The 83,425-nt window shown below is 65.0% G+C and carries 54 protein-coding genes, 1 other RNA gene, 1 pseudogene and 1 riboswitch (1 of these 57 running past the window's edge); of the genes and pseudogenes, 28 read left to right on the top strand and 28 right to left on the bottom strand.

The window, feature by feature from the left end; genetic code table 11:
• Positions 1–192: 192 nt before the first annotated feature.
• Positions 193–351, bottom strand: coding sequence for a DUF2256 domain-containing protein (locus XdyCFBP7245_RS08235; protein ID WP_104615202.1), 159 nt, complete (start codon positions 349–351; stop codon positions 193–195).
• Positions 352–481: 130 nt separating this feature from the next.
• On the bottom strand, positions 482–1,585 hold the full coding sequence (locus XdyCFBP7245_RS08230) for a type I restriction endonuclease (protein ID WP_104615201.1): 1,104 nt from the start codon (positions 1,583–1,585) through the stop codon (positions 482–484).
• A gap of 245 nt (positions 1,586–1,830) precedes the next feature.
• Between XdyCFBP7245_RS08230 and XdyCFBP7245_RS08225 the strand changes: the two genes are divergently transcribed.
• Complete coding sequence (locus XdyCFBP7245_RS08225; RefSeq protein ID WP_104615219.1) at positions 1,831–2,217, top strand: bleomycin resistance protein; 387 nt, start codon at positions 1,831–1,833, stop codon at positions 2,215–2,217.
• Between the two features lie 199 nt (positions 2,218–2,416).
• On the opposite strand, the gene XdyCFBP7245_RS08220 is transcribed toward XdyCFBP7245_RS08225, so the two are convergent.
• The 6 genes from XdyCFBP7245_RS08220 to XdyCFBP7245_RS08195 form a co-directional block, all read right to left on the bottom strand.
• The gene (locus tag XdyCFBP7245_RS08220) at positions 2,417–3,889 is read right to left on the bottom strand and encodes a mannitol dehydrogenase family protein (protein WP_104615200.1); all 1,473 of its coding nucleotides are present in this window, start codon (positions 3,887–3,889) and stop codon (positions 2,417–2,419) included.
• 90 nt (positions 3,890–3,979) lie between these two features.
• On the bottom strand, positions 3,980–6,673 hold the full coding sequence (locus XdyCFBP7245_RS08215) for a glycoside hydrolase family 3 protein (protein WP_104615199.1): 2,694 nt from the start codon (positions 6,671–6,673) through the stop codon (positions 3,980–3,982).
• A 2-nt stretch (positions 6,674–6,675) separates the two neighbouring features.
• The gene (locus tag XdyCFBP7245_RS08210; protein WP_386261858.1) at positions 6,676–8,382 is read right to left on the bottom strand and encodes a glycoside hydrolase family 43 protein; all 1,707 of its coding nucleotides are present in this window, start codon (positions 8,380–8,382) and stop codon (positions 6,676–6,678) included.
• On the bottom strand, positions 8,382–9,641 hold the full coding sequence (manD, locus tag XdyCFBP7245_RS08205) for a D-mannonate dehydratase ManD (RefSeq protein ID WP_104615216.1): 1,260 nt from the start codon (positions 9,639–9,641) through the stop codon (positions 8,382–8,384). The genes XdyCFBP7245_RS08210 and manD overlap by 1 nt, the downstream gene beginning before the upstream one ends.
• Positions 9,642–9,652: 11 nt before the next feature.
• The gene (locus XdyCFBP7245_RS08200) at positions 9,653–11,617 is read right to left on the bottom strand and encodes a sialate O-acetylesterase (RefSeq protein ID WP_104615198.1); all 1,965 of its coding nucleotides are present in this window, start codon (positions 11,615–11,617) and stop codon (positions 9,653–9,655) included.
• Positions 11,614–13,779: an alpha-glucuronidase family glycosyl hydrolase gene (locus XdyCFBP7245_RS08195; protein WP_386261860.1), complete on the bottom strand. Its 2,166-nt coding sequence runs from the start codon at positions 13,777–13,779 to the stop codon at positions 11,614–11,616. Before XdyCFBP7245_RS08195 ends, XdyCFBP7245_RS08200 begins: the two co-directional genes overlap by 4 nt.
• Before the next feature lie 197 nt (positions 13,780–13,976).
• Here XdyCFBP7245_RS08195 and XdyCFBP7245_RS08190 point away from each other — a divergent pair, with 197 nt between their 5' ends.
• Complete coding sequence (locus XdyCFBP7245_RS08190) at positions 13,977–15,044, top strand: LacI family DNA-binding transcriptional regulator (protein ID WP_104615197.1); 1,068 nt, start codon at positions 13,977–13,979, stop codon at positions 15,042–15,044.
• Positions 15,045–15,259: 215 nt separating this feature from the next.
• Here the strand turns inward: XdyCFBP7245_RS08190 and xylA are convergent, their stop codons facing one another.
• Positions 15,260–16,597, bottom strand: coding sequence for a xylose isomerase (gene xylA, locus XdyCFBP7245_RS08185; protein WP_104615196.1), 1,338 nt, complete (start codon positions 16,595–16,597; stop codon positions 15,260–15,262).
• Between the two features lie 738 nt (positions 16,598–17,335).
• On the opposite strand from xylA, the gene ttcA reads away from it, so the two are divergent.
• From ttcA to XdyCFBP7245_RS08165, 3 genes are all read left to right on the top strand, one after another.
• Complete coding sequence (gene ttcA / locus XdyCFBP7245_RS08175) at positions 17,336–18,250, top strand: tRNA 2-thiocytidine(32) synthetase TtcA (protein ID WP_104615194.1); 915 nt, start codon at positions 17,336–17,338, stop codon at positions 18,248–18,250.
• A gap of 60 nt (positions 18,251–18,310) precedes the next feature.
• Positions 18,311–19,216 carry a recombination-associated protein RdgC gene (locus XdyCFBP7245_RS08170; RefSeq protein WP_104615193.1) on the top strand — a complete coding sequence of 302 codons (906 nt, stop codon included), beginning with the start codon at positions 18,311–18,313 and terminating at the stop codon, positions 19,214–19,216.
• 293 nt (positions 19,217–19,509) lie between these two features.
• Complete coding sequence (locus XdyCFBP7245_RS08165) at positions 19,510–20,295, top strand: YgjP family zinc-dependent metalloprotease (protein ID WP_170068569.1); 786 nt, start codon at positions 19,510–19,512, stop codon at positions 20,293–20,295.
• 441 nt (positions 20,296–20,736) lie between these two features.
• Here the strand turns inward: XdyCFBP7245_RS08165 and XdyCFBP7245_RS08155 are convergent, their stop codons facing one another.
• Entirely contained in the window at positions 20,737–21,603 is an 867-nt protein-coding gene (locus tag XdyCFBP7245_RS08155) for an alpha/beta fold hydrolase (RefSeq protein ID WP_104615190.1), read from the bottom strand.
• Positions 21,600–22,565 (bottom strand): ferrochelatase, encoded by a 966-nt coding sequence (gene hemH, locus XdyCFBP7245_RS08150; protein WP_104615215.1) that lies wholly within the window; start codon positions 22,563–22,565, stop codon positions 21,600–21,602. The genes XdyCFBP7245_RS08155 and hemH overlap by 4 nt, the downstream gene beginning before the upstream one ends.
• A gap of 152 nt (positions 22,566–22,717) precedes the next feature.
• Between hemH and XdyCFBP7245_RS08145 the strand changes: the two genes are divergently transcribed.
• The 5 genes from XdyCFBP7245_RS08145 (at position 22,718) to XdyCFBP7245_RS08125 (ending at position 25,899) form a co-directional block, all read left to right on the top strand.
• Positions 22,718–23,623 (top strand): lipid-binding SYLF domain-containing protein, encoded by a 906-nt coding sequence (locus XdyCFBP7245_RS08145; protein ID WP_170068568.1) that lies wholly within the window; start codon positions 22,718–22,720, stop codon positions 23,621–23,623.
• A 72-nt stretch (positions 23,624–23,695) separates the two neighbouring features.
• Complete coding sequence (gene tatA, locus XdyCFBP7245_RS08140) at positions 23,696–23,941, top strand: Sec-independent protein translocase subunit TatA (RefSeq protein ID WP_104615188.1); 246 nt, start codon at positions 23,696–23,698, stop codon at positions 23,939–23,941.
• A 15-nt stretch (positions 23,942–23,956) separates the two neighbouring features.
• Entirely contained in the window at positions 23,957–24,541 is a 585-nt protein-coding gene (gene tatB / locus XdyCFBP7245_RS08135; protein ID WP_104615187.1) for a Sec-independent protein translocase protein TatB, read from the top strand.
• Complete coding sequence (gene tatC, locus XdyCFBP7245_RS08130) at positions 24,538–25,275, top strand: twin-arginine translocase subunit TatC (RefSeq protein ID WP_104615186.1); 738 nt, start codon at positions 24,538–24,540, stop codon at positions 25,273–25,275. Before tatB ends, tatC begins: the two co-directional genes overlap by 4 nt.
• Positions 25,276–25,329: 54 nt before the next feature.
• Positions 25,330–25,899: a hypothetical protein gene (locus XdyCFBP7245_RS08125; RefSeq protein WP_244907781.1), complete on the top strand. Its 570-nt coding sequence runs from the start codon at positions 25,330–25,332 to the stop codon at positions 25,897–25,899.
• 409 nt (positions 25,900–26,308) lie between these two features.
• Here XdyCFBP7245_RS08125 and XdyCFBP7245_RS08120 read toward each other — a convergent pair whose 3' ends face one another.
• The gene (locus XdyCFBP7245_RS08120) at positions 26,309–27,208 is read right to left on the bottom strand and encodes a BPSS1780 family membrane protein (RefSeq protein WP_104615185.1); all 900 of its coding nucleotides are present in this window, start codon (positions 27,206–27,208) and stop codon (positions 26,309–26,311) included.
• 45 nt (positions 27,209–27,253) lie between these two features.
• On the bottom strand, positions 27,254–28,018 hold the full coding sequence (locus tag XdyCFBP7245_RS08115) for a glutamine amidotransferase (protein WP_104615184.1): 765 nt from the start codon (positions 28,016–28,018) through the stop codon (positions 27,254–27,256).
• Positions 28,019–28,488: 470 nt separating this feature from the next.
• Between XdyCFBP7245_RS08115 and xopAD the strand changes: the two genes are divergently transcribed.
• The gene (gene xopAD, locus XdyCFBP7245_RS08110; protein ID WP_104615183.1) at positions 28,489–36,648 is read left to right on the top strand and encodes a XopAD/skwp family type III secretion system effector; all 8,160 of its coding nucleotides are present in this window, start codon (positions 28,489–28,491) and stop codon (positions 36,646–36,648) included.
• A gap of 416 nt (positions 36,649–37,064) precedes the next feature.
• Here the strand turns inward: xopAD and XdyCFBP7245_RS08100 are convergent, their stop codons facing one another.
• Complete coding sequence (locus XdyCFBP7245_RS08100; protein WP_104615181.1) at positions 37,065–38,879, bottom strand: GspE/PulE family protein; 1,815 nt, start codon at positions 38,877–38,879, stop codon at positions 37,065–37,067.
• Between the two features lie 88 nt (positions 38,880–38,967).
• Here XdyCFBP7245_RS08100 and glyQ point away from each other — a divergent pair, with 88 nt between their 5' ends.
• The 4 genes from glyQ (at position 38,968) to XdyCFBP7245_RS08075 (ending at position 44,011) form a co-directional block, all read left to right on the top strand.
• Positions 38,968–39,876 (top strand): glycine--tRNA ligase subunit alpha, encoded by a 909-nt coding sequence (glyQ, locus tag XdyCFBP7245_RS08095; RefSeq protein ID WP_055846691.1) that lies wholly within the window; start codon positions 38,968–38,970, stop codon positions 39,874–39,876.
• A gap of 182 nt (positions 39,877–40,058) precedes the next feature.
• The gene (glyS, locus tag XdyCFBP7245_RS08090; RefSeq protein ID WP_104615180.1) at positions 40,059–42,281 is read left to right on the top strand and encodes a glycine--tRNA ligase subunit beta; all 2,223 of its coding nucleotides are present in this window, start codon (positions 40,059–40,061) and stop codon (positions 42,279–42,281) included.
• Positions 42,281–43,873 (top strand): tetratricopeptide repeat-containing sulfotransferase family protein, encoded by a 1,593-nt coding sequence (locus XdyCFBP7245_RS08085; protein ID WP_104615179.1) that lies wholly within the window; start codon positions 42,281–42,283, stop codon positions 43,871–43,873. Before glyS ends, XdyCFBP7245_RS08085 begins: the two co-directional genes overlap by 1 nt.
• Positions 43,874–43,939: 66 nt before the next feature.
• Positions 43,940–44,011: non-coding RNA, sX9 sRNA (locus tag XdyCFBP7245_RS08075), on the top strand.
• 386 nt (positions 44,012–44,397) lie between these two features.
• Here the strand turns inward: XdyCFBP7245_RS08075 and XdyCFBP7245_RS08070 are convergent.
• Positions 44,398–47,097: a TonB-dependent receptor plug domain-containing protein gene (locus XdyCFBP7245_RS08070; RefSeq protein ID WP_211287661.1), complete on the bottom strand. Its 2,700-nt coding sequence runs from the start codon at positions 47,095–47,097 to the stop codon at positions 44,398–44,400.
• A 239-nt stretch (positions 47,098–47,336) separates the two neighbouring features.
• Here XdyCFBP7245_RS08070 and XdyCFBP7245_RS08065 point away from each other — a divergent pair, with 239 nt between their 5' ends.
• From XdyCFBP7245_RS08065 to XdyCFBP7245_RS08040, 5 genes are all read left to right on the top strand, one after another.
• Positions 47,337–49,118: an autotransporter assembly complex protein TamA gene (locus XdyCFBP7245_RS08065; RefSeq protein ID WP_104615177.1), complete on the top strand. Its 1,782-nt coding sequence runs from the start codon at positions 47,337–47,339 to the stop codon at positions 49,116–49,118.
• Positions 49,115–52,969: a translocation/assembly module TamB domain-containing protein gene (locus tag XdyCFBP7245_RS08060; protein WP_104615176.1), complete on the top strand. Its 3,855-nt coding sequence runs from the start codon at positions 49,115–49,117 to the stop codon at positions 52,967–52,969. The genes XdyCFBP7245_RS08065 and XdyCFBP7245_RS08060 overlap by 4 nt, the downstream gene beginning before the upstream one ends.
• Before the next feature lie 638 nt (positions 52,970–53,607).
• Positions 53,608–54,036 (top strand): hypothetical protein, encoded by a 429-nt coding sequence (locus XdyCFBP7245_RS08050; RefSeq protein ID WP_104615174.1) that lies wholly within the window; start codon positions 53,608–53,610, stop codon positions 54,034–54,036.
• Between the two features lie 10 nt (positions 54,037–54,046).
• Complete coding sequence (locus tag XdyCFBP7245_RS08045; RefSeq protein ID WP_170068567.1) at positions 54,047–54,496, top strand: type II 3-dehydroquinate dehydratase; 450 nt, start codon at positions 54,047–54,049, stop codon at positions 54,494–54,496.
• Positions 54,477–54,704 carry a hypothetical protein gene (locus XdyCFBP7245_RS08040; RefSeq protein WP_170068566.1) on the top strand — a complete coding sequence of 76 codons (228 nt, stop codon included), beginning with the start codon at positions 54,477–54,479 and terminating at the stop codon, positions 54,702–54,704. Before XdyCFBP7245_RS08045 ends, XdyCFBP7245_RS08040 begins: the two co-directional genes overlap by 20 nt.
• Before the next feature lie 389 nt (positions 54,705–55,093).
• On the opposite strand, the gene XdyCFBP7245_RS08035 is transcribed toward XdyCFBP7245_RS08040, so the two are convergent.
• Together XdyCFBP7245_RS08035 and XdyCFBP7245_RS08030 are read right to left on the bottom strand one after the other, a co-directional pair.
• Complete coding sequence (locus XdyCFBP7245_RS08035; RefSeq protein ID WP_104615173.1) at positions 55,094–56,824, bottom strand: outer membrane protein assembly factor BamB family protein; 1,731 nt, start codon at positions 56,822–56,824, stop codon at positions 55,094–55,096.
• A 590-nt stretch (positions 56,825–57,414) separates the two neighbouring features.
• Positions 57,415–57,999 carry a gluconokinase gene (locus tag XdyCFBP7245_RS08030; RefSeq protein ID WP_104615172.1) on the bottom strand — a complete coding sequence of 195 codons (585 nt, stop codon included), beginning with the start codon at positions 57,997–57,999 and terminating at the stop codon, positions 57,415–57,417.
• A gap of 157 nt (positions 58,000–58,156) precedes the next feature.
• Between XdyCFBP7245_RS08030 and XdyCFBP7245_RS08025 the strand changes: the two genes are divergently transcribed.
• The 3 genes from XdyCFBP7245_RS08025 (at position 58,157) to XdyCFBP7245_RS08010 (ending at position 65,932) form a co-directional block, all read left to right on the top strand.
• Entirely contained in the window at positions 58,157–59,539 is a 1,383-nt protein-coding gene (locus tag XdyCFBP7245_RS08025) for an MFS transporter (RefSeq protein WP_104615171.1), read from the top strand.
• Positions 59,540–59,541: 2 nt separating this feature from the next.
• Positions 59,542–61,941 (top strand): GH36-type glycosyl hydrolase domain-containing protein, encoded by a 2,400-nt coding sequence (locus XdyCFBP7245_RS08020; RefSeq protein WP_211287658.1) that lies wholly within the window; start codon positions 59,542–59,544, stop codon positions 61,939–61,941.
• 541 nt (positions 61,942–62,482) lie between these two features.
• Complete coding sequence (locus XdyCFBP7245_RS08010; protein WP_104615168.1) at positions 62,483–65,932, top strand: hybrid sensor histidine kinase/response regulator; 3,450 nt, start codon at positions 62,483–62,485, stop codon at positions 65,930–65,932.
• 430 nt (positions 65,933–66,362) lie between these two features.
• Here XdyCFBP7245_RS08010 and XdyCFBP7245_RS08005 read toward each other — a convergent pair whose 3' ends face one another.
• From XdyCFBP7245_RS08005 to XdyCFBP7245_RS07990, 4 genes are all read right to left on the bottom strand, one after another.
• Entirely contained in the window at positions 66,363–66,944 is a 582-nt protein-coding gene (locus XdyCFBP7245_RS08005) for a manganese efflux pump MntP (protein ID WP_055846732.1), read from the bottom strand.
• A gap of 12 nt (positions 66,945–66,956) precedes the next feature.
• A riboswitch (yybP-ykoY riboswitch) is annotated at positions 66,957–67,118 on the bottom strand.
• Positions 67,119–67,283: 165 nt separating this feature from the next.
• On the bottom strand, positions 67,284–68,753 hold the full coding sequence (locus XdyCFBP7245_RS08000) for a S41 family peptidase (protein WP_104615211.1): 1,470 nt from the start codon (positions 68,751–68,753) through the stop codon (positions 67,284–67,286).
• 130 nt (positions 68,754–68,883) lie between these two features.
• Complete coding sequence (locus XdyCFBP7245_RS07995; protein WP_104615210.1) at positions 68,884–70,011, bottom strand: helix-turn-helix domain-containing protein; 1,128 nt, start codon at positions 70,009–70,011, stop codon at positions 68,884–68,886.
• Positions 70,012–70,115: 104 nt separating this feature from the next.
• Positions 70,116–70,865, bottom strand: a complete 750-nt coding sequence (locus tag XdyCFBP7245_RS07990) for an IclR family transcriptional regulator (RefSeq protein WP_104615167.1) — start codon at positions 70,863–70,865, stop codon at positions 70,116–70,118.
• A gap of 179 nt (positions 70,866–71,044) precedes the next feature.
• Here XdyCFBP7245_RS07990 and fucP point away from each other — a divergent pair, with 179 nt between their 5' ends.
• From fucP to XdyCFBP7245_RS07975, 3 genes and pseudogenes are all read left to right on the top strand, one after another.
• The gene (gene fucP / locus XdyCFBP7245_RS07985; RefSeq protein ID WP_104615166.1) at positions 71,045–72,346 is read left to right on the top strand and encodes an L-fucose:H+ symporter permease; all 1,302 of its coding nucleotides are present in this window, start codon (positions 71,045–71,047) and stop codon (positions 72,344–72,346) included.
• Between the two features lie 2 nt (positions 72,347–72,348).
• On the top strand, positions 72,349–72,708 hold the full coding sequence (locus XdyCFBP7245_RS07980; RefSeq protein WP_055846740.1) for an L-fucose mutarotase: 360 nt from the start codon (positions 72,349–72,351) through the stop codon (positions 72,706–72,708).
• A 111-nt stretch (positions 72,709–72,819) separates the two neighbouring features.
• Positions 72,820–72,990: pseudogene (locus XdyCFBP7245_RS07975) on the top strand (L-rhamnose mutarotase); the annotation flags it as partial.
• A gap of 500 nt (positions 72,991–73,490) precedes the next feature.
• Here XdyCFBP7245_RS07975 and XdyCFBP7245_RS07970 read toward each other — a convergent pair.
• From XdyCFBP7245_RS07970 to XdyCFBP7245_RS07950, 5 genes are all read right to left on the bottom strand, one after another.
• A complete protein-coding gene (locus XdyCFBP7245_RS07970) occupies positions 73,491–74,813 on the bottom strand; it encodes an L-fuconate dehydratase (RefSeq protein WP_104615165.1) in 1,323 nt (440 codons plus the stop codon).
• Positions 74,814–75,305: 492 nt separating this feature from the next.
• Complete coding sequence (locus XdyCFBP7245_RS07965; protein WP_104615164.1) at positions 75,306–76,163, bottom strand: fumarylacetoacetate hydrolase family protein; 858 nt, start codon at positions 76,161–76,163, stop codon at positions 75,306–75,308.
• Between the two features lie 227 nt (positions 76,164–76,390).
• Positions 76,391–77,161, bottom strand: coding sequence for an SDR family oxidoreductase (locus tag XdyCFBP7245_RS07960; RefSeq protein ID WP_104615163.1), 771 nt, complete (start codon positions 77,159–77,161; stop codon positions 76,391–76,393).
• On the bottom strand, positions 77,158–78,030 hold the full coding sequence (locus XdyCFBP7245_RS07955) for an amidohydrolase family protein (protein ID WP_104615162.1): 873 nt from the start codon (positions 78,028–78,030) through the stop codon (positions 77,158–77,160). The genes XdyCFBP7245_RS07960 and XdyCFBP7245_RS07955 overlap by 4 nt, the downstream gene beginning before the upstream one ends.
• Positions 78,027–79,037: an aldo/keto reductase gene (locus tag XdyCFBP7245_RS07950; protein WP_104615161.1), complete on the bottom strand. Its 1,011-nt coding sequence runs from the start codon at positions 79,035–79,037 to the stop codon at positions 78,027–78,029. Before XdyCFBP7245_RS07950 ends, XdyCFBP7245_RS07955 begins: the two co-directional genes overlap by 4 nt.
• Before the next feature lie 657 nt (positions 79,038–79,694).
• Between XdyCFBP7245_RS07950 and XdyCFBP7245_RS07945 the strand changes: the two genes are divergently transcribed.
• Positions 79,695–81,320 (top strand): family 43 glycosylhydrolase, encoded by a 1,626-nt coding sequence (locus XdyCFBP7245_RS07945; protein WP_104615160.1) that lies wholly within the window; start codon positions 79,695–79,697, stop codon positions 81,318–81,320.
• 95 nt (positions 81,321–81,415) lie between these two features.
• Here XdyCFBP7245_RS07945 and XdyCFBP7245_RS07940 read toward each other — a convergent pair whose 3' ends face one another.
• Together XdyCFBP7245_RS07940 and XdyCFBP7245_RS07935 are read right to left on the bottom strand one after the other, a co-directional pair.
• On the bottom strand, positions 81,416–81,619 hold the full coding sequence (locus XdyCFBP7245_RS07940; protein ID WP_104615159.1) for a hypothetical protein: 204 nt from the start codon (positions 81,617–81,619) through the stop codon (positions 81,416–81,418).
• A gap of 3 nt (positions 81,620–81,622) precedes the next feature.
• On the bottom strand, positions 81,623–82,186 hold the full coding sequence (locus XdyCFBP7245_RS07935; protein WP_211287660.1) for a peroxiredoxin family protein: 564 nt from the start codon (positions 82,184–82,186) through the stop codon (positions 81,623–81,625).
• Positions 82,187–82,769: 583 nt separating this feature from the next.
• Here XdyCFBP7245_RS07935 and XdyCFBP7245_RS07925 point away from each other — a divergent pair.
• Positions 82,770–83,425, top strand: partial view of a DUF4424 domain-containing protein gene (locus tag XdyCFBP7245_RS07925; protein ID WP_104615156.1) — the 5' portion only. The gene runs 250 nt beyond the window's last position; the window shows 656 of its 906 coding nt (coding positions 1–656); its start codon is at positions 82,770–82,772; its stop codon lies off the right edge, out of view.

Below are 83,425 nucleotides of genomic sequence, written 5' to 3'. Positions count from 1 at the left end.
CGTCGCCGAACGTCAGTTGCATGGATGATTCCTCAACACGAGGCGGGTAGTGTCGCGCATCTGCCGTGCTTTGTTCAGAGGTTCCTTAGTGGCGGGTACGGCGCGGCGCAACTTCAGCGGACGTATGCGGCATACCGATCCGAGCACCGCCCCTGCGTGTTCGCCGACGACGCAATCGGTCTGTCAGCTGCGCTAGGGCGCGGGTCGGTGCCGCTTGCTATCGCCGCGGCATCGGTCCGAGCAGTATTTCACCTCGTCCCAGACCTTCTCCCACTTCTTGCGCCAACGGAATGGACGCCCGCATTGCACGCAAACCTTCTCCGGCAAATCCTGCTTTTTGCGCATTGCCATGTCGATGGTGGTAACGCATGTGGTCGTGAACACGGAGGTCAAGCATGTCACAGGTCCACAAAAAAGTTGCTAGCGGAGCCTGAGGAAGGTAGATGAATTAAGAGAGGTGTCGACCTCCGCAAAGGAGCAACTACGCCTCTTGTGGTAGATAAGCAACAACCGCTTCCTTGATCCTGTCGGCTACACCATAAATATCATCAATCGAGCTGATATCGATCTGTTCCTCCTCCTTATTCTGATTGAATACGCCAATCCGCAACTTTTGAAGATTATTGAAGCGGAGTCTGCAAATAGGTTTTCGGTTGTTATCGTCAAGAAGAACTGCGCAATAGCTTTGTGCATCTCTCATGAAGACTCGCTTTCCAGGCACGAGTTCACGCACGATGGCGCGGACAACATGAAATCCCTCGATTTCCTCTGGAGTGGTAACTACCATGGCGTCAGACGAAAGGTTTGATGCTGCCGATGCAGCCTGCTCGGGAACAATAGTTGGAGTGTGCTCATTGATAGAAATTGCCTCGGGCGCCATCGCACCCTTCAGTCTTTCATTGATCCTTTCGCTGACAAGCTGCTCAAAGGCTCTGCGTGTAATGGTTGTGAACTGTTCTCGTATGGCAGGTGTGAAACGTCGACTTCCAATAAGCTCAGCTGAGACCAGTTTGACGAAATCTTCGGTTGGCTGATGCATCAATTCCGCAAGTCGTGTCTGAATGGCTCGCGTGTACTTTAATTCGTTGGCGGTCGTCAGGATCGTGTCAAGATCGAAAGCTGACTTGGCAAATTTCTTCAGTTCTTCAACGTCGCGATCCTTGAAGTCCAGCACGTTGAATTCGAAGAATGGCTTTTCATCCATCTTGTTCGGCTGCTCCAGGTCCGTAAAGAACCGATAGACCAAACCGTTTGTAAGCACTCCAAAACGTGCTGCGGTAACGTGGAAATAGCGGAAAAGTTGACTGGCGTGATTAATGCTTAACTCTGCTCCAGCTTTCTTGCATTCAAATAAAATTATGGGTTTTCCATCGCGAAGAATTGCGTAATCTACTTTCTCTCCCTTCTTCGTTCCGACGTCAGCTACGATTTCCGGTGTGACTTCTAGGGGATCAAAAACGTTGTAACCTAAAATCTGTATAAGAGGCATCACCATGGCATTCTTGGTGGCTTCTTCTGTCTGAATCAATGCTCGTGTTGTGCTTATGCGCGTTGCCAGAACACGTAATTGATCAACAAAATCCATGTGGCTTGCTCCGTTCCCCGTTGTTTTTGTCTTGTACCACAGCCTGCGTTGACATGGGAAGTCGCTAACTTTTAATAGATGAGTTCGCTTAGTTCTTTACCGCTCTCACAAGAGTGATCGCTCGGCCCTTCTCTATTGAGTAGCTGTGCTCCTGAGATGCCCGACATTGTCAGCAGCCCTGTCGTTATGTCAGTTGCTGGCGGTGTAGTCTTTAGCTGTCCAATTGCGTCATGAAAGAGCAAATCATGATCCAGCTTTCAGAGCATGACCAAACCATCCCAATCCTGCCCAGCCGCTCGATTGCGCAGACGCTGGCGTTCTATCGGCAGCTCGGGTTTGAGGGCGATGCGCATCCGCATGATGCGGGATACGCGATTGTGCGGCGTGGCACTGTGGAGCTGCATTTCTTTGCGCATCCGGATCTCGATCCAGCCGCTTGTTATGCGGGCTGCTATCTGCGGGTGGGTGATGTGGATGAGATCTACGCGGCGATGCAGTCGGCGGCACTTCCGCAGCGAGGCATTCCGCGGATCGACCCGGTGGGCGACAAGCCGTGGGGGATGCGCGAGTTTGCGATTGTGGATGAGAGTGGCAATCTGCTGCGGATTGGTCAGGTCATTGCAGCCGGGTAACCGGGCAGGGATTTGGGACGATGGAGCATCGGATTCGACTCCAGTCGACAGCGCTCGACGGCAATGCTGACGCTGGTGCTGCGTCAGACTGCATGCCCGCTGATCTGCCATCGCGTCAGGCAGTGGCGCATTGGGCAGCGCAGCGCTTTCAAATCGATAGACGACATGTCGCTGGCCGAAATGGCGCTCAGCGCATCCGCTAGACAATACGCATCGCGACAAGTGCTTTCTCCACGTCATGCGGTGTCGCGGCACCCAGCGCGGCATACGCGGTGGTCAGCGCTGAAGAAAACCGCACATCTGCAGACAACGGTGCGAACACGGCATCCAGCTTAAGGAACAAGGCGATATCGTGGCCGGCATCGCCGGTTGCGTCGCGTCCCAGCGCGCTGAGCACCTCGCTCAACGGATCGATCAGCGCGATACCGGTGTGCGCCTGCCGGCGAATGAAGTGCAGCCACGCGGCCACTGGCAGGCAGAGGCGATCGATCGGTTGGCCTGCAGCGAGCGCGTCGCCGATCGTGGAGAGCAGCCGCACCGGAAGCTTTTGCGAGCCGTCCCAGGCGATCTGTGCCAACAGATGGCGGATGGCGGGATTGCGGAACCGCGCAAGGATGGCATCGCTGTAGCGCTGCGCGTCGAAGCCCGGCATGGGCTGCAGGGTGGGGGCGATGTCCTGGCGCATCAGTGTTTCGACAAAAGCTGCCAATGGCGGCTGACGCATGGCGTCGGCCACTGTGTCGCGCTCCAGCAGACTGCCCAGGTAGGCCAGTGCGGAGTGTGGTGCGTTGAGCAGGCGCAGCTTGGCGCGCGCGTAACCGGCGATGTCGTCGCTCAGCACGACACCGGCGCGCTCCAGCGCAGGACGTCCATTGCAGAAGCGATCTTCGACAACCCACTGGGTGTAACGCTCGCGCTGGATAGGCCACGCGTCGGACTGACCGAGTTGTGCTTGTACCTGCTGGCGCACCGCATCGTCGGTGGCAGGGGTGATGCTGTCGACCATCGAACGCGGGAAGCTGACGTGCTGGTCGATCCACGCCGCAAGCGCGGGGTCGTGCCGGCCTGCAAGCGTCACCACCGCGCGACGCAGCAGGCTGCCGTTGTCGGCCAGGTTGTCGCAACTCAGTGCGGTGAACGGTGCGATGCCGCGCTGCATGCGCTGTTGCAGGCCGGCCACCAGATAGCCGATGGCGCTGCGGGGTGTGGCAGGGCTGGCGATGTCGTGCACGATATCGGGATGGCTCAGATCCAGCGTGTCGCCCGCCAGGCAGTAGCCTTTCTCGGTGATGGTGAGCGTGACCAGGCGCACCGCCGGGTCGGCGAGGCGTGCGAGCACGGCGGCGTGTTCGTCCGCAGCGCACAACACTTCGCGAATGGAGCCGATGACGCGCAGCTGCGGCGTCTCGTCGAGCAGGGCGAGTGTGTAAAGACCATCCTGCGGACGCAGGGAATCGCGCACCTGCGGGCTGTGCAGCGAGACGGCGCTGATCGCCCAACTTGGGTCGGTGGCAAGCAGGTCATCGATGTAGACCGCCTGATGCGCGCGAAAAAAAGCGCCGGCGCCCAGATGCACGATACCGATGGTGGTGGCTGCAGTGTCGTAGCCGGGCATGGCTACGGTGGGTGGCAGGGCGGCGAGTGTACTGCGTGACAAGCGTGGCGTTGGCATATGGATTCTGAGAAGGCTAGTGCCTGATGAGGATGTCTGGGGCCGTACCCTCACCCCAACCCCTCTCCCGGTGGGAGAGGGGCGAATTCATTACTTTTTGTCGATGGTGAAGGCTTGTTTGGCGCGGATGTCGCTGCTGGATGCACCAATCTGCACTTCATACATGCCCGGATCCACGGCGTACGACTTGCGCTGCTCGTCGTAGAGACGCAGGTCCGTCTGTGGGGTGATGGTGAAGCTCACCTCGCGGTGTTCGCCCGGTTGCAGGGTGATGCGCTGGAAGCCACGCAGCTCCTTGCCGGCACGTTCGCGTTGCGGTGCGAGTGGGTGCAGGTAGAGCTGCACCACTTCGTCGCCCGCACGTTGACCGGTGTTTTTCAGGGTCATGCTGGCGCGTAGCGTGCCATCGGCTGCGACGGTGTTGCGATCCAGGCGCAGGTTCGAATACGCAAATTGCGTGTACGACAGGCCATGGCCGAACGGGTACAGCGGTGTGCCGTTGAAATAGCGATAGGTGCGGCCGCGCATGGCGTAATCATCGAAGGCCGGCAAGCGCTCGTTTTTCTTGTAGAACGTGATCGGCAGGCGACCGCCGGGATTGGCTTGACCAAACAACACATCGCCCACCGCGCTGCCGCCGCGCTGGCCGGGATACCAGGCCAGCAGAATTGCGGGGATGTGCTGCTGCGCCCAATCGATGGCCAGTGCCGAGCCGGTGGTCAGCACCATCACCACCGGCGTGCCGGTGGCCTGCACTGCCTGCAGTAAGTCACGCTGCGGTTTGGGCAGGCGGGTGTCGGTGCGGTCGCCACCGGCAAAGCCGGGGTAGTTGACGTCCATCTCTTCGCCTTCGACATCGCCAGTGAGCCCGCCGACGAAGACCACCACCTCGGCGTTACGCGAGGCGTCCACGGCTTCCTGCAACGGTGGCTTGGCGCCGGGCATGCGCCAGGCCAGACGCACCCCGGCATCGCGGGTGGCTTCGTAATACTCCACGCGCAGGTCGTAGGCCTTGCCGGCTTCCAGGTGCACGCTGGCGTTGCCGCTGCGCATGCGCGGTGCGTCGCTCCACTGGTCGATCAGTAACTTGCCATCCAGCGATAGCCGCACGCCGTCATCGGCGGCGATCTGCAGTTCGTAATCGCCGGTGACCGGCGGCAACAACTGGCCGTGCCAGCGCACGCTGAAATCGTCTTTCTCCAAGGCCTGCCCGGGCTGCAGTTCGCCACGGCCCAGCGCATCATCGGTCGGCGCATTGCGGTCCCAGCGGAACGCGATACGCGGGTCGATACGAGTGAGCACCGGTTGCCCGGCCAAGCTGCGGCCCTTGAAGTATTCACCGGTCAATCCGTTTTGCTTGGCATCGGCGGCTGGACGCAGATAGCGCGCGTCGATCGGCGCGGCGGCGTTGGGGTCTTCGCGTCCTTCCACCAGATCGCTGCCGCGCGCATACACCACCTGCGCCTGTGGCGCCGCATCGCGAATACCCTGCAGGATGGTGACCGGCGCGGCAGGCGTGCCGTAGTAATTGCCCAGCAGCGACATCGGGTCGTCGGCGGTGGGGCCGACCACGGCGATGCGCTTGAGCGTGGGTTTGAGCGGCAGCAGGCCATTGTTTTTGAGCAGTACCAGCGATTCGCGCGCGGTGCGGCGTGCCAGTGCATCGTGCTGCGGCGATTGATTGCTGGAGGCCGGAATCTGTGCCCAAGGCACCTTGGCCGGTGGGTCGAACATCCCCAAGCGCATGCGCGTGGTCATCAAGCGCTTGAGCGAGGTATCGATGGTGGCTTCGTCGATCAACCCGGCGCGCACCGCCTTGGGCAATGCCGCATAGGTGTCGCCGCAATCCAGGTCGGTGCCGTGTTTGACGCCCAATGCAGCAGCAGCCTCTGGCGTGGGCACGATCTTGTGGTTCTGCCAGATGTCGCGGATCGCCGCGCAGTCGCTGACGATATAGCCATCGAAGCCCCAGTCGTTGCGCAGGATGCCTTCCAGCCGCGTGCTGGCCGAGGCGGACTCGCCGTTGACGCGGTTGTAGGCGCCCATCACCGCGGCCACATGGCCTTCCTGCACCAAGGCCTGAAAGGCCGGCAGGTAGGTTTCATACAGATCGCGTTCGCTGGGATGCACATCGAAGTGGTGGCGGTCGGCTTCCGGGCCGCTATGCACTGCGTAGTGCTTGGCGGTGGCATCGAGCTTGCGATACGCGCCCTGCTGCGCCTGCAGGCCTTGCACGAAGGTCACGCCCATGCGCGCGGTGAGAAACGGATCTTCGCCGTAAGTTTCCTGGCCGCGGCCCCAGCGTGGGTCGCGGAAGATGTTGATGTTGGGCGACCAGAACGTGAGCCCTTGGTAGCGCTTGTGCTCGCCGCGCGCTAGAAAGGCGTGATGTTTGGCGCGCGCTTCGTCGCTGATGGCGGTGGCCACTTCGGCCATCAGCGGGGTGTCGAAGGTGGCGGCCAGCCCGATCGCCTGCGGAAACACCGTGGCGCCACCGGCGCGCGCCACGCCGTGCAGCGCTTCGTTCCACCAATCGTAGGCGGGCACCTGCAGGCGCGGGATGGCCGGCGCGGCGTTCTGCATCTGCGCGGCTTTTTCGTCCAGCGTCATGCGCGACACCAGGTCGGCGGCGCGCGTTTCGAACGGCAGTTGGGTGTCCAGATACGGCGGCGGTGGCGGTGCGGTCGCCTGCGTGGTGGTGCTTGCGAGAGCAATCGCCAGCAGCAGGCCGGCGGTCAGGGCACGGCGCGGGGTGGTGGTGAAACGGGCAGAGTGCGAAAGCATGGTCAGTCCTCCTTGATGCGGTCGGGTTGCAACCGGGCGAAGGGCCCGATCATGCTGCCGACGAAGCCGCCGGCCTGTGCGGTGCTGAGCATGCCGGCGGCGTCGTCGCGGCGCAGCGATTGCCAGCCGGCGCCGGTGGCGTCGTAGTCGAAGCTGTACGCACCACCATCGCCACTGATCTGCAGACGCAGCTGCATGGTGGTGGCCGGGATGCGGGTACGCGCCAGCGTGGTGGTGGTGGCGCCGTCGCGCTTGTCGACAAACACCTCCAGTGCAGCGCCGTTGCGGCGCACGCCCAGCGCATACCACGCGTTGGCGTTCTGGAACGCGGCCAGCCCGGCCTGCACGCCGGCCTGCGTGGGCACCGCCAACGCGGTGCTGGCATGAAAGCGCGTGTGTTGCTGGCGACGCGCCACAAACGCGGGCGTGCCGCTGCCCTCCAGGCCTTGCGCGGTCGCATGCAGGGTCAACCAACCGACGCGTGCCTGTGTATCGGCCACCGCGCGTTTGGGTACGCGCAAGCTGAGCCATTCGCGTTGCAAGGTGGCGGCAGTGAAGTCGTCGTGCCAGGTGAAGTTGCCCGACAGCGGCGTCTGGTCGACAGGCGACTTTGCCCCCGCAGGTGCGTTGGCGATGGAAGGAATCGGTGTGCCGGCGGGCAGGATCGACGGCCAGCCATCGCGCCACTGCACCGGCAACAAGAACGTTTCGCGCCCGGTGTTGTAGCGCTCGCCGGAGTACGGCCGGCTGGCCAGAAACACCGCCCACCATTGTCCGTCGGGTGCTTCGACAAAATCGGCATGGCCGGCATTGCTGACCGGATGCGCACGCTCGGCGGGTAGGTCGCGCTGGGTGAGGATGGGGGTGTGCGGCGAGGGCGCATACGGCCCCCACACGTTGCGGCTGCGCAGCACCACCTGCGAATGTTGCGGCCCGGTGCCGCCCTCGGCGCACGACAGGTAGTACCAGCCGTCGCGTTGATACAGGTGCGGGCCTTCGATCCAGATCGGCTTGCTGGCCAGGTCTACGCCGCCGTTGAGCAGCACCTTGCGCGGGCCGGTGGGCTGATGGGTGGCGATGTCGAAGCGCTGCATCCAGATCGCGCGGTGGCCTTCGTACAACGGTGTGCCTTCCGGTGGGCCGTTGTTGAGCAAGTACGCGCTGCCATCGGTGTCGAAGAACAACGACGGGTCGATCCCTTCGATGCTCGGCAACCACGTCAGTGCGGACCAGGGGCCGGACGCGCGCTCGGCGCTGGCGATGAAATTACCGCCGCTGTCCACCGACGTGCCCACCACGTAGAAGCGCCCGTCGTGATGCCGAATGCTGGCGGCGAACATGCCGCGCGAGACGCCCAGGCCGTCGTAGTCGAGCTGGTCGGCACGTTCGACCACATGGCCGATCTGCGTCCAGTGCACCAGATCGCGGCTCTCGAACACCGGAATTGCCGGAAAATACGCAAACGTGGAATTGATCAGGTAATAGCGCTCGCCCACACGGGTGATGCTGGGGTCCGGATAGAAGCCGGCCAGGATCGGGTTGCGGTACTGACCAGCCGCCAGCGGCGCGGCGAACACCGCATCGTCGCCGCGATAATCGAACCAATCGAAGGCGACATCGGCAGTGATAGCGGCGCTGGCCTGCGCCTGCGCCACACCAGGCGCAAGCGCTGCCATCAGCACGCTCAGCGCTGCCGGCAACAGGCGCATCACCAGTCCCACATCGCGCCGTCTTCCAGGCGTGCAATCGGCAATTGCTTGGGCACATAGGGATACTTGGCAGCGAGTTCTTCGTCGATGTCCACGCCATGCCCTGGGGTTTCGCCGCAATGCAGGCGCCCGTCGCGGAACACGTAGTCGTGCGGGAACACCGCATTGGCTTCGTCGGAATGGAACATGTATTCCTGGATGCCGAAGTTGGGCACCCAGGTGTCGAAGTGCAACGCCGCGCCCATGCACACCGGCGACAGATCGGTGGCGCCGTGGAAGCCGGTGCGCACCTGATGCAGGGCGGCAAAATCCGCCAGCCGCCGCACATGGGTGATGCCGCCGGCGTGCACAATCGTGGTGCGGATGTAGTCGATCAGTTGCTGCTCGATCAGGTGCTTGCAGTCCCAGATCGAATTGAACACTTCGCCCACCGCCAGCGGCGTCACCGTGTGCTGGCGAATGATCTCGAACGCGCGCTGGTTTTCCGCAGGGGTGGCATCTTCCAGCCAGAACAGCCGGTACGGCTCCAGATCGCGGCCCAGGCGCGCGGCTTCGATCGGTGTGAGCCGGTGATGCGCATCGTGCAGCAATTCGATTTCATCGCCGTGATCGTTGCGCAGTTGCTCGAACAGTTTCGGCACCACACCGAGATAGCGCGGAGTGGACCACACGGTTTCGGTGGGCAGTTCGCTCTCGGCCGGCTCATAGGGCTTGCCGCCGCTGGAAATGCCATAGGTCTTCTTGATGCCGGGCACGCCGCATTGCGCGCGGATGGCGATAAAGCCCATCTCGCGGAAGCGGCCCACTTCGTCGCTGGTTTCGGTGATGTCGCGGCCGTTGGCGTGGCCGTAGACCAGCGCACCTTCGCGCGAGCGCCCGCCCAGCAGCTGGTACAGCGGCATGCCGGCCATCTTGCCCAGGATGTCCCACAGCGCCACGTCCACCGCGGCGATCGCGCTCATCGTCACCGGCCCACGGCGCCAGTACGCACCGCGATAGAAGAACTGCCAGATGTCTTCGATGCGGCCGGCGTCGCGGCCGATCAGGTTCGGCACCAGGTGTTCCTGCAGATAAGCCGCCACCGCCAGCTCGCGGCCATTGAGCGTGGCATCGCCCAGCCCGGTGATGCCCGAGCGGGTGCGGATCTTCAAGGTGACGAAGTTGCGGCCCGGGCAGGTGACGATGACGCGCGCCTCGACGATCTCGCGATCGCGGGCCGAGCCTTGCAACGGAGCAGGGGAGTCGGGAGTCTGTGACATCGTGGTCTCGCTCATGGGGAAGAAGCGGTAGTGATGGGAAGTTCGAACGGGCCGGCGGGCAGGCCGCTGCGGTCGTACAGCGTGCACACCGGGCTGTCGGCCCAGCAGTAGCGCACGCGCGTCGCGGTGATGCCGGAAGGAATGCGCAGGCTGACTTCGCGGCCCTGCAGCGTGGCGCTGGTGTAGCGGCAACTGTTGGCTGCCGCGGCGCAGACTTCAAAGCCGATCGGTGCGTCGTTGCCATAACTCAGCAACGCAGCATCCACGTCGTCGAAAGCGATGCGGATACTGTCGCCATCGCGCCGTGCGCTGCGCGACACCGGGCCGGATGGCGCAATCGCCTCGCCATACACCACATGCCGCGCTGCACGCGCCAGGCGCCGCCCAAGCTCCTGCTTGTTGGCTGGATGGATGTCGTAGCGGTCGCCGATGTCGATGGCCACCGCCAGGCCGGCATGCGCATCGTCGGCAACGAAGCGGCGCTGCGCCTCGCGCAACTGCGCCCAGCCGCTCTCCGCAGGTTGCGTGGGCGGCGCGCCGTAATTGGCCAGCTGCACAACCAGCAGCGGCAGCTGCGCACCGAAGCGTGCACGCCAGTCGCGCTGCCAGGCCTGCAGCAGCGCAGGGTAATGCGCCGCATCGCCGGCATTGGATTCGCCCTGATACCACAGCACGCCACGTAGTCCGAGCTGGCCAAGCGGGGCGATCATGCCGTTGTACAAGGTGGTCAGCCCGGCCGCCGACGACCACGGCGCGCGCGGCGGCGTGCCCAGTTGCGGCGATACGATCTGGTACTGCCACGGCGCATCCAGCGGCAACGTGCTGCCATCGGCAAACTGCAGTGCACGCGATGACGCATCGCCCAGCAACCCACCACGGCGATAGGTGTTGAGCACGTTGAGCACGATGCTGTTGCGCCCTGCATGCAGGTGGCCGCGCGGCAGCGTGTAGCGGCGCGCCTGATCGGCGCCGTAGCTGCTGCCCACGCCGCGTCCATTGACCCAGGTCTGGTCCAGCTCGTCCACCGGCCCCAGCAACAGGGTCGCTTCCTGCGCGGCCTGCGCTGCGGTCAGCTCAATGGTGGTGCGGTACCAGACCATGCCGTTGAAACCGACCAGCTGCGGCACGCCCCAGTCGTCCCATGCGCCCAGTGCCGCAGGTGCGGGTTGCCACGCGCCCGGCGCATCCGGCTGCCACGGCGCGCCGTCGCCATGCGCACGCCACCAGGTTTCCCACAACGTGCCCCAGCGCGGCGCGGCATCGGTCGGGCTGGTGGCGTAACGCGCCAACACGTCCAACGCCGGACCATCGTCGCCTGCCGCACGCAGTGCCTTGTCGCCGATCCAGGCCTGCATCTGCGAGCCGCCCCACGAGGCGTTGATCAAACCCATCGGCACCGCGACGGTCTTCTGCAATTCGCGTGCGAAGTAGTAACACGCCGCAGAAAAGTCCTTCACCGTTTCCGGCGTGGTGAGCTGCCACGCCGCCTCGCCACCGAAGTGTGTCTGTGGCGTGGGGCTGGATTGCGCCGGCACCTTGAACATGCGGATGCTGGGGTGATCGGCATCGGCAATTTCGCTGCGCGCATCCAGCGAGCGGTGCACCTGCAATTCCATGTTGGATTGGCCCGAACACAGCCACACATCGCCAATCAATACATCGCTCACCTGCTGCGTCGCGCCGTTGGGCGTGCTCGCCTGCAACCGGTACGGACCACCGGCCGGGTGTGCAGGCAGGCGCACCTGCCAATGGCCATCACGGTCGGCGCGTGCCTGCGCCTGCTGCGCATCCAGCTGCACGGTGACGCGTGCGCCGGGCGCCGCATCGCCCCAGACCTTGATCGGTGCATCGCGCTGCAACACCACATGATCTTGAAAGAGTGCATGCAGCAACGGCGTATCGGCCGCCTGCGCAGCGTTGCGCAGCATCGCCGCAGACAGCAGCACCGCCAGGGTCGTGATCACGCGCGTGCTCATTTCGGATTTCCTGGTGCGTAGGGAAATTTCAATGCCTGGTAATACGCCAGCGGATGCGCAGGCGGTACCACGCCGGCCGGCAATGCGCGCCCGGAGACGCTCTGAAAATAGGCAATGCTGGCATCGCGCCACCACTGCGCTTCGTCCTGCTGGATGGCTAAAAAATCGCCCACCTGCTGGTAGCGCGGCGCATCGATCTTGCCTGCCAGGCCTTGCCAGGTCGCACGCATCGCACGCACTTCGTCCACGCCATGGTCGTAATGCCACACCAGTTCATCCCATAGCGTCCGCCCGGAGGCCATGCGCCGGTCCCACGGCAAATGGTGAAACCACAGCAGTGACTGCTCGGGCACGCGCCGCACATCGCCGAACACACGCGCTACTGGCGCGGCGTATTGCGCCACCGCATTGCTGCCGCTGGCGCTGCGATCGAAGCCAATGCCGTTGCGATCGGCGCGGTGGTAATACACCGGGTCCCAATCCGGCCGTTCGCTGCCCGCATCCCACGGCGCGGGCCCGTAGTGATGGCCGCGCCCCATCAGGTGGTGCAGCCCGAGCGGGGTCATGTAATCCACCACCGCTTCGCGTGAGCGCAGCATCATGCCGACCACCGGCGTCACCACAGCAGGATCGTTGGACAGGGTCATGCGCACCCAGTCCTGCGCGATGGCCTCTGGCGACAACGCCGGATCCCACGCCAGCCGCCCGTAGGCGTACCAGTTAGCCTGATCGAACACCGAGCCGCTCCAGTTGCGATCCGCTCCGATATTGGCTACGCCGGCAATGCCGGTGAGGCGCGGACGCTTGCCGGCGTTGAACAGCGTGCCGTCCACCGTTTTTGCCACCGTCGAGCCCTTGCCGCGCGCATAGGTATCGGCCTGCAGGGTCTCGGCAAACAGCGTGCCCAGATACGCCAGATGGGTGGAAAAGCCCAGATACTCCTTGGTGATCTGAAACTCCGGCATCAGCGGTGTCTTGCGCATCGCACCGAACAACGGATGAAACGGCTCGCGCGGTTGAAAGTCGATCGCGCCATTTTTGACCTGCACGATCACGTTGTCGCGGAAGGCGCCGTCGAGCGGGACGAACTCGCTGTACGCCTGCTTGGCGCGGTCGTCCGGCTGCTCGTGCGAATACACGAACGCGCGCCACATCACCACGCCGCCGTGCGGCGCCAGTGCGTCGGCCAACAGGTTTGCGCCATCGGCATGGGAGCGCCCGTAATCCTGCGGGCCGGGCTGGCCTTCGGAGTTGGCCTTGACCAAAAACCCGCCAAAATCCGGAATGCGCGCGTAGATCTCGTCGGCCTTGGTCCGCCACCACTGCTGTACCTGCGGGTCCAGCGGGTCGGCGGTGCGCAGGCCGCCAATCTCGATCGGCGCACTGAAGCGCGCGCTGAGAAACACGCGGATACCGTACGGACGAAACACCGTGGCCAGCGCCGCGGCCTTGTCCAGATACTGCGGGGTCAGACTCCAGGCTTTGGCATTGACGTTGTTGAGCACGGTTCCGTTGATGCCCAGCGATGCGTTGGCGCGCGCATAGTCGGTGTAACGCGGGTCGAGGTAGCCGGGCAGGGTCTGCCAGTTCCACAACGATGCACCGGCATAGCCGCGCTCCACCACGCCATCCAGGTTGTCCCAATGATTGAGCATGCGCAGCTGCAAGCGCGGCGATTCGCGCACGTTCAGCGCGGTGATCGGCTGGCCGGTCTGCAGCAGGCGCAGGAAATGAAAGGCGCCATACAACGCACCGACATCGCTGCCGCCCACGATGGCGGTGGCGCGATGCCCATCCACACGCACCGTCTGGATCAGATACCCCTCACGGCCAAGATCGCCGGTTTTCAGCTGCAATGCGGCGATGTGCGGTCCGTTGGCGGCACCCAGCAAGAGTGCGCCATCGGCCGTCACCGTGGTAGCGCTCTGCAGCGCGTGGCCGAGCAAGCCCTGCACGCCGCGCGCCAGCTCATCGCGCGCCGCATGCAGGGTGGGCGAGTCGCCGGCAACCACCAAGGTCCGCGCGCTTGCCTGCAACTGCGCGGCATCGCGCACCGTGTGGTAGCGCAACCATAGTTCGTAGCCATCTTCGGCCCGTACCGGTGCCGCCGGCAATAGCACAGCGCCCAACAGCACCAGACACATCAGCGCCAACGCACGCATGCTTGCGCGAGTGCGTCCCATCGGCCAAGCGCTCATGCCGTACGCTCCGCTGCGGCACCAGCGCCTGCGCGCATCACCCCGCTCTGTCTGCTTCCCGGTACCATGACGTGCATCCTCATGCCCGCACCCGCTGTACGTGCACCGGCAGCAACACGCACACATCCGCCAACGTTCGTTCGCACTTGAAGAGGCCACGCTTGGAGAAGGTCAGGAAATCGGTCCGCCGCACCAGCCGCGCGACCACCATCGACGAGGTGGCAGCGTTGGCCAAGGTGTCGCCGATGACCGTTTCGCGTGTCGTCAACAACAACGGCAGCGTGCGCGACGCCACCCGCGAGCGCGTAATGCGTGCAGTCGACAAACTCGGCTACACCCCCAACCTGGCCGCAAGTGCGCTGGCTGCTGCGCAGAGCACGCGCATTGCGCTGATCTACAGCGACCCCAGTGGTGCGTATCTGCGCGAGTTGCTGCTGGGCGTGCTGCGGGTCGCCTCGCGCACTTCGATCCAGTTGGTGATCGATTGCTGGGACGACCTGGACGCCGATGCCGAACGCCGTGCCGCGCGCAAACTCGCCAAGGGTGTGGCCGGGGTGATCCTGCCTCCGCCGTTGTGCGAATCCCGTGCTGCGGTGCTGGAACTGGTGCGCGCCAAGGTGCCGGTGGTGGCGATCGCGTCCAATCATTTCAGTCCCGACGTGGCCTGTGTGCGCATCGATGAATTCGCTGCGGCCAAGGAGATCACCGAGCATCTGATCGCGCAGGGGCATACCCGTATCGGCTACATCGCCGGGCACCCCAATCTGTCGGCCAGCACGCGGCGTTTCGAAGGATTTCAGGCTGCGCTTGCGCAAGCGGGGCTGCGTCTGGACAAGCATCTGGTGCAACCGGGCGACTACACCTACCGCTCGGGTCTGCTGGCGGCCGAAAAACTGCTGGCCCGCAAGCGCCGTCCCAGCGCGATCTTCGCCAGCAACGACGACATGGCCGCGGCGGCCATCTCGGTGGCGCATCGGCGTGGGCTGGACGTGCCACGCGATCTGTCGGTCGTCGGCTTCGACGACACTTCCGCCGCCACTGCCGTCTGGCCCGAACTCACCACTGTGCAGCAGCCCATCGCCGCCATGGCCGATGCCGCGCTGGACATCTTGTTGAAGACGATTCGCGCCAAGGAACGCACGCCGAAGATGGTCGATCATGTGGTCGCGCACCTGCTGGTCAAGCGGGATTCGGTGGCCGCACCGATCGCAATCGGCCCGGCCGAATAAGAGCGGCTAGCGCACTACGGTGTTGCTGCAGGCGAGCGCTAGCCACGTGTTCCTGTCGCACGCATGCGGTGCGGTTGTCGGCGCAGCGATCCCGATCGCCGCGCCAGGTTGTCAGCCTTCTCGGTACCTCACGCGGTCGCGTGCATTACGCGGTGGCAATGCAGGCAGGTGTCATGCACGCGCAGCGCTACACGACGCGCGTGCGATGGCACACATCAACGCGTCAGGTACTGATTGATCAAGTTCTCATACGCTTCCTGGCGGCCGCTGATATGGGTCGGCACGTTGCCGGCCGCATGCTTGGCCACGTCCACCAGCGTGCTGGTGCCATTGGCGAAGTCCGCACCGGCGCCGCTGTCGAAGCTGGCGTAACGCTCGGCGCGCCAGGTTTCCAGCGGCGAGGAGGTCAGCAGCGCATTGGCCACTTCCAGACCGCGTGCGAACGCGTCCATGCCGCCGATATGCGCCATGAACAAGTCCTGCGGGTCGGACGATTCGCGGCGCACCTTGGCATCGAAGTTCAAGCCGCCCGGTGCCAGCCCGCCCTGCCGCAGCACCACCAGCATCGCGCCGACGGTGTCGTACAGGTCGGTCGGGAACTGGTCGGTATCCCAGCCGTTCTGCGGGTTGCCGCGGTTGGCATCGATGCTGCCGAGCAACCCGGCATCGCTGGCCACCTGCAGGTCATGCTCGAAGCTGTGGCCCGACAACGTCGCATGGTTGGCTTCGATATTGAGCTTGAAATCCTGGTCCAGGCCGTGCTGACGCAGAAAGCCGATCACGGTGGCGCTGTCGAAGTCGTACTGGTGCTTCATCGGCTCCATCGGCTTGGGCTCGATCAGGAAATTGCCCTTGAAGCCGATCGCGCGGCCGTAGTCGCGTGCCAGGGTGAGGAAGCGCGCCATGTTGTCCTGCTCGCGCTTCATCTGCGTGTTGTGCAGGCAGGCATAGCCTTCGCGGCCGCCCCAGAACACGTAGTTTTCGCCGCCCAATTCCACGGTGGCATCGATCGCAGCCTTGACCTGCACCGCCGCACGCGCCACCACGTTGAAGTCCGGGTTGGTGGATGCGCCATTCATGTAGCGCGGGTGCGAGAACAGGTTGGCGGTGCCCCACAGCAGCTTGATGCCGGTGTCGGCCTGGCGCTGCTTGGCGATGCCGACCATGTGGGTGAGGTTGCTTTCGTATTCGCCGATGTCCTCGGCATCCGGCGACAGGTCGATGTCGTGGAAGCAGTAATACGGCACGCCGAGCTTGGTGAAGAATTCGAACGCGGCATCGGCCTTGGCTTCGGCGCGACCCAGCGCGGTATTGCCCGCATCCCACGGATACGCGCGCGTGCCAGGGCCGAACGGATCGGCGCCGTTGCCGCAGAAGCTGTGCCAGTAGGCCACGGCAAAGCGCAGATGCTCGGCCATGGTCTTGTCGCCGATTTTCTTGTTGGCGTCGTAGACCTTGAACGCGAGCGGGTTATCGGAGTCGCGGCCTTCGAAGCCGATCTTGCCGATGCCGGGGAAATATTCCTTCGCGCCGATGAAAACGGTGTTGCTCATGGGGTGGATTCCTGCAGAAAGGGGGTGTCACGGGGGAGAGGGATGGCATCGACACACAGCGGTAATGGAACGCGTAACGGCCGGCGGCGCCGCGTCGCTGCAGCACATGCCGTAGGTCTGTGCATGCGTATTCTGCTTCGCGACGCAAAAAATGTTAGCGCTACCAAAAAGTCGACTGAAAAAAGCCGCGCCATACAGCGAAGCCCAAGGTGTCATGCCGATCCCAGCTGAAACGGTCCTGTGGACTTTACCCAGCCCGCCGCCGAAAGGCTTGCTGCGCTGCGAGATGCGAACTGTTCCATGGCTGCCGGATCTGGGGAAGCCGGTGATGTGCGTTGGCGTGCTGCCCTCACCCGCCCTTCGGGCACCCTCTCCCGCGTGCGGGAGAGGGACCACCAGGAGAGGGACCACCAGGAGAGGGACCACCAGGAGAGGGACCACCAGGAGAGGGACCACCAGGAGAGGGACCACCAGAAGAGGGACCACCAGAAGAGGGACCACCAGAAGAGGGACCACCAGAAGAGGGACCACCAGAAGAGGGACCACCAGAAGAGGGACCACCAGAAGAGGAGATCGCCGGGAAATGACTGGGCGGGAGGCGCTCCCCCGTAGAAGAGGGCTTGCTCCCTTCCCCCGTGGACGGGGGAAGGTGCCCGAAGGGCGGATGGGGGCAGCCGCCTCTGGCCTCACGACCCAATCCCAATCCCAATCCGCCCCGGCAGCTACAATGAGCGGCTTATGACCGCTGTCCTGCCGCTGCCGCAACCCCTGGCCGATCCCGCGCCGCGCGACCCGCGCCAGCGGGTGCAGCGTGAGCAGCTGCGCCTGGGCAAACGGCTGCAACGCCAGGTGGGCCAGGCGATCGCCGATTTCGGCATGATCGCCGCTGGCGACAAGATCATGGTGTGCCTGTCCGGCGGCAAGGACAGCTACACCTTGCTGGACATGCTGCTGCACCTGCAGCGCAAGGCGCCGGTGCCGTTCACCTTGGTGGCGGTGAATCTGGATCAGAAACAGCCCGACTTCCCCGCCCATGTGCTGCCGGCCTACCTGCGCGAGTTGGGCGTGCCATTCGACATCGTCGAGCAGGACACCTATTCGGTGGTCAGCCGGGTGATTCCGGCCGGCAAGACCCTATGTTCGTTGTGCTCGCGGCTGCGGCGCGGCGCGCTGTCTGCCTATGCGCAAGCGCATGGGGTGACCAAGATCGCGCTAGGCCATCACCGCGACGACATCGTCGCCACGTTCTTCATGAACCTGTTTCACCACGCGCGGCTGGCCGCAATGGCGCCCAAGCTGCGCAGCGACGACGGTGCGCATGTGGTGATCCGCCCGCTGGCCTATGTGCGCGAGGCCGACATCGCCGAGTACGCGCAGGCGCGGCAATTTCCGATCATCCCGTGCAACCTGTGCGGTAGCCAGGAAAACCTGCAGCGCCAGCAGGTCGGCCGCATGCTGCAGCAGTGGGACCACGAGCAGCCCGGCCGGGTCGAGCAGATTGCGCGCGCGCTCGGCGACGTGCGCCCCGAGCAACTGGCCGACCGCACGCTGTTCGATTTCATGCGTCTGGGCCGCGTGCCCGATGCCACCACGGACGCGCCAGATTCCACTGCCTGGTTCGCCACTGGCGATGCCATACACGACAGCGACTGACGCGCCCACCCGGTCGCCGTCGGTCTTCCACCTCCACGTTTCTCTTCTTCGGTCTTACGCATGTTCTTTCGCAATCTCACCCTGTTCCGTTTTCCCACCACGTTGGATTTTTCCGAGATCGAGACGCTGCTGCCGCAGGTGCAGCTCAAGCCGGTCGGCCCGCTGGAAATGAGTTCGCGCGGTTTCATTTCGCCATTCGGCCGCGACGAGCAGGAAGTGCTCTCGCACCGCCTGGAAGAGTTCTTGTGGCTCACCATCGGTGGCGAGGACAAGATCCTGCCTGGCGCAGTGGTCAACGACCTGCTCGAGCGCAAGGTCGCCGAGATCGAAGAGAAGGAAGGCCGTCGCCCCGGCGGCAAGGCCCGCAAGCGCCTCAAGGACGACCTGATCCATGAGCTGCTGCCGCGCGCCTTCGTCAAGAGCTCGCGTACCGACGCGATTCTGGACCTGCAAAACGGCTACATCGCGGTCAACACGTCCAGCCGCAAGAGCGGCGAGAACGTGATGAGCGAGATCCGCGGCGCGCTCGGCAGCTTCCCGGCGTTGCCGTTGAATGCCGAAGTCGCACCACGCGCCATCCTCACCGGCTGGATCGCCGGCGAGCCGCTGCCCGACGGCCTGAGCCTGGGCGAAGAATGCGAAATGAAGGACCCCATCGAAGGCGGCGCGGTGGTCAAGTGCCAGCATCAGGAACTGCGCGGCGACGAAATCGACAAGCACCTGGAGGCCGGCAAGCAGGTCACCAAGCTGGCGTTGGTGCTGGACGACAATCTGTCGTTCGTGCTCGGCGACGATCTGGTGATCCGCAAGCTCAAGTTCCTCGACGGCGCGCTGGACCAGCTCGAACACAGCGACGACGATGGCGCGCGTGCCGAACTCGATGCGCGTTTTGCGTTGATGAGCGCAGAAATCCGCCGGCTGTTCCTGCTGCTGGAAACCGCGCTGAAGTTGAGCAAGGCGGAGTAATCCGTACACCACCAGCCGCGCTTGTCAGCGCGGCTGGTGGTGTATTCCATCGTGCGGTTCATCTCTCGCACAGCGATTCGCACTGCGTGGCACGCACTACATCCGCCAGTCGTTGATGGCGCCGCGTGCATGCCCAGTGCCTGGCATCCCGCGCTGTGCGCGTGTCATGCCGACGCACAGTGACGCCATCCACGTCGCGTCCGAACCAGCCAGCCCTCCGACGTCGTCCACGCATTGGCAGCAACGCCGCCGGCGTCTCACCACCTGACACATCGCAGCGCTATCCTGTGCCCATGTTCAAGCCCGTCCGCCGCCTGATTGCGCCGCCCTCGCAGGTTGTCCAACGCGACTGCGTGCGCGTGCAACTGGAAGGCCGCGAGATCGAGGTGCTGCGCGTGCGCGACTCACGCGCGCGGCGCATCAAACTCAGTGTCGACGAACGCGGTGCGCGGCTCACCTTGCCGCTGCGGGCCAGCCTGATCTCCGGCGAACGGTTCCTGCATGCGCATCTGGATTGGCTGAGCACGCAATTGTCGCGGTACCAGCAGGTCGATGCGTTTCCTGCATTGGAACGCGGTGTGTCCGGGCTGCTGCCGTTGCGTGGCGTCTTGCTCCCGCTGCACTGGCACGAAGGCCGTTACACGCGCATCGAAGTCGATGAGGCAGGCGCGCATTTCCACGTGCCGTCCCGGCTGGGCTACGCCGGCCTGCGTCGCACGCTGAAGGAATTCTACGAAGCGCAGGCACGCGCCGACGTCGGCCGCTGGTTGCCCACCTATCTGCCCGGCTTGCCGCGCCCGCCCACGCGTCTGCGGCTCAAGGTGATGTCGTCGCAATGGGGCTCGCTCGCCCCGGATGGTTCGATGGCGCTGGACCTGGCGCTGGTCCTCGGCCGCCCGTCCGCATTCGAATACGTGTTGGTGCACGAGCTCTGCCATCTGCTGCAGGCCAATCACTCGCCCGCGTTCTGGGCCGAAGTGGAACACCGCTTCCCCGCCTGGCGCGACGAGCGCAGTTACTTCCACGAACACGGCCGCCAACTCAAGGCGCAGCTGCGGCGGTTGTTGCAGGGCGAGTGACGCAAACGTCGCTGCAGAAAAGCCACTGCTGCCCTGGCTCTTGCAATGATCCGCATGCGCCTTGAATCCAATCATGGTTCATCAGCAACATGCCGATCACGCGTGATGGCACGCTTGGTTAACGCCACGCGTACGACGCAGCCCTGGCAAGTTGCCGGCAAGCCTGCGCTGACAGCCACGCAAAGTGCGATGTCAGGGCACTCTCCGTTGCCGCCGCGCCTGTATCCAGCGTGCCACCCGACGTCCAGTGCTCTGCGTGACACGCCACCAACCACACCTGCTGCAACAGCAGGCGATCATCGGCAGTCAAGTGTGGCGTCGCGTGCACCGTGTCGAAAAACGTCCACGGCGCATTCCACACAGCGAAGGATTCAATCGCAGTGACCACACGGATGGGATCTGCCATCGCGTCAGCTTATCTGCGGATCGCGCATGCCTGCATCACGGCTGTGGTAGCGTCGCCAAAAACCCATTGATTACCGCCGCCACCGCCTGCGGTGCTTCCATATGCACATGGTGGCTGCCCGGCAGCAGGTGCAGGCGGGCGTCCGGCACCATGGCCACACGGTGATCGCGCAGGGTGTCGGAGAAATACGGCTGCCCCGGCGTGGCGAAGATGGCCTGGGTGGGGCACGCGATGGCGGCCAGCAGCGCGTCGATCTGCGCTTCGGTCATGCGGATGGCGGTGGGCAAGGTCAGGCGCGGGTCGGTGCACCAGCTGTAGCCGCCTTCGACCACGCGCAGGCCGCGTTCCACCAGCAAGCGCGCCGCCGGCTCGGTGAGTTGATTGGCCATCATGCGTGCGCGCACCGGCGCTTCCATCGAGCTGAAGACACGCAGCGGCCGTTGCGGCAGGGTGCGGGTCGAGCGCACGGAGTCGCGCAACCGCTCGGCGGTGCTTTCCACCGGTTCGCCCAACGCCCCCAGCGCTTCGATCACCACCAAGGCCTCGATGCGCTCCGGCGCGGCGGCGGCCATCAGGCTGGCGACACCGCCGCCCAGCGAGTGGCCCAACAACGTGAAACGGTCCCAACCCAATGCATCGGCCACCTGCAGCAGATTGTGGATTGCGCTGCTCAGCGTGTATTCGGCGCCCGTCGGCAGCCACGCACTGTGGCCGTGACCGGGCAGGTCGAGCAGCACCAGATCCAGATCGGGCGCGCGCAGATGCGCACTGAGCGGGACAAAGCTGACCGCGTTATCGAGCCAGCCGTGCAATGCCAGCACCCGGCGTGGCCCGCGGTCGGTGTTGCGCAAGCCGGTGACACGCCCAATCGCCAGCTCGCACGCAAACGGCTCCAACCTCACGCGCGGCGTACCAATGCGGCCAGTGCCTGCGCGTGCGGTGGGGCGGCGTTGAGGCAGGGAATATAGCTGAGCGTAGCGCCACGCTCGGCCAGCGTTTCGGCAAAGCCCAGCGCCACTTCTTCCAGCGTCTCGAGACAATCGGTGGCAAAGCCGGGGCACACCAGGTCGAAGCTGCGCACGCCGCCTTCGGCCAGCGCCCACAGCGTCGGTTCGGCATACGGCTGTAGCCAGCGCTCGGCACCGAAGCGCGACTGGTAGCCCATCTGCCACTCGTCCGGGCCCAGGCCCAATGCGCTCACGATCGCCTGCGCGCTGCGTTCGCATTGCTGCGGATACGGGTCGCCGGCTTTGGCCACGCGTTGCGGCAGGCCGTGGAAGGAAAACATCAGCTTCTCGCTGCGCCCGTGCACCTGCCAATGCGCGCGGATGGAGTCGGCGATCGCCGCTACCCAGCCTGCGTCCTCGCAGTACTCCTGGATCACGCTGACCTCCACCTCCGGCGCGCTGGGCCGCCACGCATCCACCACGTCCTGGATCGAGGCGGTGGTGGTGGTCGAATACTGCGGATACAGCGGCAACACCACGATGCGCTTGATGCCGCGCGCGCGCAGGCCATCGAGCGTCTTGCGCAGGGCGGGCTCTCCGTAACGCATGGCCCATTCCACCTGCCAGTCGGGCATCGCGTCCTTCAGGCCTTCGGTCAGGCGGCGTGTGTACACCGCCAGCGGCGAGCCGTCGGGCAGCCACACCTTGGCGTATTTTTCCGCCGACTTGGGGCCGCGGATCGGCAGGATCACCCCATACAGTAGTGGCTTCCAGAACAGCGGCGGGATCGCGACCACGCGGCGGTCGCTGAGGAACTCGGCCAGGTAGCGGCGCACGGCCGGGGCGGTCGGCGATTCGGGGGTGCCGAGGTTGACGACCAGCAGGGCGGTATCAGGAGTGGTGTTCATGCCGACCATTCTGGCAGAGCCGGGCAGGACTGCCGAGGACAGCGCATCAATCGTCCCGATCTGCGCCGTCTTGCCGCCGGATGCGCTCACCACCGATTCATTGCGCCAGCACTAACGTCGCCGCATTGCTATCTTTGACGGATCGTCCTTTGGAGCTTGTCATGCCTGGTTTGTCGCGTCTGGCCCTGTTGTTGTCGCTGACCTTCGCCGCCGGCCACGCCGTTGCCGGCCCGGAAGAGGACCAGCGTGCGCGTAACGCAGTGCGGGTGCTCAACGAGATCATGAAGATTCCCGAGCAGTCCATCCCGGACAAGCTGCTCGACGAGGCGCGGGCCATCGTGGTCATCCCCGACACGCTCAAGGCCGGCCTGGTGATCGGCGGCCGCCGAGGCCATGGGTTGATGTCGATGAAGAACGCCGACGGCAGCTGGTCGCAGCCGGTGTTCGTCAAGCTCACCGGCGGCAGCATCGGCTTTCAGGCCGGTGTGCAGTCCTCCGACGTGGTGCTGGTGTTCCGCAACGACCGCAGCCTGGACAACATCGTCAACGGCAAGTTCACCCTCGGCGCCGATGCCGGCGTGGCTGCCGGCCCGGTGGGCCGCAACGCCGCTGCCGCTACCGATGGCCAGCTCAAGGCCGAAATCTGGTCGTGGTCGCGCGCCCGTGGGCTGTTCGCCGGCGTGGCGCTGGATGGCGCAGTGCTGCAGATCGACGACGCCGCCGACCTCAACTCCTACGGCGGCGGCGCCACCCCGCGCATGATCTTCGAAGGTCGCACTAATGAGCGCCCGTCCACCGACGTGATCGCCTTCCGCGATCGTCTGGAAGAAGTCACCTACACCGCGCGCGCCAATCGCAGCAGCGACGGCGACAGCGACGACACCGCGCCGTCACCGCCAGCGCGCGCGCCAAGCGCAGCCCCGGCAGCGCAATCGGCCCCGCCGCCGCCGGCCAACGAGGCCAGCACGGTGCCGATGCAGCCCAGCACCACGCCGCCTCCGCAGCAGGGGTTCCAGTCGGTGTCCGATGGCGAAATCCGCACCGAATCACTAGACGGCAACCGCTAAGCCGCTGTCATCCCCCTGCGCGGTGCGCTGGGGTATCCTGAGCCTTCCTTCTTTTCAGCAAGCGAGCAGATCATGGGCAGTTTCGGCATTGGGCACTGGCTGATCGTGCTGGTGATCGTGTTGCTGGTGTTCGGTACCAAGCGTCTCACCAGCGGTGCCAAGGATCTCGGCAGCGCGGTCAAGGAATTCAAGAAAGGCATGCACGACGACGACAAGCCGGCCGGCAAGCTCGGCGACGACTCCCGCACTGCCGAGCAGGCGCGCGAGGCCGAGCAGGCGCGCGAGGCGCAGGCTGAACGCGACCGCGACGCGCGCTGATCCGGAGCAGCGTCGGTGTTTGACATAGGTGTTGGCGAACTGACGCTCATTGCGATTGTCGCCCTGGTGGTGCTAGGTCCCGAGCGGCTGCCCAAGGCGGCCCGTTTCGCTGGACTGTGGGTGCGCCGTGCGCGCATGCAGTGGGATTCGGTCAAGCAGGAGCTCGAGCGCGAGCTGGAAGCCGACGAACTCAAGCGCAGCCTGCAGGACGTGCAGGCCTCACTGCGCGAAGCCGAAGGGCAATTGCGCAACACCCAGCAGCAGGTCGAAGACGGTGCGCGCGGGCTGCATGAGCAGGCACGCGGCCTGCACGACGAGCTCGGCCGCGATATCGACATCCGCACCAGCGCCACTCCGGTGGCCGCACCGCTGGAGCTGCCCGCCGATGCGCCGGTGGTGCTGGCGCCGGGCAGCGTGCAACCGCATACACATGTGCCGGGGCCGTCCCCGGTCATCGCCCAGGCGCAGCCGATTGCGCCGGCGCCCCGGCAGACGCTGGTGCCGGCTCCGCACGGCAGCCTGGCCTCCACGTCGGTGAACGCGCAGGGCGCGACCGCACCAACGACCGCAACTAGCAGCACCCAGGAGAAGGCGCCTTGAGCCTGTTCGACGACGCACAGGCCGAAAGCAGTCTGATCGAGCATCTGGTCGAATTACGCGCCCGTCTGGTGCGCGCACTGATCGGTCTGGGCGTGGTGTTGCTGGCGCTGCTGCCGTTCTCGCGCGCGATCTATTCCTGGCTGGCCGCACCGCTGGTCTCGCAGCTGCCGCTGGGGCAGACCATCGTTGCGGTCAATCCGGCCGGCGCGTTCTTCGCCCCGCTCAAGCTCACCTTCTTCGTGGCGGTGTTTTTCAGCGTGCCGTGGCTGCTGTATCAGGCCTGGGCGTTCGTGGCCCCGGGCTTGTATCAGCGCGAGAAGAAACTGGCATTTCCGTTGCTGGCCTCGGCGGTGGCGCTGTTCTACATCGGCTGCGCGTTCGCCTACTTCCTGGTGTTGCCGGCGGTGTTCCACTTCCTGACCACGTTCAAGCCGGACATCATCGCAATTACTCCCGACGCCAATTCGTACCTGGACTTCGTGCTGGCGATCTTCTTCGCCTTCGGCGCCAGTTTCGAGTTGCCGGTGGCGCTGGTGATCCTGGTACTGATGGGCTGGGTCAGCCCCAAACAGCTCAGCGACGGCCGCGGCTACGCCATCGTCGGCATCTTCATCCTGGCCGCCGTACTCACCCCGCCGGACGTTGTCTCGCAGCTGATGCTGGCCATCCCCATGTGCCTGCTTTATGAGCTGGGCATCATCGCCTCGCGGGCTGTGGTGCCGAAGAGCGCTTAGTCTGCGCAAAGTCCCCGGGCTGGTTTGGGAATGCAGAGAACCGTATCAGAGCAGTTGTTCGAAACCTTCTGCGCGCACCATCGGCTGGACTGTCAGCGGATCGCCGAGACATCCACCCGCACGCCCGATTATCACGTGTGGCTTGGCAGCACGGTGGTAGCTGTAGAGATCAAGCAGATTGAAAGTACGCGCGGAATCGATCCGGATGGCGCATGGTCCAGGACGATCGGTTGGCACGTGCGCCAGAAGATTTCCGAGGCGCGGGCTCAGCTGCGTGTGGCTGCCAGTGCCGGTATGCCGACCGTGTTGCTGATTCACAACACCGTCGATCCGTTCCAGTTGTTCGGCACCGAACAACACGACTTCCTGAGCGCCATGTATGGCGAGCTGACAGTCCGTATCGATACATCCGGAAAGGCTGCGAGTAGTTTCTACCACGGCCGTCATGCTGCCTTGAGAGAGAACGCCAATACGTCCTTCAGCGGCGTGGGACACCTGCGCGCAACGCGCTCCGGTGCAGAGGTGACCGTTTACGAGAACGTATTTGCTGCGCATGCATTGCCGTTCGGCGAGATACCCGACTGCATTGCGGTCGTTCGCGTGGAGCTCGACCAGACGGACTGACCGATCGAACATCGTAGGAGCGCACCCGGGCGCGACGGGCGTTCCCGGGAAGGCCTCGTCGCGCCCGGGTGCGCTCCTACGGTTCTGCGGGATCGGGCGGTAATACATCCGGACGCGAGGGCGGCGGAGCTCGATCAGATGGACCGACACTGCGCAGACCGATCGAACATCGTAGGAGCGCACCCGGGCGCGAGGGGCATTACCGGGAAGGCCTCGTCGCGCCCAGGTGCGCTCCTACGGTTCTGCGGGATCGGGCGGCAACACATCTGGACGCGAGGGCGGCGTGGGCTCGATCAGGTGGACCGACACTGCGCAGACCGATCGAACATCGTAGGAGCGCACCCGGGCGCGACGGGCGTTACCGGGAAAGCTTCATCGCGCCTAGGTGCGCTCCTACGGGTTTGCGGGATCAGGCGGCAAACACGTCCGGCCGCGAGGGCGGGGTGGGCTGTGCGGTGGCGCCTTCGTGTGTGAACATCTGCTTCCACGCGGCGTAGACCGAGCCGGCGAAGACCGGCATCAGCACCGCCATCAGCAGCAGCTGCGCCAGCCACATCGCCACGGTTTGCCCCGCCACCAGGCCGACGATCAGCGCGACGATCATCACCGCGAAATAGATCGCGAAAATGACGATGAAGGCAAGCACGAAGAACACCAGCATCGCCGGCAGGTTGTGCAGGCTGGCGCGCAGGCTTTCGCGCAGCGCATGACCGCCGGTACTGCGGTCGAACATCACCTGCGGCGGCATCACAAACAGCGCCATCGTCATCGCCGCAAACGTGGCGATGGTCAGCAGCAGCCACAGCAGGATGCGCCCGGCCGGCAGGCTGGCGGCAAGTTGCTCGATCTGCACCGGGTCCGGCTGCGCGCCGGACTGGCTGATCTGGTTGATCTTGAGCATCACCTCGGACAACTGCTGCAACCCGTTGGCGCCGATCATCGCCAGCAGCAGCACGCCCAGCAGCAGGCCGGCGATCAGCTGAGGCAGCAGCGACACCAGCAGGTGCGGCGCGCGGCCGTCCTGCAGGCCGTGCAGCAGGTGCGATGGCTTGGCGATGCGGCCCTCGTCGACCTCACGGATCGCCCACAGCATGCCGCCCATGAACAACGGGCCGGCCAGCACCAGCAGGAACTGCAGCGCCGGGCCCAGCAGCGGCACCAGCACCGACAGCGACACCACCAGCGAGGCGGCCACGCTCCAGATCACCCCCAGCGAGCCAAGCGCCAGCGGCGCCCGCTTCAACAGCGAGAAACCGGTCAACAGCCATTCTGCGCCGGCAGATGCCGGCACCTTGCGAATTTCGCTCATTCCCATTCCGGATCGATACGCACCGGACCATCCGGCGTAACGCGATTATCGCTGCTTTTGCGTGTGCGCGGCGGGATGGGCGTTCACTGTTTGCAGGCCGCGTGCGTGACGCACGAACCGGCGCAGCAGCTTGCGGGCGACCGGGGCGGCGGTAACCTCGCGGGCGACCGTGCGGGCGCAGTGGCCGTGGCGGGCAATGCATTCGGCACGTGCGCGCACGTAGCCGCGCATATGGTGGGTGGCGAACTCCGGGTGGAACTGCACGCCCCAGGTGGCGCGGCCCCAGCGAAAGGCGTGGCAGCGGTCCTGACGCGAATGCGCCAGCACGATGGCACCGTCCGGCGCGCGCACCACCGTCTGCAGGTGGGTGGCATGGGCCGGAAACTGGGCCGGAAGGCCTGCAAACAATGGGTCCTGTTCGGCCGGCGGGTGCAGCTCCAGCGCGATGGTGCCGGACTCGCGGCCGGCCGGGTTGTAGTCGACTTCGCCGCCCAGCGCGTGGGCCAGCAGCTGATGGCCGTAGCAGATGCCCAGCAACGGCTTGCCGTCATGGGCGGCGTCGCGCAGCCATTGGGCACTGCGCTCGCTCCAGTCGGCACGGTCGGTGACGAAGGCGGCCGAGCCGCTGATGATGATGCCGGCAAAGCGGCCGCGGTCCGGCAGGTCGTCGCCATTGGCGACATCGATCACCACGGTTTCGTGTTCGGCCAGCCCGGCCGCCACGCGGATCCAGTGCGGAAAGCGGCCGTATCGCTTCATCTCCGGCACGGGGTGACCGGTTTCGATGATCAGGAACGGCAAAACGGACATGCGCGACAACCCGGACACGACAGATGCCCCCGATTGTAGGCGGCAGTGGCGCGTTTTTTTCAAGCGGCACCCAAATGCGCGCGCCGCGGGTCATTGCCGAATGACATGTCCTGATTCCCTTGCGGCTAGATGGAGGTGATGGTGACGGTGGTCGCCGATGACTGTGGCACGCCCTGTTTATCGGCAGAAAAGCGCGCGACTGGACTGACAGGGCGTTTGCGCCGTCGCTGTGGTCAGGTCGATACAAGGTTCTGCAGGATTCGCGTAAAAAGCATCGAGGTGTGCCTAACCCTCAAACACTGTCCCTGACGGCCGCAGAGTACCCAGCCGTGCCGGCGTGCTGCATCCCAGACGTTCAATCCATGCAATGCATTGGGGGCCATTGGCCCAACTCGCAGCCGGCGTCGCACACGTCGTCGAGGCTTCGTATTGACGAAGCCGCTTGCGGCCGGATTGACTAAATTTCGGGCATGAAAACCTATGCCACCAACCCAAATGCGTTCCGCACACCCTTGTCTTCCGCTCATGAGGAACAGCCCGGGCCAGCGGAGGATCAGGCAACAGCCAGTACCAGGGGCAACCATTCACCACTTGGACGGCCGCCTAGCAAACGGCGACGGGTAGAGTCGGATGAACCTGGGGCGTCGATGCCAGACAGGAAGCCCTTGCCTGTGAATAAGCGAACCGGAGCTAGCGAAGGTGCATGGGACCGGCGCCTTGGGCAATCGGTCGCCCGCTCACACTGGCCCGATGACCCCACCGACCAGCACGGTATCGCACCCGATCGGCGCCTGGACAGAGTGCCCGCCGACGTCAGCGTCGCCTCGTCGCATCGCAGGCCACAACGACCAACGCATGATGGTTTGGAGGCGAGGGTCAATCTTCGATCGACCGATCAGCAGTCCGACCGGATCGCAGGAAAACGACCGCGCGAAGAGCAAGAACCCCATCGGCAGCCAAAGCGGCCCATCCATGGCGCGAGGTTGACGACGGCAGACCTTCGCATGGCCGAAAATCAGCTGGACTCGGCGGCAAAAAAACAGCTGCAGGTGCAGCGACAGCAGCAGCGGCGACAGTTGAGTGAGTCCAGGGGAATCGCTCGGAACCACAACGCTGGCCTGTGCGTGTCCATGGCAGATGACAACGCGCTGGCACGTCACATGCGTGACGGCATGGCTTTGCCGTTCCTGGAAGCGGAGATCGCCCCGCAAATCAACGCGCAGCGGCTAGATAAATATCTTCAGATGATTGCCCAGGCACGGCACGCCAGGGGGGGCGGCGCCATGCTCCGTGATCTCGATCGTTGCACCAAGCTCGCGGCGCAGTATCTCTGCGAGACCGAGTGGTTCAACGGTGCATCGCTGGCGCAGCTGGCGCATGTGAGCAACAAGCTGAGCAAGCACCCGAACCAGCCAGCGTGCATGGATGCAATCGGGTGGATCGCCGGACAGCTCAATCAGGCCGATGATCTGGTGGGGCTGAGTGGCTACCTGTCGGCGCTTCTCCTGAACGCCTTCGCAAAGAATATCGACAGCGGCAGGTGTGAACGCGCGGTGGCTCGCTTGGCACGTCACCTGCTGCGTGACGACCGAGTCCGGCAGTCTTTGAACGCGTGGGAAATTAGCCTGGCACTCAACACCTTCAGCAAGTGGTTCGATCATCCGGATTGCCAGGCCACGGCGCACCGGCTCGCCGCGCTTGTCGCCAGCGACAAACGCCTGCGCTCTGCAATGGATGCGCAGAGCGTGGCCAATACGCTCAACGCCCTGTGCAAATGGCCCGACAACACGGCCTGCGCGGCCGCCGCCAGCGCGCTGGCCGGGCGGCTGGCCGACGACGGCAAATTGCGCAAGGACCTCAAGCCGCAAGAAGTGGGCAATGCGCTCAATGCCCTGAGCAAATGGCCCGATAACACGGACTGTGCGGACGCTGTCAGTGCGCTGGCCGAGCGGCTGGCCGATGAGGGCAAATTATGCAAGTCCCTGGACCGGCAAGGCGTGGCCAATGCGCTCAATGCCATGAGCAAATGGCCCGACAACGCGTTCTGTGCGGACGCTGTCAGTGCGCTGGCCGAGCGGCTGGCTGACGAGAGTAGGTTGCGCAAGGACCTCAAGCCGCAAGAAGTGGCCAATACGCTCAACGCCCTGAGCAAATGGCCTGACACGCCGGACTGCAAGAATGCCGCCAACGCGCTGGCGACACGGCTGGCCGCCGAGAGCAGATTGCGCGACGACCTCAATGCGCAAGGCGTGGCCAATGTGCTCAATGCCCTGAGCAAATGGCCCGACAACGCGGTGTGTGCGGCCGCCGCCAGCGCGCTGGCCGCACGGCTGGCCGACGAAAGCAAGTTGCGCAAGGACCTCAAGCCCAAACACGTGGGCAATGCGCTCAATGCCCTGAGCAAGTGGCCCGACAATACGGACGGTGCGGCCGCTGTGAGTGCGCTGGCCGAGCGGCTCGCCGACGACGGCGCGTTGCGCAAGGCCCTGGACCCCATCGACGTATCCCAAGCGCTCAATGCCCTGAGCAAATGGCCCGACAATACGGCCTGTGCGGACGCTGTCAGTGCGCTGGCCGAGCGGCTGGCTGACGAGAGCGAGAGTAGGTTGCGCAACGACCTCAATGCGCAAGGCGTGCCCAATGGGCTCAACGCCCTGAGCAAATGGCCCGACATGCCGGACTGCAAGAATGCCGCCAACGCGCTGGCCGCACGGCTGGCCACCGAGAGCAAATTGCGCAAGGCCCTCGACCCGCAAGGCGTGGCCAATGTGCTCAATGCCCTGAGCAAATGGCCCGACAACGCGGTGTGTGCGGCCGCCGCCAGCGCGCTGGCGGCACGGCTGGCAGACGAGCGCAACTTGCGCAACGACCTCAATGCGCAAGGCGTGGCCACCGCGTTCAACGCCCTGAGCAAATGGCCCAACAACACGGACTGTGCGGCCGCCGCCAGCGCGCTGGCGGCACGGCTGGCAGACGAGCGCAACTTGCGCAACGACCTCAATGCGCAAGGCGTGGCCACCGCGTTCAACGCCCTGAGCAAATGGCCCAACAACACGGACTGTGCGGCCGCTGTCAGTGCGCTGGCCGAGCGGCTGGCCGCCGATCCCGGGTTGCGCAAGGCCCTGGACCCCAACCACGTGACCCAAGCGCTCAATGCAATGAGCAAATGGCCCGACAACGCGGTCTTTGCGGCCGTCGCCAGCGCGCTGGCCGCACGGCTGGCAGACGAGAGCAGATTGCGCAACGACCTCAATGCGCAAGGCGTGGCCACCGCGCTCAACGCCTTGTGCAAATGGCCCGACAACACGGCCTGTGCGGCCGCTGTCAGTGCGCTGGCCGAGCGGCTGGCCGCCGATCCCGGGTTGCGCAAGGCCCTGGACCCCATCGACGTGACCCAAGCGCTCAATGCGCTGAGCAAATGGCCCGACAACGCGGTCTGTGCGGCCGCTGTCAGTGCGCTGGCCGAGCGGCTGGCCGCCGATCCCGGATTGCGCAAGGCCCTGGACCCCATCCACGTGACCCGAGCGCTCAATGCCCTGAGCAAATGGCCCGACAACACGGTCTGTGCGGCCACCGCCAGCGCGCTGGCCGGGCGGCTGGCCGCCGAGAGCAGCTTGCGCAACGACCTCGGTACGAAAGGCGTGGCCACCGCGCTCAACGCCTTGTGCAAATGGCCCGACAACACGGCCTGTGCGGCCGCCGCCAGCGCGCTGGCCGAGCGGCTTGCCGACGACGGCGCGTTGCGCAAGGCCCTGGACCCCATCGACATGTCCCAAGCGCTCAATGCCCTGAGCAAATGGCCCGACAACACGGTGTGTGCGGCCGCCGCCAGCGCGCTGGCCGAGCGGCTTGCCGACGACGGCGCGTTGCGCAAGGCCCTGGACCCGCAAGGCGTGGCCGTTGCGCTCAACGCCTTGAGCAAATGGCCCGACGCGCCGGCCTGCGAGGCGGCCATCGACCTGTTGGCTGCGAGGCTGGCTGAGGACCACAAGCTGCGACACCTGTTGGAAGCGCAAGACGTGGCCATGGCGCTCAATGCGATGAGCAGATCTTTCGCAAGGCCGGCGTGTCAATCGGCGGGGGGACTGCTCGCCGAGCGCGCAGGCTCGGCCGATCTGCCCTGGCAGCAGTTCGAGATGCGTGGGATCTCCATGGTGGCGAACACGATGTCCCGCCTGCTGCACCTGGACGATGAGCAGTTCCAGACCTTGGGTGTCGCCAAGCTGCAGTCCATGGCTGGGCACCTGGACCTGCACCGCGATCGTTTTGCGTCCGCCTCGGCCACGGAGATTGGGGTGATCTTCAAGGCCCTCGCATCGGCGCGGCTTCAAGCCCAGATGCGTCCGCTGGGACAGCCAGCGCTGGCGCGGGTGTCGCGCCTGGTCGGGGATGATGGATTACGCCAGACCAGCCTTGAGGGGATCGGCAGCCTCTGCATGGGACTGTTGCCGCTTATCCGCAGTCCTGACTTGGCCCCCCGTCATCGGGGCCAGGCATTGCGCCTGTTCAACACGTTGCAACCCATCGCCGCGCGCAAGATCGACCTGTACCTGAGCGGCGGTGGCGGGCGGTCGTCTGCCGACATCGAACAGCACGCAACGCGCTGCCCGGCGCTGACCTTCTACCAGGTGCTTAAGGCCTACGCGGTGGTGAGCCGGCAATGGAAAGCGCGCAACGTTGAAGGCTCGCGCAACGACCTACGCGAGCGCCGCGAACAACTGGCGAACTGGGTGGATCTGACGCTGGAGCGGACCCGCAAGGCGATTGAGGCGGACCTCGGCGAGATGAGCTGGAACCTGATCGCGCAGATCGAAGCCGGCGATCAGGCGTTCGACGCCCTGGACCTGCGCATGGCGAAGGAAGCGCCGATGATTACCCAGGCCCATCCACCGACCCGCTTTGACCTGGACAGTGGGCGCCTGAGCATGTGCTCGGTTCCTGGCCAGCCGGTTGTGCCGGCCACCGGCCACGGCAGCACGACGCATGTCGTGGTCGATCTGCTGGGTAGGGAAATCTCGAATAACCAGACCGAAGCGGACAAGCCGTACTCGCTGTTTGCGCGTCTGACCGGCCTGCCGCTGGTGGAGGTGCAGCTGCCCGGGGAGATTTCGACATTCATGCTCGCGCGGACGTTCAACTACAACGGTGAGCCCTGGCGCTTCGACATGTTCGGCGGCAGCCGCGCCGCGCGCAGCAAATCGGGCAGCAGCAGCCTCGTGCTGTCTCGCGGACCAGAGATGGCATCGATGCTGCCGGCGTTCCGCTATTCCGACACCGCTCCGGGCAGCAGCCTGATGCAGCTGGCTGCCAAGCTCGCTCCGCAACGCGAGGACTGGTCGCGCATGCAGCGATCACTGTTGGAGATGGTACCGAGTGACCATGTCGTGGAGGGCACCCTGCGCCTGGGAATGTTCGATGACGTCGACGGACCTGCGCATCCGTTCAAGCCGTTGGCAGCGGATGGAACTGCCTTGGCGTTGTGCCCCAACGATGGCTGCGGCTTTCTGAAATTGGAGGTGGCCTTGCGCATCCCCGCCTTCCGTAAGCATTACGAGGCTTGGCACGCCGTGCAGGCGAACCAGGCCAGCCAAGCGCAGCGAGATCTGGTTGCCAAGGACAAGGGCCCTTCGCTGATGCCAGCGCAGGCGCTGCAGCACTACCCGCGCGACGAGGCGGCGCTGGAAGAAGCGCACGAGGCGATGCAGCGCCAGCTCGAGGCGCTTCAGCCCGTAGCGGGTGAAGCCCTGGCGCTGTACAGGCTTGCCGTCGGCGGCGGCTACCAGGGCCAGAGGGTCCGGGCGGTGCCCTCCGCCGACGACAACGTGCATCTGCCGCGGCAGCGCAGCCAGGCCTTCGACGCTGCAGGCGGCCCCTTGCTGCTCGGCAAGCCACCCTACGACAAGGAGAATCTGCTGCCGGTGCCGGAGGACCGCGTCGCGACCGCGGCCAAGGGCGACGCCACCGCCGAGTTCCTCTCGCAGTCCTTCGGCATCCAATACAGCTACACCGGGTTCGACGATCGCTCCGGCGTTGATGCCCAGATGCTGCACAGCAAGGGCATGCTGGTCGTCGTTCCCGAGAACAATTGGCCCGTCGATTTTGCCGACACGGACCTGGTCTGCTCCAAGGAAGATCTGAAGACGCTGTCGCGCTGGACGAACGGCCGCGACCGTAGTGCTTTGCCGCGCGACATGCTCAGCACCGGCAGCCTGCGGCTCAAGGACATTGTGGAGCCTGGGCGTCTGGGGGCACTGCCGATTGCCGAATTGCGCAAACGCAACATGGACACCGACGGGGACGACGCCTTCGTTTACGCAGGCTATCCCAAGCTGGCCGCGCTGATTTCGCGTGTGATGGTTGATCGCGAGCGCAGGCGCGGTCGGCAACAGTCCTTCAAGCCGCCGAAGACGGCAACCCCGGCCATCGACCCGGTCAGCGGCCACTACCAGGCCGGACGGCTGTCGGAGATCATGTCCCTCAAGCGCGGTCAGCAAATCACCTCTGCGGCCGCCACCCTGGCCGCGCGCTTCATGGCGCAACCGGACGACCTGCGCGAAGCGCTTGCACGCAACATGATGTTCGGCACCTACGATGGCATCGAGCGCGAGTTGCGCACCGGTTTGCGCGAGCTGCTCGAAGGGGAGGCCCGCGATCCCCTGGTTTTGGCGCAGCTGCGCGTCCAGGCGCGCGAGGCGATCGAACGCGCCCACCTGCCCGAGGCGCGCGAAGCTGCCGAATTGCTGCACACGCAGCTGCTCGCGCTTGAGCCGGGCTCGGCTGCCATCAGCGCCGCGCCGCGTCTGCCCGACGCACTGGCTGAGGCGTTTCCAAGCCTTGCCAAGGCCTATGACGCCGCGTCCGATGTAGAAGCACGCATCCACGCCATCCTTGACAACTATCCGGCGTGCCGGTTGTCGCACGCGCAGTTCCCGGACGGGCAACCAGGGTTCATCCCCGGCGAGCCGGAACTGACGATGCGCAACCTGTTCACCATCGCGATCAAGGTCGGCACCGATGCGCTGAAGTCCGACACCGGCACGGCGCTGTTCGGCAAGATCGTGGACGCGTGCGAACGCTCCGAACGGGGATTCGCCGAGCGGGTCCGCATCGTGCCGTACAGCAAGGCGACCGCCCGGGCAATGCAGGAGGGGCGCTTCGATCCCGAACAGACCAAGGGACTTCTGCAGCGCATGCCGTCGATGGCCGCTGGCGTCATGGAAGACGCGCTTCACGCGCTCCAGCAGGCACGCCTGATCGACCCGCCGCAGCCGCCAGCGGCGCGTCTGCGCGCCGTCCAGCCAGAGGACATTGCGTCTGAGGCGCAGGCCTTGCTGACGCGTGCGCGCCGGATGGAACCCCAGGTCACCGACATGCTGCGGGGCGTTGCCGAGCGCCATGGGGGGCAACTGGCCGGAACACAGCATCAACTGAAGTCGCTCGGCTCGTTGAAGGAAAAGCTTACGCAGCGGATGGCGTTGAAAAAGCAGACGCTGGAAGAAGCGGCAGCCGGCGTCAACGATGCGCTGCGCTACAGCGTGGTCCTGGAACCGCAGGACTTTACCGCCGGTCTGCGCGCTGTGCTGGCCGCACTGGACGATCGCGGGCATGCACGTATCAGGCTGACCAATCAATTCACCCGGCACCTGGCACCCTTCAAGGCAATCAATGTCACGCTGCGAAGCCCGGAAGGTGCGCTGTGGGAGATCCAGTTCCACACGCCGGAGACCTTCGGGCTCAAGGAGCAATTCCACGATCTTTACAAGCACGCACATGCGTTGGCGCTTGGCGGCGCTTCGCGGGCCGAGCAGCGCAAGCTGCAGACGCCTGCGCTGGAGGCATTCGATCGCGTCGCGTCGCCGCCAGAGTGCGAGGAGATCGACGAGTGGCACGAAGAGACCGTCCCGGCGTTGGCAAGCACCCCCCCGACGCTCGACTCCAGGCGCAATCCAGTCAGTGCAGACACCTCGCCTGCATACACCGTGTTCAACATCGCAACAAGCAAGCACGAGGCGCTGACGCCGGTGTTCGACACGCTGGCCGAGGACCTCGGCCTGCAGCTTTGGGGGAACGTGCGCTACAACGCTGCAGACGACCGGATCGAGCAGGTGCAACACGCCCCGTTCCAGAAATCGGTCGTATCGATCAAGGACAAGATTCGGCGCCATCTGCGAGCCGGCATGACAGCAGAACAGGCCAATCAGAGCGTGGGCGATGCGCTGCGTTATGCGCTTGAGTTGCCTTCCGAAGATTTCGTGGCGAAGGTGTTGGCCGCAAATGACGCGCTGCACCGGCAAGGGATGAGGTGTGTAACGCTGAAAAACTACTTTGTCTCAGGAGACGGTACCTACAGGGGCATCAATGCCGGCTTCACCGATGCCGAGGGCTATGCGTTTGAAGTGCAGTTCCATACTGCCGAGAGCTTCAAAGCCAAGGCGCAAACGCACGTGCTGTACAAACGGATGCAGTTGGCACAGACCAGACTTGACAGGGAGAAGCAAAAACCTCAACCCGACCCTGTCAGGCAGGCGAGCCTGACGCAGGAGATCGCAGGGCACAAAAAGACGATGCACGAGATGACGACAAACGTACGCAAGCCTGCCAGTGTCGAGAGTCTGGGTGGTCGCACATGAGGCTCCATCAACGGTCCGGAACTTCGGGAGCTTCGATTCTTGACACGATCGCGCTGCGCGCCAGACAGAAGCTTGTACCGCAAGCGCAGGGGCGCGGTGTTCCAGTGCTGTGGGAACATCGTGGCGCGTGCGGCTCGCAGTCCGAAAACGGCGTGGAAGCCGGATGCCTCTGGGCGTACGCGCTCACCGACAACACGTTGGCGGCCGCTTCAATGGATGGCGACGAGACGAGCGACTGAAGTGCCGTAGCGAAGGTGAGGGATCGGCAAGATCCCTCGCTCTCCGCCAAAGCGTTTTTCACCACTCCCTGCCCGCCCTCGATGCCTCGGGGCGTCGAGGGCCTTCCTACGGATCATGCCCGCGCGTGCCGGCCGCAAAACGCGCAAGCGGCGTGCTCAGCAGGGCTGAGGACTTGCCTATTCCCGCGGCGGCAGCACCGAGAGCACTTCTTCGATGGTGGTCAGCCCGGCGGCGACCTTTTCCAGGCCGGTGCGGCGCAGGGTGCGCAGGCCGTCGCCGCGGGCGGCCTGGCTGAAGCTGGCCAGGTCGGTGTCGGCGCGGATCAGGCTGCGCAAACGCGGGCTCACCGGCAGCAATTCGTACAGGCCCACGCGGCCCAGATAGCCGGTGCGGCGGCATTCCAGGCAGCCGACCGGGGCGTGCACGTTGAGCGTGTCCGGCAACGCTTCGCCCGGTTCGCGGATCGCCGCCCAGTCGTCCTCGCTGAGCGTGTGCGGACGCTTGCAGTGCACGCACAGCGTGCGCACCAGGCGCTGTGCCAGCACGCCGTTGAGCGTGGAGGCAACCAGGTAATGCGGCACGCCCAGATCCAGCAAACGGGTGATCGCCGACGCCGCATCGTTGGTGTGCAGCGTGGACAGCACCAGATGCCCGGTGAGCGAGGCCTGCACCGCCATCTGCGCGGTTTCCAGGTCGCGGATTTCGCCGATCATGATGATGTCCGGGTCCTGCCGCAGCAGCGTGCGCACGCCGCTGGCGAAATCCAGGTCGATGTTCTGCTGGACCTGCATCTGGTTGAATTCCGGCGCGATCATTTCGATCGGGTCTTCCACGCTGCACACATTCACATCCGGGGTGGCCAGGCGCTTGAGCGTGGAGTACAGCGTGGTGGTCTTGCCCGAACCGGTGGGGCCGGTCACCAGCACGATGCCGTGCGGGCGCTCGACCAGCGCGCTCCAGCCGGCGGCTTCTTCGGGGCTGAAACCCAGTTGCTCGATGCTCTTGAACGCCGAATCCGGGTCGAAGATACGCATCACGCACTTTTCGCCGAACGCGGTGGGCATCGTTGACAGGCGCATTTCCACCTCGCGCCCACCCGGCGAGCGGGTCTTGATACGGCCGTCCTGCGGGCGGCGGCGCTCGGCCAGGTCCATGCGGCCGAGCACCTTGATGCGGCTGACCACCGCGGTCATCACCGACGGCGGTACTTCCAGCACCTTGTGCAGCACGCCGTCGATGCGGAAGCGCATGCGCCCGGCCTCGCGGCGCGGCTCCAGATGGATGTCGCTGGCCCGTTGCTCGTAGGCGTATTGCAGCAGCCAATCGACGATATGCACGATGTGGTGATCGTCGGCATTGACGTCGCCGGCGCGGCCCAGTTCCACCAGTTGTTCGAAGCTGGGCAGGCCCGCTCCCGGCTCGGCACTGCGTGCATCGCCACGCGCGCCACGCACCGATTGGGTCACGCCGAAGAACTCCATCGTGTAGCGATGCAGGTCCAGCGGGTTGATCAGCGCCAGCTCGATGCGGCGGCGGCTCAGGTGCTGCACGTCGGCCAGCCACTCCAGCGCCAGCGGCTCGCTGGTGGCGATCAGCACGCGCTCGGCATCCAGTGCCAGCGGCAGGATGCGGTGGCGGCGCGCGTAGGCATGCGAGACCACGCCGGTGACGGCGGCGACATCGATGCGGGTGGGGTCGATACGCAGATAGCGCAGCCCGGTGCGGGTGGCCAGCCATTCGGTGAGCCGCTCCAGGCCGAGTTCGCCGGCCGGCGCCTGCGCGGCATGCAGCTTGAGGTTGGCCAGCAGCACCAGCGGATGCACTTCGCTGGCGTTGCGTACGCCGGCGGCGGAGAACTGCACACGCTCGTGTTCGTGCGGTACCACCATGCCGTCTGACAGCAGGGCGGCGGCCACCGGGTCGAACATCAGCCGGCCGCGCGGCAGGATCGTCGCTGCGCTGTCCGGGTCGGCGTTGCGCCGCTGTTCCATGCTGGTTCCCCTGCCGCGATGCTCCCGCGGCAAAGCGCCGCGGGTGGGCCGGTATACTAGCGCACCCCTTTCGCACGGCCCTTGCTGCATGTCCGATTCCCGCCGCGTTCCAATCACGTTCCAGGGCCTGATCCAGACCCTCAACCAGTACTGGGCCGATCAGGGCTGCGTGCTGATCCAGCCGCTGGACCTGGAAGTGGGTGCGGGCACGTTCCACCCGGCCACCTTCCTGCGCGCGCTGGGCCCGGAGCCGTGGAATGCCGCCTACGTGCAGCCCTCGCGCCGTCCCACCGACGGCCGCTACGGCGAAAATCCCAACCGGCTGCAGCGGTACTACCAGTACCAGGTGGCGATGAAGCCCAACCCGGACAACATCCAGGACCTGTACCTGGGCTCGCTCAAGGCGCTGGGCATCGACCCGCTGGTACACGACCTGCGCTTTGTCGAAGACAACTGGGAGTCGCCCACGCTCGGTGCCTGGGGCCTGGGCTGGGAAGTCTGGCTCAACGGCATGGAGGTGACCCAGTTCACCTACTTCCAGCAGGCCGGCGGACTGGAGTGCAAGCCGGTGCTGGGTGAGATCACCTATGGGTTGGAACGGCTGTGCATGTATCTGCAGAGCTGCGACAACGTCTACGACCTGGTGTGGACCTACGGCCCGGACGGCAGCCCGGTGAGCTATGGCGATGTCTACCACCAGAACGAAGTGGAGCAGAGCGCCTACAACTTCGAGCATGCCAATGTGGAAGAGCTGTTCCACCGCTTCGATGCCTGCGAAGCCGAGGCCAAGCACCTGATCGAGGTCGGCCTGCCGTTGCCGGCGTATGAGCAGGTGACCAAGGCCAGCCACGCGTTCAACCTGCTGGATGCGCGCCGCGCGATCAGCGTGACCGAGCGCCAGCGCTACATCCTGCGCGTGCGCGCGCTGGCCCAGGGCGTGGCGCAGGCGTATCACGCGCAGCGCGAAAAGCTGGGGTTTCCCGGCGTCAAACGCTGATGCTGTTGCCTTCCCCCGCTGGCGGGGGAAGGTGCCCGAAGGGCGGATGGGGGCAGCACGCCGTCGCCGCCGCGCAACCCTCATCCGGCGCATCGCGCCACCTTCTCCCGCTTGCGGGAGAAGGACATCATCAAGCCACCTTCGTCGATTGACGAACGAAGGCAAAACCAAGGTCCGACGCAATGACTCAGATGCATCCCCTGCTGATCGAACTGGGCACCGAAGAGCTGCCGGTCAAGGCGCTGCCGGGCCTGGCACAGGCCTTCTTCGACGGCGTGCTGAGCGGGCTGGAAAAGCGCGGCGTCGCGGTCAACCGCGGCGATGCCAAGCCGCTGTCCACCCCGCGCCGCCTGGCGGTGTTGCTGCCGGGCGTGGCCACCGAACAGCCGGAACAGCGCTCCGAAGTGCTGGGCCCGTATCTCAATATTGCGCTGGATGCCGACGGCAACCCGACCAAGGCACTGGCCGGGTTTGCCGCCAAGGCCGGCATCGACTGGACCGCGCTGGAGCGCACCAGCGACGCCAAGGGCGAGCGCTTTGTGCATCGCGCAGTGACGCCGGGTGCGCGCACCGCCGCGCTGTTGCCGGAGATCCTGCGCGAAGCGATTGCCGCCATGCCCATCCCCAAGCCGATGCGTTGGGGCGCGCATGCCTATGCCTTCGCGCGGCCGGTGCAGTGGCTGGTGCTGCTGTTCGGCACTGAGGTCATCCCGGCCGAACTGTTGGGCGTGCGGGGCGACCGCATCACCCGCGGTCATCGTTTCATGCACGAAGGGCAGGTGTCGTTGTCCGCGCCGGGCGACTACATCGACGCGCTGCGCAGCGCGCATGTGCTGGTGGATGCCGATGCACGCCGCACGCGGATCGTCGAAGAGGTCCAAGCGGCCGCCAAGCAGGCCGGCGGCAGCGCGCGCATCAGCGACGACAATCTGGAGCAGGTGGTCAACCTGGTCGAATGGCCGTCGGCGGTGCTGTGCAGCTTCGAGCGCGCGTTCCTGGCGGTGCCACAGGAAGCGCTGATCGAAACCATGGAGATCAACCAGAAATTCTTCCCGGTGCTGGATGACGGCGGCAAGTTGACCGAGCAGTTCATCGGCATTGCCAACATCGTCTCCAGGGACGTGGCCGAAGTGGCCAAGGGCTACGAGCGGGTGATCCGTCCGCGCTTTGCCGATGCCAAGTTCTTCTTCGACGAAGACCTCAAGCAGGGGCTGGAAGCGATGGGCGCGGGCCTTGCCGGCGTCACCTATCAGGCCAAGCTGGGCAGCGTGGCCGACAAGGTCGCGCGCGTGGCTGCGCTTGCCGAAATGATTGCCCCGCAAGTTGGTGCCGATCCGGCGCAGGCACGCCGCACTGCGGAGTTGGCCAAGAACGATCTGCAGTCGCGCATGGTCAACGAATTCCCGGAATTGCAGGGTATTGCCGGGCGCCATTACGCAAAAGCCGCTGGCGAGCCGAGCGAGATTTCGCTGGCCATCGACGAGGCTTACCAGCCGCGTTTTGCCGGTGACGACATCGCGCTGTCGCCACTGGGCAAGGTACTGGCGATTGCCGAGCGTCTGGATACCTTGGCTGGTGGCTTTGCAGCCGGGCTGAAGCCGACCGGCAACAAGGACCCGTTTGCGCTGCGGCGTAATGCGTTGGGCTTGGCGCGGACGGTGATTGAGAGTGGGTTTGAGTTGGATCTTTGCCAGTTGGTTACTCAAGCTTATCTGCACGCAGATCGTTGCCTGCGCGTGACAGCATGGAAGAAAAAACTGCTCCAAATCGACAAGGAATCTGCAGAGTTCACCTTTGAGCGTTACGGCTATAACGTCGATCCAATAAACGCGCGTGGTCCTGACGGCATGGTGGATGCAGACCTTGAAGCAAGAGTGCCTAGTGCAGAGCAAGTTCACGAACTCTACGATTTCATCCTGGATCGTTTGAAGGGTTACTACGCTGACAGAGGCGTACCAGCGACCTACTTCAACGCCGTCGCAGAACTGCGGCCCGCGTCTCTCTACGACTTCGACCGCCGCATCGATGCCATCGGCATCTTCGCCACGCTACCCGAGGCCGAGGCGCTGGCCGCGGCCAACAAGCGCATCCGCAACATCTTGCGCAAGGTCGACGGCGAAATCCCTGGCGACATCGACACCACGCTGCTGCGCGAACCGGCCGAAGAAGCGCTGGCCGAAGCGGTGGAAGCGGCCATCGGCGACACCGGCGATGCGCTGCACCGCCACGACTACGTTGCCGTGCTGGCTCGGCTGGCCCGCCTGCGCCCGCAGGTGGACGCGTTCTTCGATGGGGTGATGGTCAATGCCGAAGACCCGCAGCTGCGTGCCAACCGTCTGGCGCTGCTGAAGAAGCTCGGCGACCGCCTCGGCAGCGTTGCCGCCATCGAGCATCTGTCCAGCTGATGTCCACCGCTGCCGGCGCGACGCAGTGGCAACGTGCCCAGGACGCGCTGGCACGCCGCGACATAGCCGCCGCGGCGGCGGCGTTGCAGGCGGTGTTGGCGGTGGAGCCGACGCATGTGTCGGCCCGGGTGCTGTTGGCCGGCACCGTGCTGGCGAGCGGCCAGATGCGCGAGGCAGTCACGCAGCTGCGCTTGGCCGCGCGCGATCTGGGCGACGATGTGACGCTGCGTTGCCGTGTGGCGCAAGCGCTGCTGCGCGTTGGCGAACATCGGCCGTTGCATGCGCTGCTGCGGCATCCATCGGTGCTGCAGTGTGGCGACGGCGCGACGCTGGCCTTGCTGGCGCATGTGCATCAATCGCTGGGCGAACATCCCGAGGCGCTGGCGATGATGCAGCGCGCGCAGGCCTGCGGATTCGATGGCGCGGATTTCCGCTTTTTCCTTGCCGTGCAATTGCAGTTCAACGGGCATCTGGATGCGGCAGCGCAGGCGCTGGAACAGACCTTGGCGCAGCAGCCCGGCTACGGCCGTGCGGCGCTGACGCGTGCACGCTTGCGCCGCCAGAGCGCGACCGATAACCATATCGCTGCACTGCGCCAGCAGTTGCAGCGCGCTGCACCCGGGAGCGAAGACCGGGCCGGGCTGGCATTCGCGCTGTACAAGGAGCTGGAAGATCTGGGCGAGACCGATGCAGCCTGGGAGGCGCTTCAGCATGGCAATGCAGTCATGCATGCGCGCTTGCGCCACGATGCCGACGCCGAGGCATCGCTGTATGCGCAGTTGGGCGCCTTGGCCGATCAAGGCGTGTTTGCTGCCCAGCCAGCTGATGCTGCACCCGGCCCGCAACCCATCTTCGTGCTTGGCCTGCCACGTTCGGGCACCACGGTGCTCGAACGCATGCTGGGTAACCATTCGCAGATTGTCTCTGCGGGCGAGCTGAGCGACTTCGGCCATCAGTTGCGCTGGGGCGCGGACCAGGCCGGACGCAGCCTGCTGGATGCGGGCCTGTTGCAGGCGCTGCCCACGCTGGACTACGCGCAGGTCGGGCAGCGCTATCTGGAGCAGACGCAGTGGCGCGCGGGGGCGGCGCGCTGGTATATCGACAAATTGCCTGCCAATGCAGTGGCGATCGGGCCGATCGCACGCGCGTTGCCGGGTGCACTGATCGTGCACCTGGTGCGCGAGCCGATGGCAGTGTGCTTTTCCAACTATCGCGCGCTGTTCGGCGACTCCTATGCCTACAGCTACGACCTGCAGACGCTGGCGCGGCATTACCAGGCCTATCACGGCTTGATGGCGCAGTGGCGCGCCGCGCTTCCGGGCCGGGTGATCGATGTGGACTATGCGCAGATGGTGCGCGATCCGTCGGCGGTGCTGGAGCAGTTGATGGCGCGCTGCGGGTTGGCGATAGAGCCAGGGCAGAGCGACATCACCCGCAATGCCGCAGCGTCGGCGACGCTGAGCAGCGTGCAGGTACGCGAAGGTGTGCATGCGCGCAATGTGGAGGCGTGGCGCCGCTATGCAACGCAGCTGGAGCCGCTGAGACAGGCCTTACTGCAGGCGGGCATGATCGAAGCAGGCGCCACGCTCTAAGAGCGGCTAACAAAAGGACTGTGCTCACCGCCAGGCGGGCGCTATCGGTGCTCGGAATCGGCACTTAGCACTCGTACACTCCGGTTCCTCCGCGCCGTCCATATATACCTGACGACTGCTCGCTACGTTTTGTTAGCCGCTCCAAGCCAGCTGACAAACGCGTGCGCTCATGGCCAGGTAGATGCGGCCTGCTGTTTGATCCCATCAGTACACCGTCATGTCGACAAGTGCGATGTCCTCACGGCTTGCAGGACCGGGTGGCACGATGGATGCGGCGTAAGAACCTGGAGGGATGGACGCAGGGCGTGTCGTGCAAGCGGTGAGGGCAGCGCGCCCTCATCCCAGGTGTCTGGAAACATGTCTGCCAAGGCGAGTGCGACCAGACCTGGCCTCCATCGAGACAGCGTTCAAGTGATGTTGGTCGCTGCTCCAAGTCCAATCCAGGCGCATCCGCTTTGGCGGAGATGCCTCAAAAAAAGACCGGCAGTCATGATGACTGCCGGCCGTTGGTCATAACCGATGACTCACTGCGCGCCGAAGCGCCAGTTCAATTCCAGCATGTACGAACGGCCGTAGCCGGTGTAGTTGAAGATGTTGTAGTACGGGTAGTCGGTGTAGGTGCGATCACGCGGTGGGCGGGTGTCGGCGAGATTGTTGACGGTGGCCGTCAGCGAGATGTCGTCGTTGATCGCATAGTCCAGCGTCGCATTGAAGGTGGTCCATGCCCCGACCTTGCGTGCGCCTTCCACCGCATAGCCATCGGTACTCTGCTGCGCGAGGAGGTTGGGGGTACGGCCGTAGCGCTGGCCGAACAAGGTGGTGGTCCACGCATCCTTTTGCCAGGTGATCGAGGCATTGGTGATGCTGCGGAACTCGGAAGAGAAGAACGGCTCGCTCAGCAGGTCGCGCACCGGGTCTTGCGGGAACTGCTGGCTTTCGTGCTTGAGCGTCAGGTTGTATTGCGCGTCGAACACAAACAGGCCCCAGGAGTCGGTGGCCAGGTTGTAGGTCGCCTTGGTCAGCACGCCGGAGATTTCCTCGGTGGAAATATTGACCGGGTTGATGCGGATGTTGCTCAGGCGATTGGGTACCTGCGCATCGGCGGCGGTGCGGTCGATGCGCGACAGCGCGTCCACGCAGGTCGGCGAATTGATGTCCAGAGCGCCGAGCCGGCAGGCCGATTCGTTTTGCAGCAATGCATCGGTGCTCAGGTCGCTGACCTTGTCCTCGATCTTGATGTTGTAGTAATCGGCATTGACGCTGAAGCGTGCGCTCGGCGACCACACCACGCCGGCGCCCCAGGATTTTGCGGTGATCGACTTCAGATCGGCATTGCCGGACCGACGGCCCTGGATGGTGGTGCCGGCATAGGTGCAGTCGGCGATCGGCACGCCGGGTTCTTCGACCGCGCAGCGGTAGTAGTCGTTGACGCCCTGGAAGAAGCCGCTATCGCCAGCGAACGAGAACGCCATGTCCGGTGCCTTGAACGCAGTGGCGTAGTTGCCGCGGAACAGCAGCGAATCGATCGGGCGGAATTCCAGTGCGGCCTTGTAGGTGAACTTGGAATCGCCACCGCCGCCCTGGTTCTTGTAGTCGTCGTAGCGGCCGGACAGATTGGCGGTCAAGGTGCTCAGGATCGGCACCCGCATTTCGAAGGCCGCCGCCCAGTTCTCGCGCTTGCCGCTGCCCTGGGTGCCGGTCAGCTGGTAGAAGTCGCCGGCAATCACACGCGGGTCGGTCGGGTTGGTCCAGTACTGATTACCGGCCTGCAACACCCCGGCAACGCCGACCGCACCGGCTGGCAGGTTGAACAACTCGGTGTTGGTCAGCTGCAGGTTGACGTTCTGGGTCCAGGTCCGGGACTTGGTGCGGATTTCATCGTTGAAGCTGCGGTACTGCGCCGGCGTCAACGCGCGGTAGAAGTTGGCATCGTTGGGCGAATAGATCGGGTAGCCGTAGTACTCGCCCTGCGGCGCGCCGAGGAACTGTTCGCGGAAGAAATCTTCGATGCGGTCGGCCAGCGGCCACTGCTGACGGCTTTCGATGCGATATTCCGAGCGTGCGTAGTACGCATCGTAGGTCCAGTTGCTGGCGCCCAGGCCGCCTTTCAGGCCGAGCGCGATGTTGTAGGAGTCGGCAGTCTGGCGGTCGTTGTTGAAATTGTTGTTGCCGGTTTCTTCCGGTGCAAAAACGCGTTGATAGCTTTCGAGCTGCTGGCTGTCCCCGTTGTAAAAAAAGCCACCGGTGTCCGACGAGGTCTGCCAGAAGCGGGGTCCGCTATTGACCTCGACCTTGGTGCGATTGAGCAACACGGTCGAGTACAGCTCGGTGTTGTCGTTGAACGCGTAGCTCAGGTTGGCATAGCCGCTGGCGCTGCGTTCCTTGTTGAGGATGCTGGCATAGCCCGGCTCGGTACGGCTGCTGCAGAAGTTGCCGCGGTTGGCGCGGTTGTCGTATTGCACCGACCCATTGAACAGCGCCCCCAACGCCGCGCAGTTGTCTGCGCCGGGGTCGACATAGGTGGCCGGGGGGCCGGCGACGTTATGCAGCGCGATGCGCGAACCGTAGCGCAGGGTCGGGTCCGGATTGTCGTCGGTGGAATCGAAGTCGCGGCGCTGATAGCCGTAGATCGGATCCTGATTGTTGAGCTGCAGGCCCCATACGATGTTGGCGCCGCCGATCTCGTTGCCGCCGGTGAGCTGAAGGCGCTGGTTGTTGCCGCCACCGCCGTCGTAGGTGCCCATGCGGTAATTCATCTGCACGCCGTCCATGCGCTTTTTCAGGATGATGTTGACCACACCGGCGATGGCGCTGGAGCCGTAGATCGAGGACTGGTTACCGGGCGCTACGTCGATGCGCTCGACCATGCCCACCGGCACGCTGGCCAGATCGACGAAGTTGCTCTGGCCGTTGTAGAGCAACGGGTAGTCGGCCATCGGCCGGCCATCGATCAGCACCAGGGTGAAGCCGGGATCCAGGCCGAGCAGGCTCAGCGACTTGGCACCCGCGGTGAAGCCGTTGCTGAACTGGCTATCCTGGACCGCGCCAGTGGCCATCGGTTGCGAGCGCAGCACGTCGTAGACGTCCTTGAAGCCGCGGCGCTGGATGTCCTGGGCGGTGATCGAGAACACCGGGGTTGCGGTTTCGACCTGGGAACGGGGGATCAACGACCCTGTCACCGTCACCTTGTCCAGTTGAGTCACTTCACCTTGCTGCTGTGCCAGTGCAAGCGATGGCATGGTCAGGGCGGTGCACACGGCGGTAACTAGCAAATGACGCTTCATGAAACGAACCTCTCTCTCCAAAGGTCTAGACGGGCGCGCGGCAATCGGGGGGCCGTACGCGATGGGTGCCAACGAAACGTTAACAACGTGCCGACTGTACCGAGTTCCATTGGGTGCCGTATAGGCGTGTTTGCTTAGATTTTTTGTCCCTTCACGCCAAGGCTGGGTATCCTTTGCCGATGCTTAAAGCCGTCTTTGCTCTTTCCCTGCTGTGCACCCTGTTCGTTCCGCTGCAAGCGGCTGCCCGGGCGACCATCGACAAGATCGAGATCAAAGGGCTGGACGACGGCGACGATGCCGAGATGATCGAGAACATCGAAGTCTCCCTGTCTCTGTATGAGGCCGTCGGCAAAGAGCAGGGCGAATCGCGATTGGAGTACCTGCTTGCGCAGGCGGAGCGGCAGACGCGCGAGGCACTGGAGCCGTTCGGTTATTACTCGCCGACCATCGAACTGGCCGCGCCGCGCAACGGCGACAAGGTGACGGTGGTGATCACGGTGGACCGTGGCGAGCCGGTCCGGGTACGTACCTCGCATATCTCCATCACCGGTTGGGCCGAGCAGGACCGTTATCTGGGGCAGGACCTCAAACAGTTCGAGCCGCGCGAAGGCCAGGTCTTCAGTCATCCGCAGTACGAAGCCAGCAAGGTGCGCATCACCCGGCGTCTGGCCGAGCGTGGGTACTTCGACGCCGACTTCACCCAGCGCCGGGTCGCGGTGACGCGCGCCGAACACGCCGCCGACATCGACCTGAATTGGGATAGCGGCCGCCGCTACGACATGGGCAAGGTGCGCTTCGACTACGACTACTTTCGCGATGGCCTGTTCGACCCGCTGGTCTATTGGGACGAGGGCAGCTACTACCACGAAGGCAAGCTGGATCGGCTGCGCGAGTCGCTGACCAAGCTGGATTACTTCAGTACCATCGATATCCAGCCCAAGCCCGAAGACGCCGATGCCGATGGCCGCGTGCCGGTGGACGTCAAGCTCACCCGCGCCAAGCGCACCGTCTACACCTCCGGTCTGAGCTACGGCAGCGAGAGCGGCGCCGGTGTGCGCGGCGGCGTGGAGCGGCGTTATGTCAATGCGCGTGGCCACAAGATGGACACGCAGCTGGATTACGCGCAGAACCGCAAGAGCCTGACCACCAGTTACCGGGTGCCGGCGTTCCGTTGGCTCGACGGCTGGTATACCGCCTCGGCGCGCCTGTACGACGAGCAGACCGAATACATCGACCTGCGCAACGTCAAACTCACCGGCAGCCGCAGCGGCCAGATCAACGAGCGCTGGAGCGCGATCGCCTCGATCAACGCCTTGCGCGAGCGCTGGCGGTTCAGCAGCGGCGACGATTTCGAAGGCGCGGTGTACGAAACCTCCACGCTGATCTATCCGCAGCTGCAGGCCAACTACATCAATGTCGACGACCGGCTGTTTCCGCGTAGCGGTGTATCGGGCCAGGCGCTGATCCGTGGTGGCGCCGAAGGTGCGGGTTCGGACACCAACTTCGGCCAGCTCTATGGGCAGCTGCGCTGGTTTTTGGGCGCCGGCGAGAACGGGCGGGTGATCCTGCGCGGCGAAGGCGGCGGCACCTGGACCAGCGATCTGGTGGCGATGCCGCCCAGCCTGCGCTTCTTTGCCGGTGGCGCCAACAGCATCCGCGGCTACGCCTTCCGCGAAGTGGGCCCACGCACGCCCAGACCGGACGAATTTGCGCTCGGTGCCAAGAACGTGGTCACCGGTAGCGCCGAGTACGAGCATTACCTCAAGGGCGGCCCGTGGGGCGGAGCGGTGTTTGTCGATAGCGGCAGCGCCTTCGACGACCGGCCCGACTGGCATACCGGTATCGGCTTCGGTCTGCGTTGGCGTTCGCCGGTGGGGCCGGTGCGCGTGGATATCGCACACGGCTTGAACGACCCTGACTCGCAGTTTCAGCTCTACATCGATATCGGGGCCAACCTGTGAGCACACCCACGCCACCTGCCGCACCGCGCCGCGCGCGTTTTTATCGCCGGCGCCGGTTCTGGGTGGGCTCGGGGCTGACCGTGCTCGGGTTGGTGCTGCTGGCCCTGATCGCGCTCTATTGGTTGCTGCAGACCGTGGCCGGGCGCGACGTGTTGCTGGCGCAGGTGGTTGCGCGCCTGCCGGTGGGTGCCAGCTTCAGCTACGGCAGCGTCGAAGGCCCGGTGGCCGGCCCGCTGACCTTGCGCAATGTCGACTTCAGGTATCAGGACATCCACTTCACCGCCGAGCGCGTGTACCTGGAGCCGGATCTGCGCCCATTGCTCGGCCGCAAGCTGCAGCTGGACGCAGTGCAGGTGAGCAACGCCACGTTGAACCTGGGCAAGAGCGACGAACCGTTCAAGCTCCCCAGCTGGCCCGAGTCGCTGCCGCAGATCGAGGTGCCGCTGGCGATCCAGGCCGACAAGATCGATGTGCAGAACCTGCGCATCACCCAGTTGCAACAGCCGATGATCGTGCTGCACAAGATGCAGGGCGGGCTGGAAGTGGCCACCGGCGAACTGCGCACGCGCGATCTGGTGATCGATACCGACATGGGCGATTTCCGCCTGCATGGGGATTACATTCCGAACGACGCTTACCACGCCGATCTCACCGCCACCGCAGTGCTGCCGGCTGCGCGTGGCCGCACGCCGGCCAGCCTGGGCCTGGTCGCACGCGGTGACCTGGACAAGATGGAAGTGGCCATCGCCGGCCGCGCGCCGGCACCGCTGCAGGCCAGCCTGGTGTTCACCGGCCGCAACGACCCGACCTGGGCGTTCAAGGCCGTCACCGAGGCACTGGATACCTCGCTGCTGATTCCGGCCGCCGCTGGCGCGACCTACGCACCGGCCACGCCGATCGCAGTGAACCTGACCGCGTCCGGCAAGGGCGGTAACGCCGACCTGCAGGGCAGCGTCAAACAGGGCGCGCTGAGCGCGACCTTGCAGCCGTCGCACATCAGCCTGCAGGAGCAGGTGTTGACCGTCGAACCGTTGGTGATCGATACCTTCGAAGGGCGCACTCAGCTGCGCGGCACCGCCGACTTCCGCGATACGCAGAATCCGAGTTTCCGTTTTGCGGTCAATGCCAAGGGCCTGCGCTTCACTCCTGCGACCGACCCGGCCACCCCCGATGCGCCGGTGGTGCCGGTGGAATTGATCGATGCTCGCCTGGGCGTGGCTGGCACGCTGAAAGCGTGGGCCGCGATCGGCCGCGCCACCGTGGAGCGCGACGGCCAGCAGGCCGCGCTGGTGTTCGACAGCCGTGGCAACGACCAACGCGCGCAGCTCAAGCAGGTGCAGGCCACCACGCCGGGCGGCTCGCTGGATGTCACTGGCGAAGTGGGCTGGGCACCGGAGCTGCAGTGGGATGTCACCGCGCAGCTGGCCAAGTTCGATCCGGGCTATTTCGCGCCGGGCTGGAACGGCAATCTGTCCGGCAAGATCGCCTCCCAGGGCCGGCAGCTGCCGGCGCCGGCCGGTGGCGTCTCGCCGGGCGTCGAAGCCACGGCCGACATTCCCAGCCTGACCGGCCAGCTGCGCCAGCGCGCGCTGGCGGCCAACGGCAAGTTCGCCCTGCGTGGCGAACAGGGCGAGGGCGAACTGCAGCTATCGCTGGGCAATAGCCGCGTCACTGCCAAGGGCAAGGTCGGCGACCAGCTGGAGATCGCCGCGCAACTGCAGCCGCTGCAACTGGACGACGTGCTGCCTGGCGCCACCGGCGCCGTGCGCGGGCAGTTGCAGGTCAGCGGCCGCCGCGATGCGCCGGACATCACCGCCGACATCGCCGGCACTGGCCTGCGCTGGAACACCTACACCGCGCAGAGCATCAGCTTGCGTGGGCGCTTGCCGTGGCGCGGCAGCGATGGGCAGCTGGCGTTGCAGGGCACTGCCATCGAAGCGGGTGTGGTGCTGGACAGCGTGCGGGTGCAGGCACGCGGCGCGGTGGAAGCGCTGCGCCTGGATGCCGATATCGCCAACAGCATGGCCAGCGTCTCGCTGCAGGGCGATGTGCGCCGTAATGGCGACCGCTGGCAGGGCCAGGTCGCCACGCTGCGCATCGCACCGTCGAAGGGCGATGCGTGGGCGCTACGGCAGCCGGCGCAGTTCAGCACCGATGGCGCGGCGTTCACTCTGTCCGACACCTGCCTGGGCGCGGCCACCGGCGGCGCGCTGTGCGCCAGCGCCAATTGGCCGCGCGAGGGCATGGTGGTGCATGGCGACGCCTTGCCGCTGTCGTTGGTGCAACCGTGGTTGCCCAAGCAGGAAGGTCGGCAGATCTATCTGCGCGGAGAGCTCGCACTCGACGGCAGCTTCAAGCCGCGCGGCAATGCATGGGAAGGCAGCTTCCGCCTCGCCTCGCCCGAAGGCGGTATCCGCCTGGGCGAAACCCGCTACGCCGCAGTGGCCGGCAACCCCAATCGCGGTGAGTTGCTGCGCTACGACCAGTTCAGCATGCAGGCCGATTTCACCCCGCAGCAGATCCAGGGCAAGCTCGGTGTCGGCTTCCAGGGCGCGGGCTTCGTCGATGCCAAATTCAACACTGGCTGGGACGCGTACGCGCCGCTCAATGGCGAGCTATATCTCAACATGTCGCGGCTGTACTGGCTGGAGCTGGTGGTGGCCGATGTGGTGCGGCCCAAGGGCTTGGTCGAAGGCCATGTGAGCCTGCGCGGCACCCGCGACAAACCGCTGCTCGGCGGCGACGCCACCCTGAGCGATTTCACTGCCGAATACCCCTCGATGGGCCTGACCTTGAGCGAGGGCAAGGGTCGCTTCGACGCCTTGCCGGACGGCTCGGCCAAGATCACCGCCTCGGCCAAGTCCGGCGAGGGCACGCTCACCGTCGATGGCGGGCTGTCGTGGTTCGGTACCAGCACCCCGCTGCTGCTCAATATCCGCGGGCAGAACGTGCTGGCCTACAACACCAGCGAGTTGCGCGTCATCGCCAACCCGGACATGCAGTTCGGCATCACCGACAACACCATGCAGCTGCGCGGCAAGGTCACCGTGCCCGAAGCCGATATCGACCTGGAGCGTCTGGATCGCGGCACCTCGGTGTCCGAAGACGTGGTGGTGCTGGACCCGGTCGACCCGCAAGCCGCGCCGTCCTCGCTCTTGGATATGGACCTGGCCATCGTGCTGGGCGACAAGGTCAACATGAGCGGCTTCGGCCTGAAGGGCGGGCTCAGCGGGCAGATGCAGATCCGCGCGCGCCCGGGGCGCGAGATGACCGCCAATGGCGGGCTGGATGTGCGTGGCCGCTACAAGGCCTATGGCCAGGACCTGACCATCAGCCGCGGCCAGCTGACCTGGAACAACAACATCGTCTCCGACCCGCGCGTGAGCCTGCGCGCCGAACGCAAGATCGGCGATGTCACCGCCGGTATCGACGTCAGCGGCCGCGCCGAATCGCCACGTGCCGATGTGTGGTCGGAGCCGGCGATGTCGCAATCCGAAGCGCTGTCGTACCTGGTGCTCGGCCGCGGCCTGTCCACCGCCAGCAGCGACGAAACCCAGCAAGTCAGCGCCGCCTCGGCCGCACTGTCGGCCGGTAGCAGCCTGATCGCCTCGCAGATCGGCGCCAAGCTCGGCCTGGACGAAGCCGGCGTCAGCCAATCCAGCACGCTCGGCTCAGTGGTGGGATTCGGCAAATACCTCTCGCCCAGGTTGTACGTCGGCTACGGCGTCTCGATGATCGGCGGCGGCTCGGTGCTGACGCTGAAGTACCTGCTCAGCCGCGGCTTCGATGTGGAAGCCGAATCCAGCACGGTGGAGACCAAGGGGTCTGTGAATTGGCGGCGGGAGAAGTAGGGGGCGACAGTTAGCTTGCGGGAAGCTGCTGGCCCATCTGCGAAGTCTGCCGCCTGTAGCTTGCAGATCTTGCTGCGTGGATAAAAGGTTATGTCGCTTGCGTCGGCGTGTATCTTCCGAGTGGTAGTAAGAAAGAACGCCAGGCGGACTGGTTTGTGATTGACCTGTAAGTGATGTTGCAAAATGATTTTCCAGGTAGTCCAGGAGAGCGAGCACAGCATGAGGGCTGCGAGGAGAAGATGGCTTAGGAGGCTTGTCGTTTATCAGGTCGGTTACATAATCATGTTTTGCGCGTTCTTTCTGATACTCCAATGGTCTGGAGTGGATTTGGCATTCACCAAAACAGTGAAGCTGTTTTTCTTCTCGGAATTGTTGCTAATAGTAGCGCTGGCAATCGACTACTCGAAAATGTGTAGGCGGTAAGTGCCCGCCCTGCGGAACCAGGTTCCCACTGCGTAAACGTTTTTCAGCCCCATGTGCGCTGAGCACCGTCATCACTTGCACGTCGTGCGGTTTCGACTGGTGAGGGCAAGCGGTTACGTACTCTTTATGCCCGCGCAGTGGTGCGGGCCTAGCCTGTTTACGCCCGACAAATCTACCTTGGCACTCCCGCACAGTGGTGCGTTGAGCCAAACACGATGTGTATCCTGATTTTGCAAGGTCCCCAGGCCGATCCGGCGCCAGCGTTGCCGGTCATGTCGCCCGAGTGTGATGGGCGTGCGCTGCGGACGGTGGCGTGCGCCGATGTCGATAGCTTGATTGCGAGCTTGCAATTGGCCGGTGGCGATGCAGAGGTGGAACTGGTGCTGCTGGACTCGGGCGATCTGCCGTTATGCGAGCGCAGCTGTGCCAGGGCCTTGCGTGCGGCGGTGGATGCGCTGCCCACGCCGTACATCGAGCTGCATGCCGATGCGGCGCAGGAGCTGGAGCCGTGGCTGCATCCGCAGCATGCGCCGTTGGCGGTGGTGATTGCGCCGCACGATGCGCCGCGTGCGTATGCGATGTCGTTGGGCATTGCCGCGCGCTGTCTGCCGTCGTTGCACGCGCCGTTGCGCGTGGCTGCCTGAGGACGTCGGCATGTCGATCATGATCGTGCGTGGGCCCGATGCGTTATCGCCGCGGGTGCGTGGGCCGCAGCCGTTGCCGCGGGCCGTGATCCGGCAGCTGGTGCAATGTGCCGGCGATGCAGGCAAGACGGTGGCGTTGCGCGCCTGCGGGTCGGAGCAGGAGTTGCTGGATGCGTTGCGCGTGGCCGGGCAGGCGCGGATGGACATTGCGTTGATCGATCCGGGCAGTTGCGTGGACAGCGTGCGCCTGCATCGGGTGCTGGCGGCGTTGCGCTATCCCTATGTGGAAACGCACGACGACAGTACGGACCGGCCGGAGCGCTGCCTGCCGGCAGGTCTGGGCGAGTGCGTGGCGACGGTGCGCGGTTACTGCGCGCAGAGCTATCTGCTGGGGCTGGAAATCGCGTTGGAACATCTGGGCTGCACGGAGATTCAGGGCGATGTCCACGTCGGCACCTGAGCCGCACCAGCTGCATTACTTCGCCGACTACGAAGGCTATTGCGATGGTCGGCCGGTGCTATGGGGGCAGCTCGCTCACAGCGTGGAGGTGCCTGCCGATGGCGTTCTGGATGCCGCCGGACTGGTGTGTGCGTTGCGCCGTCGTGCGGCAGAAGCGCATGGGCTGGAAGCGGGGCAGATCCGTCTCTGTCAGGTCACGCGGCTGTAGCGGCATGACCTACGCTTGTGGTGTAGCGCGCGTTGTACGCGCATGTTGCGGTCGATCAAGAACGCGGCGCTTCTTTCCATGCGTCGCAACAAGACTGTGTCGGCATGCCGATCGCTGCAGCCGCACGCACCTGTCTTACGTACGCTGTCCATGATCGTGCCACCGAGCGACGACGCTGTCCTGCGATCACGCCACGGCATTGAATACAGAGCATTGCGTGGCGCAGTCTCCATACTCAATCAGGAAACAGCAACAGCAAACAGCACATACGCGCATCAATGCGCTGCCATATCGATTCTCCAGCCCCACACACAACGACGCCACCCGAAGGCGGCGTCGTTGTTTTGCTTTCACTGCGCATCACGCAACGCAGAGCATGTGCTAACCGCTTACTTGGCCGCACCGCTCTCCGGCACGAACTTGGTCAGCTGATTGCTGGTCGCGGCGGTGCCGAAGTTGAAGCGGCCGTAGCCGGCGCCCCAGTACAGCGCACCATTGACCACGGCCGGCGAGCTGATGACCGAACCGGTGGCGTCGTAGTTCCACAGCGTGGCGCCGGTGTCGGTGTCGAGGGCGACCATGTTGCCGGCCATCGAGCCGGCGTACAGCAGGTTCGGCGACACCGTCAGCGAGCCTTGGCCACCGGCCGGTACGGTCGGGTTGACGCGGTTGATGCCAGGCACCTTGACCTGCCATTTGATCTTGCCGGTGGCTGCATCCAACGCTGCCCACGAGCCGCCGTTGTGGGTGACGGTGTTGTCCGGCCCCAGGGTGTAGGTGGCGTTGCTACTGTTGTTGATGGCCACATAAATCTGCGACTTGTATGGGTCGAACGCGGTGCCCCACTCGACGCCGCCGGTGGTGCCGCCGGGGCCGACCTGGGTCGACCACACTTTGGCGCCGGTCTTGGCATCGAACGCCCAGTAAGTGCCGCTCTTGGCCCCGGCACCGACTGCCTGCTGCGCCTTGCCGTCACGCCACACGGTGAACAGCTGCACGCCCGCGCCGCCGAAATCGTAATCGGGGCCGGTCAGGTTAGTTGCTTGCGTATTGGGGCACAGGCCGTTGGTGGGCGCCACGATGCACGACAGGTTCCACGCGTCATAGCCCTGTGCGCGGTCGGCCCACACCAGCTTGCCGGTGTCCAGATTCAACGACACCACCGAGTCGACGTAGTTATCCGGCGCCATGCAGTTCAGTTCGTCCTGCACGGTGAGTTCGCTGCCACGGAAAGAACGCGCATTGGACACGCAGTTACCGACGCTCTGCGGAATGTTGTAGTTGTTGCCGGTGCCGAAATACAGGCGGCGGCTGATCGGGTCGATCGCCACCTGGCCCCATACCGAGGCGCCGGTGTAGCCCTCGGGCACGTTGTAGAACTGCCACAGCAGCTTGCCGGTGTTCAGATCCAGCGCCACGACGCTGCCGCGGAAACTGAAGGTGTGATTGGGCGCCAGATTGCCCCAGTCGCCCGAGGAGATGCCGACGTAGACGCGGTTGCCGTAGATCACCGGCGAGGAGGTGATGCGCGCCTGCGGGTTGGCTTCGGCGGTGGTCTTCCACAGCAGCTTGCCGGTCTTCTTGTCGATCGCCATCACGGTGCCTGCAGCCTGGTCGCCGACGATGATGCTCTTGGCGCTGATGGCCGGAGTGTTGCGCGTTACCGAGGCGGCATTGCCGGTGTAGTCGGACAGCTTGGCCTGCCAGTTCGGCTTGCCGGTCTGGGTGTCGACGCTATACAGCGTGCCGCCCCAGTCGGGCACATACAGGGTGCCGCCTTCCACGCTCGGCGTGGCCGAGATGTCGCCGGTGGTGGTCAGGGTCCAGGCCGGCTTGAGGCCTTTGACGGTGGTGCGATTGATCTTCCACTCACCCGGCGCGAAGCGCGCGTTGAGGTAACCGCCGCCGGCGGTGGGCCAACTGCTGGGGCTCGCGAATGGGAGGTTGCTGCCGAATGCGCTCCACACCCGACCGGAGCGCGCGAACGCCTGGGCATCCAGGGATGAAACCGACTGTTGTGCGGTAGCGGGGCCGGGCTGGGCGAAAGCCACTGCGCTGGCAAGCAGGCAGGGAATGAGCGTCAAACTGCGTAACCGCAAGCGGCGATTGGAGTTGGTCATCACGGCATGTCCATTGATGGAAGGAAGCGCTGGATCCCCCCGGATCTGCGTGGTGAAGATGGCCGATTGCCGTGTCCGCGCAACACCCGCGCGCCGCTGTATTCATGCAACGGTCGGGTCCGTTCGTCACTGGTAGTACCAGCTCGAAAAATTTGCGTTCAGCACGTGCGTTAATCGCACAAATAGTGCTGAATCATCACTATTTCGCACGAGTGCAATAGAAAAAATGATTCAACGCGACAGTGTTAAATTCGTCCGTAATTCATGGGTTTGCAAAAAGTAACCAGGAAATTTTGCGCCACCTTGTGCGGCGGATTGCAGTCTTATGAAGTACTGCCAGCGCCACCCAGCGTGGCGCGTCACCGACTCTCGATGGGCACGCAAACCAATCAGTGAGACCACCACAAAGCCCCTCTCCCCGCGGGAGAGGGAGTGGGCTGAGGGTACGGGGCCAGACCCCGATGTATCCAAGCCGCGCACGGCTTTGCACGCACCGGCATCCGGCGCTTCGCGCCACCTTCTCCCGATGGGGGAAGGAACAATCGAGCGCACGCTCAGCGGTGGGCTGGGCCAGTGGTGAGCTCTGCGCGTTATGGACGTTGAGGTAAGTGCGCAGCTGCATGCACTGCAGCGGGAGCGTTGAGCGCCAGCTGCGCAATCGCATCGCGCACCACCTCCGGCACGGTCGCGTCCACATCGACCGACACCACGTCTGCCTCGTCCAACGGCAGCTCCAGCGTCTGCAGCTGGCTGTCGAGCAGGCTGGGCGGCATAAAGTGGCCGGCGCGTGCGCTCAGGCGTGCGGCAATCACATGCGGCGCCGCATGCAGGAAGACAAAGCGCATCGGTACGCCGCTGCCGCGCAGCATTTGGCGGTGCGTGCCGCGCAATCCGGAAAATGCCAGCACCACCGATTCGCCAGCCTGCACGCGCTCGCGCAAGGTGGCGGCCATCAGTTCCACCCACGGCAGACGCATGGCGTCGGTCAGCGGTTGGCCGGCTGCCATCTGCGCGCGCGCGGCCACGCTGTGATAGTCGTCGGCATCCAGAAAACGGAAGCGGTAATGCGCGGCGAGCGCCTGCGCGATGGTGGTCTTGCCGCTGCCCGAGACGCCCAATACAACGATGGCCATGGGCGAAGCGGACGCGGGCGTGGCAGGTACGGCGGTGTCCATCACGTCAGGTTATATCTCCGGATCGATTCGGCATTTGAGCCGATTTCACGTTGGCGGCAGCCGATGCGTGGTGTAGCGTCGGCGCTCCTTGCCAGGTGAGCGGGCACCCAGCGTAACGGCGTGCCCGGCCGGGTACAACGCATCCGAAGGTCTGTCGATGACGTCAACACCCGCACCGTCTCCTGCATCGGCGCGCCTGCGCTGGCGCGAAAAGCTGGGCTACGGCGCCGGCGATCTGGGCCTGAATCTGTATTGGGCCAACATCTCGGCGTTTCTGCTGATCTTCTACACCGACACCATGCATCTGCAGGCCGCAGCGGTGGGCACGATGATCCTGCTGACCAAGATCGCCGATGCGATTGCCGACCCGGCAATGGGCGCCATCGCCGACCGCACCCGCAGCCGCTGGGGCAAGTTCCGCCCGTATCTGTTGTGGGGCGCAATACCAATGGCGCTGACCGGCGTGCTTGCCTACACCACGCCGGACCTGGATCAACACGGGCGCATGGTGTGGGCCACGGTGACCTTCCTGGTGATGATGCTGGCCTACACCGTGGTGAGTATTCCGTACTCGGCCTTGTCGGGCGTGATCACCGCCGACAGCCAGCAGCGGACCGGGCTGATCAGCCTGCGTTTCATCGGTGCGTTTGCAGGCACCACGTTGGTCAATTACTTCACGATGGATCTGGTGCGCTGGTTCGGCGGCGGCAACGATGCGCTGGGCTGGCAGCGCACGATGATGCTGTACGGCGCAGTGGCGCTGGTGTTGTTTGTCACCGTGGCATTGACCACGCGCGAGCGCGTGCAACCGCCGCCGCAACAACGCACACCGATCCGGCGCGACATCGCCGATCTGCTGCAGAACAACCCGTGGTGCGTGTTGTTCGTGCTGTCGTTGATCATCATGATCACGATCACCATGCGCGGTGGTGCAGGCGTGTACTACCTCAAGTACTACGTGCAACGCCCGGATCTGGTCGGCTTGTTCCTGGGCAGCTATTCGGTGGCCTTGGGCGTAGGTGCGGCCATCACCCCATTGCTGACGCGGCATTGGGACAAGCGCCAGCTGATGTGCGGGCTGATGGTGATCGTCGGTGTGTTGAGTTGTGCGATGTTCTTCGTGCCTGCCGATGCGGTATGGGCGATCTTCGCGTTGAACATGTTGATCGGCCTGGCGCTGGGGCCGAAGTCGCCGCTGGCGTTTTCGATGTATGCCGACAGCGCCGACTACACCGAATGGCGCACCGGCCGGCGTGCGACCGCGATGACGTTTGCGGCCGCGACGTTTTCGCAAAAGCTTGGCGGCGCACTGGCCTCGGCCGGCATCGCCTGGGTGCTGGCCGGGATGGGCTATGTGGCCAACAGTGCGCAGTCCACCGGGTCGTTGACCGGCATCGTGCTGCTGCTGACGGTGATCCCTGGGGCGATCGCGCTGCTGGCTGCCTGGACCATGCGTTTCTATCCGCTGGACGACGGCTTGCTGAGTCGGATCCAGCACGAATTGGCCGCGCGCAAGCGCGACGAACCGGAGCACCCCTGACCGTGTCTGCAACGCCCACCGCTGCGTCCGACCCACTGTCTACCTTGATGGCGCCCAGCGCCGATGGCATGCGCTACGCGCTCTACAGCCCGACCGCCATGCCCAATGCCGGCGGCTTTTTGTGGAACCGCCGCATGATGTTGCAGCTCACCTGCCGTGGCTATGCCACCGGCCAGTTCATGCAGCCGGAGCCATCCAAGTACGCGCACGCACCGATGCTGGAAGCGCGCAACTTCATGATGCCCGAGCAGCCGTATTACGCGCATCACCCCGGGCGTTTTTTCTATCTCAAGGACGAAGACAGCGGCGCGCTGTATTCGGTGCCGCACGAGCCGGTGCGCGCGCAGCCGCAGGCCTTCGAATTCTCTGCCGGCAAGCACGATGTGCGTTGGCGCGTGCAGCATGACGACATCGTGGTGGAGCTGTGCGTGGCTTTGCCCACCGACGATGCGGTGGAGCTGTGGGAATGCCGTGTGCATAACGCCTCCGGGCGCGCGCGGCGGTTGAGCCTGTACGTGTATTTCCCGGTCGGTTACATGTCGTGGATGCATCAATCCGGCGGCTACGAGCCGGCGCTGGGCGGCATCGTCTGCCGCAGCGTGGCGCCGTACCAGAAAGTGGACGATTATTTCCGTCAGCGCGATTTCAAGGACTGCACCTTCCTGCTGCACGAGCAACCGCCGGCGGCGTGGGACGCGCAGCAACTGGCGTTCGAAGGCGAGGGCGGCTTGCATGCGCCTTCTGCCATCCAGGCCGAGCAGCTGGGCAACAGCGAGGCGCATTACGAAACGCCGGCCGCCGCGTTGCAATATCGCCTGCAGCTGGAGCCCGATGCGGCCAGCGTATATCGCTTTGCATTCGGGCCGGCCAAGGACGATGCAGAAATCGCTGCGCTGCGTGCGCGCTATCTGTCGCAGGAAGGCTTTGCCGAGGCGGCACGCGCCTATGCGCAGTATCTGCACGCCGGCCATGGTTGCATCCAGATCGCCACGCCCGATGCGGCGCTGGACAACCTGGTCAACCATTGGTTGCCGCGGCAGGTGTTCTATCACGGCGATGTCAATCGCCTGACCACCGATCCGCAGACACGCAATTATCTGCAAGACCACATGGGCATGGCCTATCTGCAGCCGGCGACCGCGCGTGCGGCGCTGCTGCATGCCCTGTCGCAGCAGGAACCCAGCGGCGCGATGCCGGACGGCATCTTGCTGGTGGAAGGCGCCGAGCTGAAATACATCAACCAGGTGCCGCATACCGACCATTGCGTGTGGTTGCCGATCTTCCTGAGTGCGTATCTGGCCGAAACCGGCGATGCCAGTGTGCTGGAGGCGGTGGTGCGCACGCACGATAGCCGGGCGCTGAGCGTGGCCGAGCGATTGGATGCTGCGATGCAGTGGTTGCTGGACGCACGTGACGCGCGCGGCCTGAGTTTCATCGCCCAGGGCGATTGGAACGACCCCATGAACATGGTCGGCTGGCGCGGCAAGGGGGTCTCCGGCTGGCTCACCGTGGCGACCGCGTATGCGCTGCGGCTGTGGTCGGACATCTGCGCCGCGCATGGGCGCACCGCGCAGGCGGAAGCATTCGGCCAGGCAGTGGGCACGGTGAATGCCGACGCAAACCGTGAGTTGTGGGACGGCAACTGGTATGCGCGCGGCATCACCGACGACGGTGTGCGCTTCGGCATTGCCGACGATGTGGAAGGGCGCATCTATCTCAACCCGCAGAGTTTTGCGCTGTTGGCCGGCACCGCCGATGCGCAGCAACGCAGGGCGCTGTTGGAGGCGGTGCGCGAGCAACTGCACACGCCGTATGGCCCGGTGATGCTGGCACCGGCCTATACCCACATGCGCGACGACGTGGGTCGCCTCACCCAGAAATGGCCGGGTGCGGCGGAGAACGGTGCGGTCTACAATCACGCGGTGGCGTTCTATCTGTACAGCCTGTACCAGATTGGCGAGGCCGACCGCGCCTGGGAGATCCTGCGCGCGATGCTGCCGGGCCCGACCCGCGAAGACGTGTTGCAGCGGGGTCATCTGCCGGTGTCGCTGCCCAACTACTACCGTGGCGCGTGGCATCAGTACCCGCGCACTGCCGGGCGATCGAGCCAGTTGTTCAACACCGGCACGGTGGCGTGGGTGTATCGCTGCGTGCTGGAAGGTTTGTTCGGCCTAGTCGGCGAGGGCGACGCGTTGGCGATCCGCCCGCAGCTGCCTTCGCACTGGCCGCATGCGCAGGTGACGCGGCAATTTCGTGGCGCGCAGTTCGAGGTCGTGGTGACGCGCGAGGCGGGTCGTCGCGACAGCGAGGTGCTGGTGGATGGCGAGGTCTGCCCGGATCAACGGGTTCACAACATCGTGGCCGGTCGCACGTATCAGGTGCGCGTGCGTCTGCCGGGCTGAGGGGTGTCTGTGGCTTGCTTAGCTAGCGGCCCTCACCCGCCCTTCGGGCACCCTCTCCCCCAGGGGGGAGAGGGGAGGTTGCCGGCAGTTTCTAGATTGGAGTTGCTAGAGCCAAAGCTAACGCCAAAGCCAAAGCTAACGCCAAAGCCAAAGCTAACGCTCAAAGCCAGATCCAGGATCTAGAAGCCTTAAGCCTTAAGCCTTAAGCCTTAAGCCGTAAGCCGTAAGCCGTAAGCCAACCGCCAACAGTCAATCGCCAACAGCCAACAGCCAACAGCCAATAGCCAATAGCCAATAGCCAATAGCCAACAGCCAACAGCCAACAGCCTGCCTTCCGTTCTCATCCGCTAGGCCTCCTTCCCCCGACTGCGGGGGAAGGTGCCCGAAGGGCGGATGGGGGCAGCCACCTCATCCCACCTTCTCCAGCCGTCCACGCGCAGCGCCGCGCTGCCCAATCCGCCGCCGGCAGCGTCCCGTCGCCCACGCGCTGTTCCCCACTGCGTAAACTCCCAGGTTCGCATCGCGCCGCCTAGGACACCCATTGGTCTCGAGCTGGATACTGCTGCTGGTCTCAGTCGGCTATGCCGCGCTGCTGTTCGGGGTGGCGTGGTGGGGCGATCGTCGGCCGATGTATCCGGAGCGGCCGTGGCTGCGCCCGGCGGTCTACAGCCTGGCGCTGGCGGTGTACTGCTCGTCGTGGACGTTCTACGGCGCGGTGGGTTCGGCGGTGCGCAACGGCATCGGGTATCTGCCGATCTACCTCGGCCCGCTGCTGTTGCTGCTGTTCGGCTGGCGCATCATCGAGCGGCTGGCGTTGATCGCACGCTCCGAAAACACCGTGTCCATCGCCGATTTCATTTCCTCGCGCTACGGCCGCTCGCGGCGGCTGGCCGCGTTGGTGGCGGTGATCGCGCTGGTCGGCATCGTTCCGTATCTGGCGCTGCAGTACAAAGCGGTGGCGATGAGCCTGGAGGTGCTGACCGGGCATAGCAGCGCCGGGCGCGGCATCTTTGCCGATCCGGCGTTGTATGTGGCGCTGCTGATGGCGCTGTTCGCCACCTTGTTCGGCACCCGCCAGGTGGATGCCACCGAACACCATCACGGCATGATGCTGGCCATCGCGCTGGAGTCGGTGATCAAGCTGATCGCCATCGTGGCGGTGGGGCTGTTTGCGTGGATGTGGCTGAGCGATCACCAACTGCACATCGCCGATTCGGCGCGCACCTTGTTCGAGCACACGCCGTCGGTGGGATTCATCTCGCAGACGCTGCTGAGTTTTCTGGCGGTGATCTGCCTGCCGCGGCAATTCCATGTGGCGGTGGTCGAATGCAGCGATGTCGGCGATATCAGGCGCGCACGCTGGTTGTTCGGTGCGTACCTGGTGATCATTTCGGCGATGGTGGTGCCGATCGCCTCGGCCGGCATCGCGTTGTTCGGCAAGGGCAGCGCGGTGGTGGACGATGCGGTGGTGCTGGCCTTGCCGCTGAGCCAGGGCAACACGGTGCTGGCGCTGGTGGCCTACGTGGGCGGGTTTTCGGCTGCCACCGGCATGGTGATCGTGGCCAGCATCGCCTTGGCCACCATGGTCAGCAACGACCTGGTGATGCCGGTGCTGCTGCGTCGCCGCGGCAGCGCGGATGCACGCGCCGCAGTGGCCTCGCGTGTGCTGTGGATCCGCCGCGTGGCGATCCTGCTGCTGGCGTTGGTGGCCTACGGCTATCACCGCAGCGTGGCCGACGACACCACGTTGGCGGCCTACGGATTGATGGCGTTTGCGGCGGTGGCGCAGTTTGCGCCGGGCGTGATCGGCGGGCTGTATTGGCGCGGAGCCAGCCGCAAGGGCGTGGAAACCGGCATGGTGCTCGGCTTCATGACCTGGATCTACACGCTGTTGCTGCCGGCCGCCACGCGGGCGGGCTGGCTGCAGCCGGAGTGGTTGGTGGATGGGCCGTTCGGCATCGCCTGGCTTCAGCCGCAGCAGTTGTTCGGCATGCGCGGCTGGGACCCGCTGGCGCACGGCACGTTCTGGTCGCTGTTGATCAACGTCGGCGCGATGATGCTGGTGTCCGCACGCTGGCGGCCGGGTGTGGACGAGCGGCTGCGTGCGGCCCCGTTCCTGGACCCGTATGCGCAGCGTCCGGCGGTCGCTGGCGATTGGCCCGGCCATGTGCGCGTGGCCGACCTGCAGGCGCTGGCCGAGCGCGTGGTGGGCGAGCGGCATGCGCATCGCGCCTTTGTCGACCAGGCGGTGCTGCTGGAGCGCGAGCTGCAACCGACCGTGGTGGCCGACCGCGCCTGGGTGCAGTTCACCGAGCGCTTGCTGGCGGCGTCCATCGGCGCGGCGTCGGCGCGGCTGGTGTTGACCAGCTTGTTGCGCGGTTCGGGCATGGAACTGGGCGAAGTGGTGGCGGTGCTGGACGAGGCCGGCCAGGAACTGCGCTTCAATCGCGAGATCCTGTCCACCACGCTGGAAAACATCAGCGCTGCGGTCAGCGTGGTCGACCCGGAGATGCGCCTGACCGCATGGAATCGGCGTTATCAGCAGTTGTTCGGTTACCCGGATGGCATGTTGTATGTCGGCCGCCCGGTCGCCGACCTGATCCGCTACAACGCCGAGCGCGGCGAGCTGGGCGAAGGCGATATCGAAGACCAGATCGACCGCCGCATCCGCCACATGCGTGCCGGCTCGCCGCATGTGTTCGAGCGCACCCGCAGCGACGGCAAGGTGATCGAAATGCGCGGCCAGGCGCTGCCCGGCGGTGGCTATGTCACCAGCTACAACGACATCACCGACTACAAACGCGCCGAGCGCGCGCTGCTGGACGCCAACGAAAACCTGGAGCAACGTGTGGCTGATCGCTCGCGCGAAGCCGAGCTGGCGCAGCAATCCAAAACCCGCTTTCTGGCTGCGATCAGCCATGACGTGTTGCAGCCGCTCAATGCCGCGCGGCTGTTCGCCTCCGCATTGCGCGAGAGCCATCAGAACAACGAAGAACAACGCCATCTGGCCGAGCGTGTGGATGCTTCGTTGCGTGCGGCCGAAGAATTGCTCGACGGTCTGCTCGACGTGTCGCGTCTGGATGCCGGTGGGCTGCGCCCCACGGTTGAAGACTTCGATGCCAGCGCATTGATGCATGAGCTGGCCGCGCAATACGCGCCGGTGGCATCCAGTCGCGGCCTGCGCCTGCAAGTGCATAGCCGGCCGATCTGGGTGCGCAGCGACCGCCGCCTGCTGCGCCGGGTGATGCAGAACTTCCTGGCCAACGCGCTGCGCTACACCCGTCAGGGCCGTATCGTGCTCGGCATGCGCGGGCGTGGCGAACAGGTGGAACTGCAGGTGTGGGACACCGGCCCGGGCATTCCAGAGCACCACATGCGGCAGATCTTCGAAGAGTTTCGCCGCTATCAGCAGCCCTTCGATTGGGGCGAGCAGGGCTTGGGATTGGGGTTGTCGATCTGCCAACGCATCTCGCGCCTGCTCGATCACGATCTGAGTGCGCGCAGCCAGGTCGGCCGCGGCAGCATGTTCTCGATCCTGTTGCCGCGCGTGGCGCCGGTGCCGGTGGCGCCGTTGTTGCCGGTGCCGGCCGCGCGCGCCTTGCCCAGCGGCGATTCGCTGGCCGGATTGCGCGTGCTGTGCGTGGACAACGACCGCGAAATTCTCGATGGCATGCGCGCGTTGCTCGGCCGCTGGCAGGTGGAGGTGATCACTGCCAGCACCGTGGATCAGGCGCTGGACTGTGCGCGCGAGCAACCGGATGTGATGTTGGTGGACTATCACCTGCACGACCGTCTGGATGGACTGGACACGCTGGATGCGGTGCAGGCCGCCGCGACTGCGCCGATCGCTGGCGCGCTACTGACTGCCGACGGTCGCGACGAACTCAAACAACTTGCACGTGCGCGCGGCTACCGCTTGCTCACCAAACCGGTAAAGCCCGCCTCGCTGCGTGCCTTCCTGAGCGCGCTCCACGATGCGAAAAAACGCTGACGGATCTCCATTCGAATGCAGCGTAGGAGCGTGCCTGCGCGCGATGTGGCATTGTCGATAACGCCTCGTCGCGCGCAGGCACGCTCCTACGAAAGAGCCAGCGAGCGCTCACCCACGATGGCTGCGATGAACGCAAGCAGCTCGCGCGAAAACGCGGCTATCGCTTGCTCACCAAACCGGTAAAGCCTGCATCGCTGCGTGCCTTCCTGAGCGCGCTCCACGATGCGAAAAAGCGCTGACGGATCTCCATTCGAATGCAGCGTAGGAGCGTGCCTGCGCGCGATGTGGCATTGCCGATAACGCCTCGTCGCGCGCAGGCACGCTCCTACGAAAAAACTGCCAGTGAGCGTGCGCACACGATGGCCGCGATGAACTCAGACGCGCTCCTAGAGAAAACAGGCAGTCGAAAGATTGCCTGTGAGCAGAGCGCTTACGCCGCGCCGCTGAGGTGTTCGTACAGGATCACGCTGCCCACGATCACCAGGATCGCGCCGCCCAGGATTTCGGCGCGCTTGCCGATCAGTGCACCTAGTGCGCGGCCCAGCATGATGCCGGCGGTGACCATGCTGAAGGTGCACAGGCCGACCACTACGGCCACCACGCCGATGTGCACATCCAAAAATGCCAGGCTGACGCCGACCGCCATCGCATCGATGCTGGTGGCAAAGCCGGTGGCGGCCAGGGCAAGCAGACCGTTTTTCTTCGGTGCATCGGCCGCCTCATCTGCATCGTCAGGATCGGCACGCAGACCGGCCACGATCATGTGCGTGCCCAGCGCGCCGAGCAGTACGAAGGCGATCCAGTGGTCATAGGCGGACACATAGCTGGACGCCGCCCGTCCCAGCAACCAGCCGATCACCGGTGTGATCGCTTCGATGCACCCAAAAATCAATCCGGCGCGTAGCGCATCGCGCCACTGCGGTTTGCGCATCGCCGCGCCCTTGCCGATCGCTGCGGCAAACGCATCGGTGGACATCGCAAAACCGATCAACACAATGGAAAAAGGAGACATCGGCACTCTCGGGCTGGGCACGGTCACAACGGCATGCGCCCGCGCCAACCGTCGTCGTACGCGCATGTCGCTGGTCTCGCCAAACCACGATTGGTTGCCTGCACCACGGCGCAACGGCCGAGTATGTTGATGCAGGCGCTTTCGATAAACGAAAGCAGGCTACTCCCCAAGGGGCGCGCAGTGTAACAACGCAACACCCGCTTTCGGGCGTTTTGCCTGCACGCGAAGGTCGGTCTGATCTTTATAGCCGTGGCTATGCAGCGGCCATCTGTGGAGTTTGCAGCCGCAGTAGAACGGCCGGAAAACCACGGGCGAGCCTACGGCCCGGTTGCTACGCTGTCAGTGTGTCGGCCGCGCTCGCTGGGCACCCAGCAGGGCGCGCACGGTGTCCATTTCCACATCCCGGCCGTCCTGCAGATCCTGCACGGTGCTCTGCACCGGCACGTCGGGCAGCACGCCGCGATCGGGTTGCGCGCTGGTTGCAAACTGACCGACCAGCGGCAGATCCACTTCGATGTGCGAATTGGGCAAGTGCAAAAAGAAGAACGCGCTGCCGTTGATGCCGCGCAGATTGCCGCCGGTGGGCTGGCCGACCAGCGTGCCCAAGCCGTTGCGCTGTAGTTGCTGCGCAAACGCGAAAGTGGCCGAGCTGTTTTCGGCGTCGATCAACACAAACACCCGGCCAGTGAAGTGCGGCGTACGCAATGGCAGGTAGCGCTGTGCAGCGCTGCCGGTTTGCGTATTGAGCGTGTAGAACCGCGTGTCGTAGGCAACCGCGCGCGTGCCCCAGTCGCGGAAGCCGCGATCCCAGGTGGTGACGTGGGCCGCCAACGCATCGGGCACGCGTCGATAGCGCACCAGGTTGCGCATCGGCGCCGCCGCGATCTCGCCTGCTGCCAGATACCCCAGCAGCACGCTGCCCACGTCCAGCCCGCCCTCGTTGCCACGCAGATCGATCACCAACGCAGGCACCTTGCGCTTGGCCAGGCGCGTGAAGCTGCGCGCCAGAAATGCCTGCCAATCCCAGGCGCTTTCATACAGCGCCCAATCCGGCATGCGCAGAACCGCCAGATCGGCCGAGTCCATCGTCAGCGTCCATGCCGGCGCTGCGCTGTCGCGCGCGCGTTTGGGCGCCATCGCATGGCGCTGCGCCGCGTCGATGCCGTGCACCTGCAGCGCGCGTGGAGCGGTGGCGCCGGGCGCGCGGACCTGCAGCACCGGGTTGGCGGAAATCTGCGGAAACAGCAACGGCAGATACGCATCGAACGCCTCGATCTGCGCAAACCCCTGCACCTCCATCTGGGCGATGCGCTTGGCGTCATTGCTGCCATCGGCGCGCGCCACTGTCATCAACGCTGCCAGAATCTGCGAGGTGGCAATGCCATCGATGGACAGCACTTCGGTGCCGGGCAGCAAGCCGGGTTGATCCGATCCATTCCGGCTGACGATCATGCGGCCCTGTAGCCAACGAAAGTGGAACGGCAGGCGCCGGCTGTCACCGAACAGAGCCTGCTGGAGCGGCTCGGGTTGATTGACGAAATTGGGGAAGCTGTGACCGCAGCGCACGCTTGCGGTCAGGCGGGAGATGGCGAGGTAGGCCTGGCCAAGCGTGGCGCCGTCTGCCAGTTCGGCGCGCAGCTCGGCGAAGCGTTGCGCAACCTGCGCCTCGGTGGCGTAGCGGTACAGGCCCGGATGCAGTGCGCCATAGGCGTGTTGCAGCACATCGATATCGGCCAGCAGCGCCGGACCGGGCAGTGGACTGTCGCGGGTCAACGCGGGTGCGGGCGGGGCCGCCCGCGCGACGCAGATCGGCCACAGCAGCACGAACAACACTGAAAGAAGGCGGATGCGATGGGACATGGCAGCTCCTGGGCAAGAGTCGCCAGCATCGGCAGCTGCGCGGTGGCGGGCGACTCAAATGCCCAATTGCCAAAAATTTTCAGGATGTGCGACGTTGCGCGCGCCGGTAGTCGCTGGGCGTGCAGCCGAAGTGGGCACGAAACACCCGGTTGAAGCTGGCCTTGGAACCGAACCCCACCGCCAGCGCGATGGAGAGGATGTCCTGATCGCCGGCCAGCAGGCGCTGGGCGTCGGCGATGCGCAGCGCGTTGATGAAGGCGCTGAAGGTCTGCCCCAGGCCTTCGTTGAGCGCACGCGACAGATAGTTGCTGTTGGTGCCCATGCGGCGCGCCAGCTCGGGCAGGCTGAGGTCCGGCTCGCGCCACCAGCCGTGCGCAGCGACCTCGGCAGCCACGCGTTGCCCCAGTGCCTGCCAGTCCTTTTCTGCCGCAGGCTGTGGCGCGGCAAGCGTTGCCGCCGGGTCGGGCGGATCTGGCGGCGTCTCCAGCATCAGCGGCGCATCGCGCGGCGGGTAGTGCAGGCGGGCATGGCGCCAGCCTTCCAGCCCCAGGTAATAGACCAGCGCTGCGGTGGCCAGGTAGCGCGGAAACTCGTCGAAATAGGACAGCGGCTTCCACAGCCGGTCGCTGGCGGTGAAGCCAAGCCGCACCACCAGCAGAAAGAACGAGGCCAGCAGAAAACCGCGCAGCCACGGCAAGCGCAGCTCCTCGCGTGCACCGCTGTGATGTTCCAGCCAGCGTTGATAGGCCAGATACTCGCGCCAGGCCAGCACCAGATAGGCCGTCAGCGATGCCAGCACCAAGGCGTCTTGCAGTGGGGCGACCCAGGGCACGTGGACGGCGGCGTTCCAGTCCCACTTGCGTTGCAGTGGCCAGGTGAACAGCCAGGTGTAATAGCCGCCTTGCAGCAGCGCCGGCAGCAGATGCAACGCCCAGCGCCGCGGCAGCTGCCGGCGCGCCAGTTGGCGCACGTAGAGCCACACCAGCGGCCCGATGGCCAGTTCCCAGAACAGCGGCGCGTAGGTCAGGTCAGGGTAGGCATCGTAGGCGCCGGCATAGCCCAGCGTGTACGGCGTGATCAGCGCCACCACCACCAGCAGCAGTGCGGCCAGGCAACGGTTGGCGATCCGGTTGGCCGGGGCCAGCAGCAACAGGCCTGCGCCGAGCACGCCATGCGCGCTGCCCAGCAGCAGGATGGTGCTCCACATCCCGAACGTGAGGCTGGACATGCGATCCCGCGTGGTCGACCGCGCCGAGTATAGGGCGATGCCTGGTGCAACGCGCCTGCGCATCTGCGCCAGGCGGCGTGAGGTCAGTGCAGCGCGTTGGAAATCTCTTGCGTGGCCGCACACAGCGCCTGCAAGGCCGCGTGCGGGCCCACCAGTTCCGGGCGGCGTTCGATAAACGGCACGGTCAACGTATAGGTCGCGTTGCCGCCTTGCAGGATCGGCGCAGTCAGATCGACCACGCCCACCACCGCTTCGCTGGGTTGCATGGCGTAGCCATCGTTGCGTGCCTGCGCGGCGGCGGCCAGGAACTGCCTACGCTCGAACGGCACCTCGCTGGCGTCCAGCATGTCCAGCCAGCGCGCCTGCACTTCCGGTTGCTGGAAGGCGAACAGCACCAGCCCCGAGCTGGAATGGGTCAACGGGCGGCGATGGCCCGGGCGCACCACCAGGCCCAGATCGCTGGGCACATCCATCTGCGCGATCACCACGATCTGATCGCCCGAGGGCGCCACCAGGTGGCAGGGCTGGCAGATCGCATCGGCCAGCCGCCGCATCACCGGCAACGCGGCCTCGCTGATGCTCTGTACCGGCGGCTGCTGCATGCCGAGCATGAACAGGCGGTTGGTCAGCACGTAGTCGCCTTCGCCATCGCGGGTGAGGTAGCCGCGCTCCTCCAGCACCTGCAGCATGCGGAAGATCTCGCCGCGCGAGCGGCCGATGCCTTGCGAGATCGCGCCCATGCTCATCGGCTGCGCCTGGCGGGCAAGAAGCTCGAGGATATCCAGCCCCTTGTCCAGGGCCGGCGCGCGGTACTTGGCGGGTTCGGGGCTCATCCGTTTGCGATTCCAGGCAAGGTGCGGCGCGCCAGGGTACAGGCATCGCCGGCACGGGTCAGGGTGGGTGCTTGCGTGCAAATATAAACAAAGATTTTATATTTGCATGGCGTTGGCGTGCGCAGTACGCTCGCGCCATTGCAACGCAAGCGCCACAGCCTTGGGAGGGGATCGGTCGCATGCATCACAGTGACATTGCCGCGTCGCCGCGCGGCAACCTGGCGCGTACCGCCATGGTTCCCCTGTTGTTGATCGTCAGCCTGTTCTTTTTGTGGGGCATGGCCAACAACCTCAACGACATCCTGATCAAGCAGTTCAAGAAGGCGTTCGAGCTGAGCGACCTGCAGGCCGGGTTGGTGCAGAGCGCCTTCTACATGGGCTATTTCGTCTTCGCGATGCCGGCGGCGATGTTCATGCGCCGCTACAGCTACAAGGCCGCGGTGGTGCTCGGGTTGCTGCTGTATGCGTGCGGGGCTTTTCTGTTTTACCCGGCCGCGCAGGTGCACACCTACTGGCTGTTCTTGCTGGCGCTGTTCGTCATCGCCAGCGGCCTGGCGTTTCTGGAAACCACCGCCAATCCACTGGTGACCGTGCTCGGGCCGGCCGATGGCGCGGCGCGGCGGCTGAATCTTGCGCAGGCGTTCAACCCCTTGGGGTCGATCACCGGCGTGTTGGTCGGCCAGCATTTCATCTTCTCCGGTGTGGAGCACACGCCCGCCGAGCTGGCGGCGATGGCGCCGGCCGCGCGCGAGGCGTTTTTCGCTGCCGAATCCTCGGCCGTGCAGATGCCGTATCTGATCATCGGCGCGGTGGTGGTGCTGTGGGCGATCCTGATCGCGCTGGTGCGTTTTCCCACCGGCGCGCCGGAGAGCGACAGCGGCGTGGCGCCCAAACGCGCACGCTTTGGCGAATTGGTGCGCAACCGGCGCTTCATGTTTTCGGTGGTGGCGCAGTTCTTCTACGTGGGCGCGCAAGTCGGCATCTGGAGTTATCTGATCCGCTACCTGCAGGACGCAGTGCCGGGCACGCCGGAAAAGACCGCCGCCACGTATCTGACCATCTCGCTGGTGCTGTTCATGGCCGGCCGCTTTGTCGGCACCGGGTTGCTGCGCTATCTGGCACCGGCGAAATTGCTGGCGAGTTTTGCCACGATCAATGTGGTGTTGTGCGCGGTTGCCATCGCGCTGCCCGGCTGGACCGGGTTGTACGCGCTGGTGGTGGCAAGCGTGTTCATGTCGGTGATGTTCCCGACCATCTTTGCGTTGGGCCTGGATGGCATGCACGACGACGCACGCAAGCTGGGCTCTTCCTTGCTGGTGATGTCGATCATCGGTGGCGCGCTGCTTACGGCGGTGATGGGCGCGGTGTCGGACATGGCCGGCATTCACTGGGCGATGGCGGTGCCGGGCGCGTGCTTTGCGGTGATCCTGCTGTTCGCATTGCGCGCACGTCGTGTCGCGCCTGCGATTGCCGGAGCCTGAGCATGCCGCGTCTTTGCTATGTACTGGATCTGCACGACGATGCCGCGTTGATCGCCGACTACGAGCGCTGGCATCAACCCACCGAGGTGTGGCCGGAAGTGGTGGCCTCGTTACAGCAGGCCGGCATTCTTGAACTGGAGATCTTTCGCAGCGGCGATCGACTGGTGATGCTGATGGAAGTGGGCGACGATTACGACCCAGCCGCCAAGGCCGCGCGCGATGCGGCCGATCCGCGCATCCAGGCGTGGGAAGACCTGATGTGGCGCTTCCAGAAGCCGCTGCCGGGCAGTGCGCCTGGAGAGAAGTGGCGGGAGGCCGGGCGGATTTTTGCGTTGAGTGAGGCGGTAGCGGCGCAAGGGTGAGTCGCCTCCCTCATCCGCCCTGCGGGCACCTTCTCCCGCAGGCGGGAGAAGGGTGGCGGTGAAGGGCTGCAACGTGCATGTTCCGCTCGCAGCCGTGACTAGGCTAGCGTTGACTACGATCCAGCCGTCAACGCGCGCGATGTGGCCGATCCGCGCATCCAGGCGTGGGAAGCGCTGATGTGGCGCTTCCAGAAGCCGCTGCCGGGCAGTGCGCCTGGGGAAAAGTGGCGAAAGGCCGGGCGAATTTTTGCGTTGAGTGAGGCGGTAGCGGCGCAAGGGTGAGTCGCATCCCTCATCCGCCCTGCGGGCACCTTCTCCCGCAGGCGGGAGAAGGGTAGCGGTGAAGGGCTGCAACGTGCATGTTCCGCTCGCAGCCATGATTAGGCTAGCGTTCTCGCGCAGTCATGACGGCTCTTTCCTTGCTGCTCGCAGTGATTTCTGCTCCCCGCTCCCTCATCCGCCCTGCGGGCACCTTCTCCCGCAGGCGGGAGAAGGGTGGCGGTGAAGTGGTTGCAGCGTGCATATTTCGCTCGCAGCCATGACTAGGCTAGCGTTCTCGCCCTTTCCGGTCGCAGCCATGGCTAGGCTATCGCCCTCGCCCTCGCCCTCGCCCTCGCCCTCACAGTCATGACTGCTCTTTCTCTTGGCTCGGCCCGGCCGATGGCGTGGCCCGGCGGCTGAATCTTGCTGCTCGCAGTGATCTCTGCTGCGTCGTTGCCCGCTCCCGTTTCCCTTCTCCCGCACGCGGGAGAAGGTGCCCGAAGGGCGGATGAGGGCGCTGGTCAGCCCTGTCGATTGGCTGCCAGGTCCTCCACCCAGAAACGTCCATCCGGGTAGCTGAATTCCGCAATCGAAGAGGCGTGCATTTCTGCCGAGAAGCCGGGCACCTGTGGGGCAAGATAACGGCCGTGCTGGATGCGCACCGGGTCCAGGAAGTGCTGGTGCAAATGGTCGACGAATTCGATCGCGCGGTCTTCCATCTGGCCGGTGATCGCGACGAAGTCGGCCATCGCCAGATGTTGCACCAACTCACACAGGCCCACGCCGCCGGCATGCGGGAACACGCGCACGTTGAACTTGGCAGCCAGCAGCAAGATGGCGAGGTTCTCGTTGACGCCACCGACGCGCGCGGCATCGATCTGGATCAAATCCACCGCGCCGGCCTGCAACAACTGCTTGAACATCACCCGGTTCTGGGTGTGCTCGCCGGTGGACACCGGCACCGGGGTGATGCCCTGGCGGATAGCCGCGTGGCCGAGCACATCGTCCGGGCTGGTAGGTTCTTCGATCCAGGCGATGTCGAATTCGGCCAGTTGGCGCATCCAGTCGATCGCCGGGCCCACGTCCCAGCGCTGGTTGGCATCCACCGCCATCGCGATGTCCGGGCCAATCGCTTCGCGCGCGAGGCGGCAGCGGCGGATGTCGTCCTGCACGTTGGCGCCGACCTTGAGCTTGATGGTGCGGAAGCCATCGGCCACCGCTTCCTTGGCTAGGCGCACCAGTTTTTCGTCGGAGTACCCAAGCCAGCCGGGCGAGGTGGTGTAGGCCGGGTAGCCTTGCGCGATCAACTGTGCGGTGCGCTGCGCGCGCTGCGGCTGCGCGGCGCGCAACATGGCCAGCGCTTCGTCGCGGGTGAGCGCATCGGTGAGGTAGCGGAAGTCGATGGTGTCGACCAGCTGCTCGGGCGTGAGTTCGGCGATATAGCGCCACAGCGGCTTGTTGGCGGCACGCGCGGCCAGATCCCAGGCGGCGTTGATCACCGCGCCGATGGCCATGTGCATCACGCCTTTTTCCGGGCCCAGCCAACGCAGTTGCGAGTCGTTGGTGAGCCGGCGCGCGAAGCTGCCCAGGTCGGCGATGACGTCTTCCACGCGCAGGCCGACCACGTGTTCGGCGAGCGCGGCCACGGCGGCGGTCTGCACGTCGTTGCCGCGGCCGATGGTGAACACCAGGCCGTAACCGGCCAGCGCATCCGGCGCATCGGTGCGCAGCACGACGTAGGCGGCCGAGTAATCGGGATCGGGATTCATCGCGTCCGACCCATCGAGCTCGCGCGAGGTGGGGAAGCGGACGTCGTGGGTATCGAGGGCGACGATGGTGCTCATGAAGGTCCTGGGCGATGGAAACGGGAAATGGAAAACGGGCGAAAAAGAGCGTGCGGAAGCGGTGCGCTTGAGCCCCTCTCCCACCGGGAGAGGGGTTGGGGCGAGGGTGCGGACGCGCAGCGCCGGAAGTGTTGAAGCGCTGCAGTGACACATCCGTTTGCAACACGGATCAGCAAAAAACCACTAAACGATTGACAACGCATCGATATCAACACGCTACGGTGCTTGGTCATTCAACGCGCCGCTACAACCCAGAAAAAGATACGTATGACGGATCAACACAAGTGCCGACACGTCATGTCTAGCAACACGTCCAACAACAACGCGCGACAGCGCGACGAATTGTTCGGATACGTCGCTACGTACCCTCACCCCAACCCCTCTCCCGAAGGGAGAGGGGCTTTAAGTTGCGTCTTGCGGAGGCGTTACCACGTGCGTTGAGCGCAACTTGGCACGCAATGCGACCAAAATCCTGGAAAGGGAAAAGGAGCTTTAAGCTACATCGCGCGGATGCGCCACTACCGGTTGACGCTGACGCCCCAATCCTTCGATCTCCAGTTCCATCAGATCGCCCGGCTTCAGATACACCGGCGGCTTCTGGCCCAGGCCCACGCCCGGCGGGGTGCCGGTGCTGATCACATCGCCCGGCATCAGCGTCATGTAGCGGCTGATGTGGCTGACCAGTTCGGCCACGCCGAACACCATCGTGCGGGTGCTGCCGTTCTGGTAACGGTGGCCGTTGACCTCCAGCCACATCGACAGGTTCTGCGGGTCGGGCACTTCATCGCGGGTGACCAGCCAGGGGCCGATCGGGCCGAAGGTGTCGGCGCTCTTGCCCTTGACCCACTGGCCGCCATGCTCGAGCTGGAACTCGCGTTCGGACAGGTCGTTGATCACCGCATAGCCGGCCACATGATTCAGCGCGTCGTCCATCGACACATCGCGTGCGATATCGCCGATCACCACGCCCAGTTCCACTTCCCAGTCGCTCTTGACCGAGCCGCGCGGGATGATGACGGTGTCGTTGGGGCCGCACACCGCGGTGGTGGCCTTCATGAAAAGAATCGGCATTTTCGGCACGTCCATGCCCGATTCGGCGGCGTGGTCGGCGTAGTTCAAACCCACGCAAATGAACTTGCCGATGCGGCCCACCGCGGCGCCATAGCGCTGCTCGCCTTCGATCAGCGGCAACGTGGACAGATCCAGCGCACGCAGTTTTTCCAGGCCGGCATTGGTGAGGTGCTCACCGGCGACATCGTCGATGACACCGCTCAGGTCGCGGATGCGGCCTGCGGTGTCGATCACGCCGGGACGTTCGTGGCCTTCGGCGCCAATACGTACGAGTTTCATGCAGTCTTCCTTTGCAGGGGAGGAATCGGAGCGAGCAGCCAGCTGTTGCAAGGTGTTTCAGCAGGAGGTGGACAACGCGCTCGGAACAGGACTATCGGTGATGCGTGCTGGCAACAGGTCACGTCGGCGTGCGATGCGGCGTGTTGTCAGCGGTACTCAGTGCGGCTGAGACACCATCGCGAGCGGCCATGGGTCTGGCCGCTGCACAGCAGTGTGGTCGGCTGGGTTTAGTTGGACCAGCCCCCGTCGATGATGTGGGTCTGGCCGGTGGTGAACGAGGATTCGTCCGAGGCCAGATACACCACCAGCTGCGCGATTTCGCGCGGGTCGCCCAGGCGGCCCATCGGCTGGCGATCGGTAAAGCTCTTCCACACCGCCTGTTCGTCGCCGCCCAGGGCCTGCACACGCTGGCCCAGCGACGGCGTCTTGATGGTGCCCGGGCAGATCGCGTTGCAGCGCACGCCCTGCGCTACGTAATCGGCAGCAATGGCCTTGCTCAGGCCGATCACCGCGGCCTTGGTCACGCCGTACACAAAGCGGTTCGGCACGCCCTTGATGCTGGACGCGACCGAGGACATGTTGATGATGCTGCCGCGGCCGCGTTCGAGCATGCCCGGCAGCACCGCCTTGCAGGTGTAGTACATCGCATCGACGTTGATCGAGAACGAGCGGCGCCATGCCGGCTCGTCGCAGTCGAGAATGCTGCCCTGATGCACGTAGCCGGCGCAGTTGAACAACACATCGAACGGGCCGTGTTCGGCGACCAGCGCCACAATCGCGGCGGCATCGGTAACATCGAGCAGCTGGGTGGTGATCGCATCGGACTCGGACGCCAGCGCCTGCAAGGCAACGGCGTCGATGTCGGTGGCGATCACCTGCGCGCCGGCACGTGCACAAGCCAGCGCGCTTTCGCGGCCGATGCCGGCGCCGGCGGCGGTGATCAGGCAACGCTTGCCCTGCAGACGGGTGTTGGGCGTGGTGGGAATGGAGACTGTCATACCGATAAGGTTCCGTGGGTGGGGGCCGCCGGCCGTGGCAGACGATAGAACGTGCGTGCGTTGTCGCCGAACACCGCATCGGCGTGTTCGGCGGCATGCCGGGTGACGAGCTGTTGCGCAAGATCGACCCATTGCGCGTAATCGGCGCGCAGGGTCAGCACCGGCCAGTCGCTGCCCCAGAGCAGGCGCTGCGCACCGAAGCGCGCAAACAGATGCGCAACATACGGCTCCAGTGCATCGATGCCGGCGCCGCGCGCGGCTTCGGTGAGCAGCCCGGACAGTTTGCAGTGCACGTTGGGATGCTGTGCCAACGCGGCCATGCCTGCGGCCCAGGCGACGAATTCGCCGGCCGCAATCTGCGGCTTGCCGCCGTGATCGACGACCACGCGCAACTGCGGGTGGCGCTTCAAGCGCGCCTGCAATGCCGGTACATGCACGGGGCGAATCAGGGCATCGAAGGCCAGATCGTGCGCCAGCATTGCATCGAAGGCGGCGTCCAATGCGGGGCTTGCCAACCACTGCGCATCGGCGATGTCCTGCACCATCGGGCGCAGCCCCTTGAGTACACCGCCGGCTGCGCGGACCAGTGCGCCGATGCGTGCGGCGGCATCGGGCGCAGCAAAATCCGTCCAACCCACCACGCCTGCAATGCGTGGCGCGTCGTGTGCAAGCTCGAACAGGTAACAGGTTTCGGCTTCGGTTGCGGCGGCCTGCACCACCACGACGCTGTCGACACCGGCCGCATCCAGTGCGTCGTCCACATCATGCGGCGCGAAATCGCGGTACAGCGGCGCAAGCTCCGGCGTCAGCCAGGCGTAGTCGCCACGGGCCAGGTGCCAGAAATGCAGATGCGCATCGACGCGGCTCATGGTGTGGGCAGGTCCGTGTCGAGCAGGCGGCCATCGCGCAGGCGCTGCCACAGCGCAGGCGGGATCGATGCCTGCAAGCGCGTGGCGGCCGATTGCACCTCGGCCAGGGTGCGCATGCCGGCCACCACGGTGGTCACCGCCGGATGTGCCAGCGGGAACTGCAGGGCGGCCGCGCCGATATCCACCTCGAACGCCGCGCACGCCGCATACAGGCGCTGCGCATGCTGCAAGGTGGCGGTATCCACCGGGGCGTAGTTATAGGTGGCGCCGGGGCCGCGCGCATCGCTGAGCAGGCCGGAACTGTACGGGCCGGCCGACAGGATCGACACGCCGTGTTGCTGCGCCTGGTCGAGCAGCGCACGCGCGCCGTGCTGTTCCAGCAGGGTGTAGCGCCCGGCCAGCATCACGCAGTCGATCGGGAAGCGTGCCAGCACCTCCAGTGCCACGTCCTGCTCGTTGACGCCCAGCCCGATCGCCCCGCACGCACCGGATGCCTTCAACTCCGCCATGGCCGGCAAGGCCTCCTCCAAGGCCTGCTGCAGCACGTGGGCGTGGTTGTCGCCGTGGGTCAGCGCACCGATGTCGTGCAGCAGCAGCACGTCGATATAGTCGGTGCCCAGGCGCTCCAGGCTGGAGGCGAACGCGCGCCGCACGCCGTCGGCGCTGTAGTCGAATGCGGCGCGGCGGCCGGCCACGGCAAAACCGTCGCGCCCGGCAACGGCGTGTGCGTCGTCGTAGATGCAGCGGCCGACCTTGGTCGACAGCGTATAGGCAGCGCGCGGCACGCCGGCCAGGCCGCGGCCCAGGCGCGTTTCGCTGAGTCCGTAGCCGTAGTAAGGCGCGGTGTCGAAGTGACGGATGCCGGCCTCGAACGCGCCTGCCACCGCCGCCAGCGCGTCTGCCTCGTCGACTTCGGTGTACAGGTTGCCGATCGGCGCAGCGCCAAAGCCCAGCGCCGACAGCTGCACGTCGGTGCGGCCCAGGCGTTGCCGTGCCAGGGCGCTCATACGCCACGCTCGGCAAGGGTGGCGCAGGCGCGAATGAAATCTGGAGGGCAACTGGGCATCGCAACGTCCACCAGCCGGCAGGTGCCCGGCTGTTCGCATATGAATATCGCAATCATCAATGAACAGATCACGCTGCAGTGCAGCATGGCGAGCTAGGGGGCTGACGAGATTGGGCGATGGGCACCGTGCGCGTCGCGCGCGCTCTCTGTTCGTGCGCGCATCGCTTTTGGTCGTCTGGTCCATCGGCCATCGGCTAACGGCTAACGGCAAGACCGAACTCCGCTGACCAATCGGATCTCTCGTGCGGCAGCTGCGGCCGGTGAAACGGCAGGCGTGCGGAATCCATGACCCAGACCCGCATGGTCTTCGACCCTCGCCCCCATTGCGAACTCGGTTGTCCGCGCGCGCTGGAGAGATCGCCCTGCGGCTATCCAGGCCAAGGGTAGCGCCGCGCTGATCGCGCGGGCGCGTCTGCTTTCGCCGTCTGGATACCCGCACCACAGCGCAGCGGCGTGACCCCTCGCGTTGCAACGCACTCCAACCCTGCTATTTCAAAATCCGGGCGCCGCATCACCAGTTCCTATATCACGGCCTGCGCGGTTGCCTCGCACCGGCGGCTAGGGCTAGATACCAGCCCTGATCCGATGAAGCTGATGCATGCCAGACACGACACGGCGGGAGTTGTTCAAGGTGCTGGCCGCAGGCGCATTGGTCGCGCCGTTGCCGGCTGCCGCGCAGGCGTCAGCCGTGCCATGCGCCGCGCATCCGCCGCCGTGGGCACGCGGCATCGAGGGCCAGCGCAAGGCCGACCTGGGCAACGGCACCTATCTCAACCCCATCGTGGCCGGCGATCACCCGGACCCCACCATCCTCAAGGATGGCGACGACTACTACATGACGTTCTCGTCGTTCTTTTCGTACCCGGGCATCGTGCTGTGGCACTCCACCGACCTGGTCAACTGGACCCCGATCGGCCCGGCGCTGCGCCAGCAACTGGGCACGATCTGGGCGCTGGATCTGTGCAAGCACGCCGGCCGTTACTTCATCTATATCCCGGCCAATCCGGACGACAAGGGCTGGTCGATCTTCGTGATCTGGGCCGATGACATCCGCGGGCCATGGAGCGCGCCGATCGATCTGAACATCGCCGGCTGCATCGACCCCGGCCATGTCGTCGGCGAGGACGGCAAGCGCTATCTGTTCGTCAATGGCATCCGCAAGATCGGCCTGCGCGACGACGGCCTGGCCACCGATGGGCAACTCGAACCGGCCTACGCGCCCTGGCGCTATCCCGACGACTGGGTGGTGGAGAACTTCGCGCCCGAAGGCCCCAAGCTCACCTGGCACAACGGCTGGCTGTATCTGGTCACCGCCGTCGGTGGCACCGCCGGGCCGGTGACCGGGCATATGGTCATCGCCGCGCGGTCGCGCTCGGTGCACGGGCCGTGGGAACACTGCCCGCGCAACCCGCTGGTGCGCACGCTGTCCGAACAGGAGCCGTGGTGGTCGCGCGGCCATGCCACGCTGGTGCAAGGCCCACGCGGCGACTGGTGGCTGGTCTATCACGGCTATGAAAACGGCTTCCGCACCCTGGGGCGCCAGACCCTGCTGGAGCCGATCGAGTGGACCGCCGACGGCTGGTTTCGCGCCACCGGCGGCGACCTGTCCACGCCGTTGCGCACGCCGGCACGCGCTGCCACCAGCAGTGCGAATGTGGCCGCCGGCTTCGCGTTGTCCGATGACTTTTCCACCGACCGATTCGGCATCCAGTGGAGCCTGCACGCGCCCAAGCCCGGCGAGCAGGCGCGCGTGCGGCGGGCCAACAAGGCATTGACGCTGACCTGCGCCGACACATCGCCGATCGACAGCGCGCCGCTGACCTGCGGCGTGCCCGATCGCGCTTATGCCGCCGAGGTGACGCTGGAGCTGGTCGGCAATGCCGAAGGCGGCCTCCTGTTGTTCTACAACCACAAGGCCTTCGTCGGCATCGGCTTCACCGCCGACACCATGAAGACCTACGAGTATTCCGAAGAACTGGTGTGGGCACGCGCGCCCAACACGCATCGCCGCATCCGCGTGCGGCTGAGCAACGATCGCCACATCGTGAGCTTTGAATATTCGTTCGACGACGGCCGGCAGTGGACGCGCCATCCCACGCGCATGGAAGTGTCCGGATTCCACCACAATGTGTTCGGCGGCTTCTTGAGCCTGCAGCTGGGCGTGTATGCCGCGCAGCAAGGCGAGGTGGTGTTGCGCGATTTCAGCTATCGCGCGCTGGGCTGAGCGTGGCGCATGGCGGACCCAGTGCATTGGCATTACGTGGTGTCAGTGCCTGGGTTCACTCAGAGGGCGGGGCCTTGATGGCCCCGCCGCTGGACTCAACCGCAGCAGTAGCAGACGTTGCCTGGTCCGAGGTCGCCGCCGAACTCCGGACACTCGGCATTGCAGGCCCATGCACTGCACGACTCGGCCTTTGGCTGTGCGCCGTCCACGGCCATCACCTGGAACGCACCGAAACCGGTGCTGGCCAGAAACGTCGCTGCCATCAACGCACTACGCAAGCTCACCCAACGCTTTTTCATGCACTACTCCCTCAACGTTGCAAAAGCCGCTGGCGCATCCGTGCGGCCCAAGGCGGCGACCAGGTCCTGCACCCGCTCCGTGGTATCGAATACGCCAACATGAGAATGGCGCACGCGCCCGTCCCCATCGATGGCCATCAGCAGCGGCACGTTGCGCGCACGGAACAGCATCAGTGCGCGACGATCGGTCAACGTGACCACCGGAAAATCGAAGCCATGCACCTGCGCATAGCGCGCGGCCTGCGCCGCATCGCAATGGCACACGCCCAGCAACTGCGGCCGGCCCGGCAGGTTGGCCTGCAACTGCCGCGCCGCGCGCAGCACGGTGGGTGCCGAGCGCTGGCAGTACGGACACGTGGTCGTGAAAAAGAACAGCACCTGCGCCGGCCCCTGCGGCGCACCCAGCAGATGGTGCTGACCCTCGGCATCCACCGCCTCGATGCGCGGCACGTACATGCCCTCGTACGGCGTGGTGATGCGCGTCTGCAGCCATTGCTGCTGTACGCGCAGTTGTCGGTTCTGCCACGCCAGCGCCGCGATCAATGCACAGGCCACCAGCAGGCCGATCCAGAGCCAGGGAAAACGTCGCGCCATGCCAGCTCCAAAGCGTCCTCGATGCCCGAGCCTTGCCCAGGCATCAGCTTATGGTCAATGGTGATATCGACAACTGCGATGTCGCGCGGTGCGCAGGTGTGGATGCGATCACGCCGGTGCGCTTGGGCTTGCCACCGTCGGGCGATGACATGCGGGCGGTTTGCGCAAACACGGCTGCAACCACTGCCTTGCGACAGATAACGCACGCAGTTAGTCGCGCCATGCCATCTGCCGAGGCGGTCATGCCAGTGCGCGTGGCCTGCCACCTGTGAGCAACGACAAGCGAGTGGGCAGCGCGAGCACCGCTGCAACCAGTACTTTGCGACTAATAGCGAGCGCAGCTATCACACGATGCCAACTGTCGATGCGGTCATGCCGATGCGCTTGGGCTCGCCATCGTTGGGCAACGGCACGCGGACTGTGTGCACAAATAGCTGTAACCGGCCCGCCGCTGCAGCTAACGCATGCAGCTGTCGCACGCTGCCATCTGCCAGGCCGCGGTGCATGGCATGCTGTGCAGTGCGGCGCGTCGGTGCGTGCCGGTGACGGGGGAGCGATGCATAAGGGTTCAATGGCGTGCCGGCTGCTGCTGGCGGTGTTCGTCTGTGCGACAGCGCACGCCAACGACAGTAGTTTTGGCGACGACAACGGCAGCATCCGGCTGCTGCACCAGCCCGACATCAGCATGGACAAAGAAGCGCTGCTGCTCAGCGAAGAGCGTGTGCAGGTGGACTACGTGTTCACCAACAACAGCGAGCGCGACCTCAGCGTGCCGGTGGCCTTCCCGATGCCGCCGATGTACTTCGGCATGGCCGACCACAGCGAACTCACCGACTTCAAACTGTGGGTGGACGGCAAGCCGATCGCCACCACGCGCAAGTTGGTGGTGTTGCTGGACGACGGCAGCGATATCTCCAAGGCATTTGCCGCCACCGGGTGGACCCAGGACGATGTGCAAGCCTTCACCGAATCCGGCACCGCGCCCAAGGGCCGCAAACCGCTGCCCGCACGCTGGGTCGATGCCGACGCGCAACCGCGTTTCACCCTCAACGAGTACTTCGTTTGGCAACAGGCATTTCCGGCGCGCCGCAGCGTGCAGATCCGGCATGCGTATGCGCCCAGCCTGTCTACCGGTGTGCCGCAGCCCAGCACGTATTTGCTGGAGTCCTATGCAAAGGACACCTGCATCGAACCGGCCACCAAGACCAGCAT

It is taken from the genome of Xanthomonas dyei, from assembly GCF_002939865.1.
In the GTDB taxonomy this organism is placed as follows: Bacteria; Pseudomonadota; Gammaproteobacteria; order Xanthomonadales; family Xanthomonadaceae; genus Xanthomonas; species Xanthomonas dyei.
The sequence above is the reverse complement of the archived record's forward strand: the minus strand, read 5'-3'. Positions and strand labels throughout refer to the sequence as shown.

Excerpts from the sequence above, each read along its gene's own strand:
- XdyCFBP7245_RS08235 (WP_104615202.1), bottom strand. The coding sequence starts at position 351 with ATGGCAATGCGCAAAAAGCAGGATTTGCCGGAGAAGGTTTGCGTGCAA.
- XdyCFBP7245_RS08230 (WP_104615201.1), bottom strand. The coding sequence starts at position 1,585 with ATGGATTTTGTTGATCAATTACGTGTTCTGGCAACGCGCATAAGCACA.
- XdyCFBP7245_RS08225 (WP_104615219.1), top strand. The coding sequence starts at position 1,831 with ATGATCCAGCTTTCAGAGCATGACCAAACCATCCCAATCCTGCCCAGC.
- XdyCFBP7245_RS08220 (WP_104615200.1), bottom strand. The coding sequence starts at position 3,889 with ATGCCAACGCCACGCTTGTCACGCAGTACACTCGCCGCCCTGCCACCC.
- XdyCFBP7245_RS08215 (WP_104615199.1), bottom strand. The coding sequence starts at position 6,673 with ATGCTTTCGCACTCTGCCCGTTTCACCACCACCCCGCGCCGTGCCCTG.
- XdyCFBP7245_RS08210 (WP_386261858.1), bottom strand. The coding sequence starts at position 8,382 with ATGCGCCTGTTGCCGGCAGCGCTGAGCGTGCTGATGGCAGCGCTTGCG.
- manD (WP_104615216.1), bottom strand. The coding sequence starts at position 9,641 with ATGTCACAGACTCCCGACTCCCCTGCTCCGTTGCAAGGCTCGGCCCGC.
- XdyCFBP7245_RS08200 (WP_104615198.1), bottom strand. The coding sequence starts at position 11,617 with ATGAGCACGCGCGTGATCACGACCCTGGCGGTGCTGCTGTCTGCGGCG.
- XdyCFBP7245_RS08195 (WP_386261860.1), bottom strand. The coding sequence starts at position 13,779 with ATGCGTGCGTTGGCGCTGATGTGTCTGGTGCTGTTGGGCGCTGTGCTA.
- xylA (WP_104615196.1), bottom strand. The coding sequence starts at position 16,597 with ATGAGCAACACCGTTTTCATCGGCGCGAAGGAATATTTCCCCGGCATC.
- ttcA (WP_104615194.1), top strand. The coding sequence starts at position 17,336 with ATGACCGCTGTCCTGCCGCTGCCGCAACCCCTGGCCGATCCCGCGCCG.
- XdyCFBP7245_RS08170 (WP_104615193.1), top strand. The coding sequence starts at position 18,311 with ATGTTCTTTCGCAATCTCACCCTGTTCCGTTTTCCCACCACGTTGGAT.
- XdyCFBP7245_RS08165 (WP_170068569.1), top strand. The coding sequence starts at position 19,510 with ATGTTCAAGCCCGTCCGCCGCCTGATTGCGCCGCCCTCGCAGGTTGTC.
- hemH (WP_104615215.1), bottom strand. The coding sequence starts at position 22,565 with ATGGTCGGCATGAACACCACTCCTGATACCGCCCTGCTGGTCGTCAAC.
- XdyCFBP7245_RS08145 (WP_170068568.1), top strand. The coding sequence starts at position 22,718 with ATGCCTGGTTTGTCGCGTCTGGCCCTGTTGTTGTCGCTGACCTTCGCC.
- tatA (WP_104615188.1), top strand. The coding sequence starts at position 23,696 with ATGGGCAGTTTCGGCATTGGGCACTGGCTGATCGTGCTGGTGATCGTG.
- XdyCFBP7245_RS08120 (WP_104615185.1), bottom strand. The coding sequence starts at position 27,208 with ATGAGCGAAATTCGCAAGGTGCCGGCATCTGCCGGCGCAGAATGGCTG.
- XdyCFBP7245_RS08115 (WP_104615184.1), bottom strand. The coding sequence starts at position 28,018 with ATGTCCGTTTTGCCGTTCCTGATCATCGAAACCGGTCACCCCGTGCCG.
- xopAD (WP_104615183.1), top strand. The coding sequence starts at position 28,489 with ATGAAAACCTATGCCACCAACCCAAATGCGTTCCGCACACCCTTGTCT.
- XdyCFBP7245_RS08100 (WP_104615181.1), bottom strand. The coding sequence starts at position 38,879 with ATGGAACAGCGGCGCAACGCCGACCCGGACAGCGCAGCGACGATCCTG.
- glyQ (WP_055846691.1), top strand. The coding sequence starts at position 38,968 with ATGTCCGATTCCCGCCGCGTTCCAATCACGTTCCAGGGCCTGATCCAG.
- glyS (WP_104615180.1), top strand. The coding sequence starts at position 40,059 with ATGACTCAGATGCATCCCCTGCTGATCGAACTGGGCACCGAAGAGCTG.
- XdyCFBP7245_RS08085 (WP_104615179.1), top strand. The coding sequence starts at position 42,281 with ATGTCCACCGCTGCCGGCGCGACGCAGTGGCAACGTGCCCAGGACGCG.
- XdyCFBP7245_RS08065 (WP_104615177.1), top strand. The coding sequence starts at position 47,337 with ATGCTTAAAGCCGTCTTTGCTCTTTCCCTGCTGTGCACCCTGTTCGTT.
- XdyCFBP7245_RS08050 (WP_104615174.1), top strand. The coding sequence starts at position 53,608 with ATGTGTATCCTGATTTTGCAAGGTCCCCAGGCCGATCCGGCGCCAGCG.
- XdyCFBP7245_RS08045 (WP_170068567.1), top strand. The coding sequence starts at position 54,047 with ATGTCGATCATGATCGTGCGTGGGCCCGATGCGTTATCGCCGCGGGTG.
- XdyCFBP7245_RS08040 (WP_170068566.1), top strand. The coding sequence starts at position 54,477 with ATGTCCACGTCGGCACCTGAGCCGCACCAGCTGCATTACTTCGCCGAC.
- XdyCFBP7245_RS08035 (WP_104615173.1), bottom strand. The coding sequence starts at position 56,824 with ATGACCAACTCCAATCGCCGCTTGCGGTTACGCAGTTTGACGCTCATT.
- XdyCFBP7245_RS08030 (WP_104615172.1), bottom strand. The coding sequence starts at position 57,999 with ATGGACACCGCCGTACCTGCCACGCCCGCGTCCGCTTCGCCCATGGCC.
- XdyCFBP7245_RS08025 (WP_104615171.1), top strand. The coding sequence starts at position 58,157 with ATGACGTCAACACCCGCACCGTCTCCTGCATCGGCGCGCCTGCGCTGG.
- XdyCFBP7245_RS08005 (WP_055846732.1), bottom strand. The coding sequence starts at position 66,944 with ATGTCTCCTTTTTCCATTGTGTTGATCGGTTTTGCGATGTCCACCGAT.
- XdyCFBP7245_RS07995 (WP_104615210.1), bottom strand. The coding sequence starts at position 70,011 with ATGTGGAGCACCATCCTGCTGCTGGGCAGCGCGCATGGCGTGCTCGGC.
- XdyCFBP7245_RS07990 (WP_104615167.1), bottom strand. The coding sequence starts at position 70,865 with ATGAGCCCCGAACCCGCCAAGTACCGCGCGCCGGCCCTGGACAAGGGG.
- fucP (WP_104615166.1), top strand. The coding sequence starts at position 71,045 with ATGCATCACAGTGACATTGCCGCGTCGCCGCGCGGCAACCTGGCGCGT.
- XdyCFBP7245_RS07980 (WP_055846740.1), top strand. The coding sequence starts at position 72,349 with ATGCCGCGTCTTTGCTATGTACTGGATCTGCACGACGATGCCGCGTTG.
- XdyCFBP7245_RS07970 (WP_104615165.1), bottom strand. The coding sequence starts at position 74,813 with ATGAGCACCATCGTCGCCCTCGATACCCACGACGTCCGCTTCCCCACC.
- XdyCFBP7245_RS07965 (WP_104615164.1), bottom strand. The coding sequence starts at position 76,163 with ATGAAACTCGTACGTATTGGCGCCGAAGGCCACGAACGTCCCGGCGTG.
- XdyCFBP7245_RS07960 (WP_104615163.1), bottom strand. The coding sequence starts at position 77,161 with ATGACAGTCTCCATTCCCACCACGCCCAACACCCGTCTGCAGGGCAAG.
- XdyCFBP7245_RS07955 (WP_104615162.1), bottom strand. The coding sequence starts at position 78,030 with ATGAGCCGCGTCGATGCGCATCTGCATTTCTGGCACCTGGCCCGTGGC.
- XdyCFBP7245_RS07950 (WP_104615161.1), bottom strand. The coding sequence starts at position 79,037 with ATGAGCGCCCTGGCACGGCAACGCCTGGGCCGCACCGACGTGCAGCTG.
- XdyCFBP7245_RS07945 (WP_104615160.1), top strand. The coding sequence starts at position 79,695 with ATGCCAGACACGACACGGCGGGAGTTGTTCAAGGTGCTGGCCGCAGGC.
- XdyCFBP7245_RS07940 (WP_104615159.1), bottom strand. The coding sequence starts at position 81,619 with ATGAAAAAGCGTTGGGTGAGCTTGCGTAGTGCGTTGATGGCAGCGACG.